The 115,343-nt window shown below is 35.7% G+C and carries 97 protein-coding genes, 3 pseudogenes and 1 riboswitch (2 of these 101 running past the window's edge); of the genes and pseudogenes, 13 read left to right on the forward strand and 87 right to left on the reverse strand.

The window, feature by feature from the left end; genetic code table 11:
• On the reverse strand, nt 1-217 hold the 5' portion of the coding sequence (locus tag ACTSKG_RS07480) for a TVP38/TMEM64 family protein (RefSeq protein ID WP_464757514.1). Its footprint begins 425 nt before the window's first position; the window shows 217 of its 642 coding nt (coding positions 1-217); the start codon lies at nt 215-217; its stop codon lies beyond the left edge, outside the window.
• Nucleotides 218-384: 167 nt separating this feature from the next.
• Between ACTSKG_RS07480 and ACTSKG_RS07485 the strand changes: the two genes are divergently transcribed.
• On the forward strand, nt 385-1,092 hold the full coding sequence (locus ACTSKG_RS07485) for an AzlC family ABC transporter permease (protein WP_464757515.1): 708 nt from the start codon (nt 385-387) through the stop codon (nt 1,090-1,092).
• Here ACTSKG_RS07485 and ACTSKG_RS07490 read toward each other — a convergent pair.
• A pseudogene (locus ACTSKG_RS07490) lies at nt 1,033-1,170 on the reverse strand (hypothetical protein); the annotation flags it as partial. The gene ACTSKG_RS07485 and the pseudogene ACTSKG_RS07490 overlap by 60 nt on opposite strands.
• Between ACTSKG_RS07490 and ACTSKG_RS07495 the strand changes: the two are divergent.
• The 5 genes and pseudogenes from ACTSKG_RS07495 to ACTSKG_RS07515 form a co-directional block, all read left to right on the forward strand.
• Nucleotides 1,124-1,405 (forward strand): annotated as a pseudogene (locus ACTSKG_RS07495) (AzlD domain-containing protein); the annotation flags it as partial. The pseudogenes ACTSKG_RS07490 and ACTSKG_RS07495 sit on opposite strands and share 47 nt — an antisense overlap.
• A 99-nt stretch (nt 1,406-1,504) precedes the next feature.
• Nucleotides 1,505-1,612, forward strand: a riboswitch (SAM riboswitch).
• A 155-nt stretch (nt 1,613-1,767) separates the two neighbouring features.
• Nucleotides 1,768-2,793 carry a methionine ABC transporter ATP-binding protein gene (locus ACTSKG_RS07500; protein ID WP_464757516.1) on the forward strand — a complete coding sequence of 342 codons (1,026 nt, stop codon included), beginning with the start codon at nt 1,768-1,770 and terminating at the stop codon, nt 2,791-2,793.
• Nucleotides 2,783-3,445 carry a methionine ABC transporter permease gene (locus ACTSKG_RS07505; RefSeq protein WP_464757517.1) on the forward strand — a complete coding sequence of 221 codons (663 nt, stop codon included), beginning with the start codon at nt 2,783-2,785 and terminating at the stop codon, nt 3,443-3,445. The genes ACTSKG_RS07500 and ACTSKG_RS07505 overlap by 11 nt, the downstream gene beginning before the upstream one ends.
• A 16-nt stretch (nt 3,446-3,461) precedes the next feature.
• Nucleotides 3,462-4,331 (forward strand): MetQ/NlpA family ABC transporter substrate-binding protein, encoded by an 870-nt coding sequence (locus ACTSKG_RS07510; protein ID WP_464757518.1) that lies wholly within the window; start codon nt 3,462-3,464, stop codon nt 4,329-4,331.
• 14 nt (nt 4,332-4,345) lie between these two features.
• Nucleotides 4,346-5,551: a M20 family metallopeptidase gene (locus ACTSKG_RS07515; protein ID WP_464757519.1), complete on the forward strand. Its 1,206-nt coding sequence runs from the start codon at nt 4,346-4,348 to the stop codon at nt 5,549-5,551.
• 878 nt (nt 5,552-6,429) lie between these two features.
• Here the strand turns inward: ACTSKG_RS07515 and ACTSKG_RS07520 are convergent.
• The 15 genes from ACTSKG_RS07520 to ACTSKG_RS07590 form a co-directional block, all read right to left on the reverse strand.
• The gene (locus ACTSKG_RS07520; RefSeq protein ID WP_464757520.1) at nt 6,430-6,687 is read right to left on the reverse strand and encodes a CsbA family protein; all 258 of its coding nucleotides are present in this window, start codon (nt 6,685-6,687) and stop codon (nt 6,430-6,432) included.
• Nucleotides 6,688-6,695: 8 nt separating this feature from the next.
• The gene (locus tag ACTSKG_RS07525; protein WP_464757521.1) at nt 6,696-7,859 is read right to left on the reverse strand and encodes a PDZ domain-containing protein; all 1,164 of its coding nucleotides are present in this window, start codon (nt 7,857-7,859) and stop codon (nt 6,696-6,698) included.
• Nucleotides 7,860-7,944: 85 nt separating this feature from the next.
• Entirely contained in the window at nt 7,945-9,366 is a 1,422-nt protein-coding gene (locus tag ACTSKG_RS07530) for a S41 family peptidase (protein WP_464757522.1), read from the reverse strand.
• Between the two features lie 71 nt (nt 9,367-9,437).
• Nucleotides 9,438-10,007, reverse strand: coding sequence for a peroxiredoxin family protein (locus ACTSKG_RS07535; RefSeq protein ID WP_464757523.1), 570 nt, complete (start codon nt 10,005-10,007; stop codon nt 9,438-9,440).
• Between the two features lie 821 nt (nt 10,008-10,828).
• Nucleotides 10,829-12,136 carry a murein hydrolase activator EnvC family protein gene (locus ACTSKG_RS07540; RefSeq protein ID WP_464757524.1) on the reverse strand — a complete coding sequence of 436 codons (1,308 nt, stop codon included), beginning with the start codon at nt 12,134-12,136 and terminating at the stop codon, nt 10,829-10,831.
• A gap of 23 nt (nt 12,137-12,159) precedes the next feature.
• Nucleotides 12,160-13,047, reverse strand: a complete 888-nt coding sequence (ftsX, locus tag ACTSKG_RS07545; RefSeq protein WP_464757525.1) for a permease-like cell division protein FtsX — start codon at nt 13,045-13,047, stop codon at nt 12,160-12,162.
• Nucleotides 13,037-13,723, reverse strand: a complete 687-nt coding sequence (gene ftsE, locus ACTSKG_RS07550; protein WP_464757526.1) for a cell division ATP-binding protein FtsE — start codon at nt 13,721-13,723, stop codon at nt 13,037-13,039. The genes ftsX and ftsE overlap by 11 nt, the downstream gene beginning before the upstream one ends.
• Before the next feature lie 364 nt (nt 13,724-14,087).
• Complete coding sequence (cccB, locus tag ACTSKG_RS07555) at nt 14,088-14,441, reverse strand: cytochrome c551 (protein ID WP_464757527.1); 354 nt, start codon at nt 14,439-14,441, stop codon at nt 14,088-14,090.
• 49 nt (nt 14,442-14,490) lie between these two features.
• Nucleotides 14,491-15,360 (reverse strand): YitT family protein, encoded by an 870-nt coding sequence (locus ACTSKG_RS07560; RefSeq protein ID WP_464757528.1) that lies wholly within the window; start codon nt 15,358-15,360, stop codon nt 14,491-14,493.
• Between the two features lie 740 nt (nt 15,361-16,100).
• Nucleotides 16,101-17,205, reverse strand: a protein-coding gene (prfB, locus tag ACTSKG_RS07565; protein WP_464757529.1) for a peptide chain release factor 2 whose coding sequence is annotated in 2 segments (ribosomal slippage) — nt 16,101-17,129 and nt 17,131-17,205 — 1,104 coding nt in all. Because the reading frame shifts where the segments join, the coding sequence is not laid out codon by codon here.
• Nucleotides 17,206-17,231: 26 nt separating this feature from the next.
• A complete protein-coding gene (gene secA / locus ACTSKG_RS07570; protein WP_464757530.1) occupies nt 17,232-19,742 on the reverse strand; it encodes a preprotein translocase subunit SecA in 2,511 nt (836 codons plus the stop codon).
• Nucleotides 19,743-20,212: 470 nt separating this feature from the next.
• On the reverse strand, nt 20,213-20,770 hold the full coding sequence (hpf, locus tag ACTSKG_RS07575) for a ribosome hibernation-promoting factor, HPF/YfiA family (protein WP_464757531.1): 558 nt from the start codon (nt 20,768-20,770) through the stop codon (nt 20,213-20,215).
• Between the two features lie 110 nt (nt 20,771-20,880).
• The gene (locus tag ACTSKG_RS07580; protein WP_464757532.1) at nt 20,881-21,261 is read right to left on the reverse strand and encodes a PilZ domain-containing protein; all 381 of its coding nucleotides are present in this window, start codon (nt 21,259-21,261) and stop codon (nt 20,881-20,883) included.
• A gap of 158 nt (nt 21,262-21,419) precedes the next feature.
• Nucleotides 21,420-21,914, reverse strand: coding sequence for a C40 family peptidase (locus tag ACTSKG_RS07585; protein WP_464757533.1), 495 nt, complete (start codon nt 21,912-21,914; stop codon nt 21,420-21,422).
• A gap of 221 nt (nt 21,915-22,135) precedes the next feature.
• Nucleotides 22,136-23,824, reverse strand: a complete 1,689-nt coding sequence (locus tag ACTSKG_RS07590; RefSeq protein ID WP_464757534.1) for a methyl-accepting chemotaxis protein — start codon at nt 23,822-23,824, stop codon at nt 22,136-22,138.
• Between the two features lie 157 nt (nt 23,825-23,981).
• Between ACTSKG_RS07590 and ACTSKG_RS07595 the strand changes: the two genes are divergently transcribed.
• Complete coding sequence (locus ACTSKG_RS07595; RefSeq protein ID WP_464757535.1) at nt 23,982-24,773, forward strand: SDR family oxidoreductase; 792 nt, start codon at nt 23,982-23,984, stop codon at nt 24,771-24,773.
• Between the two features lie 204 nt (nt 24,774-24,977).
• Here the strand turns inward: ACTSKG_RS07595 and ACTSKG_RS07600 are convergent, their stop codons facing one another.
• From ACTSKG_RS07600 to ACTSKG_RS07685, 18 genes and pseudogenes are all read right to left on the reverse strand, one after another.
• The gene (locus ACTSKG_RS07600) at nt 24,978-25,826 is read right to left on the reverse strand and encodes a VOC family protein (protein WP_464757536.1); all 849 of its coding nucleotides are present in this window, start codon (nt 25,824-25,826) and stop codon (nt 24,978-24,980) included.
• Nucleotides 25,827-26,558: 732 nt separating this feature from the next.
• Nucleotides 26,559-27,482, reverse strand: a pseudogene (locus tag ACTSKG_RS07605) (threonine/serine dehydratase); the annotation flags it as partial.
• A 124-nt stretch (nt 27,483-27,606) separates the two neighbouring features.
• Nucleotides 27,607-28,182, reverse strand: coding sequence for a 3-isopropylmalate dehydratase small subunit (gene leuD / locus ACTSKG_RS07610; RefSeq protein WP_464757537.1), 576 nt, complete (start codon nt 28,180-28,182; stop codon nt 27,607-27,609).
• Between the two features lie 12 nt (nt 28,183-28,194).
• Nucleotides 28,195-29,604, reverse strand: coding sequence for a 3-isopropylmalate dehydratase large subunit (gene leuC / locus ACTSKG_RS07615; RefSeq protein WP_464757538.1), 1,410 nt, complete (start codon nt 29,602-29,604; stop codon nt 28,195-28,197).
• Nucleotides 29,605-29,623: 19 nt separating this feature from the next.
• Nucleotides 29,624-30,724 carry a 3-isopropylmalate dehydrogenase gene (gene leuB, locus ACTSKG_RS07620; protein ID WP_464757539.1) on the reverse strand — a complete coding sequence of 367 codons (1,101 nt, stop codon included), beginning with the start codon at nt 30,722-30,724 and terminating at the stop codon, nt 29,624-29,626.
• Between the two features lie 18 nt (nt 30,725-30,742).
• Nucleotides 30,743-32,287: a 2-isopropylmalate synthase gene (locus ACTSKG_RS07625; protein WP_464757540.1), complete on the reverse strand. Its 1,545-nt coding sequence runs from the start codon at nt 32,285-32,287 to the stop codon at nt 30,743-30,745.
• Nucleotides 32,274-33,308, reverse strand: a complete 1,035-nt coding sequence (gene ilvC / locus ACTSKG_RS07630; protein ID WP_464757541.1) for a ketol-acid reductoisomerase — start codon at nt 33,306-33,308, stop codon at nt 32,274-32,276. The genes ACTSKG_RS07625 and ilvC overlap by 14 nt, the downstream gene beginning before the upstream one ends.
• 134 nt (nt 33,309-33,442) lie before the next feature.
• Nucleotides 33,443-33,958 carry an acetolactate synthase small subunit gene (ilvN, locus tag ACTSKG_RS07635; protein ID WP_464757542.1) on the reverse strand — a complete coding sequence of 172 codons (516 nt, stop codon included), beginning with the start codon at nt 33,956-33,958 and terminating at the stop codon, nt 33,443-33,445.
• Nucleotides 33,955-35,676: an acetolactate synthase large subunit gene (gene ilvB, locus ACTSKG_RS07640; protein WP_464757993.1), complete on the reverse strand. Its 1,722-nt coding sequence runs from the start codon at nt 35,674-35,676 to the stop codon at nt 33,955-33,957. Before ilvB ends, ilvN begins: the two co-directional genes overlap by 4 nt.
• Nucleotides 35,677-36,087: 411 nt before the next feature.
• The gene (gene ilvD, locus ACTSKG_RS07645) at nt 36,088-37,755 is read right to left on the reverse strand and encodes a dihydroxy-acid dehydratase (protein ID WP_464757543.1); all 1,668 of its coding nucleotides are present in this window, start codon (nt 37,753-37,755) and stop codon (nt 36,088-36,090) included.
• A gap of 500 nt (nt 37,756-38,255) precedes the next feature.
• Nucleotides 38,256-38,687 carry a hypothetical protein gene (locus ACTSKG_RS07650; protein WP_464757544.1) on the reverse strand — a complete coding sequence of 144 codons (432 nt, stop codon included), beginning with the start codon at nt 38,685-38,687 and terminating at the stop codon, nt 38,256-38,258.
• Nucleotides 38,688-38,935: 248 nt separating this feature from the next.
• Nucleotides 38,936-40,624 (reverse strand): HAMP domain-containing methyl-accepting chemotaxis protein, encoded by a 1,689-nt coding sequence (locus tag ACTSKG_RS07655; RefSeq protein WP_464757545.1) that lies wholly within the window; start codon nt 40,622-40,624, stop codon nt 38,936-38,938.
• Nucleotides 40,625-40,643: 19 nt separating this feature from the next.
• Complete coding sequence (locus ACTSKG_RS07660) at nt 40,644-41,432, reverse strand: C40 family peptidase (RefSeq protein WP_464757546.1); 789 nt, start codon at nt 41,430-41,432, stop codon at nt 40,644-40,646.
• A gap of 104 nt (nt 41,433-41,536) precedes the next feature.
• Nucleotides 41,537-43,309 (reverse strand): putative bifunctional diguanylate cyclase/phosphodiesterase, encoded by a 1,773-nt coding sequence (locus ACTSKG_RS07665; RefSeq protein WP_464757547.1) that lies wholly within the window; start codon nt 43,307-43,309, stop codon nt 41,537-41,539.
• 205 nt (nt 43,310-43,514) lie between these two features.
• Nucleotides 43,515-43,865, reverse strand: coding sequence for a flagellar protein FliT (gene fliT / locus ACTSKG_RS07670; RefSeq protein ID WP_464757548.1), 351 nt, complete (start codon nt 43,863-43,865; stop codon nt 43,515-43,517).
• Nucleotides 43,865-44,263 carry a flagellar export chaperone FliS gene (gene fliS, locus ACTSKG_RS07675; protein ID WP_464757549.1) on the reverse strand — a complete coding sequence of 133 codons (399 nt, stop codon included), beginning with the start codon at nt 44,261-44,263 and terminating at the stop codon, nt 43,865-43,867. Before fliS ends, fliT begins: the two co-directional genes overlap by 1 nt.
• A gap of 40 nt (nt 44,264-44,303) precedes the next feature.
• Entirely contained in the window at nt 44,304-46,415 is a 2,112-nt protein-coding gene (gene fliD, locus ACTSKG_RS07680) for a flagellar filament capping protein FliD (RefSeq protein WP_464757550.1), read from the reverse strand.
• A 19-nt stretch (nt 46,416-46,434) separates the two neighbouring features.
• Complete coding sequence (locus ACTSKG_RS07685; protein WP_464757551.1) at nt 46,435-46,815, reverse strand: flagellar protein FlaG; 381 nt, start codon at nt 46,813-46,815, stop codon at nt 46,435-46,437.
• Between the two features lie 133 nt (nt 46,816-46,948).
• Between ACTSKG_RS07685 and ACTSKG_RS07690 the strand changes: the two genes are divergently transcribed.
• Nucleotides 46,949-47,767 carry a flagellin N-terminal helical domain-containing protein gene (locus ACTSKG_RS07690; protein ID WP_464757552.1) on the forward strand — a complete coding sequence of 273 codons (819 nt, stop codon included), beginning with the start codon at nt 46,949-46,951 and terminating at the stop codon, nt 47,765-47,767.
• A 50-nt stretch (nt 47,768-47,817) separates the two neighbouring features.
• Here the strand turns inward: ACTSKG_RS07690 and ACTSKG_RS07695 are convergent, their stop codons facing one another.
• From ACTSKG_RS07695 to ACTSKG_RS07800, 22 genes are all read right to left on the reverse strand, one after another.
• On the reverse strand, nt 47,818-48,906 hold the full coding sequence (locus tag ACTSKG_RS07695; RefSeq protein WP_464757553.1) for a DUF2920 family protein: 1,089 nt from the start codon (nt 48,904-48,906) through the stop codon (nt 47,818-47,820).
• A gap of 23 nt (nt 48,907-48,929) precedes the next feature.
• A complete protein-coding gene (gene pseI / locus ACTSKG_RS07700; RefSeq protein ID WP_464757554.1) occupies nt 48,930-49,982 on the reverse strand; it encodes a pseudaminic acid synthase in 1,053 nt (350 codons plus the stop codon).
• A complete protein-coding gene (locus ACTSKG_RS07705) occupies nt 49,975-50,562 on the reverse strand; it encodes a formyltransferase family protein (protein WP_464757555.1) in 588 nt (195 codons plus the stop codon). Before ACTSKG_RS07705 ends, pseI begins: the two co-directional genes overlap by 8 nt.
• On the reverse strand, nt 50,559-51,638 hold the full coding sequence (gene pseG, locus ACTSKG_RS07710; protein WP_464757556.1) for a UDP-2,4-diacetamido-2,4,6-trideoxy-beta-L-altropyranose hydrolase: 1,080 nt from the start codon (nt 51,636-51,638) through the stop codon (nt 50,559-50,561). Before pseG ends, ACTSKG_RS07705 begins: the two co-directional genes overlap by 4 nt.
• A 10-nt stretch (nt 51,639-51,648) precedes the next feature.
• Nucleotides 51,649-52,380: a cytidylyltransferase domain-containing protein gene (locus ACTSKG_RS07715; protein ID WP_464757557.1), complete on the reverse strand. Its 732-nt coding sequence runs from the start codon at nt 52,378-52,380 to the stop codon at nt 51,649-51,651.
• Entirely contained in the window at nt 52,377-53,534 is a 1,158-nt protein-coding gene (gene pseC / locus ACTSKG_RS07720; RefSeq protein ID WP_464757558.1) for a UDP-4-amino-4,6-dideoxy-N-acetyl-beta-L-altrosamine transaminase, read from the reverse strand. Before pseC ends, ACTSKG_RS07715 begins: the two co-directional genes overlap by 4 nt.
• Before the next feature lie 36 nt (nt 53,535-53,570).
• Nucleotides 53,571-54,548 (reverse strand): UDP-N-acetylglucosamine 4,6-dehydratase (inverting), encoded by a 978-nt coding sequence (gene pseB / locus ACTSKG_RS07725; RefSeq protein ID WP_464757559.1) that lies wholly within the window; start codon nt 54,546-54,548, stop codon nt 53,571-53,573.
• Nucleotides 54,549-54,561: 13 nt separating this feature from the next.
• Complete coding sequence (locus ACTSKG_RS07730) at nt 54,562-55,848, reverse strand: motility associated factor glycosyltransferase family protein (RefSeq protein WP_464757560.1); 1,287 nt, start codon at nt 55,846-55,848, stop codon at nt 54,562-54,564.
• A complete protein-coding gene (locus ACTSKG_RS07735; protein WP_464757561.1) occupies nt 55,821-56,165 on the reverse strand; it encodes a DUF8042 domain-containing protein in 345 nt (114 codons plus the stop codon). The genes ACTSKG_RS07730 and ACTSKG_RS07735 overlap by 28 nt, the downstream gene beginning before the upstream one ends.
• A complete protein-coding gene (locus ACTSKG_RS07740; protein ID WP_464757562.1) occupies nt 56,158-57,864 on the reverse strand; it encodes a motility associated factor glycosyltransferase family protein in 1,707 nt (568 codons plus the stop codon). Before ACTSKG_RS07740 ends, ACTSKG_RS07735 begins: the two co-directional genes overlap by 8 nt.
• 94 nt (nt 57,865-57,958) lie before the next feature.
• On the reverse strand, nt 57,959-58,771 hold the full coding sequence (locus ACTSKG_RS07745) for a flagellin N-terminal helical domain-containing protein (RefSeq protein WP_464757563.1): 813 nt from the start codon (nt 58,769-58,771) through the stop codon (nt 57,959-57,961).
• A gap of 135 nt (nt 58,772-58,906) precedes the next feature.
• Nucleotides 58,907-59,131: a carbon storage regulator CsrA gene (gene csrA / locus ACTSKG_RS07750; RefSeq protein ID WP_464757564.1), complete on the reverse strand. Its 225-nt coding sequence runs from the start codon at nt 59,129-59,131 to the stop codon at nt 58,907-58,909.
• Complete coding sequence (fliW, locus tag ACTSKG_RS07755) at nt 59,131-59,565, reverse strand: flagellar assembly protein FliW (protein ID WP_464757565.1); 435 nt, start codon at nt 59,563-59,565, stop codon at nt 59,131-59,133. Before fliW ends, csrA begins: the two co-directional genes overlap by 1 nt.
• Before the next feature lie 12 nt (nt 59,566-59,577).
• Nucleotides 59,578-60,132 carry a DUF6470 family protein gene (locus tag ACTSKG_RS07760; protein WP_464757566.1) on the reverse strand — a complete coding sequence of 185 codons (555 nt, stop codon included), beginning with the start codon at nt 60,130-60,132 and terminating at the stop codon, nt 59,578-59,580.
• Between the two features lie 52 nt (nt 60,133-60,184).
• The gene (flgL, locus tag ACTSKG_RS07765) at nt 60,185-61,159 is read right to left on the reverse strand and encodes a flagellar hook-associated protein FlgL (protein WP_464757567.1); all 975 of its coding nucleotides are present in this window, start codon (nt 61,157-61,159) and stop codon (nt 60,185-60,187) included.
• Between the two features lie 15 nt (nt 61,160-61,174).
• Nucleotides 61,175-62,710: a flagellar hook-associated protein FlgK gene (gene flgK, locus ACTSKG_RS07770; protein WP_464757568.1), complete on the reverse strand. Its 1,536-nt coding sequence runs from the start codon at nt 62,708-62,710 to the stop codon at nt 61,175-61,177.
• 12 nt (nt 62,711-62,722) lie between these two features.
• Nucleotides 62,723-63,217 (reverse strand): flagellar protein FlgN, encoded by a 495-nt coding sequence (locus ACTSKG_RS07775; protein ID WP_464757569.1) that lies wholly within the window; start codon nt 63,215-63,217, stop codon nt 62,723-62,725.
• A 15-nt stretch (nt 63,218-63,232) separates the two neighbouring features.
• On the reverse strand, nt 63,233-63,496 hold the full coding sequence (gene flgM, locus ACTSKG_RS07780; protein WP_464757570.1) for a flagellar biosynthesis anti-sigma factor FlgM: 264 nt from the start codon (nt 63,494-63,496) through the stop codon (nt 63,233-63,235).
• 505 nt (nt 63,497-64,001) lie between these two features.
• A complete protein-coding gene (locus tag ACTSKG_RS07785; RefSeq protein WP_464757571.1) occupies nt 64,002-64,406 on the reverse strand; it encodes a TIGR03826 family flagellar region protein in 405 nt (134 codons plus the stop codon).
• A 46-nt stretch (nt 64,407-64,452) separates the two neighbouring features.
• Nucleotides 64,453-65,076 carry a ComF family protein gene (locus tag ACTSKG_RS07790; RefSeq protein WP_464757572.1) on the reverse strand — a complete coding sequence of 208 codons (624 nt, stop codon included), beginning with the start codon at nt 65,074-65,076 and terminating at the stop codon, nt 64,453-64,455.
• Nucleotides 65,073-66,134: an ATP-dependent helicase ComFA gene (locus ACTSKG_RS07795; RefSeq protein WP_464757573.1), complete on the reverse strand. Its 1,062-nt coding sequence runs from the start codon at nt 66,132-66,134 to the stop codon at nt 65,073-65,075. The genes ACTSKG_RS07790 and ACTSKG_RS07795 overlap by 4 nt, the downstream gene beginning before the upstream one ends.
• A gap of 370 nt (nt 66,135-66,504) precedes the next feature.
• A complete protein-coding gene (locus ACTSKG_RS07800; protein ID WP_464757574.1) occupies nt 66,505-67,086 on the reverse strand; it encodes a nuclear transport factor 2 family protein in 582 nt (193 codons plus the stop codon).
• A 136-nt stretch (nt 67,087-67,222) separates the two neighbouring features.
• On the opposite strand from ACTSKG_RS07800, the gene ACTSKG_RS07805 reads away from it, so the two are divergent.
• On the forward strand, nt 67,223-68,017 hold the full coding sequence (locus ACTSKG_RS07805) for a nuclease-related domain-containing protein (protein WP_464757575.1): 795 nt from the start codon (nt 67,223-67,225) through the stop codon (nt 68,015-68,017).
• Between the two features lie 893 nt (nt 68,018-68,910).
• Here the strand turns inward: ACTSKG_RS07805 and ACTSKG_RS07810 are convergent.
• Together ACTSKG_RS07810 and ACTSKG_RS07815 are read right to left on the reverse strand one after the other, a co-directional pair.
• Nucleotides 68,911-69,585, reverse strand: coding sequence for a response regulator (locus tag ACTSKG_RS07810; protein WP_464757576.1), 675 nt, complete (start codon nt 69,583-69,585; stop codon nt 68,911-68,913).
• A 33-nt stretch (nt 69,586-69,618) separates the two neighbouring features.
• On the reverse strand, nt 69,619-70,764 hold the full coding sequence (locus ACTSKG_RS07815; protein WP_464757577.1) for a sensor histidine kinase: 1,146 nt from the start codon (nt 70,762-70,764) through the stop codon (nt 69,619-69,621).
• A 137-nt stretch (nt 70,765-70,901) separates the two neighbouring features.
• On the opposite strand from ACTSKG_RS07815, the gene ACTSKG_RS07820 reads away from it, so the two are divergent.
• Both ACTSKG_RS07820 and ACTSKG_RS07825 read left to right on the forward strand, forming a co-directional pair.
• Nucleotides 70,902-71,537 (forward strand): YigZ family protein, encoded by a 636-nt coding sequence (locus ACTSKG_RS07820; protein WP_464757579.1) that lies wholly within the window; start codon nt 70,902-70,904, stop codon nt 71,535-71,537.
• Nucleotides 71,538-71,567: 30 nt separating this feature from the next.
• Nucleotides 71,568-72,743 (forward strand): CAP domain-containing protein, encoded by a 1,176-nt coding sequence (locus ACTSKG_RS07825; protein WP_464757581.1) that lies wholly within the window; start codon nt 71,568-71,570, stop codon nt 72,741-72,743.
• Nucleotides 72,744-73,003: 260 nt separating this feature from the next.
• Here the strand turns inward: ACTSKG_RS07825 and ACTSKG_RS07830 are convergent, their stop codons facing one another.
• The 21 genes from ACTSKG_RS07830 to ACTSKG_RS07930 form a co-directional block, all read right to left on the reverse strand.
• Nucleotides 73,004-74,539: a SpoIID/LytB domain-containing protein gene (locus ACTSKG_RS07830; protein WP_464757583.1), complete on the reverse strand. Its 1,536-nt coding sequence runs from the start codon at nt 74,537-74,539 to the stop codon at nt 73,004-73,006.
• Nucleotides 74,540-75,241 (reverse strand): SH3 domain-containing protein, encoded by a 702-nt coding sequence (locus tag ACTSKG_RS07835; protein ID WP_464757585.1) that lies wholly within the window; start codon nt 75,239-75,241, stop codon nt 74,540-74,542.
• Between the two features lie 18 nt (nt 75,242-75,259).
• Entirely contained in the window at nt 75,260-77,785 is a 2,526-nt protein-coding gene (locus ACTSKG_RS07840; protein WP_464757586.1) for an SH3 domain-containing protein, read from the reverse strand.
• Nucleotides 77,786-79,295: 1,510 nt separating this feature from the next.
• Nucleotides 79,296-80,333 (reverse strand): LCP family glycopolymer transferase, encoded by a 1,038-nt coding sequence (locus ACTSKG_RS07845; RefSeq protein ID WP_464757588.1) that lies wholly within the window; start codon nt 80,331-80,333, stop codon nt 79,296-79,298.
• Between the two features lie 83 nt (nt 80,334-80,416).
• Nucleotides 80,417-81,634, reverse strand: coding sequence for a glycosyltransferase family 4 protein (locus ACTSKG_RS07850; RefSeq protein ID WP_464757590.1), 1,218 nt, complete (start codon nt 81,632-81,634; stop codon nt 80,417-80,419).
• 13 nt (nt 81,635-81,647) lie between these two features.
• Complete coding sequence (galU, locus tag ACTSKG_RS07855; RefSeq protein ID WP_464757591.1) at nt 81,648-82,511, reverse strand: UTP--glucose-1-phosphate uridylyltransferase GalU; 864 nt, start codon at nt 82,509-82,511, stop codon at nt 81,648-81,650.
• Between the two features lie 68 nt (nt 82,512-82,579).
• Nucleotides 82,580-83,644, reverse strand: a complete 1,065-nt coding sequence (locus tag ACTSKG_RS07860) for a glycosyltransferase (RefSeq protein WP_464757593.1) — start codon at nt 83,642-83,644, stop codon at nt 82,580-82,582.
• Nucleotides 83,641-84,756 (reverse strand): glycosyltransferase, encoded by a 1,116-nt coding sequence (locus tag ACTSKG_RS07865; protein WP_464757595.1) that lies wholly within the window; start codon nt 84,754-84,756, stop codon nt 83,641-83,643. The genes ACTSKG_RS07860 and ACTSKG_RS07865 overlap by 4 nt, the downstream gene beginning before the upstream one ends.
• Nucleotides 84,753-86,051: an oligosaccharide repeat unit polymerase gene (locus ACTSKG_RS07870; protein WP_464757597.1), complete on the reverse strand. Its 1,299-nt coding sequence runs from the start codon at nt 86,049-86,051 to the stop codon at nt 84,753-84,755. The genes ACTSKG_RS07865 and ACTSKG_RS07870 overlap by 4 nt, the downstream gene beginning before the upstream one ends.
• A gap of 248 nt (nt 86,052-86,299) precedes the next feature.
• Complete coding sequence (wecB, locus tag ACTSKG_RS07875) at nt 86,300-87,364, reverse strand: non-hydrolyzing UDP-N-acetylglucosamine 2-epimerase (protein WP_464757598.1); 1,065 nt, start codon at nt 87,362-87,364, stop codon at nt 86,300-86,302.
• Entirely contained in the window at nt 87,361-88,959 is a 1,599-nt protein-coding gene (locus ACTSKG_RS07880) for a 7-cyano-7-deazaguanine synthase (RefSeq protein WP_464757599.1), read from the reverse strand. Before ACTSKG_RS07880 ends, wecB begins: the two co-directional genes overlap by 4 nt.
• Before the next feature lie 12 nt (nt 88,960-88,971).
• Entirely contained in the window at nt 88,972-90,387 is a 1,416-nt protein-coding gene (locus ACTSKG_RS07885; RefSeq protein WP_464757600.1) for a lipopolysaccharide biosynthesis protein, read from the reverse strand.
• Nucleotides 90,388-91,119, reverse strand: a complete 732-nt coding sequence (locus ACTSKG_RS07890) for an acyltransferase (RefSeq protein ID WP_464757601.1) — start codon at nt 91,117-91,119, stop codon at nt 90,388-90,390. It abuts the gene before it with no gap.
• A 13-nt stretch (nt 91,120-91,132) separates the two neighbouring features.
• Nucleotides 91,133-92,449: a nucleotide sugar dehydrogenase gene (locus ACTSKG_RS07895; protein ID WP_464757603.1), complete on the reverse strand. Its 1,317-nt coding sequence runs from the start codon at nt 92,447-92,449 to the stop codon at nt 91,133-91,135.
• A gap of 71 nt (nt 92,450-92,520) precedes the next feature.
• A complete protein-coding gene (locus ACTSKG_RS07900; RefSeq protein WP_464757605.1) occupies nt 92,521-93,534 on the reverse strand; it encodes a Gfo/Idh/MocA family protein in 1,014 nt (337 codons plus the stop codon).
• Complete coding sequence (locus ACTSKG_RS07905) at nt 93,531-94,271, reverse strand: hypothetical protein (RefSeq protein ID WP_464757606.1); 741 nt, start codon at nt 94,269-94,271, stop codon at nt 93,531-93,533. Before ACTSKG_RS07905 ends, ACTSKG_RS07900 begins: the two co-directional genes overlap by 4 nt.
• A gap of 73 nt (nt 94,272-94,344) precedes the next feature.
• Nucleotides 94,345-95,460 carry a DegT/DnrJ/EryC1/StrS family aminotransferase gene (locus ACTSKG_RS07910; RefSeq protein WP_464757608.1) on the reverse strand — a complete coding sequence of 372 codons (1,116 nt, stop codon included), beginning with the start codon at nt 95,458-95,460 and terminating at the stop codon, nt 94,345-94,347.
• 121 nt (nt 95,461-95,581) lie between these two features.
• Nucleotides 95,582-96,646, reverse strand: coding sequence for a glycosyltransferase family 4 protein (locus ACTSKG_RS07915; RefSeq protein WP_464757610.1), 1,065 nt, complete (start codon nt 96,644-96,646; stop codon nt 95,582-95,584).
• Nucleotides 96,647-97,866: 1,220 nt separating this feature from the next.
• The gene (locus ACTSKG_RS07920) at nt 97,867-98,280 is read right to left on the reverse strand and encodes a hypothetical protein (protein ID WP_464757611.1); all 414 of its coding nucleotides are present in this window, start codon (nt 98,278-98,280) and stop codon (nt 97,867-97,869) included.
• Between the two features lie 92 nt (nt 98,281-98,372).
• On the reverse strand, nt 98,373-100,877 hold the full coding sequence (locus ACTSKG_RS07925; RefSeq protein WP_464757613.1) for a phosphodiester glycosidase family protein: 2,505 nt from the start codon (nt 100,875-100,877) through the stop codon (nt 98,373-98,375).
• Nucleotides 100,878-101,002: 125 nt separating this feature from the next.
• On the reverse strand, nt 101,003-103,261 hold the full coding sequence (locus tag ACTSKG_RS07930; protein ID WP_464757615.1) for an NHL repeat-containing protein: 2,259 nt from the start codon (nt 103,259-103,261) through the stop codon (nt 101,003-101,005).
• Between the two features lie 162 nt (nt 103,262-103,423).
• Here ACTSKG_RS07930 and secA (ACTSKG_RS07935) point away from each other — a divergent pair, with 162 nt between their 5' ends.
• Nucleotides 103,424-105,793, forward strand: a complete 2,370-nt coding sequence (secA, locus tag ACTSKG_RS07935) for a preprotein translocase subunit SecA (RefSeq protein WP_464757616.1) — start codon at nt 103,424-103,426, stop codon at nt 105,791-105,793.
• An 81-nt stretch (nt 105,794-105,874) separates the two neighbouring features.
• On the opposite strand, the gene ACTSKG_RS07940 is transcribed toward secA (ACTSKG_RS07935), so the two are convergent.
• On the reverse strand, nt 105,875-107,836 hold the full coding sequence (locus tag ACTSKG_RS07940) for a WD40 repeat domain-containing protein (RefSeq protein WP_464757618.1): 1,962 nt from the start codon (nt 107,834-107,836) through the stop codon (nt 105,875-105,877).
• A 216-nt stretch (nt 107,837-108,052) separates the two neighbouring features.
• Between ACTSKG_RS07940 and ACTSKG_RS07945 the strand changes: the two genes are divergently transcribed.
• On the forward strand, nt 108,053-108,979 hold the full coding sequence (locus tag ACTSKG_RS07945; protein WP_464757620.1) for an LCP family glycopolymer transferase: 927 nt from the start codon (nt 108,053-108,055) through the stop codon (nt 108,977-108,979).
• Nucleotides 108,980-109,033: 54 nt separating this feature from the next.
• Here ACTSKG_RS07945 and ACTSKG_RS07950 read toward each other — a convergent pair whose 3' ends face one another.
• The 6 genes in view from ACTSKG_RS07950 to ACTSKG_RS07975 are tightly spaced (at most 2 nt apart) and all read right to left on the reverse strand, a layout consistent with a single transcriptional unit that may run on beyond the window.
• Complete coding sequence (locus tag ACTSKG_RS07950; protein WP_464757621.1) at nt 109,034-109,891, reverse strand: 5-oxoprolinase subunit C family protein; 858 nt, start codon at nt 109,889-109,891, stop codon at nt 109,034-109,036.
• Nucleotides 109,891-110,652 (reverse strand): LamB/YcsF family protein, encoded by a 762-nt coding sequence (locus ACTSKG_RS07955; protein ID WP_464757622.1) that lies wholly within the window; start codon nt 110,650-110,652, stop codon nt 109,891-109,893. The genes ACTSKG_RS07950 and ACTSKG_RS07955 overlap by 1 nt, the downstream gene beginning before the upstream one ends.
• Nucleotides 110,649-111,392 carry a 5-oxoprolinase subunit PxpB gene (gene pxpB / locus ACTSKG_RS07960; protein ID WP_464757624.1) on the reverse strand — a complete coding sequence of 248 codons (744 nt, stop codon included), beginning with the start codon at nt 111,390-111,392 and terminating at the stop codon, nt 110,649-110,651. The genes ACTSKG_RS07955 and pxpB overlap by 4 nt, the downstream gene beginning before the upstream one ends.
• Entirely contained in the window at nt 111,382-111,996 is a 615-nt protein-coding gene (locus ACTSKG_RS07965) for a pyroglutamyl-peptidase I (RefSeq protein ID WP_464757625.1), read from the reverse strand. Before ACTSKG_RS07965 ends, pxpB begins: the two co-directional genes overlap by 11 nt.
• Nucleotides 111,996-114,884, reverse strand: a complete 2,889-nt coding sequence (locus tag ACTSKG_RS07970; protein WP_464757626.1) for a M14 family metallopeptidase — start codon at nt 114,882-114,884, stop codon at nt 111,996-111,998. Before ACTSKG_RS07970 ends, ACTSKG_RS07965 begins: the two co-directional genes overlap by 1 nt.
• Before the next feature lie 2 nt (nt 114,885-114,886).
• A protein-coding gene (locus tag ACTSKG_RS07975) for an ABC transporter permease (protein WP_464757628.1) crosses the window boundary here: on the reverse strand, nt 114,887-115,343 show its 3' portion. The gene runs 446 nt beyond the window's last position; 457 of the gene's 903 nt are visible here — the last part of the coding sequence; its start codon lies beyond the right edge, outside the window — the gene reads right to left on this strand; the stop codon is at nt 114,887-114,889.

Below are 115,343 nucleotides of genomic sequence, written 5' to 3' on the forward strand. Positions count from 1 at the left end.
AAAAAACTGTGTAAGCCCCCGCAGCGGAGCCTACCCACGATAATAAAAATCCGAATAACATTCCGTATGCATTGACATTCGCTACGATAAAAACTACTAAAGGTAAAAAAGGTAGAAAAGCTTCTAAGAAAGGTAGAAGAACTCCTATCAATGGTCCTAACGCTCGGTAATCGTGTGTTAAATTAGTCAATGTTTCAAATGAAAACCAGCTAGGCATGATTACTCTCCTCTACGAAATAAATAAGTAATTCTCCACTCGGAGATAAAGAAATTGGGTTTACAAACTATGTATATTTATACTATTCCCAATTTTCGTATGTATAAAACTTTTGATATATAGTATAATTTGTTCATTCTATTTTTAAAAGGGGGTTAGAGCTTATTATGAATAATAATTCATTTCTAAAAGGATTAAAAGCAGGAATTAGTATTGCAATTGGCTATTTCCCAGTAGCATTAACGTTTGGTTTATTGGCAAAAACCACTGGTCTCTCCATTATGGAAGCAACAGCTATGAGTGTATTTGTTTTCGCAGGTGCGTCCCAATATATGTCATTGACGCTAATTTCAAACGGAGTTGATCCCATTTTAATTGTATTAAATACGTTTGTCGTTAATATTCGTCACTTCTTAATGACGGCTGCGTTGAATGAAAAGATGCACAGTGAAAAAAGATGGATTAAAGGAATATATGCTTTTGGTATAACTGACGAATCCTTTTCTGTGCTAGCTACTCAAAAAGAGGATAAAGTACGTACTTCTTTTGCATTTGGGGTAGCCCTGATTGGTTATAGTAGTTGGGTTTTATTCACGGCTATCGGCCATGTCATTGGCGCCAACCTACCTGCTTTTTTGCAAGCAGCTATGTCTATTGCTTTATATGCTATGTTCGTCGGGTTATTAGTGCCTTCTATGCGTGGGAATCGAAAAGTAGTAGTGCTCGCTTTATTCGCTGCCATTATTAATGGATTCTTTTATTGGACAGAATTATTATCAACAGGTTGGGCTATTTTAGTAGCTACGCTTGCATCTTCAATATTGGTTGAAATTATTTATGCGAAACGTAGTATTAGTTTGCCGGAAGGAGCTTAAACGAATGGGTACTTGGTATTGGTGGACACTACTTGGAATGGCTATTGTCACATACATTCCGAGGGTTTTTCCACTGACTTTTTTAGAAGGAAGAAAATTACCACCTGTTGTCTCGGGTGTATTAAGTAATATTCCATTTGCAGTGCTAGGAGCGTTAATTTTTCCAGCAATTTTATATGTACAACAAGGGAATCTATTATTCGGAGTTATTGGAGCAATTGTCGCTTTTACCCTTGCAATTATCTACTCGAATGTCATGGTCGTAGTATTAGGAACTATCAGTGTTTTGGCAATATATAGTTTAATATTTTAATAATTTTGAATTATTTTATTTTGGAAGTATGCTTGACGTTTTTGGTTTTATTGTTTAATGTTGGTATCAATTCTTACAACAATTACATAGCACATCACTTTCTTATCAAGAGAAACCGAGGGACAGGCCCTATGACGTTTCGGCAGCAGATTCACTTTTGAACACTGTGCCAATTCCTACGAACAATTAATGTTCGGAAGATGAGAACGAGATTGTTTTTCAATTTTTCGAAGAGCTTTCTTTTTCTTATCTGCTAACAGATAAGAGAAAGGAAGCTCTTTTTCGTTCCCCTGTCAGAAAGTTAGATAGCTGTAATTTATTGTCTGTAAAGAATTAACTAACTTTTCAGGAGGTTATTAATAATGATTGAATTTAAAAATGTTTCCAAGACATTTCTTCTTGGCAAAAGGGAGGTGCATGCAGTAAGAAATGTTTCATTAACCGTGAACGAAGGTGAAATATTTGGCATTATCGGCTTTAGTGGTGCTGGTAAAAGCACTTTATTGAGACTTGTCAATATGCTAGAGCGTCCATCCGCTGGAACCGTTATGATTCAGAATATTGATGTCAATTCACTATCTCCCAAAGAGCTACGAGAAAGACGCCGCAATATTGGGATGATTTTTCAAAACTTTAATTTATTTAACTCTCGCACGGTTGCAGGAAATATTGCATACCCACTTAAACTTGGAGGTTTACCAAAACAAGAAATTAATCAGCGAGTAGAAGAATTATTACAATTTGTCGGTTTATCCGATAAGTCGAAGGATTATCCAGACCAATTATCTGGAGGACAAAAGCAACGAGTAGGAATTGCTCGGGCATTAGCCACCTCTCCGGATGTGCTCATTTGTGATGAAGCTACTTCAGCATTAGATCCAGAAACAACCGCGGAAATACTCCGTTTATTAAAAAAAGTAAATCAAGATCTTGGTATAACAGTTTTACTAATTACACATGAAATGCATGTCATACAATCTATTTGCCATCGTGTAGCAGTAATGGAAAATGGCGAAGTAATAGAATCTGGAGATGTTTTTGATGTATTCACCAATCCGCAACATTTAACGACGCAACGGTTTATCCGATCTGTTCAACAAGATTTACCTTCTGAAACCATTTTAAAAGAGTGGCGGTCTAGAGGCGGAAAGAAATTATATCGCGTTATTTTCAAAGGGGATATTACAAATGATGCGGTACTGTCGCAAGTAACCCAAAAGCATCAAGTTCACTTTAATATCGTCTATGGCTCCGTTCGAGAACTACAAGAAAAACTTTTTGGGAATTTACTAATCTCTTTTGAAGGTAATTCCGAAGCGATTCAAAAAAGTCTAAGTGACCTAGAAACAATTGTTGACATTGAGGAGGTTGCGCACCATGAAAGTTGATTGGACAACATTTTGGCCTCGAATTGTAGAATCGACTGGGGAAACTATCGTCATGGTCATCACTACATTAATATTCGGCTCTATTCTTGGAATCGCCATTGGTTTATTACTTTTTGTTACACGAGAGAAAAATATTTTGGAAAATAAGGTCTTATTTCAAGTGTTAAATATTTTGATTAATATTATTCGACCTATTCCATTTATTATTTTCTTAGTTGCCATTTCACAATTAACGAGATTAGTAATTGGTACAACAATTGGAACGGCAGCTGCCATCTTCCCAATGACAATCGTTGCTTGCTTTTCGATAGCCCGTGTCGTGGAAAATAATTTAGTAAGTATTGAACCAGGGGTAATTGAAGCTGCTCAAGCAATGGGTGCTAGTCCCATTCGAATCATATTTACCGTACTGATTCCCGAAGCGCTTGGACCACTGATTTTAGGACTTACATTTATTAGCGTTAGTTTAATCGATTTTTCTGCCGTTGCAGGTACAGTTGGTGGTGGCGGTTTAGGACATCTTGCCATGACTTACGGATACCAACGCTTTGATGGTAGTGTAATGGTCGTAACTGTCATTATTTTAATTGTTCTAGTGCAACTCGCACAATGGCTAGGAAATACTTTATCAAAAAAATTTATGAGACGATAGAAAGAGGAGTTTTGATATGAAAAAGTTTAGTTTATTTTTATTAGCAATTATTGCTGCAATTTTACTAGCGGCATGTGGAAATGAAAAAAGCGGAGATTCAAATACAAAAGAAAAAGTAAAAGTGAAAATTGGTGTAAACGGTTCGGATGGCGTCCAGTGGCCAATTTTGAAAGAAAAAGCTGCTAAAGAAGGCATTGAAATTGAGCTAGTTGAATTTGCCGATTACACTTTACCAAATAATGCGCTTGCTAACGGAGATATAGATTTAAATGCATTTCAACATATGTCTTTCTTAGCGCAGTATGTAAACGAAAGTGGCAATGATATCGTGCCAATTGGTTCCACAATGTTCGCTCCACTTGGGATTTATTCCGAAAAAATTAAAGATATCTCTGAAATAAAAAAAGGCGATAAAATAGCGATTCCAGACGATCCATCTAACCAAGCACGTGCACTTCGTTTATTAGAAGCAGCTAAACTTATTACATTAACAGATGATTTTGGTCTATTCGGAGATCCTTCTAAAATTGCAGAAAACCCATTAAATCTAGATATTATTCCAATGGTCGCGCAACAAACACCTCGAGTATTACCAGATGTAACAGCGGCAATTATTAATAACGGTGTGGCAGGTCAAGCTGGTTTTTCACCAGGAGAAGATCCAATTTTTAAAGAGTCGGGGGATAACGAATCCACTTATCCATACGTAAACATAATTGCAGCACGAGCGAAAGATAAAGATAATGAGACGTTTAAGCGCATTGTGGAATTATATCATGAAGATGATATTAAAAATGCCGTTACAGAAGATACAAAAGGCGGTTCCTTCCTAGTGGTTCTTTCGCAAGAAGAATTAAATAAAACATTCAAAGATCTTTTAAAATAAAGGAGGAAAATAACATGAGTATCGCAATAGAAAAAAGAGATATAATCACTAATTCAATTGAGCAAAATCGGGAACTCTACATTCAAACAAGTCAAGAAATCCATGCAAATCCCGAAATTGGAAACAAAGAATTTTATGCAAGTGCAAAACATGTGGAACTTCTTAAAAATGCAGGCTTTGAAGTAACTACAGCAGTTGCAGAGCATGAAACATCTTTCTTTGCTGTTAAAGATAGTGGCAAAGAAGGAGCAGCAATCGCTTTTTTAGCTGAATACGATGCACTTCCTGGTATTGGTCACGCTTGCGGTCATAACATTATTGGTACAACTAGTGTAGCTGCAGCAATTGCATTAGCAGAAACATTACCTGAAATTGGTGGACGTGTCATCGTTCTTGGCACCCCTGCTGAGGAGGGCGGTCCAAATGGGAGTGCAAAAGGAAGCTTTGTGAAGCATGGTTATTTGAAAGATATCGACGCTGCTTTAATGATTCATCCTGCTGGAAAAACTTCCTTAACTAGTGAAACACTTGCTGTAGATCCATTAGAGTTTCATTTTTACGGAAAAGCTGCGCATGCATCCGGTTCACCTGAACAAGGCATAAACGCATTAGATTCGGTCATTCAGCTATTCAATGGAATAAATGCACTACGTCAACAATTACCATCGGACGTTCGTATTCACGGTATCATCACGCATGGTGGCGATGCCCCAAACATTATCCCTGACTATGCGTCTGCTCGCTTCTACATTCGTGCTGAAACTTGGAAAAAAACAGAGGAAGTCGCAGAAAAGGTTCGTGCGATCGCAAACGGAGCAGCCCTAGCAACTGGTGCTTCCGTGAAGATTGAACGTTTTCAAAATGAGGTACAAGACTTCGTATTAAATTCTGTATTAGATGAAGTAATTCATACTGAACTAGAGGCCATCGGAGAAGTAGTTCATCTCGAAAAACGAAAAGGAAAAGGCTCAACTGATGCTGGAAACATCAGTTACTTAGTACCTACCGCGCATCCACATATGAAAATTGGACCCGACGACTTAATTGCACACACGATTGAGTTTAGAGAAGCAGCCAAATCAAAAGAAGGTGACGAAGCGCTTATTAAAGGAGCAATAGTACTCGCAACAACCGGCTATCGCATTTTAACAGATGCAGAATTACTGCATAACATTCGTAAAGAATTCGAAGCCTCCTTAGCCCGAAAAGAAGCGGAATAGTGTACTTTCTAAAAAAAACGCAAGCTTTAAGTGCATCCTGTATTTACTATTTCAAGAGTGCTTTGAACGAAACATTGACTACACTATTACCGTAGTAATTTGGCTCTTGAAGTGACTGCGTCACTTCAAGAGCCATTTTTTTCGGTAATCTTGTGGCGGATGTTTGTCCGTCACCCTCTTGGAATTTGTGAGGACATGATGCGTTTGGTTTGTATAATTAGAGAAAAAATACTTTCCTACTCTTTTAAAAGCGGACGAAGATACAATTTCGTCCGCTCAGCGTAAATGCTCAACTAAGAAGTTAAAAACTGTCATAGAGCGACTAATTGTAAGATGAAAGTTACAGATTCTACACTGAAAGCAACAAAATCCTTGAAGAAAGCAACCATTTCTCAATTTAATATGATCGTTAGTTAAGGAACTACATTTTATCCGGATGCACAAAATTTCACCAAAATATTAAAAATCAATAGCATCTCTTATTCAACAACTATTAAAGGATGGCATGATCACAACGTTTACTTAAACTATTTCTATCCTCTTAGCGATAGCTGGGCTAAATCTTCTTGTTAGTACAACTCACTTAATGGATTGTAGTGAAAGGTGTGGCGACTCCAGACGGAGGCCAACAGGATGTTGGTCACGAAGGCATTGCCACACGATGTGGCGCTCTTAGCCTTCGTTCCTCGTAGAAAGATGAGCCATCACAACGAACGCGTGAGCTGTAGTGATGGTTCATCTCTCACCCTGCGGAACGCGTCCACCTGAAACGGAAATCTGCGGTATTATCTAACTCTTAAAAGTACTATGAACACTGGTGTCACAGGACGATAATGCATATAATTTCTTATTCTGTAAAAAAACATCAGCCCCTCTATTTAGGGAGCGGATGTTTTATTTTTGTCTCGATTTTTCATATGTGTCGCATACCAAAATCCACTTGTTAAAGATGCGGCATCTATAATATAAATCCACCATCTATGCGTGTATCCAGCGTACACCGATGCGGCAAATAGGGCAACCGTTAATACTAAAGAGACATAATGATTAAATGTTATACGAGTAAATAGTATAACTAGCAGTGCCGGAACAAAAATGGCTAATATTATTTGTGTTGATAAAGATAATGTTTCCATAATTCCTCCTACCTAACTAATATTAAGCCTAAACGATAATGATCGTGTTTGAATAGTATATGCTGCCGTAGACGGAGCTCTCCCCCCGTATCTAATACTTCCAAGCGGCAGTGAGCGGCATTAACTTGAACGGCTTCATATAGTTCGCTTTCATTTGTCACTTTTCGACCATTCACTTTCACAATACATTCACCGATGAGAAGTCCCATTTTCTCTGCAGGTGAATCTTCTAATACTGCAGCTATCATAACTCCATTCGACTGTGGAGATACAGCAAATGTTCCAGCCATTTCTTTTTTATAAGCAATATATGAAATAGCTAATCTAGCAATGATTCCAATAATCATCGCAATTATACTTATAATTGGCATTAGAAAACCTATTGAGGCAATGATCACGATTACAATTCCTAATTGCCAAACTTGTTTCCCTAATTTAGGGAAAAACTCCAATGCAAGTGACCTTCTACTTTTTTGTTGGAATCCAATGACAAATGGAAATAATATTAGTGAAAATGTTGATTCTCCAAGTGTAAATTGCGGCCAATAAGGGAGGTAGGAAGTAATCACATCTCCGGGTATAACCAGTAAAATCGGTAATAACCACAAGCGTTTCGTTACAAATTCAATTGCTTCACTACCTCTAGCTGTTTTTACTAAATTTGGAGAAGCATTTGCTCCGCCGTGCTTGTGAATAAGAATTCCCTCCACAAATAACAACAAACCGGCTAAAATAGCTATTGGAACAATTGCTTCCTGCAATATATTAAAACCAGTAATATTCCAAGAAAATAAATGAAAAGACCAATCATTCATATTCATAAAATACAGCGTAAGTACGCCTAATGCCATTGCATAAATGGGTGAACCAAGTTGGTATACAAAGAATAATATAAATATAATCATCCATGCACTATAGATAAATAGCCATAAAGATGGAACGACCAGTCCTACGAAGACACTGATGATTGAGAGAACAATTGCCCAAACATACCCATCCAATAAATGCTTTATCTCTGTCCAACCCCATAAAATTCTAGTGCGGAAATGCTTTCTTTCTCTCTTCACACGAAAATAACCAATTAATATGGAGAAAAGAAGCGTAATATACACTGCAGGATGGAGGAAAAAGAGTCCAATTCCTTTAGCCAATTCGATAAAAATATCTTCCATTATACGCAAACCCCTCTCTTACAACTATCCGTTCTACTATTGTAACAAACGAAGAGGGCTTTGCGTATAGGATTTTAGGATAATCTTATTTTTTCAAATTGTGGATTAAATAACTTATCCCCATTTGTAATTGCTTATCGTTCTCTTTTCTAGCTCTATAGTCCATAAGTGTCTTAGAAAGTGATTGGAAAAGGAGATCATCTATTTCATTATTTGCCTCAAGTTTACTATCTTTACGGTATTTTTCTACTGCTTTCATAGTATCTTCATCAAAATAACCATCTTTTCGCACAATATTGTAACCTAATGCTGCTAATATATTTTGAGCGTATTTTATTTCTTCTCCAAAATCGCCTACTCTAAATTCACCATGAGGATATTTAACGTCCATTGTATACAATTCCTCTGGCTCAACTTTTAGATCTGCTTCAATGCCTTTATGATGAATCCATTCTTGTTTTGGTGTAAGCCATTTATGAGTAGAGATTTTCAGCTTGCCCCCATTTGAAAGTGGATGCGTTTCTTGGACAGTACCTTTTCCAAAACTTGTTTCACCAACTATCATCGCACGGTTGTTATCTTTTAATGCACCGGCCAATACTTCACTAGCAGAAGCACTGCCACCATTTTGTAATAACACTGTAGGAATTTTATTTAAATACGGCTTTTCCTTACTTTCCGTGTTCAGCATCTCGAGAACCCCATTTGGATCTTGCATATAAGCAAAAGTTTTCCCATTTTCCAGTAAGGTACTAGCAATTGATGCCACACTAAATAAATAACCACCAGGATTACCTCTCACATCAATAAGAAGGCCATCAATCCCTCTGTCCATTAATGATTTTGTTTGTTTTTTCCATTCCTCACCTGTATTTTCTCCAAATATAGAAATGGTAACAAGTCCAATCGAATATCCATTTACTTCATATACTTCACTTGAAACTGAATGCAGAGCAATCGTTTCCCGTTTCATATGTAACTCAACATGCCGTTCCTCGCTAGAACGATAAACTGTCATTTTAAGACTCGTTCCTTTTTCGCCACTAAGCATTTTGACAAGCTCGGACAATGATTTTCCATCAAGTCTTTCTCCATTTACTCTAACAATTTCATCTTGAGGTTTTAATCCTGCTTTAAAAGCGGGAGAGTCTTTAAGAGGTGCTACTACAATAAATTTTCCACCTGAAATCGTAATTTCTGCACCAATTCCTACTCGTTCTTCTGCAAGAGATGCATCATGTGCAGTCGCTTCCTCTTTTGTTAAATACGTACTATGCGGATCTTCTAAAGCCTGTGCCATTCCCCGTATAGCACCTTCCACGATTTGTTTATCATTTTTTGAAAATACCGCTTCCTTTTTAATTAATTGAAATGCCTCATCAATTACTTGAGTATTACTTATAGCCGTCGTTTGTTGTTTAGTTGATGATTTTCCGAACCATAAGTACATCACACCGAGCAAAATAATAAACAAAAATACATATAAAAAAATCCGACTTTTGCGCAAGCTATACCTCCTATTTTTCCACTAATATATGTGAAAGAAGGAGAGTTTAATACTCGCACAAAAATCGGCAATTAATTTAGACTCTTAACTAAATCGCTAAGCATTTGTTCATCCATTGGACCAACTATCTTATTTTGTATCGTTCCATTTGTGTTAATCATATATGTAGTCGGAATAGTAATCGCTTGATATGTTTTTCCTACTTTTCCTTCTTCATCTAAGAGAATTGGAAAACTTAACGCATAATCTTCTTGGAACCCTTTCACTTTATCCATTCCCGAATCCAAATTTACCGCTAAAATTTCTACATTTTCTTTCTCTGCCATGTCCTCGTAATAGTTCTGCATATCCGGCATTTCCGCTTTACAAGGAGGACACCATGTTGCCCAAAAGTTTAAGACTACCTTTTTTCCTTTGTAATCTGCTAATGAAACTTCTTTTCCATCCAGTGTTGTGAGTGTAAAGTTTGGAGCATTATCACCTTTTGTAATTCCTTCACTTGCTGGATTTGTAGCTAAATCTGTTCCCAATTGAATATTGGACATTGCATCTGTTTTATCAACATTATTTTTTACAAACGAAATGGTCGCAATTGCAACTAAACAAGCAATAATTCCTAAACCGATTATTTTTTTCTTCACAGTTTTTCCCCCTCAAATTATGTACTTTATATTTCAAGAGTTATTAATAATAATCTACCGCTCCTATTATATGCATAAACGGTAGGAGAATACTAACTTGTTGCCTGAAAAGCGCAAGTGCTCTTTAAGTGCAATTCATAAATGCTAATGCTTTGCACGAAACATTGGTTACACTAATTACAGCGGGAATTTTGGATCGTGAAGTGACTGCGTTACTTCACGTCCCATTTTTTCGGTAATCTGTAATCTTGTGGCGGATGTTTTTCCGTCGCCATCTTGGAATTTGTGAAGACATGATGCGTTTGGTTTGGATAATTAGAGAAAAAATACTTCCCAACTCTTTTGAAAGCTCCGAAGATACCATTTCGGAAGCTCTATGCCATTAACTACAGGTTGATTTCCGCTGCAGGCAGACGCTTCGGGCTAACACGACGTTGGTCACAAAGGCGCGTTGCCATACGATGTGGCGCTCTTAGCCTTTGAACAATTGAATGCTCAGTCCAGGGTCTTGATTTGCTTGCTAATCCCCTAGGAGTGGCCTCCTACCGCTCCAATCACAGTCCTAGTAAGGAAAGAATATGCTTCGACTAATTAATCAACTGGTAATTTCCTTTGTTTATCTATATGACAAGAGGAAACAGAGGGGGAATAGGTAATATATACTTTTTTATGCTGCAAAAAAAAGGGCAAGGGCCATATAAGTGCAACTTGTCTTATCTATTTTCTGTAGGTTAACAGAGCACTTATAAAAAATAACGGTAGGCAAACTCGTTTATTTTGAGTTTACCTACCGACTGAAAGCAGAATATGCCGCGTTTATTTTATAAAGATATATATCTCAGTGGATTAACTGAGTTTTTCGCCATACCTTCCCATGTGCCGATATGGATTTCAAAATGTAAATGAGGACCGGTTGAGTTACCCGTTGTTCCGATTGCACCAATAATTTGTCCTTTAGAAACAACTTGTCCAACACTCACTTTGATACTACTTAAATGTGCATATAAAGAAGTGAAAATCTGGCCATCGATTGAATGAGTCACCATAATAACATTTCCGTATGTACTTAACGGCGATGCATATGAAACTACCCCATCGGCAGCTGAGATAACAGGTGTACCAATACTATTTGCAAAATCTACACCATAATGGAATTTTTCTGATCCATAAATTGGATGCACTCTTCCACCATATCCAGAAGTTAAACGACCACTTGCAGGTTTCGTCCATGCACCTGGAGATACATCTGGAACTGCTACGGAAGAGCCACTAGCGGCTTGCTGGCGTTTTCTCTCTTCGGCTGCTTTACGCTTTTTTTCTTCCGCTGCTTTTCTAGCAATTTCCGCAATGCGTTTTTGTTCCGCAATAATTTTATTTTGAATATCATCGCTTAATTCTAAAATATCGTCATATTCTGTTTCCAACTCTTGCTTCTGAGTATGTAACTTGGCTTGCTCAGCCTCTAATTGATCGATAAGGGTTCCTTTTGATTCTTTTTGTTTATCTAAAGATGCCTTTAAGTTCCCCAACTTATTTTTTCTTTCTTCTTGGTCACTTAGCTTTTTCTCTAAACTCAATTTTTGTTCTTCTAACTGTTTTTTATCATCAGCTTGTTCTTTTAAAATAGTTCGATCAGCATCCATTAAAGTACTAACCGCTGAAAAACGGTCTATAAAATCGATAAAACTATTTGCTCCAAGCAAAACATCTAAGTAACTTACAGAACCTCCACTTACTTGGACAGCACGAATACGTTCTTTTAAAAGTTCATCGCGTTCTTCAATTTTACGTTCTAATTCGGCAATGGAAGCATGTAATTTTTCAATTTGATCCGTTGTTAATTTTATTTCATTCAATACTTTAGAAATATTGTCTTCCGTTTTTATTATCTCTGTATCTAACGCTTTAATTTGTGCCGTGATTTGGTCAATTTTAGATCCATTTTGATCTATTTTCGTTTCTGTTTCTTTTATATTCGAGTGAATCGAATCTTTCTTTTGTTCCAATTGTTTCTTTTCATTTTTTAAATCACTTAAAGAATTCGCTAGCGCACTCGGTCCTGTGAATAAAAGTGCTGTTGATGTTGCTACGACTAAAAAGCGTAGCTTCCATTTAGACTGTTTTCTCAAAACGTATTGCTCCCCTCATCTTTTTAAACACGCAAAAATTTACGTACCGACATAAAACTTCCCCATACTCCAATTAATACACCCATTAGTAATATCAAAGCATCTACTTGATAAATAAAAGGAGAAAAGTCGAGGAGTTCAAATAGTTTCCCTTGCGCTAGTTTCGGCTCTAGCATGTTATAGATATTGTAGTAGAGTACAGAAACTAATGTGATTGGAAGAATAGAACCTAAAATCCCAAGCCACATTCCTTCTAAAATAAATGGAATTCTTATAAACCAATTAGTTGCACCAACGAGCTTCATAATTTCAATATCTCTTCTTCTCGCAACGATAGTAATACGAATAGTATTTGAAATTAAAAACATAGCAGTGAACAATAGAGCTAATATTAGTACTAACCCTACATTTCTACTTGTATTTAAGAACGAGAATAATCTCTCAATTTTTCCTTCTCCGTATTTAACTTCAAAAGTATTATCTAAGCGGTCAATTTTTTTCGCAACGACCTCTGTATCTTGTGGATTTTGAGCTTTTACAACAAACACATTATGTAAAGGGTTCTGTTGTTCAAATAAAAGTAAGTCATCACCGAAATCTAATACTAATTTATTTAATTCATCTTCTTTTGTCGAATAATGAACTTCAGCAACTCCTGGTGTCTTCTTAATTTCATCTGCTAATTTTGAAATAGAATTTTCATCTGCTGTTAATTCTACAATAACTTTTATTTCTACATCTTTTTCAAGATTATCTGCTACTTTATTTAAGTTCATCATAATCATGACGAATACACCTACAAGTAATAATGTAACCGTCACTGCACTTACCGAAGCAAAAGTCATCCATCCATTACGACTAATGCTTTTAAGGCTATCTCTAAAATGTCTACCTGCTGTTCTAGCTTTCATAACCGTAATCTCCTCCGTATTCATCCCGAGTGATTAATCCACCCTCTACTGCGATAACACGGTGTCTTATTGTATTGACAATTTCCTTATTATGAGTTGCCATTATAATAGTAGTTCCACGTGAATTAATTTCTTCGAATATATTCATAATTTCCCATGACGTATCTGGATCTAAGTTTCCTGTTGGCTCATCTGCAATAACTAATTGTGGAGTGTTTACAATAGAGCGAGCAATAGATACTCTCTGCTGTTCCCCACCGGAAAGTTCTGTTGGAAACATTCTAGCTTTATGTTTTAGACCTACAAGCTCTAATACATCCATTACACGTTTTCGAATGACTTTTGGCGTTTCTTCGATTACTTCTAATGCAAATGCAATGTTTTCGTATACATTCAAGCGAGGAAGCAATTTGAAGTCTTGAAAAACTACTCCGATTTGTCTTCTTAAATATGGAACCTTTGAGGGTTTCAAAGTTGCCAAATTGACACCGTTAATAAGAATGTCACCTGAAGTAGGTTTTTCTTCTCGATACATCATTTTAATGAATGTCGATTTTCCTGCACCACTAGGTCCAACTACATACACGAATTCGCCTTGTTTAATTTCTACGTCAATTCCATTGGCAGCAACAATTCCATTTGGATACTTTTTGTATACGTTTACCATTTCTATCATTTTTAAACCACCTATTTATTTCACTTTATAAATTTCGACATGCCTATTATAACATTAGAACTCTCTTCTATTATTACAATTACATTTCAATTTGTAGGTAATATTAGGTGATTCACCCAAGAAGCCTTGAATACTTAGGAGTATTTTATTACATACAAATTACCCAATTACTCTTATATTCTACATAAATCATCTATTTTCCTTCTTAATAAACAAAAAAACAGTTGCATCGAATAAGCAACTGTTTTTATTTCATAAACATAAAATTAATTAAATAGTTAAAACTAAAAATATTTTTTGTCGAATTAGCACTCCGTCTACCCTTCGATTGGTTGAATGAAAATCTTTCAACAGTATAGTCAGGTTATTTCTTCTCTGATAACCACTGAGCTACAGCCTCTGCATCTGCTCCTGCAACTAGTCCAGCTGGCATACCGCCTCTACCATGTTCAAGTACATTTAAAATTTCATCTTTTGATAGTCGAGAACCGACATTCATTAGATTTGGGGCGTTTCCTTGACCTTGTAAATTTCCTCCGTGACAAGTAGTACATTTTGCTTTTACAATTTTTTCGGGATCTACCGCTGCAGTTTCAGTTGTTGTAGTACCTGTAGTACCTGTTGTAGTATTGTTTGCTGTTTTATCTGTTTTTGCTCCACCACATGCAGCTAACATTAATACTGTTCCAAAAATTACTGCTAATAGTTTCTTGTTCATGTTAATCCTCCCTCAACAATAATTGCTTTGCATTATTATTATACCAATATTAATACTTTTTAAAACCTTCCCCAAGAACTTCATATGCATCTGAAACTATTACAAATGCAGAAGGATCCAGCGTTTTGACTAATTGTTTCAACTTTGTGAATTCGGTTTGATATGCAACAACCATTAATATTGGTCGTTCTTGATCCGTATATCCACCTATTGCTGGTAGTTTCGTCACCCCTCTATCAATTTCTTTATATATAGCATTCCTTATTTCTTCTTGTTTATTCGTAATAATATAAATCATTTTTGATTGACTAAATCCCAATTGGATGATGTCAATTGTTTTTGTCGTTACAAATAAAGCAATCAGAGCATAAAGTGCTTTTTCAATATCAAAAACGATAGCAGCACTGAGTACAATTAAACCATCAATTAATAAAACACTCTTACCTAGAGAATAACCTGTATATTTCGCTATAATTTGTGCTGCTAAATCAGTTCCCCCTGTTGAGGCTCCACCACGGAAAACGATACCTAATCCAAGTCCTACCGTAATACCACCAAACAAAGCACCAAGTAGTGGATTTGTCGTCCAAGGCTCCCAACTTGAAGTAAACAAAACAACAGCTGGTAATGTAAGGGTACCTACAAATGATTTAATACCAAACTTCGCACCTAAAAAAAATAAACCCGCTATAAATAAGGGAATATTAAACGCATATTGAACAATCCCTGGTTCCCATCCAAGAACACCCTTTAATATTGTACTAATTCCACTTACCCCACCTGAAGCAACTTGATTTGGTAATAAAAATACATTAAAACCAATGGCAATTATTGCAGCTCCCAGAATAATATATAAATAGTCTCTTCCTTGCTCCAACAATGGAGGAAGTTCTTTGTGTATTCTTTGATTTGTAGTCATGTTTTATCCTCTTTCTTTTATTAATTCTATATGATGCCCGAACTAGTATAACAACAGAATGGGAGTTTGTGAACTTCAGTAAAGCGGAGAGATAAAGAGACAAAGTAGACTGGAGTCCATTAACACCTGCAGCAAGCTTATCAGCACCTACCAAAACTATGAGCACCCAAATTGTTGCTATAAGCGCATAAATAGAGTCCATCAGCACCTAAAGCAAGCGTATCAGCACCTACCAAATCTATGAGCACCTAAATTGTTGCTATAAGCACCTAAACTGTTGCTATAAGCGCATAACTAGAGTCCATCTGCACCTAAAGCAAGCGTATCAGCACCTACCAAATCTATGAGCACCTAAACTGTTGCTATAAGCACCTAAACGGAGTCCATCAGCACCTAAAGCAAGCGTATCGGCACCTACCAAATCTATGAGCACCTAAACTGTTGCTATAAGCACCTAAACGGAGTCCATCAGCACCTAAAGCAAGCGTATCAGCACCTACCAAATCTATGAGCACCTAAACTGTAAATATAAGCGCATAACTAGAGTCCATCAGCACCTAAAGCAAGCGTATCAGCACCTACCAAATCTATGAGCACCTAAACTGTAAATATAAGCGCATAACTAGAGTCCATCAGCACCTAAAGCAAGCGTATCAGCACCTACCAAATCTATGAGCACCTAAAGAAAACAAAAAAATACCCTAATGTTATTTACTTAACATTAGGGTACCATTCTTCTATTAATTTATTCGTGAACGTAAATATGCGTGTATAAATTGGTCTAACTCACCGTCGACAACTGCGTGGACATTTCCGCTTTCTTCACTTGTACGATGGTCTTTTACCATAGAGTATGGGTGGAAAACGTAAGAACGAATTTGACTTCCCCATCCAATTTCTTTTTGTTCTCCACGGATCTCTGCAAGTTGCGCTTCTTGTTCTTCTATTTTCAATTGATACAATTTTGATTTTAAAAGTTTCATAGCTTGCTCACGGTTTTTTATCTGTGAACGTTCGGTTTGACAAGTAACAACCGAATTGGTTGGTAAATGCGTAATACGAACAGCTGAATCGGTTGTATTAATATGCTGACCACCAGCACCAGTTGCTCGGTATGTGTCGATTTTTAAATCTTCTGTTCTAATGTCGATTTCAATTTCGTCTGTGAATTCTGGCATAACTTCACAAGATACGAACGAAGTATGTCGACGGCCAGAAGAGTCAAATGGTGAAATTCGTACAAGACGATGTACACCTTTCTCCGCTTTTAAGTAACCATAAGCATTATGCCCTTTAATCAACAGTGTCACCGATTTGATACCTGCTTCATCACCAGGTAAATAGTCGATTGTCTCCACCTTGAAGCCATGTTTATCTGCCCATCGTTGATACATACGAAGTAATATAGAACCCCAATCCTGTGACTCTGTACCACCTGCACCTGGATGCAATTCTAAGATAGCATTATGTTTATCATATTCTTCACTTAAAAGTAATTGCAATTCAAAGTCGGATAGTTTGCTACTGAATTCTTTTAATTCGGTCCCAAGCTCTTCTTGTAATTCCTCGTCTGGTTCTTCTTTAATGAGTTCAAGAGTCATTTCTAGATTTTCTTGTGTGGAAACAAGGTCATTGTATTGTTCTACTATTCCCTTTAATCCATTTAACTCATTAATTACTTTTTGAGCGCCTTGTGAATCATCCCAAAAATCTGGGAAAGTCATCAGTTCTTCTAGCTCTTGTATACGGACTTCTTTGTTTTCTAAGTCAAAGAGACCCCCTGAAGTCTTTTAATTTTCCTGCTGTTCGATCCAATTCATTTCGTACTACTGCTATTTCAACCATATTATTTGTTCCTCCGACTTTCTCGTTTACTGCACTGCACCGTGACAGTTTTTATATTTTTTTCCACTTCCGCAAGGACATAAGACATTTCTACCTACTGCGGCGTCATTGCGAACCGGTTTTTTCTTTACAGCTTCTCCATCTTCTTTTGGATTTACTGCTTGGCCTTTTGCTACTTCTTCACGTTCTAGGTTGTTACGAATTTCCGCTTTCATTGCATATTTTGCTACATCTTCTTGAATGGATTCTACCATTGCTTCAAACATTGCAAAACCTTCACTTTGATACTCACGAAGCGGATCATTTTGTCCATATGCACGTAAATGAATCCCTTGGCGAAGCTGATCCATCGCATCGATATGATCAATCCACTTAGAATCAATAGAGCGAAGTAATACTACTTTTTCGAATTCACGCATACGTTCAGAAGTTAAATCTTCTTCTTTTGCGTCATAAAAGCGAATTACTTCATCTTTAATTTTTGCTTCGATTTCTTCTGAAGATAGACCTTCTAAGATTTCCTTCGTAATAAACCCTTCAGGCAATAAATTTGCATGAATATAATCTTCAATACCTTTTAAACCCCACTCTGCTTTATTGTCAGAGCTTGTATGGGATGCTACTAAACGTTCGATTGCACCGAAAATCATTGATTCCACTAGGGTACGCATATTTTCAGTTTCTAGCACTTCATTTCGTTCTTTGTAAATAATTTCACGTTGTTGACGTAATACATCATCATACTGTAGCAAACGTTTACGTGAGTCAAAGTTATTTCCTTCTACTCGTTTTTGTGCTGATTCGACTGCACGGGAAACCATTTTCGATTGAATTGGTTGGGAATCATCCATGCCTAGTTTCGTCATCATATTTCGCATATTATCAGAACCAAAACGACGCATTAATTCATCTTCCATAGAAAGATAAAACTGCGTGATACCAGGATCGCCTTGACGACCAGAACGTCCACGTAATTGATTATCGATACGTCTAGACTCATGACGCTCCGTACCAATTACAGCAAGTCCGCCAACCTCAATTACACCTTCACCAAGCTTAATGTCAGTACCACGTCCAGCCATATTAGTCGCAATTGTAACAGAACCCGTATGACCGGCTGTAGCAATAATTTCCGCCTCATGCTCATGATTTTTCGCATTTAATACATTATGCTTAATACCATGTTTGGTTAACAAATTAGAAATAATTTCAGAAGTTTCTATGGCAACCGTACCAATCAAAACAGGCTGACCATTTTTATGTCTTTCAGCAATATCCGCAGCAACCGCTTCAAACTTTCCAGTCATGGAAGCATAAATTAAATCTGCACGGTCATCCCTTGTAATAGGTCGGTTCGTTGGAATCGCAATAACGTTCATGTTATAAATATTTCGGAATTCCTCTTCTTCTGTTTTCGCAGTACCAGTCATACCTGATAACTTATCATACATACGGAAAAAGTTTTGGAACGTAATCGTAGCCATTGTCATCGATTCATTTTGAATTTCTAAACCTTCTTTTGCCTCGATTGCTTGATGTAAACCATCGCTATAACGACGGCCTTTCATCAGACGTCCAGTAAACGAGTCAACGATTACAACTTCTCCATCTTGAACTACATAATCCACATCTAAATGCATAGACACATGCGCTTTTAAGGATTGATTGACTGCATGATTCAAACGAACATGTGTTAAATCAAATAGGTTTTCAATTCCAAATGCATTTTCCACTTTTTCAACGCCAGTATCGGTTAATGTAACCCCTTTTGTTGATTCTTCATACGTATAATCATCATCTTTTGTTAATGTGCGAACGAAAGCATTCGCTTGTTTATAAAGAAGTGCCGCTTTATTCGCTTGCCCCGAAATAATTAAGGGAGTTCTAGCTTCATCGATTAAAATGGAGTCAACTTCATCAATAACAGCATAGTGAAGAGGACGTTGTACTTTATCTTCCTTGTACAACACCATATTATCTCGAAGATAATCAAAACCTAATTCGTTATTCGTAGAATACGTAATATCTGCAGCATAAGCTTCACGTTTTTCTTCTTTAGATAAGGAATTCAAGTTTAAGCCAACTGTCATCCCTAGAAATTCGTATAGTTGTCCCATTTCAGTTGCATCACGGCTTGATAAATATTCATTTACTGTTACAACGTGTGAACCTAGACCTGGAATTGCATTCAAATACACGGACATAGTAGAGGTAAGTGTTTTACCTTCCCCTGTTTTCATTTCCGCAATATTTCCTTCATGTAGCGCTACAGACCCCATCACTTGAACATGGAAAGGGTACATACCTAGCACTCGCTTTGCACCTTCACGAACTACTGCAAATGCTTCCGGCAATAATTCATCTAATGTCTCTCCATTAGCGTATCGGGTACGAAACTCATCTGTTTTGGCACGTAATTCTTCATCTGTTTTGGAATTCATTTCACTCGCAAATGCTTCCACTTTATCAGCAACTTTTTCTAATCGCTTTAAGTCACGTTTATTTAAATCGAATACTTTATTTAATACACCAAGCATCTATTTTTCACTTCCCATTTAGTCTTACTCTCCATTTTACCATTGGATACCAAGGCGTGCAAACAACATGTCAGATTCCCAGCATGTTGTCTGCAAAGAGTTTGTAACAAAATAAAACAAATATTAAACCGACATTTGAGTTTTGCATCATTATAAGTAGTGTGCATCTTGTCTTCACCTTTTCCTACTACACTATTATTCTTGTGGCGGATGGAGAGACAAGGTACGTAAGGTTTGGAGAAGATACAATTTCGTCCGCTTATGCCTTCTTTACCTATAGATGCTATCTATTCCGCAGGCAAGGTAAGTTGCTTGATGCTTGCCTTTTAGACAACGTCCGCCCGCACAGTAAATCATCCTGTTTCATTAGCCAAAGAATTTATTTTTTATACTAAAAAACTCTCCTCTTGCATGGAGGAGAGTGGGACTTTTACATATAGCATGACCGATAACAATTGTTTACAGTCAAATTAGTTTGTTTCGATTAAACCGTATTTTCCATCTTTTCGTTTGTATACTATGTGAGTGCCGTTTGAATCTGCATCTGTAAAGATATAGAAATTATGGCCTAACATATTCATCTGTAGTACTGCTTCTTCTTGATCCATTGGTTTTAAGTCAAATTGTTTTGTTCGAACAATATTATATTCATCTTCATCGGATTGAACTCCCGGAGCATCAGGAGCATCAATTGTAGCAAAGTAAGCACTAACACCTTCACGCTCACGGAACTTACGATTTACTTTTGTTTTATACTTACGTATTTGACGTTCTAACTTATCAACGATTAAGTCAACAGCTGCATACATATCGGCATTCCGTTCTTCTGCACGTAAAGTTAAATTTTTCATAGGAATTGTAACTTCTACTTTTGTTTGTTTGTCATTATACACTTTTAGATTTACATTGGCTGTAGCTTGGATCTCTTCGTTGAAATAACGGGCAACTTTTTCTATCTTCCCCTCAACGTGATCTCGAATTGCAGGAGTCACCTCAATATTTTCTCCACGAATGTTAAAGTTTAACATGAAAACTCCTCCTTTAATATAACTCTAATAGTATATTTCTACATCCTCTTTAAAATATCCTTCTTTCTTAAAAGAATATTTTTATTTTTTGTCGAACTTTGTTGTATAAATCACTTCTTCCTTTCGATTTCTTTTTTGCGTCTATTTTTAAGTTCACTGATAATTAAGCTTTCCCCTTTTTCATCATCCATAAACCTTACACCATACTCATAACCAGAAATTTTACGATGTGACCATACAAATTCACCGATTAATGAAATAAGTGTTTCATCTAATTTAAATTGTAATTCAACATGATTTAATTTCTGAATTGAAATAAATAGCTCTGAATACATTTTCATCCCATGTGGACTTATGTCGATTATTGTACACTTACCCTTTTTTGAAATTTCTTCCGGAGAGGATTCGCTTGCATCTTTTATTAGTCGGAAAGTTGCTTCACACGGCTCATCGAATGTATATCTAAAGTATTCGTTTCGTTTATAGAGCATTTCTTTACCTCCTTTCAGAACAAATAAATTTACAGTCTGACTTTCCTCCATTATGACGAAGGATAACTAAACTTTCAATATCTTTGTACGATTCAAATGACTTAGAAAATAAAAAAGCTCTATCGCTAATTATACGATAGAGCAGTTATCTATATGATTTATTTAATCGAAGCTACAGAGACATCTGCTACTCTTTTCGCTCCAACATAATGTTTAGACCAATAATGTGGATCACTTAATTTATCAATTTTAACTCCTTGAGAAGAAGAAGAATGAATAAACTTTCCATCTCCTATGTAAATACCTACATGAGAAATTCCACTACCAGAAGTATTAAAGAAAACTAAATCTCCTGTTGACAAGTTATCTTTATCTACTTTAGTACCTGTACTGTGCATACCTGCTGAAGTTCTTGGAAGATCAATACCAACATCATCAAACACATAGTTCACGAACCCAGAACAATCAAAACCAGCTTTTGTTGTTCCACCACTACGATATTTAGTACCTATTAAATTTTTAGCTGTAGCTACTAAGTCATTCGAACTTACTAAAGTGGAAGCTTCAGTATTTCCTCCAAATGGAGCTGTGACTAAAATAATAGTAAATAATAATATAGTTATGATTTTTCGTGACGTAAGTCTTAGGTTCATGGTTATCCTCCAAAGGACTAAAGTTTTCTGAAATATTAACTAAAATCATCTTACCACGTAATATTCCTTTTTAATTTTACATTTGTGTAACAATTGTGTTACAAAACTCATTAACTTTTTCATTGAAAATATATTCAAAAATAGTATAAACCCTTATAAAATCTAAGTTTAATAAAGAAATTAGCCCCAAAAAGTCAAACAAATGACTTCTGGGGCTAATGTCACATTTTAAATCGTGACGTGGATGCTTTTAAAATATCTGCTTGCTCGCTTACTCCATTTATAAGATAAGAAAGAGATTCAACCGTTCGAACATTTGATAATAGTAACTGCATGGTTTCTTCCATTTGAACGGTATTTACTTCGATGGATTCTGTTAAGGCAAAAATAAGCTTTTCAGAGGTATTCTTTTCTTGTTCAATTGTAATAATTGAATTAGTCATATGATCATTTTGATTTTTAGAATCATGAATAAAACTTATAATATCATCCATTTTTTCATGTAATAATTGAAAAGTTGTTGCATTTTTTTTCGATGTAGATAAACCTTCTGCGAATACTTTTTCCATTACATTTCCTTGTAACGTAATAGAATTAGAAACTCCATAAATCGTTTCTGCAGTAGTAGATACTTCATCTGCAAGCTTTTTCACTTCTTCTGCAACAACTGCAAACCCTTTTCCATGAATACCTGAACGTGCTGCCTCGATGCCGGCATTTAAAGCAAGTAAATTGGTTTGTTTAGATATAGCTTGTACTATTGCCGTCATTCGAGCAATTTCTTCTGTTCTTTCTTGTAATAATTGACGTTCCTTATCCGCCTCTTTAAATAATGTGCGCAGTCTCTTCGTTTCGTTAGCAGCTGTCATCATGGCAACCGCACTTTCATCAGCTATCTGTACAGCAATTGCTGCCTGATTATTTAAATGCACAGCATTCTCTGTAACTTCTTGAAAAGTACGAGAAAATTCTTCTAAAAATGCTCTGATCCCAATCGATGATTCTTTCTGTTCAAGCATATTGCGACTGATTTCGTTAATTGCAAAGTGTACTACATCCGCGCTCTCAACTGTTTCTTTCGAATGACCTTTTAAAGTGCCGCTATCCATACTTAATTTTTCTGCAGTTTGTTTAATCGTAAAGACCATAGTTGTTAAGTTTCTTTGCATCTCGTTCATCGCACTAGAAACTTCTCCAATTTCGTCTTTCGTCCAAACATGAAGTGGCTTAATCAGTAAGTCCCCTGTTGCAATTTCCTTTGCAGAGGATGCCACTTCTCTTAGTTGATTTTTTATTTGTCTATTCGTTAAAAACAATAAGGCTAGTGATATTAAGCCTGCAAAGATGAAGGATGTAATGACTACTATGATTGTATTTTGTTGACTTTTATTCATTTTTTGTATGATTAATTCCCGATTGTTCGATTCTTCTTGCCTTGTTTTATCGAGTATTTGTGTAAGTTGAATTTGCTTTTTATTAATTGCTTGTAATTGTCTTCGCTTTGCTACATTTTCCTTTTTTTCTACAGATTCTTTTAAATTTTTTTCGAATGTCACATACATGCCATTTAAAGATTGTGTGAAGGCGTCCCAATCTAAATTATCAATTCTTTCACTAGAAGTCGCTATTAAATCTTTAAGATTGGCTTTTTTCACTTCATAATCTTTTTCAAATTCCGGTAATGGATCCCCAGTATATTGTGAAATGGCAATATACAAACCCGCTACTTCCGAACGCATAACATCCATTTTTTCGACATTTCGAAAAGAAGTTTCTAGTTTTTCTGATAATTTTTGATTATGAATAACTTGAATAACTAACAAAGCTCCCATTACACCAAATAAGAAAAAAGAACTAAAAATAGTGATAGAATATTTCTTTCGAAGTGGAATACTAGACCATTTTTTCATAGATATTAAGACCTCCTACGTGGAAATATAGCATATTTCTTCTTCGTGAATAGCGTATTTCCGGAGTCTTAACAATAACTTTACAATATATTAATAAAGACAAATCTGAAAATTCAATGTAGGATAAAACTAAACCATAACGGGAGGAAGATTGACTATGAATTTAGGACTTACGAACAAACGTGTCATTGTTCTAGCATCGAGTAAAGGACTGGGAAAAGCAACGGCATTACAATTTGCAAAAGAAGGTGCGAAAATACTCATTTCAAGTCGAAACGAAGAGGAATTGAAAAAAACTGCCGATGAAATAAAGACAGTTAGTAACAATCAAGAAGTGTATTATGCAGTATGTGATGTGACAAAGGAAAACGACATTAAACAACTTTTTGAGACAGCAACCAAGAAATTTGGCGGCGTTGACATTTTAGTAAATAATGCTGGCGGCCCTACTCCTGGTGGCTTCGAACAAGTGACAGACGAAGATTGGAATGCGGCATTCGAAAAAAATTTACTCAGTTACATTCGCACGATTCGATTAGCCCTTCCATTCATGAAAAAACAAAACTTCGGCCGAATCGTCAACATCTCCTCTTCCTCAACAAAAGAAGTGTTAGATGGTCTCATTTTGTCGAATACCTTCCGTCTCGGAATGGTTGGTCTATCAAAAAGTATCGCGAGAGAGTTTGCAGGTCAAAATATATTAATTAACACAGTCGGACCAGGTCGAATACAGACAGATCGTGTCACCGAGCTCGACCAAATGGCGGCTGAAAAGAATAACGTAACACTTGATGAAGTTAGAGAAGGATTTAAGCAAGTAATACCAGCCGGAAGATACGGCGCTCCCGAAGAATTCGCAAATATAATTGTATTTTTATGCTCAGAAGCAAATACATATATGACCGGACAAAACTTAGTCGTAGATGGCGGTATGTTGAAGGCTCTATAGAGGGAGGAGACCGGAAATTTTATATTTTTGGTCTATTTTGATTAAATGGGGAACTGTGGTCTTGGGTGAGAGTGAATTGGTCTCGAGAACAGATGTATTGGTCTTGGACTGGCTTCAAGCGAATTAGTCTCGTTATGCCATTAACTGGGGTTTTATTAGCTTAAAAGAGAGCGACTTCATGAATCTGAAGTCGCTCTCTTTTGGTTATTTTACAATTAGTTTGATTTTATTTTGTGATGGATCTTTGGTGATGTAAACTCCGCTTTCTTCTATGACAGTTGCTCCGTTTGTCTGCAAGTTTGATATAGCTTTATTTAGTACTTCTTCACTTGGAAATACTAATGTAAATGCCTCAAGACCTATAACGTTATCTGCAGCTGGTGGTGCTCCAACACCAGCCCAAGTATTCAAGCCAATATGGTGATGATATTTACCGGTTGCCATGAACAAAGCACCTGGATAATTTGGCGTCACAACATCAAATCCTAATGATTTATAAAATGTCTCCGTTTTTGATAAATCCGCAACTTGTAGATGAATATGTCCCATTACAGTTCCTTCAGGTAAACCAACCCATTTTGTATTTGCACCTTCTGATAAAATACTTTGGGCATCAATTTGAAGAGTAGCCATTTCAACGTACTCCCCATTCCATGTCCAATCCGAGTCAGGGCGATCACTATAAATTTCAATACCATTACCATCTGGATCATTTAAATATAATGCTTCACTTACTAAATGGTCTCCCGCTCCAATGCGCTCATTAATTTCTATGAAATGCTTTAATATTGCTCCTAAATCTGCTCGACTTGGTAACAACAATGCAAAGTGGTATAAGCCTGTAGTTTGTTGTTGTTTTGGCATAATATTTGCTGGTTGCTCGATAGATAGAAGTGCAGTTTTTCCATCCGCAGTTAACAGAACTTTATTGTCCATTTTTTTTAGCACTTTAAATCCAATAATTTCTTGGTAGTAGATAAGTGATCGTTCTAAATCCGTTACTTTTAATTCAACTAGTTCTACGAATGTATATGGTTTATTTTGATATTTCATTTTTTATTCCTCCATTATTATTAGTTACTTATAGTAAGTTATTATATTTTAGTTACCTAATAAAGTCAAGGATGTAAGATTAGATATTATCGCAAATTCAGACTTTCATACATTATTCACCACGTATTTAAACATTTAAAGCTCTTATTTGTCATATTTTTTGTGAATCGCAAGATCAATCAGTGAAATCACAAAATGCATGCTGCGAATCGCAAGGTCTATTCTCAGAATAGCAAAATAGTCACATCAAATCGCAAGATCAAAGTCCCGGATCGCAAGATAAATAATAGTCGCAACTTTATACGCTGGATTCGCAATGTTTCGTACGTTACTCGCAATATTATCAGTCGTACCCGCAATGTTTTGTATGTTATGCGCAACATTTTAATCTATACTCACAATATTCAATCTCTAATTTGTCATATTTTTTATGAATCACAAGATCCAACAGTGAAATCGCAAAATGAGTGCTATGAATCGCAAGGTCTATTCTCAGAATCGCAAAATAGTCACATCAAATCGCAAGATTGAAGTCCCGAATCGCAAGATAAAGAATAGTCGCAACTTTATCCGCTGGATTCGCAATGTTTCGTACGCTACTTGCAACATCTCCACTTTTATTCACAATATTTTCTCCCTTATTCGCAACATTTATTACAAATGAGTTAAATTTCACTCTCGACTCACGTGAAAAAACCACCAGTCTCCTTTGACTAGTGGTTTTCACAACGTTTATTTTGCTAATGGTACTTGGATGGACATTTGCTGGCAATCAGCGAGTTTGCTGACATCGAAGTTTCCTCCGCTTACGATGATGCCTACGGTTTTGGCGGTAGATGGAATGTGGTGATTCAACACTGCTGCTACTGCTGCGGCCCCTGCACCTTCGATAAGTGTTTTTTCTCGTTCGAGCATAAAGAGAATGGCTGATGCTATTTCTTGCTCGGTCACTGTTATCATGTCGTCCACGAGGGAATGAATAATGTTCATGGTCAGCTTACCAGGGATTTTCACGTTTATCCCTTCTGCAATTGTTTTTCCTTGAAATGGAATTAGCCCATCAGCAATTCCTTTACATGCAATTGCAATGGCGGAAGCGTTTATCGACTGAACTCCAATTACTCGGATATCAGGTCGAATGGATTTTACTGCAAGTAGTGTACCTGCGAGTAAGCCACCTCCACCAGCTGGTACGATAATCGTATCAATCTCTGGACGTTGCTGAAGCATTTCTAATGCAACAGTCGCCTGACCTTCAATTACATCTAGGTCATCAAAAGGATGAATAAAGCTCGCACCTGTTCGGAGTTGTTCTTCTCTTGCTGCTACATATGTTTCATCAAAGTTTTGACCCACGAGTTTAACAGTTGCGCCGTAGCCTTTTGTTGCATTTACTTTCGAAACTGGTGTTCCGATTGGCATGAAAATGGTGACTGGTACATTGCGCACTCTTCCAGCATAAGCAACTCCTTGTGCATGATTGCCTGCGGAAGCGGCTATTAAACCTCGCTTACAATCTACATCGGTTAGCTGTGATACTTTATTCATTGCACCTCTAATTTTAAATGAACCCGTCTTTTGTAAGTTTTCCATTTTCAGAAATACTTGCATACCAGTGATTTCATTCAATGTAGATGACTTTTTACACGGTGTACGATGAACGAACTCCGCTACTTTTTCTGATGCTCGATATAAACCTACAGTGTCATATGAATTCCCAACAAAACCATCTCCTAATTCTTTTTTTCATCAAATAAATATCTTCTAAACTCCAAGTACATTACGCATTTCTTAATTCGTAAGCTTTAATATGATTCTCATATTGGAATGTCAATGAAATTTCATCCCATCCATTTAGAAGCATCTTCTTTTGGTAAGGATCGATGTCAAATGTATAAATGACTCCATCTTCTCCAGTTACTTTTTGTTCCTCTAAATTGACATTCACGACATACTCTTTTTTACTTAAAATCGCTTCTACTTGTACGACCGACAATTTAATAGGAAGAATTCCATTTTTCATGCAGTTATTATAGAAAATATCTGCGAAACTTGGAGCAATTACTACTCGAAATCCATAATCTAATATTGACCATGGGGCATGTTCACGTGAAGATCCACAACCAAAATTATCATGCGATACTAATATAGTAGAATCTTTATAGCGTTCATCATTTAATACAAAATCTTTATTTGGATTTCCTTCAGCATCAAAACGCCAGTGATAAAATAAGTATTTACCGAATCCTGTGCGTTCAATTCTCTTTAGAAATTCTTTTGAGATAATTTGGTCGGTATCGACATTTTTTTGATTCAAAGGTGTAATGACACTTTTTATTTCATTAATTGGCTCCACGGACTTTCCTCCTTACACATTTGCTAGTTGAAATTTTCGAACGTCAACGATATGACCTTCAATTGCAGCAGCTGCTGCCATTGCTGGGCTCATTAGATGTGTTCTGGATCCAGCACCTTGACGACCTTCAAAGTTACGGTTTGATGTAGATGCGCAATGTTCACCAGCTGGAACAATATCGTCATTCATCGCTAGGCACATACTGCATCCGGATTCACGCCATTCAAATCCTGCATTAAGGAATACTTTGTCAATGCCTTCTTGTTCAGCTTGTTTTTTAACAGTTTGTGAACCTGGTACAACAATCGCTGTTACATTTTGGTTAACTTTGCGACCTTCAACTACTTTTGCCGCGGCACGTAAGTCACTTAAGCGGGCATTTGTACATGAACCAATAAATACATTACTAATCTGGATATCTGTTAAAGGCATTCCTTCTTCAAGCCCCATATAAGCAAGTGCTTTTTCATGTGCTTGTTTATCGCTTGTTTCTGAAAAATCGTTTGCATATGGAATATTATTTGAAACGCCAGATCCCATCGAAGGGTTAGTACCCCAAGTAACAAAAGGCTCGATTTCATCAGCGGAAATCTCAACTATTTTATCGTAAGTTGCTCCTTCATCGGTAGCTAAAGCTAACCAACGAGCTGCCTCTTTTTCAAACGCGTCCCCAGTTGGAACATTCTCACGTCCTCTTAGGAATTCAATCGTCGTCCCGTCCGGGCTAATCAAACCAGCGCGGGCTCCTGCCTCGATTGACATATTACAAATAGTCATACGTTCTTCCATTGTTAAACGACGAATTGCTTCACCAGTATATTCAACGATATAACCAGTACCCATATCAATGCCAAATTTCGCTATAATAGCTAAAATGATATCTTTTGCTGTTACTCCATAACCAAGTTCACCTGTTACTTTGATTTCCATCGTTTTTGGTTTAGATTGCCATAAAGTTTGAGTAGAAAGCACATGTTCCACTTCGCTTGTTCCTATACCAAAAGCGATTGCTCCAAACGCACCATGAGTAGATGTGTGACTATCACCACAAACAATCGTTTTTCCAGGTTGTGTAAGTCCTAACTCTGGTCCGATAATATGGACAATCCCTTGATCGGGATGATCCATATTCGCAAGAGGAACACCGAATTCTTCACAGTTTTCTTGAAGTGTACTGATTTGTTTACGGGCAATTACATCTTTAATCTGTTCTCTATTTCGAGTTGGTACGTTGTGATCCATAGTTGCAAAACAAAGATCTGGCCGACGAACCTTCCGATTATTTAGTCGTAACCCTTCAAAAGCCTGTGGAGATGTTACTTCATGGAGCAAATGTAAATCGATATAGAGAAGGTCTGGTTTACCTTCTTCCTCGTATACAATATGTTCATCCCAAATTTTCTCAATAATCGTTTTTGCCATTAAGTTCCTCTCCCTTTGGTTAGACATAAGAAAACATAATGCTATCTGATACAAATTCCGAGTCTAACTCTTCTAATACTTTTGCCGTCCATTCTGTTGTGGAAAGTGCACGTTTTCCTTTAACTTGTAAATCACCTGTCATATGGCCGTCGTTTAATACATTGAATACCGCTTCTTCCACTGCAGAAGCTTCCGTCTCTAGTTGGAAAGCTTCACGAAGCATCATAGCTACGGAAAGAATAGTTGCTGCTGGATTTGCTTTGTCCTGTCCTGCAATATCCGGTGCAGATCCATGGACTGGTTCGTATAAACCAAAGCCATCTTCCCGTGTACTTGCGGATGGCAACATTCCCAGTGATCCCGTAATAACAGATGCCTCATCACTTAAAATATCGCCAAACATATTTTCCGTTACGACGACATCGAAATCAGCTGGTTTTGTAATTAATTTCATCGCAGTGGAATCGACTAACATATGTTCCACTTCAACATCTGGATAACCTTGTTTTTTCTCTTCTACAATTTCTCGCCATAATTTACTTGTGTCTAAAACATTTGCTTTATCAACAGAAGCAAGTTTTCCTCTACGACTTCTTGCAATTTGGAAGGCAGTATCCACAATTCGCTCAATTTCTTTTCTTGTGTAAACAAGTGTGTCTAACGCACTGTCCTTTGTTTTCTTACGTGGCTCGCTGAAGTATAAACCTCCTGTAAGTTCACGAACAATTACCAAATCAACATTTTCCGCTACTTCCCTTTTAAGAGGAGAAGCATCTAGTAATGCGGGAATAGCTTTGACTGGACGAATATTCGCATAAAGCCCAAAATGTTTACGAATTGCTAATAATCCTTTTTCCGGGCGTAAATGAGATGGATTTTGATCCCATTTTGGCCCACCAACTGCACCTAAAAGGATGGCATCACTTTGACTACATTTGCTAATTGTTTCTGCTGGAAGTGGATCTTCACAAGCATCAATTGCTGCTCCACCAATCAGTGCATAGTGCAGATGAAATGTATGGTTATAGTGTTTTTCAATTGCTTGAAGTACCTTGACTGCTGCTTCCGTTACTTCTGGACCGATTCCATCTCCCGGTAATACCGTTATCGTTTTTTCCATCCCACTCACTCCCGTGATTTATTGTGTTACTGCTATTTTTTGTTGATAATGCTCTTTGACTAACTGACGATTAATCGCGTTCAAATACGCTTTAGCAGATGCTTCTAGTACGTCTTGTGAAGCATTGCGTCCCGTGGAAATAACATTATTAAAACTTAAATTAATAACCGCTTCGCCAAGTGCGTCTCTTCCTTTAGATACAGAAGATACACGATAATCAATAATATGAACTTTCCCGTTCACAAGCTTTTCAAGTGTATTGAAAATAGCTTCTACTGAACCAGCACCTGTAGAAGAGACAACTTCCACTTGACCTGTTGGTGTTTTAGCTTGGACTGTCGCAGTAGGAATATTGGAAGTTCCATATTGAACTTGTACGCTTTCTAATTCATACACATCCACTTCAGAAGTTTTTACTTGTTGATCCGTTAATAAAACAAATAAATCTTCCTCGGTAATCTCTTTCTTACGATCTGCTAGCTTTTTAAAAGCTACAAATGCTGCATTTAATTTTTCTTCATTTAAATGAAAGCCCATTTGTTCTGCACGATCAAAGAATGCATGACGACCAGAATGTTTTCCAAGAACTAGTTCTGTCGCTACATCACCTATTAAATCAGGTGTAATAATTTCATACGTTTCAGGATTTTTCAACATACCATCTTGGTGAATACCAGATTCATGTGCGAATGCATTTTTCCCAACAACTGCTTTGTTTGGTTGAATGACAACTCCTGTTAACTTGCTCACCAGCTGACTTGTGCGTTTCGTTTCTTTTAACACAATGCCTGATTCTGTTTGGTAATAATCTTTTCGAATATGTAATGCAACTGCAATTTCTTCTAATGCTACGTTTCCAGCACGTTCACCAATTCCATTAATCGTTCCTTCTACTTGTGTTGCACCATTTTCAATTGCTGCAAGTGTATTAGCTGTTGCTAACCCTAAATCATCATGACAGTGCGCAGATAGCTTCACTTTTTCAATACCCGTTACATTTTCACTTAAGTATCTGAATAGAGCTCCATATTCAATTGGAGATGCATAACCAACTGTATCTGGAATATTAATCGTTGTAGCTCCAGCTTTGATTACTTCATTCATAATACGTACTAGAAAATCACGATCGGAACGTGTTGCATCTTCTGCTGACCACTGGACAAGTGGAAAATACTTTCTTGCTAGTTTCACCGATTCCACTGCGATTTCGATTACTTGTTCCGGTGTTTTGTTCAGCTTATATTGCATATGGATTGGGGAAGTCGCTATAAATGTGTGAAGATGCGGTTGCACTCCACCTCTTAAAGCTTCCCAAGAAGTTTCTATATCACTTTTAATCGAACGAGCCAATCCTGTAACAATGGAGTTTTTCACTGTCCCAGCAATTTGCTTAACAGCGTCAAAGTCTCCAGGAGAAGAAGCAGGGAATCCTGCCTCTATAATGGAAACTCCGTACTTTTCAAGCTGACGAGCAATTTCTAGTTTTTCTTGGGTGTTTAGGTTTATACCCGCTGACTGTTCTCCATCACGTAGCGTTGTGTCGAAAATATCAATTTTGCGCACTCGTCACCACTTCTTTCTTGACTTGTTTTTTCCCTTCATTGATAAATGGCATCAATTCACGAAGTTTTGCTCCTACCACCTCGATTTGATGTTCAGATTCAGCTTTTTTGATTGCATTATATTTTGGACGATCTGTTTCGTTTTCTTTAATCCATTCTCTTGCAAATGTACCATCTTGAATGTCCGTTAATACGTCTTTCATACGATCTTTAACGGAAGAATCGATGATACGTGGACCTGATACAAAGTCTCCCCACTCAGCCGTATCTGAGATAGAAGAGCGCATTGTAGCCATTCCTCCTTCATACATTAAGTCCACGATTAATTTTAATTCGTGTAACGTTTCGAAATATGCAAGCTCTGGTTGGTATCCAGCTTCAACTAAAGTTTCGAAACCAGCTTTAACGATTGCAGTTGTACTACCACAAAGTACTGCCTGTTCTCCGAAAAGATCTGTTTCTGTTTCTTCTTTGAAAGTTGTTTCAAGAACACCTGCACGAGCTGCTCCGATACCTTTTGCGTATGCTAAAGCTACGTCTTTTGCTTGGCCAGAAGCGTCTTGATATACTGCGAATAAACCTGGTACCCCTGCACCCGCCTCAAATGTTCTACGTACTAAATGTCCAGGACCTTTTGGTGCTACTAAGAATACATCCACATCTGTTGGAGGTACAATTTGACCAAAATGTATATTGAAACCATGTGCAAATACTAAAGATTTTCCTGCAGTTAAAGCGGATTGAATTTCTGCTTCATATACTGCTTTTTGTCTTTCATCCGGTAATAAAATCATGATAACTTCTGCTTTTTCTGCCGCTTCTTTTACTGAATAAACTTCCAATCCATCTTCTTTTGCTTGATCGAAAGATTTCCCTGCACGAATACCTACTACTACATTAAAGCCTGAATCCTTCAAGTTTTGTGCATGTGCATGACCTTGTGATCCGTAACCGATGATTGCAATTGTTTTATCCTTTAAAAGTCCTTCGTTGATATCTCCGTTATAATACATTTTAGCCATTGTAATTTCCTCCTCGAATTTGGTTTATATTTTTTTGACTCAGTCATAACTACTGCTGATTTCCGTTCCATGCGGACGCATTCCACTACAATCAAATAAGTTTCTAAAACCAGCAATAAAATATTCCAAAGTCATTATTGCAAAATAGATAACTGTGGTGTATTTAATTTCTGTGTTTCACGAACAAATGCGGTAACGCCAGTTCTAGTTAGCTCTTTAATGCCATAAGGCTTGAGCAAATCAATAAATGCATCTATCTTTTCAGGATGACCTGTCACCTGGAATGTCACGACATTTTTTCCAGTGTCGATGGTAGCAGCTCGGAACGGTTCGACAATACTATTGATCTCCGCTCTCACAGCTGGTGGCGACACGACTTTCACGAGCGCCAACTCCCGAACAACAATTGATTTCTCTGAAATGTCATTCACTTTCAACACATCTACTTGTTTTTGAAGCTGTTTTAATAATTGTTCAAGCTTTTGTTCATCTTGCACATTTACGACAAACGTCATTTTTGAAATTTGCGGTTGTTCTGTATGCCCTACTGTTATGCTTTCAATATTGAACTGACGCTTCATGAGTAGGCCAGTTACTCGGTTTAATACTCCGCTTTGGTTTAACACGGTTACCGTTATAATCCGTTTCATTCTGGCTTCACTCCAATCATTTCATGTAGTCCATTACCTGGAGCAACCATTGGGAAGACTTTTTCTTTTTGCACGACTCTACAATCAATTAATACCGGTTCATCTGAATCAAGTGCTTCTTTTAATTGTATCTTTGCATCTTCATATGTTTCGATTTTGTATCCTTTAATATCATAGGCTTCAGCTAGTTTCACAAAATCTGGTTGAATCGGCATGAGCGATTGCGAGAAACGCTCTTCATGGAAAGTTTCTTGCCACTGACGAACCATTCCAAGTGCTTGATTGTTTAAAATAATTACCTTAACTGGAATGCGCATCTCCTGCAGCAAAGACAATTCCTGAAGTGTCATTTGGAAACCTGCATCCCCAACAATTGACACTACTTTTGCATTTGGTTTAGCAATCTGTGCTCCAATAGCTGCGGGGAAACCAAATCCCATCGTGCCTAGCCCACCAGAAGTTACCCAGTTATGCGGCTTATTGAACTTATAATATTGTGCTGTCCACATTTGGTGCTGCCCTACGTCAGTCGTAACAACTGCATCTCCATTTGTATATTCGTGCACCAGTTCTAATACTTGCTGTGGAAGTAAGCCTCTTTCTTCACTAGCTTCATAGAATAGAGGAAACTGTCCTTGATTGACATGCAAGCTTTCTAACCATGCAGCTGTATTCCCATTTGGAGCATTTTGTTCAAGTAGTGCAGTTAATGCTTCTTTCGCATCTGCTACAATCGGAATTTCAGTATGAACGTTCTTACCAATTTCAGCAGGGTCAATGTCAATGTGAATCACTTTTGCATTCGGTGCAAAGTGAGCTAAGTTACCAGTTAAACGGTCATCAAAGCGTGCTCCAACATTGATCAGTAAATCACAAGTTTGAATCGCCATATTTGCTGTGTACGTGCCATGCATCCCCGCCATCCCTAAAAATAGTGGGTGATTCCCTTCAATGCTACCAAGCCCTAAAAGAGTATTTGTTATAGGAATTTGATATTTCTCTGCAAATTCCGCTAGCTGATCGGATGCTTTCGCAAACAATACCCCTGCACCGGCAAGAATAAGCGGTTGGTTCGCTCTAGAAATAGCTTTCGCTGCTTTTTGAATTTGTAAAAAATTAGGTGTTGTCGTCGGTTGATATCCAGGAAGATTTACTTCACTCGTTTCCTCTTCCGGTGAGACAAAAATACTTGTTGCCATGTTTTTTGGAATATCTACGACGACTGGTCCTGGACGACCTGTGGAAGCAATATGAAAAGCTTCGTTAATAATTCTAGGAAAATCAGCAACATCTTTTACTTGGTAATTATGTTTTGTAATTGGTTGTGTAATTCCGATAATATCCGCTTCCTGGAATGCGTCTGTTCCTATAACGGTAGTTGCAACTTGCCCTGTGAATACAACAAGTGGAATTGAATCCATCATCGCATCCGCAATTCCAGTTACAACATTCGTAGCCCCTGGACCAGACGTCGCAATAACGACCCCTACCTTCCCTGAAACACGTGCATACCCTTCAGCCGCGTGGATTGCTCCTTGTTCATGACGCGCTAAGATATGTCTAATTGGGTTTTTATGGAGTGCATCGTAAATCGGTAACACAGCACCACCCGGATACCCAAAAACTACTTCCACTTGATGCTGTTTCAATGTTTCAATAAAAACATCTGCCCCATTCAATTGTTTAGGAGCTTCTGCTGTTTCAGGCTCTTCATACATCTCAACTGTTTCTTCAACGGTAAACTTCATCATCATTTCCTCCTTTTTATTCAAATCGTCCAGTATTACAAAATTTGCTTTCTACATCTAGACTTCCGCTTTAGAAAAAAAAGAAAAGAATTTCTCCCCACACAAAGAATCCATCGTTCTTTTGTATAGGGATGAAATTCTTTTCATGGTACCACCCTAGTTCGTAGCGCAACCGCTACCTCGCAGACAACCAGCAAATGCCGGCCATCCATTTATAACGAGAGTAGCTATTACTACACCCGGAAGTATCTAAAAGGTTTCCCGTTCAACACTTCACTCCGAGGGGATGTCGTTAAAGGTTGTATTGCCGGTTCCCAGCTATACCAGCTCTCTGTAAATACAAGTTTCCTCTAACTTTTGCCTCATCAATGATTTGGATTATTAAATTTTCATTACTCCACCTGTGCTTGCAGATGTTACAAGCTTTGAATACCTTGCTAAATAGCCTTTTTTAATTTTTGGTTCAAATGGTTGTAAGTTTTCTTTTCTTGTAGCTAATTCTTCTTCGCTAACTTTCAATTCAATTGTTCTATTTGTTAAATCAATAGCGATAATATCACCGTTCTCAACTAAAGCAATTGGTCCACCATCCGCAGCTTCTGGAGAAATATGTCCGATTGAAATTCCTCGGGATGCTCCTGAGAAACGACCGTCTGTAATGAGTGCCACTTTCGTTCCTAATCCGCGACCTTGTATCGCAGAAGTTGGAGCAAGCATTTCTGGCATCCCTGGTCCACCTTTTGGGCCTTCATAGCGAATGACTACTACATGACCTTCTTGCACAGTTCCGTTATCAATGGCTTCTTGGGACGCTTCTTGTGAGTCAAACACAATTGCTTTGCCTGTAAATTCTTTGATAGAAGGATCTACAGCACCTACTTTAATGACTCCACCTTCTGGAGCAATATTTCCGAAAAGGACGGACAAACCGCCTACTGGACTATATGGATTTTCTTTTCGGCGTATGACTTGTTCATTTGTAATCTCTGATTCTTTCACATTTTCATAGAGTGTTTTACCAGTAATCGTCATACGATCCGGGTGAACTGCTCCTGGAATCTCACAAAGTTCTTTTATAATGGCACTAACTCCTCCTGCAAGATGTACATCGTGCATGGAGTAATCAGAAGCCGGCATTATTTTGGATAAATAAGGAATACGCTTTGCAACTTCATTTATTTCTTTCACGTCGTATTCAATTTCTGCTTCATGCGCAATTGCCAATGTATGGAGAACTGTATTAGTTGAGCCACCCATTGCCATATCAAGTGCAAATGCATCATCAATCGTTTCTTTTGTAATCAAATCTCTTGGCTTTACATCTTCTTTAATCATTCGTACTAGATGCTTTGCTGCTTCTTTAATAAGTCGATGACGTTCATCAGAAGTTGCAACGATTGTACCGTTACCCGGTAAAGTCACCCCGAGCATTTCCATTAATGAGTTCATCGAGTTTGCTGTGAACATCCCTGAACAAGATCCACATGTTGGACATGCATTTTGTTCAATATCGAGAAGTTGTTCTGCTGACATAGCTCCTGATTTATAAGAACCGACACCTTCGAAAACAGAAGTTAAGGAAAGTTGTTTTCCATCAGCTGATGTACCAGCTTCCATCGGCCCACCTGAAACAAATACAGAAGGGACATTCGTTCTTACCGCCGCCATCAACATTCCTGGTGTGATTTTGTCACAGTTTGGAATGTAAAACACCCCATCAAACCAGTGTGCGTTAATAACCGTTTCAGCAGAGTCAGCAATCAATTCACGACTTGGAAGTGAATACCTCATCCCAATATGTCCCATTGCAATTCCGTCATCTACACCAATTGTGTTGAACTCAAATGGAATTCCTCCAGCTTCGCGTATTGCCTCTTTCACGACTTCTGCAAATTTATTTAAATGCATATGACCAGGAATAATATCGATATAGGAGTTACAAACACCAATAAACGGTTTGTCTAAATCTTTCGTCTTCACTCCAGTAGCATAAAGTAAACTACGATGAGGAGCTCGATCAACACCTTTTTTAATCATGTCACTTCTCAATTTCAATCTCCCCTATACATACTGCTTATTTATCTTTCCTATTTGCAATTTCTTTATTTTTAGATTGTGAATTTTCTCACAATCTTTTATATATTGTTAGTATCATATCGCCTTTAAAATGCCTAGTCAATACTCTTTTTTAAAATAATCAGTTAGTTTGAATATTCATAAATCATGTAATCGCTTACATCTGCGATATATCGCATTTTGTATGCCGAAAAAATTTTGTGAACATTTTGTTAAAATAAATTAGAATAAATAGACAAGATGAAGCATATGGAGGAGAAATAGTGAGAAGAAGTTGAGATTAAATCCTTTCTGCAAACAGCAAAATTATGGCTGCGAATCGCAAGGTAGTCTCTGCAAATCGCAAGATAGCTTCTATGAATCGCAAGAACCTCCTTGTAAATCGCAAACCATAACCACGTATCGCAAATTCAACCATTCAAATACCACGAATAAATAAAAAAGACCCTCTCTCAAATTCGAGAAAGAGTCCACTACCAAATATTTGGTTTTGCAACCATCAACCAGAGCATAATTAACAAAATGAAAATATACTGCCATACAGAAAAACGCAACTTTTGAATGAGAACAGTCGAATCTATTCTTCCTGCATAGAACTGACGTAACTTCGGCTTAAACGCTCTTGCAAGAAATACGATCGAGCTGAACATGACAACAATCGTCATGATTACCCAAGAGGTGGTCCATGGCCAGTTTCCTTGCCACATAAGCAGCATACCTGACACAACTAAAACATGCCCCGCATGCTTCACAATTCGAATTGCTGCTTGAAAAATTTCTATGAGAGAATCAAGTACTTCTCCACTTTTCCCTATCATTCTTTTTAATACGGGAAATAATACAATAAAAGGACCAATCGATAGAATTGCACTTATAATATGAATAAAAATAATAAATTTGTACATAGAATTATCACCTAGATATATTATACGTTATAAAATAGATAGAGATTGTGTCGAATAGAAAAATGATTACTTCAGATAGAATCTTCTACTCGTAATATTTAGAGGAGTATGCGCAACATTGGAGCAGTTACTCGCAACATCTCAACTCTTATTCGCAATATTAACTGTCGAATGTTCAATATTCAATTCCACTTAAAAACAACCCCAATATGCTCATCACGCATTGGGGTTGTTTCATATTTAATAGTCTATATTTTAAAATGACTTACATTGTTTTGAAGAATTTCTGCGAGATCTGTCAATGATTGCGCATTTGCAGTTATCTCTTCATTTGCAGCAAGTTGTTCTTCGGTAGCAGCACTTGTATCATTTGCGCCGTCTGCAGCTATTGCAGCAAGACGTTGAACTTCAAGTGAACCTTCAGAAACGGATTCCGCCATTGCTTGGATTTGCTCGATTGCTGCGGAAACGGATTCCACTTTGATTCCAACTTCTCCAACAGCCGTTTCAATTTCTTTAAATACATCCATTGATTCATTTGTTTTGGAGAGTCCCTTATCCACTATTACTTCGCCCTCTGTGATTGCTTTTACTGCATCACTTGAAGATGACTGAATGACTTGAACCATAGAAGCAATTTCCGTTGCGGAGTTTTTCGATTGCTCAGCTAGTTTACGCACTTCTTCAGCCACAACCGCAAAACCTTTTCCGTACTCACCGGCTCTAGCTGCTTCGATAGCTGCATTTAAAGCAAGCAAGTTCGTTTGCTCGGAAATATCGGTAATAAGCGAAGTAATACTTTGAATTTCACCTGAATGCTTCGCCATATTATTCATGATAAATGTCGTATCTACAAATGTTTTATGAATTGTATTCATTTGATTAGCCACTTCTAGTACTACTCCTGAACCTTTTTTCACTAATTTTTGGACATCATCTGCAGAATGTAACATTTCTTCATTGCTTATAGAAATTTGTCCAACTCCTTGAGTCAGTTCATTCATCGCTTGAACAGAAGAATCCATATGACTAACTTGTTGTTCACTTGTTACCATTTGTTCCTCAGCTGATTTCGCCACCATTTGAGAAGAGGCTAAACTCTCCTCTGAACTCGCAGACAGTTCCTCAGCATTAGATGCAAGTTGCATTGATGAATCTCGTACACTTGCCACAATTTCTCGAAGATCATTGGACATTCTATTGAACGCAGTAGCCATTTCACCGACTTCATCTTTATTTTTGATGATAATTTGTTCAACTAACAAATTCCCATTCGCAATTTCTGACAATCCTGCGGTAACTCTCTTAACTGGCCGAGAAATGCTTCTATTAATGAAATAGGCTAAAACAATTCCTAATAGAATAGCGAATAAAGTTACTCCAATAAAAAAAGTGGTTGCAGCTTTCGCATAACTATTAATTTCTTTTCTAGTTTGTACCATATCATCATTCAAAAATTGCTCAATCTCTCCTAAAATTTGCATCTCTTCATTACTAATGGATTTCGCTTCTGAGGAGAGTTTACTAATACCCATCGTGTCATTTTTCTCTTTTGCTAAAATAATTTCCTGATTAATTGCTGCAAAAGAAGCTAATTTCTTATCGAAACTATTCATCAATTCTAATGTTTCTGGTGAGAAAAGCTTTCCTCTCAGTTCTTTTGCAAGATTCTCTGTAATTTGCAAATTCTCTTTTACCGATTTTTTCGAAGCATCTGTAGTAAACAATAAATACTCCAGTGAATTCTGACTCATATCTTTTTGAGAGATCTCAATTTCCTTCAATAGATTTAGTTTAACTACTCGATCATCCAATAAAAATTTATACTTATCACTACTATCCGACATCGATGAGAGGGCTAAAAATACCATGATAATCATTATAATTAAAATAGAGGAAAACCCCATCCATAATTTTTTACCTATTGACCACTTCATAATATAGCCCCCCTATACTTTAATTTTCAATAACCGAGTTAAACCGTTTAAACCCTACAAAATGTTCCTTCCAATAAGTAGAATCTAATTTCGCCTTCTCGACACCTTTAGTACCTGCGTGAATAAACTCATTATTACCTATGTAAATTCCCATATGGGAAATGCCGATGCCATATGTATTTTCAAAAAACACTACGTCTCCAACAACCGGATTCGTAACACTTGTACTACCAGCAAAATAACTTTCGCTACTTTGACGACTAATCTTCAGCCCCGCTTGCGAATAAACAAAATAAATAAATCCACTACAATCGAAACCAGCCATCGTATTCCCACCATACAAATAAGGTATACCTTCCAACCTGCCCGCAAAATTTACTGCTAAACTATAAATTGCTTGTCCGTTCGATGAAAGTTGTTTTGCTTCATCATTTAGAGGAGTAGGACTCGTAATTAGCTCTTCAGCCTTCACTTGAACCGGTTGCACAATCGGTTCAGTTTTTACCGGAACTGCAAGTTTAGCTGTTGCTGCCGTTTGTGATGGTTTAGTTGTCGCTACTGTTTGTGTCGGTTTAATAGTTGTCTTAACTATAGTCGGCTTTTGAACAATTAACTTTTGCTTTACAAAAATACTTTCTTTCGTCAGTTTATTCCAAGTTATAAGGTCATTCACTGATATCTTATAAGCTTTCGCAATCTTCGTTAAGGAATCTCCTTTTTTCACTTCATACAAAGGACTAGAACTAGCATTAGCTGTCGTTGAAAATGAAAATAATAATACCGTTACTAAAAGCACTTTTTTTAACATATTAATCCTCCTTCTTTTTTACTAGTAAATTAATCATAACATTAAACTATTAATATCTCACTACTAATTTTGTAAAGATATTGCCCAGGAAATAACAAAAGAATTTAATATAATAATTCTATTTTCTCGATTTTCAATGGCTTTGAAAAAAAGAAACCTTGAATTTCATCACAACCTAAACTTTTTAGCTTTTCCCATTGTTCCTTAGTTTCTACGCCCTCGCTAACTACTTTTAGTGATAGTTGTTTCGCTAAATCTATAATGGTTTTTGTAATTCCTAAACTTTTTTCATCACAATCGATTCGTTGAATAAACTGACGATCTATTTTTATTTCTCTTACAGGGAAATGCTGCAAATATACAAACGCAGAAAAACCAGTACCAAAGTCGTCAATACTAACTGAGAAACCTAAATCATTTAAATAATCAATTCGTTCCTTAACAGTTTCGTATTCTATCATAGCCACACTTTCCGTAACCTCAATAACTAACCGTGCAGGAGAGACTTTATAATAGTTTAGTTGCTTCAACAAGTATTGGGGAAAGTCACTATGCAAAAAATGCCGAGAGGAAATATTAATAGAAATTGTATAATCAATCCGATGTCCTTCATTCCAGAGAGATAATTGTTTCACTGCTTCTGTAATCACCCACTCACCGAGCGGAATTATTAAACCAGTAGATTCAGCAATAGGGATAAATTCCATAGGACTTCGAATTCCAAGTTCTGGATGATTCCACCTGATGAGCCCTTCAAAACCAGTAACCAATCCGTCGCTGCAGTTCACTTTTGGTTGATAGTATAGTTCGAACTCATTGGCTTCTATCCCTTTTCGAAGGTTCATTTCCGTATGTAAATCTTTCGACTTAGAAGTGTACATATCTGGTGTGTAAAAAGTTTGTGCATTTCTTGAAAATTTCTTTCTTCCATTATTTAAAGCAATTTGAGCCGCATTTAAACAAGCTTTCGCGTTTTCTCCATGCTGCGGAAATTGACTAAAACCAATGGAATAGGTTAAATAAACTTCTTGATCCCCAACCATTATCTTTTTGGCAAGTGCCTCGTCAACTCTTTCATAATATCCCTCACCAGTTTGGGGATTATTAGCCGTATCAAAATAAATGGCAAAATGATCAAATCCAATTCTTGCAGTTATATAAGGCTCTGGAAATAACGTCTGAATTCGTAATCCCACTTCTTTTAAGACCTCATCTGCCCCATCAATTCCTAATACGTCTTGAATATCTTGGAAAAAATCGATTTTAAGGTAGATAAAGTATGTATCCATTGTTTCATCAACTTTTGTCATTCTTTCCGTTGTTTCTTCTAAAAAGGAAGTCACTTTACTAAGCCCAGTCAAAGTATCTATAGTAGAAAGCTTTTTATATGATTCTCTTTCAATTAGTAGCATAATCGAATGAACAATCGATGGTATTACTAATAATTCATTTTTCTTCCATTCTCTCTTGGTTGAACTACGAATACTTAGTATTCCTTTAGAGTCATTCCCGTTACTAAGCAGAAACTCTAAACGATATGGAAAAGGAGACGTATACTCTTCCATTTGCTCCTCTGTCCAAAATTTCTTTTCTTTCATCAATTTGAAGTAGTGTGGATGGTCTTTTTGATGTACTACTAAAACCTCATCTTCACTCTGAATAGAAGAAGCAATATTGCTAAGAGTAGAGTTGTCACTCGAAAGAGACCAAATAGATACTTGATCTACATCTAGAAGGATCGATGAATTGCTACAAATTTCCACCAATGCATCATTTTGAGACAGATTGTACGATTGGCCCATATCTAATAATTGATAAAGTATATGTTTATCCCTCTCCATACTACTATCTGCTGTTGAGTTCAATGATGTTTTCACCAAAAATAGCCCCTTCCTTTTTGAGGAAAATATTACTATAAATATACCATATAATTATTAGAATAGTAAATCTATTTGTAAAAATTTGTTGGAAATTGAAGTCTTCTGTCAAATAAGCTGAAGTACTGATTTAATGAGAAACATTTCAGCTACTTTCCTAACATTAACAAAAACACCGACTTTCAAGTACAAAGTCGGTGTTTTTTCATTTTTTATTGTCAAAATACATGCCATCAATAGTTTGTGTAGCTGCGTAAGGGTTCGAGTAAGAACTTTCATGACGTTTCTTTTGTTGAAGATCTTTTAGATCTCCCTTTACCATATCCATCACTTTTTTCAAGCTCTTGTTAATCTCACGATCCAATTCTAGTAAATGGTCGAATAAGGAATGGGTGGAAAGATCCGTGTTTCCTAATACTTGAATCGAATGCTCACGTACGTCGAGTAAATGATTAATTTGCTCAATATACTCTGTTCGTTCATCCTCAGAAGGAATATTTGCTAAGTGAGAAAAAAGCTCTTCAGATGCAATTAGAAAATGTTCTACTTCACCCATTATGCTTGGTCTCCAGTAAATTGCTTTTGTCGATTTATCTGAATTACTTGTTTCCATGTATCTCGAAACTCAAGTACATACCCTTCTACTTCTTCAATAATGTTCACATCATTTTTTATATTCGCTTCAATTAGACGATGGTTCATATATTCATACATTTGCATCATAGACTTTGAAACTTCAATATTCATGTTCAGGGTCACCATCAGCTCTTGTATAATTTTTTGAGCCTTTTGCAAGTTAATGTTTTTTTCTTGGACATTTTTTTCAGTAATTGCAATCTTCGCTTTACCTAAAAACTTTAAGCATCCATTATAAAGCATTAACGTTAATTCCCCAGGTGATGCAGTGCTCACACTATTATTTTTATAAGCTTGGTGAACCGATTGTGCTGCCAATACGATACAACTCCTTTAATGTAACTCAAAAACTATTCACTTATTGATTATTACCAAATTGGGAAAGGTATGAAGATTGAGAGTTAGCTTTGCTAATTGCTTTCTCCATCGCGGTAAATTGTTTCCAGTAACGAGCTTCCATATCCTTTAAACGACTCGTAAAATTTGTAATGCGAGTATTCGTATCAATCAAGCTTTTACCTATTGAGTATTGTTGGTCAGTAGAAGTAGCTTTACCAGCCTTCAACTCTATTTTACCAGTAAATTCTTTCATCGACTCGCGAAGACGTTGAACAATTCCTCGTGTATCCTCTGTTTCAGTTTTAGTACCTGATGTGGTTAAGGTTTTTACAACCTGATCTGGATTTTCTGTTAAAGCTTTTCGTAATTTATCTTCATTAATAATTAATTTCCCACCGTCTGTATAAGCACTGGAAGTGGTAATACCCATTTCTGCGAGCGTATCAATCACATTATCTTCATTTCCAACTTTTCCGTAGATAGCATTACGCATTCCCGACAAACCGCCACTTACAATAGAATCGCTTCGCAAAAGACCACTTTTAGCTTTTTCGTCCCATAACTTTTGTTCACTTTCAGACATATCTTTACGTTGTTCATCTGTTAGTGGAGGAAAATCTCGATATTTTTTTTCTTTCAACGAATCATTCATTCCGCTAATAAGCTCATTATACTTTGTCACAAATTCTTTTACTTTGTCAACCATGGAATCGATATCTGTAGAAGACTTTAGTTGAACTGGAGCAGCAGACGTTTCTGTTATTGTATCTTGGTCTATTTTTTCTAAATCCGCTAATTCTTTAGTTAACTGTTCACTACGCTTGTTGGCAGCGTCTAGTTCGGAAGTTGTTCTATTAACTTCTTTTTGCCCTATTTCTAATTTTATCTCATTTTTAGCTACTGTACTAATAGTAGAAAATTCAGGACCAACTTCTATTAATGTTCCTCTATCAGCAGTAGATAAGCCTTTTAACAATTTTTTAGTATTGTCACTTACCTCTAATGCATCAATCTCTTCATCTTTTATTTCTGTGCCATTTACTTTTGCCTGATTAAAAAGATTAGCAACCTTATCTAAATCAGACTCGCTAATATTTGCTAATACATTTTTCAAGTTGTTATTTGTTTTGATAGAGCTGTCATATGTGTTTTTTATATCGGTGTCTACTATACTACCGTATGAATTATCATAATCCGCTTGAATAGCTAAAAGATTATCTTCAGCTACTGTTTTTGCGTTTTCAGCGTTTTTTATATCTTGAGGAGCTAATTCAAGTGCTTTTCTTACTGCTTCAAGCTGTTGTTTAAATGTATTTTTTTCATTAAAGGTAGATTGTAATGTAACCGTGTAACCTCCGATCGTGAAGGTATTTGAAGAACGCTCTGTAGAAATACCGTTCACTTGGAAAACTGCATTTTTGCCCCCAGCGGCCAAACCATTTATAGCAATATTTCCTGCCGTTCCCATGCCTAGTGCTTCAAATACGTTCTGACCTTCAGTATTAGTTACTTGTACTTCTGCTTCACCCTTCAAATCACCAGTATTTTTGGCAGTAATGGATAACTTGCCATTCTCAAATAAAGCGGATACACCAGCATTGCTGTCATTAATTTTCTTAACTACTTGGTTAATCGTGTCATTCGCACTAATCTCAATTTTTGTTGCTTTGGCTGCTAGAGTTCCATCAGCTTGAATAGCCTTTAGTTCAATGGTAGTATCCCCTGTTATTCCAGATAATTCACTCATTTTTGTACTACCAGTAACCGTTCCTCCTGTGGAAGTGGTAATAGAGTTGCCTATATTTCTCGCTGCTGATGCTAGCTGGGAAACCCCTTCAATAGATAAGTTACTAGATGCTGCTCCTGTTGCAGTGGCACTTACCAGACTCGAATTGGAACTTTCCGCTTTCTTTTTATTAAAGTTGCTTGATAACATAAAATTATCAAATAAATAATTATTAAAAGTATTTAACTTTGTATTGATAGAACGATAGGAATCACGTTGCCATTCGAAAGTAGTTTTCTTTTGTAGTAATTTATCGAGCGGAACACGTTGTACTTTCATTAAATCTCCAACAATTTTATCAATATCCATTCCTGAAGCCAATCCACCAATTCTCATTCCTGCCATTTATAATAACCTCCTAATTTTATATCTTTTCGTCAATAATCATTCCTAAAAACTTTTGCATTGTGTAATATGCATCTAGGAGCTTTCGAGGTGGCACTTCTCTAATAACCTCATCAGTTTCTGCATCCACAACCTCAACATAATAGCGTTCTAATCCATCATGCATAACAAATTTTGAATTACGATTCTGCACTGTCATAAATTCATTTAATGCCTCAACAGCTTTTTGTACTTTTTCTTTTGGAATTCCTTCTTTTTCATTTGCTTTTTGTTCTGCTTGCATGATTTGTTTCAGGGAATTTTCCGCTTCATTTACTTTTGTTACTTCCACTATACCCTCTTGCTTGGGTTGTGTAGCAACAGCGACATCATTTGTCCGTGCCTGTGCAGATATACGCATACTAGGCTCTCCTCCTATGCTAACTATGTTCTTATAAACATTATCGTCATTTTTTTATTAATTTTCAGTTGTTAGCAAAATTTCCATCTAAACTGACGATAATAATAGTGTAATAAAAAAAATTCACATGGAGGTGAATGAATTGAAAATACAAAACCAGGCATGGATTGCCTTTTCTACCAATCGTTATCAGAAAAATGATAATGCAATTACCAGAACACTGGAGAAACTTTCAGGTGGTGACAAATTGACTCGTGCTGCAGATAATGCTTCAGGTTTGTCCATCTCGGAAACAATGCGCGGACAAATTCGTGGACTTGCAAGAGCTCAGCTTAATATGCAGGATGGTCTTTCAGTACTTGAAACTACGGATGCAGGACTTCAATTAGTAAGCGGTGTGCTTCAGCGTATCCGAGAGCTTGCTGTTCAAAATGCAACAGACACAATGACAGATGAGGACCGTGATGCTTCTCAGAAGGAATTAGATCAACTATTGCAATCAATTGACGACACTGCTGATAAAATGGAGTTCAACACACAAAGTATCCTTGGTAATGTCCGACCATTGTACATACATGTTGGCGCCAACACAGGGCAGACCCTTCGTATCGATACAGTAAACGTGAGTACAGCTTCTCTAGGAATAGCAATTGCTAAGCTTTCTACACGTGAGGAAGCAAAGAATTTAATAACTAAAGTGGATAAGGCACAATCCATTATTTCTACCAACTTAGCAAATACTGGTGCAGACTATGAGGCACTAACTCATCATAAGGATAACGTGTCTAATATCGAAGTTAGTCTTCAAAAATCAGAGTCTCTTATTCGAGACCCAGATATGGCCATTGAAATGATGGAATATGTTAAACAAGGGATACGTCAAAAAGGCGATGAGTTGCTGATTAAGCATACTAATCAGAATGCTAGTGATGTACTAAGTTTGTTTAGATAAAAAAACAGACTAGGAAACCGTTTTAAGGTTCCTAGTCTAGTTTTGTATATCTACAATAACTTTCTATTGAATATAGGCAGCCCAAATGAATAGTCCACTTGAATCATTGTTTTTGATAATGTAATTTCATATTTAGTTAACAGTTCTAAGTCATTGTGATGGGCTCCTAATTCTTCTACTCCATATTCAAACATTTTCAAAAAATCTGCATCTAATCCATGTTTATTGGAATTAAATATGTGTCCATCTACCTTTTTTTCATCAATTAAAATAAACTCTGCCCCTGGAATATTTTTTATCAGTTCTTCTTTTTCCAAATGATTTATTAAATGATCATCATTGCCTTGGAATGAAAAAATTTTTGCTACGTTATTAAAGCCATTATACAAAGTGAATAAATTAAGTGATTTTTTATCTTCTATGTATTCTTTAGCTGTGTAATCAAATTCAATTTGTAATGTCATTTGTCCATAGCCCTGAAATAAGTAGCGATTAGCAGTTAAATAAACTGGTTCAATCCAAGCAGAGTTATCTATAATATGGGAAAAAAGATGAGGGGCTAATCGATTGCTTAAATGAATTAAATAAGCCCCATGAGAATGACCATATCCTATTATTTTGTTTTCATTAAATTTCAAATTATTATCTTTTAAAATAATTCGTATTGCTTCAATTGACGTAATAATATCAATTGCTTGCATATAGCCCATATCATTAAAATAATTACTTGTTTCTTCTAAATTTGCAACTACTGGGAGAGTAATTTTTTTACTGGAAAATATATCTAATAGATTAGAAAAATCCTTTTTTATTCTACTTCTATCCTCAGGAGGGAGAGCAGTCAGAAACTCATTTGAATCACCTTTTAGATTAAAGGAAGAAGTACTTTGCATAAAGTCACTGCCAAAATACTCACATTGTACTGTAACTAGATTATGTTTCTCGGCAAATGTTTCTCTCATTTTCTTATACACATTTGAATCAATATTACCCCCAAAACCCGGAACTAATATTGCAATGCCAGTATTCTCATTTGTCCCTTTCTCAGGAAGCGAAAAGTCAATTCTCAACTCTCTATTTGAAAAGCCAGTATACACATTATGATGTGCAGGGATTTTGATGCTTTGATTTTCAGCCAATTACTCATCTCCTACTATGTACACTACAATAACTCATCTATCTTTATTGGTGTTCCCGCTTTGTAATCTTTCCTAGCTATTTTGTTTATAAGTTTTTCATAATATTTAGGTTCTAGTCCATACCCTGGACGAACAATTCTTATATTTTCTTTTGTAAATTTTTCTCCAATATTAATATCCTTTGATACATAAATAGAACGTCTGAATTTTAAAGATGCTTTTTCTAATTCGGTAGGACCATAAGTAACTTTGCCCATTGCCTGCCATGAACGCTCTGTTTCTATAACTAATTCCTTCATCTCACAAGGTTCCATTGAAAAAGCAGAGTCTACACCACCATCGGCCCTTGAAAGCGTAAAATGTTTTTCAATCACAGTAGCACCTAATGCTACACTTGCTACTGCAACACCAATTCCCAGGGTATGATCTGATAATCCAACCTGCACATCGAATAATTCACTCATATGAGGAATGGTTGAAATATTTGTATTTTCAGGTGTAGCTGGATATGTACTAGTACATTTCAATAAGATTAAATCTTTGCAGCCAGCCTCTCTCGCCGTTCTTACTAATTCATCTAACTCCGCTACGGTAGCCATACCAGTAGAAACAATCATTGGTTTACCAGTAGATGCAACCTTTTTTATAAGTGGTAAATCAGTGTTTTCAAAAGATGCAATTTTATAGAGAGGTACATCCAATTCTTCCAAGAAGTCAACTGCTGTATCGTCAAAGGGTGTACTAAAGGCTATCATTCCTAGTTCACGTGCACGATCAAAAATTGGTTTATGCCATTCCCACGGTGTATAGGCTTGTTGATAGAGTTTATACAATGAATTCCCTTTCCACAAACTCTTTTCATCATTAATTAAAAAATCTGGATTTTCATTATTAAGTGTAATTGTATCAGCCGTATAGGTTTGAATTTTTAATGCTTGAACTCCAGATTTAGCGGCAGCATCCACTATGTCTAACGCCCGTTCTAGTGATTGATTATGGTTTCCAGACATTTCAGCTATAATGAAAGGTTTATGATTAGAGCCAATCCTTAAATTTGGTAATATAATTTCATTCATTTATTTCCCCTCGCTTTGCAATTTTAGTTAAATAACTTACTGGTGTATTCCATCCCTCTGTTAATAAGTGTGAATAGACGTCTTTATCCTTTGTTCTATGATAACTTCCTTTACCTACTTGAATAAACTGATTGTTTTTTCCGCTTCTAATAAGTGGCCATATTTCAAAAAATAATCTTTCAATTTCAACTATTAACTTTTGATAAGTAGATGCAAGGGTTTCGTTTTCTCCAAAAGTAATTTTTATTTGTGAAATAATATTTCCTGTATCCAAACCTTCATCTATGTAATGGATCGATACTCCTTTTGGAGTATCTTCAAGAAAACTCCAAAAATTTGGATCTGCACCCTTGTTCCAAGGTAAATATGAAATATGTAGATTAACTATTCTATTCTTGTAATAATTAACCATACTTATTGGAATAATGTATCTGTATCCATAGCTGATGATATAATCATAATTTTCACCTATAGTTTGTTCTGAATTAATCTCTTCTTCACTGTGCACAACTTTATCGCCAAATAATGTAAGAAAATTTTGGATATTTTCTCTGTACGGACCTAATAATAGTATCTTCATAAGCACATCTCCATTATTTCTAGTAAAACAGGATTTTTTTTAATTTTGTATTGATCCATTACTTGTGAGCAACTTGTTGACATATTTCTTAATTGTATAGGTTCTCGAAGGATATTAGAAATTGAATTTTTAATTTCCCATACCCCTACTTTTGTACTTGATCCTAGATTTAAACTTACTCCACGTTTTGATATCGATTCGGTCAATTCACATTGATTTTCTGCAACAGTTATTGTTACTGCAGGAAGCTTCAAAAAGCAGCGTTCCCATGTTGTTGTTCCCCCTGCTCCAATCGCTAGATCTGCTTTTTGCATCAATTCTGCTATGTTATTAACTTGGTAATGAAAAGTTACGTTTATCATTTCATTGCAAATCTTTTTAATTTCATTGCATTTCGGATTTGCTCCTCCAACAACAACATTTATTTTAATTTCCTGATTATTTAATTTCTTCAATGCCTCTAACACTTTAATCGTTTCTCCTGTTGGATCAGCACCTCCAAAAAATACGAAGATATTCTCTATTTTTCCCTTTCTTTCCCTAGGGTTATTTAGCGTTTGTAAAAACTCTTCTCTTAGTAGAACATAATTTGGTCCCAATAGTTGTACACAACTTTTAGGAACTAAGTTTTGATATCGTATTTCTAAGTTCAGATAATAGTTTTGATCCAGCAACATGTCACAATCATGCTTCCTATTAGCAAGGTCATCAATTACCATTATTTTTTTTACTAATGGACGCAATTGCTGTTCCCATTCAAAATCAACAGAATAATGGTCAACGACTAACAGATCTACTAATCTATATTCATTTTGAATAAACTTAATAGTCTCTTTAGCATCTTTTTGCCAATTTTCCCTAGTCCAATCCCAATCAGAAGTAGCGTTAATTTCCGAAAGTGTAAATACTTCAAACCCTTGCTGAGTAATATATTCAATCATGTTACCTTCTAAATTTCTACAAACAAATTTTACAAGTACATTTTTCTTTTGTAATTGTATTGCTAGTGTTAGACATCTCATTACATGACCAGAGCCAATTTGGATTGAAGCATCCGTTCGTATAAATACTTGCATATTTACCACCTTATAATTTCTTTTGTTCAATATGAATATTTAATTGAATCCATTGTGGGTTCTTATCAAGAAGGTAGATTACATCGTTCATATAAAAAATGTGATTTTCTTTGTATAATTTTTTCAAGATAAGTTCAATTAATTGGAAATCCTCTATTGTGTCAACAGTCCACCTATGTTTACCAAGATCCGAATTATTTGAGATAAACCCTATATTAAAATTTTTTGGATTCGAATACATGTATGCTGTAACATGCTCTCTATCCTTCTCTAATTTTGATTCTATAAAAGCCTTCTTCAAAGCTTTTTTTGAAAAAACTTCCGTGTCCAATCCTCTGGGATATGTTCTTTCTATTGTATTTGATACATAGTCATAATCTGTTTTGTTGTCGATATAATATTTAATTGTTTCATCGATAATAGAAGGATCTATAATAGGACAATCTGAAGTTAATCTAACTATAATGTCTCCTCCAAATTGTTCCGAGGCTTCATAATAACGAGCAAGTACATCCTCTTCAGAACCTCTATAGTAATCAACGTTATACTGTTCACAAAACTTAACTATTAGATCATCATTTTTATTAGTTGTAGTGGCTATAACAATCTTATCAATAAAATTAGATTTTCTCACTCTTTCTAGTTGATACGCTAATAAAGGTTTACCATTCACTTCTTTTAGTATTTTACCTGGTAATCTAGTTGAGCCCATTCGAGCCTGAATAATTGCTAAAATTCTCATATTTTTACTTTTCCAATTACTAATTTAACGGCTTCAATGACATCCTCAATGTCCTGATCCTGCATTAAGGGAAACAAAGGTAATGAAATAATTTCTTCATATAATTTCTCAGCTTCTGGAAGAGAACCTTTTTCATAACCCAGTTGTTGATAGAAAGGTAGAGTATGTACAGGGATGTAATGAACATTTACACCTATATTTAGTTTTTGTAGTTCTTCAAATACTTCCTTCCGAGAAGCATTCAATTGTTCCAAGTTTAATTTAAGCACATACAAATGCCAACTTGAATCTGTATCTGGCAACTGATATGGAATTTGTATTTCTGACATTCCAGTAAATACCTCATTATAGGCTGCAACTATCTGTTTTCGTCTGCTAACAAAACTATCTAATTTGTCTACTTGACTAGCTCCAAGTGCTGCTTGAATATCAGTCATCCGATAGTTATAGCCTAAAAACTGCATTTCGTAATACCAAGGACCATGATTTTCGTGCAATAATTTGGGGTCTCTCGTAATCCCATGAGAACGAAATTGTATAAGTTTATCATAATATTCTCTATTATTCGTTGTGATAATGCCCCCTTCACCTGTTGTAATATGTTTCACAGGGTGAAAGCTAAACATTGTCATATCACTAATTGATCCAACTTTTTTTCCTTTATATATACTCCCTAGAGCATGTGCAGCATCTTCAATAACAACCAAATTATATTTGTTAGCGAGCTTTTGAATCTCTTCTAATTGCACTGGTTGACCTGTAAAATGTACTGGTATTATAGCTTTTGTTTTAGGAGTTATCTTCTTTTCGATATCAGTAGGATTTATATTATATGTTTTTGGATTAATGTCAGCAAAAACAACCTTTCCACCTTGATAGAGGACACAATTCGCACTTGCAGCAAATGTGATAGGAGTTGTGATAACCTCATCTCCACTACTTATTCCTGCTGCAAAACAGGCGCCATGTAAAGCGGCTGTTCCATTAGAAAAAGAAACTGCATATGATGAACCAACATAAGCAGCCACTTTTTTTTCAAACATTTCTATAGCAGGTCCTGTAGTTAAATTGTCACTTTTAAGCACCTCTACCACTGCATTAATGTCGTCATCATTAATGAATTGCTTACCATAAGGTAAATAAGTATCTCTCATTTTAATATCTCCTTATAGAAAAAATGCAGTCAATGACTACATCTCTTCCACCAATTCTTTTAATTGTTTAATAGATAACCAGTTATCATTAATATCACTTGCATATTTGAAGCCTTCTGGAAGGGGTTTACCTCCCTCTGCAAATTCTTTAGACCACCAAGAAAATTCTGGTTGAATGATAAAGTAATCATCAAATTCAACAGTATGACGAGCGTCATCTTCAGTAATCATAGCTTCGTGTAATTTTTCTCCTGCACGAATTCCTACTACTTTAGTTTCACATTCAGGTGCTATTGCAGTTGCTAAATCTGTAACTTTCATACTTGGAATTTTAGGAATGAAAATCTCTCCACCATGCATACGCTCTAAATTATCTAAAACAAACTGAACTCCTTGATCAAGAGTAATCCAAAATCGTGTCATACGCTCATCAGTGATTGGCAATGTACCTGTCTCTTTAATCTTTTTAAAGAATGGTACTACACTGCCCCGACTACCAACGACATTTCCGTATCTAACAACAGAAAAACGAGTTTTCTTTTCCCCTACATAAGAATTTCCAGCCACAAACAATTTATCCGATGCTAATTTAGTTGCACCATATAGATTCACAGGGCTACATGCTTTATCTGTACTAAGAGCTATGACTTTTTCTACCCCACGGTCTATTGCAGCTTCTATAATATTTTGAGCTCCATGAATATTTGTTTTTACCGCTTCGAATGGATTGTATTCACATGCTTCCACATGCTTCATCGCGGCAGCATGAATGACAATGTCTACCCCATCGAATGCACGGTAAAGTCTATCTTTATCCCTTACATCACCTATAAAGAACCTAATTCTATTGTCTTTAAATTCTTGTGCCATTTCATATTGTTTTAACTCATCACGACTGAAAACAATGACTTTTTTTATATCTGTTTCTAGTACTTTACGTATAATTTTTTTTCCGAAGGATCCAGTTCCACCCGTTACTAGTATCGTTTTTTGAGATAATGTTTTATTTTGCATTGACTTCACCTTTTTAGTTTTTCAACTTATTTTCTAATATTTTTTTAAACTGACATTCTGAAAGAGAATGAAGATACTCTAGAAAAATATCCTTTTTAATCATAGGAACATTATCTATTTTAGCTCCATCATCTGCAGTGTTTAAAATTATCATTTTTGTTTTTCTTGCTTTTCTTTCTATCCAACGATGATAGGTACTCAAATTAGGGGTTGTATTAATAATCTCCCCTCTGTTAGAAATAACTTTTCTAAAGTTGAAACTTTCTGCTACTTCAATCCCAGATGTAGATGCTTTAGAATGTGTTCTATTACCCTTAAACCCTAAATCTTGACCAAATAAAAAGAGTTTTTCAAAACCTAAATATTCAATAAGAGAGATTGCTGTAGTCGCAACAGATCCACCTGTCTCCATAAGTGGGCTTTCGTTTTTTAATACATATTGTTCAGCCAAAAAATAGCCCTGTTGAAATAGCATTATTCTTGGACCATCATGTATCTTCGACATTTCATGATTAGCCGTAGATAAATAAAACAAAGTCCCTTTATAATGACTATCTTCTATTTGACTCACAACATTTATAGATGGATCTGTGATAATAATTGCATCAGGAATAATACCATTCATTAATAATACTTTTAATGAAGAACCTACGCTTAGAATGAACATTTTGTCTTTTGCTTTTTCAAGCCATTTTACGGTCTCATTTAAAGATGGTCCACCTGAGATCAAACAAGCCCATTTATTTTCAAAAATATTTTCTAATTCATTAACATAAAAATTTCTATTTTGAATATTACTCAAAAAGTTACTTTTTAAAAGTGGAGCTGTAGTATTATAACTCATTTGTCTTATCTTTATATCCTCTAGCATTGTAAAATACGGATGATTTCTAGAAATTGCTTTTAACCAGACATTTGGTAATATCACTTGATAATCTAGATATTCTTGGATTTTATCTCCTGCTTTAATAAGCTGGACAGTTTTCTTATTTAGAATTTGTTTGTTTCGTGAATGCTTTTTAAAAACATTTAATTCTTCTGAATCTAACAGTAACAATAATATATTTTTATTGGAAGCTAAATCTAGTAATCTTTCTAAATGATATCCCAAACCTAACCCAATCAATAAATACCCTTTTGCATCACTGTCTACATCATGGTCAATAAACTTTTCTGCATCTTTAGAAGGATTGTATTTACTATAAATATATTTGCCATTAAATAGTAAAGTTTTTTCACCATTTCTAGCAACTTCAATCTTAAATCCCATGTTCAGTTTGTTAATTCTATTGCTGAACATCCCTCAAAAAAAGGGTTTATTTCGTATTCAAACATATCAGCAACAAGAACATAATCTTGAATTTCTAATCCATTATTTATTTCATTTAAAAACTCATGAATCTTTTTTGCATTCAATTCACTTTGTAGATTATTTTTTAAAAATAGTTCATTTACAGTTGTTAACCAGATAACTCCTTCGCTAAATTTACTAATTAAATGCATCGCATTTTTTATTTGGTCCGCTCTGAGTAGATCAGCAATTTCATGGCATCCTGTAGGAATCTTACTTAAATAATTGTTATAACTTTCTACTGTTTCAATTAATATTTCACTCATTGTTATCATCCTTTACATACTCATTAATTTTCTCAATAAGATTTACTGTGTACTCTTTTGATATTTTTGCAGCATCAAGTAATCTTGAATATAGCTCTTTGTTTTGATTGTATATTCGTTCAAAAGTTTCTTTGGTCGTTTCTCTTTCTTTAACTTGATAGCTCTTAAGAATATCAAGCGTAATAGGCTGAATAATTGTAGACATAGATACCTTCTGAAATAACTTCTCTATCTCACTATCTACATTTTCTAATTTCCTTAGAATATTATTTGAAAAAAATGTTTTACTTTTGCTACCAGACAGAGCACTCAAACCTTTAATTAAATAAGAAATAATTTTATTATAATGTATGATTTCTTCTTCTATTTTCCCTTTAAAATTTTTATAATCTACATACTTATCAGCCTTAAATATTTCTTTTGTTATTCTCGAGATAGCATACTTTTTACAGAATATATCAAATGAATCATGTATATATCCTTCTATTTTGACACCGCCTTCCGTACAATTGTAAATAGAATTCTCATGCTTTACAATATTGATTAGTCTTTCAAAAGTATCTTTCATTGACAAAAAGGCATAATCGGTAAGAACATCTTCATTATTGTAACCTTTCGTGTAAAACATTCCTCTTTCTTCTTTGTATTTCTCATCAATTTCTTTGTAATTTCTATTATTCTCTGAGTGTGTTTTATTATACGTGTAAGCTAAGTCTTGCCCTATCAACGCTATTGGACCAGTTGAAATATAACTTGCAATTGAGAATGCATAGTTTGCCACTGAACCACCACCACGTATAATTGGCACGTCCTTATCTAAAGTATAATCAATAATATTCTTAGAATTTACAAACTCATTGGATAGGAAAAAGAAACAATTAGAATGAAATTTACTTCTAATTTTATGATGATTTGTCAAACTGTATATTAAATGTGATTTGTCTAAATTTAAATCTTGAAAATGCTCAAAGTTCTTATCTCCACCATCAATTGAAATAACAAAATCAGGTTCTATCCCATAAGAAAGCAGTGTGTTTATAGTTGAACCGGCTGCAATTAATATTAGGTTATCAATATTTTTTCTTAATAACGGAATTTGTTTTGATAAAGACGGTCCACCTGACGCTATAACAACTGGACAGTTAAATTTTTTTTCTAAAACATTAATTGAACAATCCAATTTAGCAGAGAGTAAATTATTTATATAGTTACTTTGCCAAGTCTTGGCAAAATACCGCATAGTATTTTCATTTACAATATTAAGGTTTAGCTGATTCTTAACTAACTTTAACAATTCTTTGTATTCGTTTGGGAATAGCTTGTCATAATTAGGTGAACATATTATAGTAACGTTTCTATTATAATTATCCAGTTTTGCTCCTAAATAACTACCGAAATTTTCATTAGTAAGCTGTTTTATTAAAATCCCATTATTTCTTATTTCATAATCTGTTAGTTCATCTATAAGAGGATCTACTATTAAAAGTGTACTATCCTCATCCATTTTCTCCATAAGTGCTTCTGAAATATAACCAAGTCCATTACCGAACAGTATATGTATATGATTTTTTTTAAATTGTTGTTCTGCAACTTGTTTTGCTTCCTTTTCAGGATTATATTTACTATGTAAAAAAAATCCATTCACTATTAAAGTATATCCATCCGTTTTTGTACTTACTTTTTCTATTTCAAATTTCACAAGTCCCACCTCTCTATATATATCGGTAAGAATGTTTAAATCTCAATAAAAAAACCGAATTCCATCGAGGAATTCGGTTTTTTTTTATTGAAAATTATTGTAATAATTGAAGTACACCTTGTGGTTGTTGGTTAGCTTGAGCAAGCATAGATTGAGCAGCTTGAGTCAAGATATTATTTTTAGTGAAATTCATCATTTCTTTTGCCATATCAACATCGCGGATACGTGATTCAGCAGCTGATAAGTTTTCTGATGAAGTTCCTAGATTGTTAATAGTATGTTCTAAACGATTTTGGTTAGCACCAAGTTTTGCACGTTCAGAAGAAACTTTGTCAATAGCTGATTGAATTGTTGTGATTGCTCCATCTGCAGAAGTTTGAGAAGAGATTGAAAGACCACTTACACCTAATGCTGAAGCTTTCATACTACCGATAGCCAAAGTAATTTCTTGTGTTGCGTTAGCTCCAATATGGAATTTTAGACCAGTTGCAGAACCATTGATTAATTTTTTTGTATTGAATTCTGTATCATTTGCAATACGGTTAATTTCAGTAGTTAATTCAGCAACTTCTTTTTGTAATTCTCCACGGTCAGAAGTAGTATTTGTATCATTTGAAGATTGTACCGCTAATTCACGCATACGTTGAAGAATTGAGTGTGTTTCGTTAAGAGCACCCTCAGCAGTTTGGATTAAAGAAATTGAATCTTGAGCGTTTTTAGAAGCCATATCTAAACCGCGGATTTGTCCACGCATTTTTTCAGAAATTGCAAGACCAGCAGCGTCGTCTCCAGCGCGATTGATTTTGTAACCTGAAGATAATTTTTCTAGGTTTTTAGCAGATTCACTTTGGTTAGATGTTAAGTTTCTGTGTGTGTTTAAAGCTGAAATATTGTGTTGAATTCTCATTGTGAGATTCCTCCTTGAATTTTGGTTTATTTAGTTCCACGTCCATGTGGAATTTGTTTGGCAGTATAAGGTCGGCCGCCCCATTTTTGCCTTACATAAATAGTATCGTACTAATCTGTAAATGTTTAATAGTTTTTAAATATTTTTTTTCGAAAGTTGTTCAATTAATGATTTAGAAACATTTAATGCTTCTTTATTTTGTTGTTGAATACTTTCGTATACTTCAGATCGATAGACTTTTACGTTTTTCGGAGCAATAATTCCTAGTTTTACTTGATCCCCGTCAACACTTAAGATTTTTAGTTCAATTTGATCGCCAATTATGATGGATTCGTCTTTTTTTCTTGAGAGTACGAGCATTAAACGTTGCTCCCTTCGATAGGGAATCTTAATGGATATGTGTTTGCGTCTTGTAAGACAAGTTGTTTCGCAATCTTTTGTTTGTGGTTAATGACAACAGGTGCTTGCAAGTTTAAAGTTGAACTATTAAAAGGTTCTTTTAAAGTTACTATTGAGTATGCGATTAAATCCTCTGACGTTTTAATTTGAAGTTCTTCTTTGTCTTCCTCCGCTAAATCAAATGCATAGTCTTGTTTAAATATAAATGGCAGAGCAATTACGAAGCCTATTTCTTGTTGTTTTATTGATTGTAATATAGCAAATGCTGAGTCTTTTTCTAATGGTAGTATGACAAATTCTTTTATTTGTTCGAATCCTGGAAGTCCATTTGGAAATTGAATGATTTCTTTTTCTTCTATTGTAACTACTCCTAGAAATTTTGTTTCTATGTTCATAATTTGCTCCTTTTAGACAATTACGTCTATTTCTATCGATGGGTTTTGTAACATATAACCTGACACTTTACCTGGTGTGTATTCGTGAATTGGTTTATTCACTTCAGCGCTAATTTTCGTTTTTTGGGTTTGGACATTTATATCCAACTTTGCAGGAGTATAGTCTAGTTTAACGGATCCTACAGAAGGGATAAAATCAATTCCTAGTTTCGCTGGCACAGGGAATGAATTTTTCTTCGCAATCGCAGGAATTGCATTCTTATTATGCGCAATGTCCATCATTTGTCTTCCTTCACTTGCACGTCTTGCCATTCCTTGCATTACTTTTTGACGTCCTGCTTGTGCATATTTTGCGGAAGATTCTAAAGGACCAATTAAGCCAACATCCCGTCTTGCTTGAGATGAATCGATTCTCATAAATCCTTGCTTAGTTTCAATGTCAATAATTGCAGCAGGTTGTTCTATATGTTGAGTTGCTTTTGGTTGACGGATTAACTGTTTAGCGTCATCAATGTTCAGACCCAATTTAGCATCGGTTGTTCGAATTTGTATTTGTGGAAAATCCATTTAATCTCACCTCTAAAGAAAGCGCTTGAACAAATTGTCCAAACGCTTTTTATTATCTAATAAAGTCTACTAATGTTGATTGGATTATTTTGGCACCTACCGAAAGTGCTGCTTGATGAATAGATTCTTGAGTTATCATGTCTGTTATAACACGCTCATAATCAATATCCTCATTGTCAGATAATTGCTTCGTTACGACTACCTCTTGTGTTGCAAGTCGATTAATCATCATTTCTACTCGATTTTGTCGAGCCCCAATATCTGCACGGTTCTCGAGAACAATGTTTTGTGCATCACTTAGTGTACCAAGGTGATTTCCGATCGTTGTACCATTGGTACCTGCAGGATCAGATAAATCTTTTTGAATATTTGTGAGTAAATCATCGATTTGAGCAAACATTCGGATTGCATCAGTGTTTACATTTAAATTTACTCCATCGTACACTTCGATTTCTACAGAGTTTACATAACCTGCTATACTAATCCCATTTAAAGTTGGAGGAATTGCCGTCAAATCTAATTCATTATTAGAAAGACCTCCTTCTGTAAAACTTTGTCCGAGAAAGGTAACATTACCAGCAGTGTCTTTACCAAAAACCGGACTCAAAGTATTCGTTCCACTAAACAAATATTTTTCGCCAACTTTGGTGTTTGCTAAATCGCGAATTTGTAATTTAATTTGATCTATTTCTTTTTTCATTTTCTCACGATCTTCATCCGTATTCGTATCGTTCGCTGCATTTGTGACCAATTCTTGTACACGGCGAAGAGCTATCCCTACATGATCAAGTGTATCATCCGAAGTGTCTAACCAATTTTCCACTTCTCCCATATTTCGTTTGTATTGTTCAACTTTATTTAAATTCGTTCGATATCCTATTCCTTTTACGGCGACAACTGGGTCATCTGAAGGACGAGATATTTTCGAACCTGAGTTTATTTGGTTTTGTAGCTTTCCCATTTTGGAGTAGCTATTTGATAGGTTACGTAGCATATTGCTGGAAAGCATCGATTGTGTTACACGCATTTATTTATCCCCTTTCTATAAGCCTACTCGACCCATGCCGTTAATTATTTTATCTAACGTTTCATCTATAACTGTAATCATACGTGCATTTGCATTGTAAGCTTGTTGGAATGTAATCATATTAGTCATTTCTTCGTCTAAAGAAACCGAGCTTACTGATGCACGATTATTCGCTACCGTTAGGAGAATCGTTCCTGAATTAGTCGTCAGTCGATTTGCTTGTTCACCGTCTACACCAAGTTTACCGATAACTCCTTGATAGAATGATTGTACTGTTGCACCACCTAAGCCAGTTACTCCAGTTAATTTATTAAATTTCATATTTGCTAGTAAAATTGCATTTTTTCCGTTCCCCGCTTCTCCTTGAGCATCGGAAACAGCGATAAGATTCGGATTATTTATAATTGAATCCTTAACTTTAATATCAAAAGCACCGGTACTCTCAAAAAAGTCTCCACCAAGAGCACTAGGAGTCCCATCCTCAGCTAACGTATAACCTAATTTATGAATTCTATTAAATTCATCTTTAAATGCATTAGCCATTTGATCTAATTTTGCTAATGTATCTGTGAAATATCCTGTTGGAGGGTTTCCATAACCGAATGAATCTATTAATGATACTAGTTTTCCTTTAGATGGGGCTAGTTGATCGTAAGTGATAGACCCTCCGCCTAAGCCAGTAATTTTTATTTCATTGAACCCTGCAGTCAGATCTGTTCCATCCAATTTGTTATTAGATGTGTCCATAATCTCAAGTTGCGCAAAGTCTTTCCCTTTTACTAATTCTATTTTAGAACCGTCAGCTAGCTTAATGCTTACATTCAGACTACCTTCTGCAATAGCAAGCGCATTTCCACCAGACTTAACACGTTCTGTTTCAATTGGGAAGTATTGAGATAACTCATCTATTAGCACATCACGTGCGTCATATAAATCATTTGGCATATATCCATTAGGTTCAATGGCTTGAATTTGTTCATTTATAGATGCAATTTGCTTTAACATGGAATTTATATCATCTGTCGATACTTTAATTTCATTCCCGATATTCCCTTGAATATCAGACAGTTGTTTATGTGTGTAGTTAAACGAATCTGCTAAGTGAAGTGCCCGTTGTATTACAACTTTACGTGTTGCAGCATTCTCAGGACTCGCACTTAAGTCATGTAAAGAGCTCCAAAATTGATCGAGAGCAGCATTCAATCCATAGTCAGAAGGCTCTGTTACTATATCCTCTATTTGGCTAATCGCATTTGCTCTCGATTCCCAATACCCAAGTTTTGTTGTTTCTTGGCGATATTGACGGTCTATAAATTCGTCGCGAATCCGTTGAACAGATTGGGCTTGGACACCAGTTCCGATGTGGCCAGCAGTTTTAGGAGCATTTAAACCTGTGCCTGGATAGCCTAGAGTTGCTTCCATATTTACACGTTGACGTGAGAATCCAATTGTGTTGGCGTTTGAGATATTATGCCCTGTTGTATATAGAGCTGATTGTTGAGTAAATAATCCTCGTTTGCTTGCTTCTAATCCCATAAAAGTGGAGCGCATGGGTTCGCCTCCTTATGCTTGTGAGTCGAAGTAAGTTTTGTCTTTTGAAGGACTATTTACTTCGGTTTTTGAGTAGTTTATTTGATCTGGTTTTGGTCGTAACATATCTAGTGTCATATTGACAAATTGAAGTGATTGAAATGTTAGCTTTTGGTTCAGATCGTTTTGGTGCTTTAATGTTTCCAACGTTAAAAGTAGCTTATTTCGTGCTTCTTTTAATAATTCTTTGTCATCTAATGTTTCAGCGGCATCTATAACAAGCGCAACAGTTGGATTGTCAGTAGGAGCAATTCCTTTTGCTCGAAGGTAATCCGTTACCTCTAATTGACGCTGTTGTTCAAGCTGAGAAATGCCTGCTACGTGTGCCTGCTCGTCCTTGAGCAATTGGTTTAGACTGTCCATGTCTCCAGTTTTGATTGCTTCTGTTTTTTTGTATGCAATTTCTAGTAAACTTTTGTGAAGCATTTCAAGTTTTGTTAGAGCTTGCAATATCTTTTCAATGGACATGGGTTTAAGCTCCTTCTACATACGGTAATAAGTGAGAATGTTCGATGCTAATTGTTTTGCATCTACTTTGTATGTTCCTGCGTCAATATCTGCCTTGATGGCAGCAACTCGTTCTGCTTGTTCAACCTCAATTGGAGATTTTATTTGCATGCTTTTTGCTACAGACGATATTTCTAGTTGATCGGTTGAAGGCTTTGTTGTGTTTTGTGCTTTTTCGGTTAGTTGTTGGTTACGTTTATATGGGTTTACTTGGTTTAATCCTATGTTTGTAATTTTCATGGCTCTATGTCCTCCCTTCTTCTTTTAGTGTCTATAACTTATTTCGGTTAGAAATTTGAAGTGTTTAGATTAATTTAGTTGAAATATATGGAATGTGCTAATCTTCATCCCTATCAAAGGGACACTGGAGCTATTCTACAGAAGTTGCGGCACCATAAACTACACCCCTTGATTAATAGTTAGAGGATTATGATGTGAGAATCTAGGTGGGAACTGACTATCTGTACCCAGCATAGAAATTTTTATCCGGTCGTATTTTCTGTTATGCAGTCATAAATATTTCTATCCGGTCGTATTTTCTGTTATACGGTCATAAATATTTCTATCCGGTCGTATTTTCTATTATATGGACATAAATATTTCTATCCAGTCGTACACTAGTTGTTACACTACAATTGAGTTTTACACGTGGACGCTGGAGCGGGATGATAAAAAAATAGACTGTAGACATACTCAATTTTTATCGAGTTTGTCTACAGTCTGAAACTACTACGCTCGGTAGGAGTTACTTTTGTTTATAATATGTGTTTTCGTGGGAATTCACTTTTTCTCTGAATTCTAAAGCCGCGTCGAATTGACGGAGGCCAGATTTTAAATCTTCTGTACAACCTTTGCATAATTTTCCTTGGGTTGTTAGTTTTCCACAGTTATCACATGGGTATCCTAAGTTCGGGAACATAGCTGGTTGTAGTCGACCTTTGCGAACCCATTTGTGTAAGATGGATTCTTCAACTCCTGTAGCTTCGACGATTCGCTCAACAGTTGCAGCCCGATTTTCACGTTTACGTAAGAAGCGGTAGACGACTTCGTACATTTTTTCTTCATTCATTGAGCATTTGTTGCATACATCTCTTATTCCTGTATAGTTAAAAAATTCGCCGCAGGTCGGGCAATTTTTCAGTTCTCCCATGGTGGATCCCTCCAAGTTCAAGTAGCTTTCCTTTTATATCGGCAATCTATCCTTTAATTAAAGTGATCGCATCAACTCTTTTAGCTCCTGCTCCCTTCAATACTTTTGCTGCATGGTGAATGGTAGTACCCGTTGTGTAAATATCATCGAATAAAATATAGTTTTGTGCTTCTATTTTCTCTTTTACTTCAAATAATGGACTAGCTTCTAAACGCTCTTTTTTCGTCTTTTTCCCTTGTTCACTTGCTGCCGTTTTAGTTAGTAAATCTTTGAATTGGATTCCCGCATAATTTAGTAGTTCATCGACTTGAGCAAATGTTCTTTGAAGTAGCTTTTCTGGATGCATTGGAATTGGTACAACTATTCCTTCTCTTGATTCAAATGAAAGACGAACCTCTTCAGCGAATACTTGAGCGAGTGCCACATCTTGCAAAAATTTATATTGATGTAAATAACTTTTCATTGCTTCGTTGTAGAAATAGAGTGTTGTGACTGAGTCTACCGCTCCTTCATAGTGAGTTCCTTTGAAATCCGAGAAATCAATTTCGGAGTTGGACTTTTCAAATTTACTTAGACATCGATTGCAGGCGGTAGGTTCTATTTCATATATAAATAACTTTCTCCAAGTAGGAGGTGATTGAAAGAGGCTTCCACAAATTAGACAAATCATTCTTTATTCCACCCTTCAATTGCGGCTTTTGCTTTGTCCATTTCGTGTGTAATGCCGTGATGGAAAAATACAATATCACCGCTAGGGTATCTGAATGAACGTCCTACTCGTCCACTAATTTGGATCAGCGCGCTTGATGTAAAGATTTTTTGTTCTGCTCCTACTACCGCTACGTGGACATTTTCAATTGTAATGCCTCGTTCTAAGATAGTTGTCGTGAGTAAACCTGGTACTTTCTTTTCACGAAGCTGCATTACGATTTCTTTTCGTTTCGGATGTTCTGCATGAACTCTTGGTAAATCTCCCGGGAAGTTTTCAAGCATTTCAATAGTAGGTAAGAATACGAGAAACGGGATGTTACTTTTTGTTTTTTCTTCAATCCATCGTTGGAGTTTAGTTGGAACTTTCCGCTTTTTCAATTGTCTAGTGTATCCCCATAGTGCGCTATATCTTGGAACTGGTAAGTCATGTCCGTGATATCTACGGGAAAGGACAGATTCCTTAGTTGTTTTCAATGATTTGGTAGGAGTGGCGGTTACGTAATGAATGGCAGAGTCTTTTTTAGCCGCTTTTGTTACAGCTCGTTGTAACGTTTCATCAGCGTAATAAGGGAATGCATCTGCTTCGTCGACAAAAACGACATCGAATGCATTTTCGAAACGGTAGAGCTGATGTGTTGTTGCTAGCACTAAATCTGCAAAGCCTTCTTGGTCAGGCGCACCGCCGTATAGTGCGTGAATGTTCGTTTCCGGAAATACTTTTTGAAAGCGTGGGAATAATTCTAGGATAACATCCGTTCTAGGAGCTGCAACACAAACTCGTTTTCCTTCTTGAAGGCATGCGAAAATAGATGGAAAAAGTAGTTCGGTTTTGCCTGCTCCACAAACTGCGTGCAATAGGTGAGATTGGTTTTGTTGGACGCTTGTGAGAAGTTCTTCGCTTGCTTTTTGCTGAGGCGTTGTTAGTTGGCCGCTCCATGCAAACACATGAGCGTTCGCGCCGCGTGCATGCTGCTTGTCCCAAAGGAGTAACTCGGAGCAACTACTCACCCGACCCATCCGAATACATTGGCGGCAATAAATGCATTTTTTGTTACAACGTGCACAGTGAAATGTGTGAAATAAGGTTTGGTTTGTGTTGTGACATCTATTGCAGACGTTCTTCTTTAATTGCCAAAACAAGGAATGGGTATTTTCTATGTCGATGCCGGGTTTGAGGTGGATGTGGCCGCTTTCGATGTGGGCGTCGATGACTTCGTGTGGGAATGGAGTGTGTTCGCGAAGCCATATTCGACCAGTGAGAAATTGTTGTAATTGTTTGTTCACGGGCATTCTCCTAACTGAATGTTTTACTATAGTTTACTGAATGTTGCGATGAATTGAAATGATAAAAAAGCCCCCGACATGGTTGTCGAGGGTGATTGATAAATTAATTGGATGTTTCCATCATAAAGTAAACGCTTGTAACGAGCCACTTGCCGTCTTCTTTTACGAATACTGTGACTTGGCGGCCATTGCGTTCGAGTTTTGCACCAGTCGATGGTTGCACGAGATTGGTTTTTAGATTTGCAAATACTTGTGCTTTATTTTCATCATATTTAATGATGGTCGCATCTTCTGCGGTACGCGTAATGTCATATTCCTTGAACGCTGCTTGGACGTCAGCTTTTTCGGTTTCAAAGTTGAAGCCTTCTGGTTTTTTGGAAATTGTTTTCATGTAGCGGTCGATATTTTCCTCATTGAAAGCATCCATGTATTCGTTGAAGGCTGCCATTATGGCTGCTTTTTCTTTTTTCGGGACATTAGTCGCTTCTTCAATATTGCCTCCAGCCATTTGAAAGCCGACTTCAGATTTATCTTTTGCTCCGTGATCTGTCACCGATTGGGCATTAGAAGGTGCATTGTCATTAGCAGATCCTGAGTTTGTTACTTTTTCTTCATTGCTATTGCAAGCAGCAAGTGCAAGTGCAAATACAGTTACTGCCAATATTAATATGTGTTTAGTTTTCATCTAGTTCTCCTCCTGCTGAGGTTATTTTGTCATAACTAAGACGAAAACTCAATCATTTAGTTCCATCTAAAATAGGTAGAATTTTCTATTAAATGATTGTATGATGTAGGTAGATTGGTAGAATGGAGGTGAATTTTTGAGAAAAGAGCATCATGCATTATTGAAGAGACTATCTGATGTGCAAACAGTTGAATTTATACAAGATGAGATTAGAAAAATAGAGGCCGGTGAGCGAGGTGAGAATCGACTTGTCCAGAAGCTTGCTGAGTTGCGGTTAGAAGGACTAGTAAAGATTTTCCCAAATGTGAGCCTATCTCTTGGAGATTGGAAAGTACAAATAGATTGTCTTGTTGTGACGGATCGCTGTTTTATCGTGTTGGAATCTAAAAATTATAGCGGCGATTTGTATGTAGATTTAGAAACCGAAGAATTTTATAAAATAACAGAGGATGGAAAAGAGATTTCGTTACCGAATCCTTATTTTCAGCTTATGAAGCATATTCGGTTTATTAAGAATTATTTCGGAAAAGCGGTTCCAAACTTGAAAGTGACTGGAGCAGTTTTAATGACTGCCAAAACGTGTAGAATTCGGAGGAAACCTCCCCACTACCCCATTTATAAATTAGAAAGTATGAATGAAAAAGTGATTCATATGTATAACCATTCCAATTCCCTTCAGCTATCTACTGTGCAATTGCAGACGATTGAGCAAATGATTCAAACGGAGCAAACCCCGTTCACTTATCCCCCATTATGTGAACATTATCATATCTCACCTAAAGTTTTGATTCCTGGAGTTGAATGCCCGCATTGTGGAGTGTTGGGGATGCGGCGCACGGGTAAAACTTGGACATGTACTATATGTGAAAAAAAATCTAGAGATGCCCATAAAAAAAACCGGAGAAGAATTTTTCTGGCTAATAAAAAATGAGATAACAAATAAAGATTTTCGGAACTTTTGTCAACTCGAATCCGTTTTTGCAGCATCTCGAATGCTTAGCAAAATGCAGCTTCAAATGCACAAAGCAGGATCAAGAACATTTTATACACAAAAAAGAGATCGATAACTGTCGATCTCTTTTAATATAGTTTCCGCTTTAAATGCACAAGTGAATCGTAAATTCTTACCCGCTAATCGCAAATTCATATCCTCAAATCGTAAGGTCTCTCGCTCTTAATCGCAAAAGGTTCACTGTCGCAAGATACTCTCTCCAAATCGCAAGATCCATCCTTTTCCTATGTGAATTGCAAATTCATATCCACAAATCGCAAAGTCTCTCGCTCGAATCGCAAAATGTTCACTACAAATCGCAAGATACTCTCTCCATATCGCAAGATCCATCCTTTTCCCATGCGAATCGCAAGTTCATATCCGCAAATCGCAAGGTCTCTCGCTCGAATCGCAAAAGGTTCAATACAAATCGCAAGCTACTCTCTCTAAATCGCAAGATTCATCCCCTTCCTTTGCGAATCACAAATTCATATCCACTAATTGCAAGGTCTCTCGCTCGAATCGCAAAAGGTACACTACAAATCGCAAGATACTCTCTACAAATCACAAGATCCATCCTTTTCCTATGTGAATCGCAAATTCATACCCGCAAATCGCAAGATCTCTCGCTCGAATCGCAAAAGGTACACTACAAATCGCAAGGTACTCTCTCCAAATCGCAAGATCCATCCTTTTCCTATACGATTCGCAAATTCATATCCGCAAATCGCAAGGTTCTCGTTCGAATCGCAAAATGTTCACTACAAATCGCAAGATTCATTCTTTCAGCCATTAAAAAACCTCTCGCAAATACATGCAAGAGGTTTTCACTATTATCGTACTTCGACCCAGCCGTTTTTGATGCCGGTTACTACGGCTTGCGTACGGTCGTTTACGTTCATTTTTTGGAGAATGCTGGATACATGGTTCTTTACTGTTTTTTCAGAGATGAATAGGGTTTCACCGATTGTACGGTTACTTTGTCCATCTGTTAAGAGTTGGAGTACTTCGCATTCGCGCTTAGTTAGTAAATGGAATGGGCGGCGAATTTCGGTTTGATGGAAGTTTCCTTTATTTTCACGTTCGCTTAGGCGACGGAATTCTGAAACTAAGTTGCGTGTTACTTTCGGATGTAGGTAAGAACCACCTTTTGCAACTACTTTAATAGCTGCAACGATTGCATTTGCATCCATTTCTTTTAGCATGTAACCTAGCGCACCTGTTTTTAATGCGTGAGTTACGTATGACTCATCGTCATGGATTGAAAGCATGATTACTTTTGCTTCTGGGTATTTTTCGATCAGTTCAGCTGTTGCATCTACGCCATTTTTCGTTGGCATATTTATATCCATTAGGACTACGTCTGGCATGTATTGTTCATATAGACGAAGGACATCATTGCCATCGTCTCCTTCGGCAATTACATCAAATGAATCTTCAAAATCTAAAATTCGTTTAACGCCTTCTCTAAAAAGTTGGTGGTCATCTATAATGATTATTTTTGTCATTTTCATTTCCTCCTAGAAAAACTACTGTATTTATTATTCCTCATTTATTGGGATACTAAACAAAAGAGTTGTACCATTACCTGGAGATGAAATAATTTTCATCGATCCTTCCAATAAATCAACTCGCTCGCGCATGCCGATCAAACCAAATGATTTATCTTTTGCAACATTTGGATCAAAACCTATCCCATTATCTTTGACGATAATATTAATTTTTTGTTTCAACCATTCAATTTTTACCCATGCCTCTTTAAACTTTCCGTGTTTTAATCCATTCGTTAAAGATTCCTGAATTAAACGGAAAATGGCAACTTCAAAATTAGTATGCAATCTTTGTTCTTCTCCGTAAGATTGAAAATTTATTATACTTGTAGGATTGTACTCTTCTATTGTCGATATATACTTTCTAAGCGTAGGAACAAGTCCTAAATCATCTAGGGCCATAGGGCGAAGATCATAAATTATTCGACGAACTTCTGAAAGTGCATTTCGAACCATATCTTTAAGTTCGATAATTTCTTTCATTGCTTCGTCTCCTCCACGTTGCTCATATGTAAGATTGATTAGATCTGTTCTAAGTAACACATTCGCAAGCATTTGAGCTGGACCGTCATGAATTTCACGGGAAAGTCTTTTGCGTTCTTCTTCCTGGGCTTCAATAATCTTCAAGGTAAAATCTTGTTTGATTTTTGCATTTTCAAGTGCTTCGCCAACATCTTTTAAATCGGAAGTTAAATAATTAATCACAATATTTACTTGATTAACTAGTTGATCTGCTCTCTCTATCATTTCGAGAAGACCTTGTAATCTGCGCTCTAATTCATCTCTTCGCAGTCTAAGTTGTCTTTCTTCCGTTCGTTTGATGAGTAGATTGATTTGAATTTCATTCGCAGTTTCATATGCATTCCTAATTTGTGGTTCATCGTACGTTTCAAAGTTTTTGGATACTTCAGCTAAACGATTTCGAGCTAATCTCGATTTTGCTTCTAACAAATCCCCTTCAATAATGACTGCTTCAATTTCTCCACGAATTATTTCTAGTTCAACTTTCATTTCATCGAAGTTTTCTCGGCTTTGTTCGCTTATAATGAAGATATCCTTTTTCGAATGGTCCATTACTTCTACCATTCGTTCGAAAATAACATCTAACGATTGTGCTTCTATCATCTTTTTCGTCATATGTTTTTCTCCTTTGTTTGAGCAAATGAGTCTAATTTCATTCTTACTAACAATCCCTATTATAGCACTTATATACTAAAAATAAATTAAAATTAGTTTACAACTATATTTCAAATAAAACGAGGAGGCATTTTAAAATGAGAAACGATTATCTAACTGTCAAAGGATTTGGAGAAAGTGAGATTATTATTCAAAAATCTCGCTTCCTCACCTACGTGGAACGAGCCGAAACCGAGGAAGAAGCTATTCATTTTATTAATCTTATCAAACAAAAGCATCGAGATGCTAATCATAACTGTTCTGCCTACATAATAGGGGAGCATGATAACATCCAAAAAGCGAATGATGACGGTGAACCTAGTGGGACTGCTGGATTTCCAATGTTAGAAGTCCTCAAAAAACAAGGACTAAAAGATACCGTTGTCGTGGTGACACGATATTTTGGTGGCATAAAACTTGGTGGAGGTGGCCTAATTCGAGCTTATGGTAAGGCGACCACAGAAGGAATTGATGCAGCAAAAGTGGTCGAACGTAAGCTCCATCACTTGATGAAAGTATCAATTGACTACACTTGGTTAGGTAAAGTTGAAAATGAAGTTCGAAGTTCTGAATATCTTCTCAAAGAAATAATCTATGCAGATGCTGTCGAAGTTTTCATCTACATTCAAGCAGAAAATGAGTCAAACTTTGAAACCTGGATAGCTGAAATAACAAATGGCCAAGCAAAAATCCATATTGTCGAAAAAGAGTTTTTGGAATTTGAAGTAAATTGATTTATACTTTTTACAAGGGGTGGTAAATACATGAAAAAACTTTTCGTAATAATACTAATCTTCCTTGTAAGTATTAGTGTAGGTCCAACTATTTCTACTGCAGCAGTAGATTGTCCAAGTATTGTCTCTTGGGATGGAGTCGAATTAAAGTCAGGTCAAATTGGACGAGTAGTAATTCAAAAGCCGACTACTATTTATAAAAATGAAAATGGAATTTTAGAAGCTTCTCGAAAAGCAAAGACTGGAGAAAATTTTCGAGTATACGTCAATAAAGGAGCTTATTTTCATTTAGGTGGAGGGTTAGTAATAAAAAATGATTCGTCTGTTCTATACCAAACACCTTCCAAAGGAAAACTGAACCTACTTAATTGTGTTAGAACATCTAAAACTTCCTTTACAATTGGTGATTCAATCTCTTCTGTTTTATCAGAATTAGGAACACCCAACAAAACCGTCTCAAATGAATTTAATGCATCAACATCGATATACCATCAAAACTACAGTAACTTTTACGCAATTAGTTATTTAAACAATAAAATTGCATCAATTTATACAAAAGATAAAAACTACCAATTCAATGGCATTTCCATAACAAATACAGTCAGCAAAATAGAGAGCAAATTAGGACATAATTATGTAACAACAGGAAATACATATCCGATAGAAATTATTACGTACGATTTACCCGCCTACGAAGTTAACTTTTTTATCGATGTCCATAATGACAATAAAATATCTGCCATACTATTATTAGATCACCAGTTAATTAAGAGAAATCCAAATCTATACCCAGTAAAATCAAACTCTTTAGAATCAAGTTACGAAACAATTTTATTTGAATTAACAAACGCCGAGAGAAAAGCGCAAGGAGTTTCCATCTTACAATATTCGACTAACATCTCCAATGTTGCTCGAAAACATAGTGTCGACATGGGCGAAAATGAATATTTCAATCACGATAATCAGCGCGGTGAATCACCTTTTGACCGTCTCAAAAATGGAGGAATACTATTCCGAAATGCAGGAGAAAATATCGCCATGGGCTATACTGATCCATACTTTGCGCACGAAGCCCTAATGAACTCACTAGGACATCGTAAAAATATTATTAGTACAAATTATACCCAACTTGGAGTCGGAGTCCATTTTGCCAAATGGACATATGGCTCAATTCCCTACTATACAGAGAATTTTATAAAACCTTGATTTTGAAAGCCGTCTCTTAAGTTGTATTTAGATTAGGAGACGGTTTTTTTTAGTCGCCTCGTTAACAGACCAATTTATCAATTGGTTGCTCTCATCTTGAATTGGTTTCTTTCATCTTTCAATTGGTTGCTTACATTCTGAAGTGGTTGCTTTCACACCTCAAATGGGTGCTTTCACCATTCTAATAGTCTCCCTTATCCAGTTAATGTAATTTTCTCTCCATACAAAAAGGCGACCAAACTATGTTGGCCACCTTTTTGTTAGTAGTTCTCTATTGTTACGCCTTGGTAATAATATTTGAGTATGCGATCGTATGTCCAGCCGGCATCTGCTCGGGCTTTGGCACCGTATTGGCTCATGCCGATTCGATGGCCGTAGCCTTTTCCGTTTACGGTAATGGATTGAATGCCAGGAGTTGATGCTGTTGTCGAGACAATTCCTTCATTTGTTTGAATGGAGACCGCTCCATTTGGTATCGTTTGGATTCCAATTGCTGTTTGAATTTGCATATTTGTTAAAGAGTTAACTGCGGTTGTGCCAGTTGCCTTTTGCACCGCAAGATTTGTAGTTCCAGATGGTTTGGTGAAATTGATATCAAACCAGTTTGATTTTAAAGATGCATTGTTCGCATCTAAAAATACACCACGCATAACTGTTTCATTACCTTTAATCGTTTTTTCACCAGCAGAAGTAACGATTGATACAGCGGAAACTTCGCCGTTAGATCCACTTTTAGTAATCTTCACATCTAGTAATTGATCAGTAGACGGATTAAAGCCAAACTTTGTTAAGATATTTGAGGCTGGAATGTTAACAGACCAATTACTATAAGGAGATTTTTCGATTGAATCATCTACGGATACAAAATGAGGTACTTGAGCAGTATCCCATACCTCTCCAATATTGGCAGTTCTGCCACCACTAGTAGAATAATAATATGCTTGTACTAGCTTGCCACCTGATTTAATCACTAAACCAGTTGTCGCATCCACTGCTGAGTTCGTACTTTTTTGTTCAGAAGTAAAACCTTTATACATTTGATCTTTTGTAGTACTACTTAATATTCCAGATTTACTTAACGTATAGCTTCGTGCAGCTATTGCTTGCGATTTTAATGCTTCAATATTCCAAGAAGCGGGTGATTCATTTGGAATTACACCTTTTAAATAGTTTTCTAAATCTAGTCTGTTGGCAATCTGTACATTTGCACCGGATTTTACGACATTAAAACTACCACGGTACTGTGTTCCAGTCGGTGTTTTCCCAAGCGGTTGATTTACAACTGATCCAACCGTTGCACTTGAAGCGGGTACCCAGGAAGAAACGCCTTGTTCATCTGTAATGGAGTACCATAGTTCTCCGTTTACATTTGTAAATTCATTTACAAAGTATGCACCTTGAAATGCTTTATACGATTTAACCACTTCATAATCTGTGGTCGCACCTTTTCTTCCATCTGTGTCTTTTGTAAATACGACCATCTTTTCATTGCCAGTCAAAGCATGTAAGGCATATCCATTAGTTGAATACATCGTAGCCCCAATTTGATAGATGGAAACTTCCCCATTTACTTGTGAAAAAGTTATTGGCGTATTGGGAAGCGCAAAGAACATTTCTTTTGTTGTTAAGTTTTCTAATTTATACACGCCATTTAAATTGAGCGATGTGGTAGATGCAGAATGCACTTCCACGGATACTTGTTTTGGATAACTTTCTTGTGAATATGCGAATGCTGTATTTGCCGACAAGAAACTAAGTATCGCTACTGATAAAATGGTTAGTCCTTTTTTGAACATTTATTTCACCTCAGTTAGCGTACTTAGCACCCAACCTTTAATTCCTTTTGCGGTTTGCACATTGTACCATGTTTCGCCACTCGCATTTTTGAATGACCCTAAATATTTTAAGCTAGTTCCTTTTGCTACCAATTCAAGTGACTGATAGTTTGTTGTTGCACCTTTTCTTACGTTAACTGCTTGTTTAGTTATCACATTTGTGGGTATATAACTAGTAGGCTTATTTGTTGTAACATCTCCTGAAAATACCCAGCCTTTTACAGTAGAAGAAACTTCAACACGGTACCACAATCCTGTAGCTGCTTTAAATTGATCAATGACAGTTAAAGATTTACCTGCTTCAAATGTTGCTAAAACTTTATAATCACGCGATGCACCACTATGCACTTTCACACTACTAGCAGAAGTGTAAACTACATTTGGAATATCTGTAGACGGATTTGTAGTAGTAGGTGGGGTTACAATAACATTTCCACCTTCAGTAACTGCTTTTTGTAGTTGTTTAATCGTTACATCTTGCTCTGCAAGTTGTTTTTCTAATGCTGTAACTTTAGTTTGTAGTGGGTTTAATTGAGCTTGTACCCATTCAACTGATGCCAAAAGTAAATTGGAGTCTGCTTTAGTTGAAGTAGGAATAAATATTGTAACTATTAAACTAAGGCCGAGAATAGTAGCCAATACACCTAGAAATTTTTTCTTCATCTAATACCTTCCTCACTTTTATTGATTGAAATAGTTTTCTAAACCTTTACGAATTCCAACTGCTGCATTCTTTTGGAAAGCCACTGAAGCTAATTGCGCTTCTTCCGTCGGATTCGAAATATACGCTAACTCTACTAATACAGAAGGAAGTTCATTCATTCGGTTGACATAAAAAAGTTGTTCTTTAACTCCTTTATTATATGTACCGATTGTTTTCACTAAATCCGATTGGATACTCTTTGCAAGCGTTAAACTTTTCGGACCATTGAAGTTCACTGTTGCATTATAATACGTTGTTGTTCCTTTTGAAGTTGCATTAAACGAGTCTGCATGAATACTAATAAATGCATCGTAATCTGATTTATTAGCGATATCTGTTCGCTCTTTTAATTCCAAAAATACGTCTGTACTTCTAGTTAGGACAACTGTTGCTCCTGCAGCCTCTAATTCTGCTTTTAGTGCCTTAGCTGTCGCAAGAGTTACATCTTTTTCTTTCGTCTTTTTCGGACCTACTGCACCCGAATCCTTTGCTCCATGACCTGCGTCCACAATTATTTTCTTCCCTACTAAACCTTTTGGAACTATTTTGACGGTTAGTTCTTTATCAGAATCTCGAATTGTGTACGTATAACTAGCATTGAAAGTGATTAATAAAACAGATGTACCTCCTGATACTTGTTCAACTTTCATACTGTCTACACCAGTAATTTTTGATTTAATCTCGTTAATTTGTGATAGATTACCATAAATTCTTAAAACATTCGAAGATGGCATCGTATAAGTTAACTTAAATTTAGATGGTTTAGACCATACTAGATAGTTTTGTCCATTTCTTACTTCTGTTCTACCATTTATTAATTGGATTGGTGAACCATTAGATAATACAGATGCTTGAATCCATCCTCTTTTTTCATTTTGTGTTTCAATATTTACCCAACTATTTAATGTACGTAATACTCTTACTGGTGTGTTCAAATTAATTGTATCCACTTTTTTAGATGTTTCACTTGCTCCACTATAAACAGTAGAAGTTTTCGTACCAAACTTCGTTGGAATGTCATCATTTATCTCAAAGTCTGGAATCCAGCCTTCAGTGCCTTGAGAAGTTCGAATATTTATCCAAGCAGTTCCGTCAGTGATTATTTGATTTAAAATAGAAAAAGATGTGTTTTTTGGTAACCCTAAAATTACTTTAGAATTAAAAGAACTATCCGTATACATTAGAGCATTAAAACGTTTAATTACTCCTGTTTCCTCATAATCTGGGGTATCTACATTATTTTCTACAATGGTAATAACAGATTGATGTATCCAAGCCTCACCTGAATTAGTACTCACTTTAAACCATTTTTCTTGATTTGTATCTGTGGCATACTCAGATGATAGGAATTCTTCATTTTGTTTCGATTGTGTAACAACATTAAAATCAATTCCGGGGCCTGATCGCATATTTGCAACTGGTACTGAAACTTTAATATTTGTATCAGCTACTACATGAGCATTGTCATCTACCGGTGGCGTTTCAGGTGTTTCAGGTGTTGAAGAAACACTTTCAAATGCATCTGCTGGTATCCATCCTTTTTTCCCAACAGAATAAGTTACTTGGTACCATTTTTCTTTTGTAGCGTTTGTAAACTCTTGGTGAATTAAAAGCTTTGTACCAACAGCAATGGTAGCAACCGTCTTGTAACTTTTTGTAGCACCAGAGTATACGTTGGATTGTTTAATAACCACTTTGCTTGCAATAGATGCTTCTTCAAATGCTGACGCAAGCATCCATCCTTTTTTCCCTGTTGCATACGTTACCTGAACCCATTTTTCCTTAGAAGCGTTCATAAACTCTTGATGGACTAAAAGGGTTGTACCAGGTTTTGCAGTAGAAACAACATCATAACTTTTCGTAGCACCTTTATGAATAGTTGTTTGATTGACTACTTTCATTGATGTTGCGGTCTCTCCAGCAGTAGCATTCAATACGAATAAGTCAGATATAACCCAACCTTTTTTACCATTGAACTCTACATTGAACCAAACTTCTTTTTGAGCATTTGTAAATGCACTCAAAACTTTTAACGATGTTCCAGCTGGCAGCGTAGCTACAACTTTATATGCAGTGGTTGCACCACTTCTCATATTTACAGCATTTTTCCCTATTTTTTGAGTTGTCCCAACATATGAAGTGCCAGAAGTTGTAGCACTATCTTTAACAGCGGAAGTGACTGCTTTCAAATAGTCCCCAATAATCCAACCTTCTGTAGAATTATAGGAAACTTTGTACCAAACCTCGCCTTTACTATTTTTTTTACTAGCAAGAACGGAGACAATTTGACCTGTATGTACTTTAGAAATACTATTAAACTCGGTTCCTGCTCCATTTCTCACATTGACATTAGCGGCTGTAAGTAAAGCTTTTTTTCCGATTAGTTGATCTATTGCAACCGTTTGATTGGAAGCGGCAAAAGTCGACATTGGAGTGTACCCGAGAACATTGGTTGGCAAAAGGACAGATGTTGCTAAGACAGAAGATGCAATTACTTTTTTCATTTGTTCCTCCTTGAAACGTGTATTTCTTTCCATTTTAATAGACAAAATTAGATAAAACAATCCAACGAATGTAATTAAATCCAATGTTACAAGAATGTAATATAAGTTTTGGTAATAAAATATAACCAAATAGTGGTTGTTTTGGACTAATTAATGAATAAATACGATGAACCAATTAAAATTTGCACTTTGTCCTGTGTCACAAATTGGGCTTTTTTGGCACTTCGAAACCTAATTTGAAGTACAAAAGAAAAACGCAAGAGACCTTAAAGTCCATCTTGTGTTCACTAATTCCTGAGTGCTTGGACAAAACATTCGCTAAACTATACCCTTAATGGATCGTGAAGTGGCTGCGTCACTTCACGATCCATTTTTTCGGTCATCTTGTGGCGAATGTTTGTACGTCGCTCTCTTGTAATTTGTAGATACAAGATGCATTAGGTTTGGACAATCAGTGAATAAATCCATTCCTATACATTTAAAAGCGGTCGAAGATGCAATTTCGTCCGCTAAGCACTTCTTTATGTATTAGATACTATCTATTCTTCCTCTATTTCCGTTTGTCATATGGATTAGCAAAAGAAAGTGCTAAACTATTCGACTTTTATCTTTCTTATTTGCACGGTGCAAAAAGTTGAGTTCGCTACGCTCCAATAAACTAGTATGTATAGGATAATAGCTTAATAAAATTTATACATTTAATTCCTATTACATTTTACATTTTACCACCAATATAAATAGCAAAAGCATGACTTAATTAGGTACTAGTCACTTAACGGATTGGAGTGAAAGGTGGCGACTCCAGCAGGATCAGTGAGACAGATGAAACATCACAACGTACCCGAAGGGGCGGTGATGGTTCATCGCTCACCCTGCGGAACGCGTCCACCTGAAACGGAAATCCGCGGTATTATTAAATTCTTTAAAGCACTATGAACACTGGTTTCGTAGAACAATAATGCATATACTTATCTTTTAAATAAAGCGCAACTATCCTTTAAGTGCATCTTATCTTTACTATTTCCAGAGTGATTTGGACGAAACATTGGCTACATCATTACCGTTAGAGTAATGGATTAGCAAAAGAAAGTGCCAAACTATTCGACTTTTGTCTTTCTTATTTGCACGGTGCAAAAAATTGATTTCGCTACGCTCCAATAAATTAGTTATAAAAAGCAAAAGCATGACTTACTTAGGTACTACTCACTTAACGGATTGGAGTGAAAGGTGGCGACTCCAGCAGGATCAGTGAGACAGATGAAACATCACAACGTACCCGAAGGGGCGGTGATGGTTCATCGCTCACCCTGCGGAACGCGTCCACCTGAAACGGAAATCCCCAGTATTATTTAATCCTTTCAAGTACATGAACACTATCAACTTAAGCGATTGGATGAAAGGTGCCGACTTCATCGCTCACCCCGTGGAACGCGTCCACCTGAAACGGAAATCCCTAGCATTATCTCAAAAAAAAAAGAGTAAAACGAAAGGTCTTTGCGACCTTACCGTTTTACTCTCCGATTGATAAATCATTTACTGAATTAGTTGTGTTGATTTCACTTTGTGCATTTTGTCCGAAGTCATCTAGATTTAGTTTTAGTTGACGTTTAACATCTTCTAGTGAATCATCTTTTGGAATATAATAATAAATTCCTTTTCTTGTTTCATCATGCCCTTCGAGTTGTAATTGTTCGATTGGGGATGATTTTATTTTTTGATACATTTTGATCAAGCTAAAGTATTCTGATGAAGGTATGTTTGTTTTCACGTTGTTTCCGACGTCTTTAATCATATCGTCAATTTTTGTAATATTACTTATGCTTGTTCCTTTATTAATAATTTCTTGAATAACCTTTCTTTGTCGTTCATTACGTCCTAAATCTCCTTGAGGATCTTTTTTACGCATACGAACATAAGCAAGTGCTTCATTACCATTTAAGAACATTGGTCCTTTTGTATAGGTCATCCACTTTAGACTGCCAGTAAGCTGTGCTTTAAACGTAAATGGAACATCTACGTCTATCCCGCCAACAGTGTTGACAATATCTTCAAAGCCTTGAAAATCAGTTGAAACATAATAATCAATCGGAATATCTAAAAGCTTTTCCACAGTATTAATCGTGTAGTTTATTCCACCGAATGCATAAGCATGATTGATTTTATCCTCGTATCTTAAATCGGGTATATACACTCTCGTGTCACGCGGTATACTTACCATCGATATTTTTTCTGTTTTTGGATTAACAGTAGCTACGATTAAAACATCTGATCGACCATACTTTGCCTTTTCTTGATTGTCTATTCCTGCTATTAACATAGTAAAAGCTGAGTCTTCCGCTTTTGCACTATTAAACTTTTTGGTAGAATTATTATCTTTTTCACGATCTAGTGGTTCATACATTTTTGTCATTGCATTTTTCGTTTGTAAAGACAAATTAGTGGCAAAGACAATAACACCTGAAAGCATAACCATTAATACGATGAGTACTGTATATAAAATTTTTCTTCTCGTCTTGGATTTGCGTTTTGTACGACGCGAAGTAGCCATATTAATTACCTACTTTACTTATAAAATATAATCTCACCAATTATACATAAATTTCACCCACATGTATATCGAAAAGACTATTACTATTTCGTAAGGTTATGCAATAAATCTTTCACAATGGAAGACCAACTATATTCATTTATCGCTAAATTCCTTCCATTCGCTTGCATTTCCTTCCGTACTTCTTCCGTCATCTCGACAAATTCATACATTGTATGTGCTATGGAGTCAACGTCTTCAGGTATCGCAACTAAACCAATTCCATTTTTTGAAATAATTTCAGCACTTTCGCCTTTTCCACAATATAGGACTGGAACCCCAGAAGATGCTGCTGGAAAAATCTTCGATGGTCTTGCTCCTTCAAATAATTTTAAATCACGTAAAGGTACTATACTGACATCTGTGACAGAAAATAATTTTGGCATTTCTTTTAAAGGAAGATGACCTAAAAACGATATATTCATAAGTCCAAGCTCTTCCGCCAATTGATGAAGCTTTTCTTCTTCCGGACCTGCACCTGCGATTAAGAAATGAGCTTGAGGCGCCATTTCCTGCATTTTTTTTGCTGCATATAAAATAAACTCTAAGCCTTGTGCATATCCTAAGTTCCCGCCATAAGAAAAAACAAATTTATCTTGTAAACCGAATTTTTCTACGTATTCTTCGTCTTTCTCAGCCGGTTGGAAGAAGGTCGTATTTACGCCATTTGGCAATACAAACACTTTATCCTCTGGTTGAGAATGATTAATAATATAGGATTTTATTCCCTCAGTTGCAGTTGCTATCTTCCATGAATGTTTATATAGGAAAGACTCTAAAATCTCCGCAAGCTTTATAAAAAATTTATTTTTTACAAGTCCAAGTTTTACTGCAGATTCTGGCCAGACATCCGCTACGTTAAAAACAAATTTCGCTCCTTTTAGCTTGGCGCTTAATAAGCCAGTTAAACCCAAAAAGATAGGAGGCGAATTTACAATAATAACATCCACTTTTCCGGCTTTCATCAAACCATAAAAAGAGCTAAATGTGAAAGAAAAATAAGATACTAGACGCTTCCAAAAAGTTCCCTTTTTCGAAGGGTAAATCCAAGTTCGATGAACTGGAATGCCATCCCATTTTTCGAATTCATATTTTTTTCCCTTATATTCATCTGGAATAATACCGTGTGGATGATGTGGAAACGCAGTCACAACTTGAATATCATGTCCTTGGGCTAATAGTTCTTTACTAACCTCATACACACGAATTTGTGGCGCTCCAGTTTCTGGTGGAAAATGTTGACATAAATATACAATACGCATAGCTATCACCGCTTTATTCTCTCAATTTATTCTTCAAATAAGCAAGTAACGGTTCTCTTAAATCATCCCGCTTTAATGCAAAATCAAAAGTTGCTTGTAAAAATCCAAATTTATCTCCAACGTCATATCGTTTTCCTTCGAATATGTAGGAGTAAATTGATTCTTTCATTAATAAAGAATCTATTGCATCCGTTAACTGTATTTCACCTTTTGAATCTGGTTGAACTTTTTCTAACTCATCAAAAATGCCTGGTGTTAAAATATAGCGGCCGACAATTGCCTGGTTAGAAGGAGCATTTTGGATAGAAGGTTTTTCTACTAATTTTTTCACTGAAAACAAGTTGTTTTCCGCTTCGCTATAGTCTACAATTCCATATTTATGAACATCTTCGTTCGGAACTTCATTGACTCCTAAAATGCTACTTTGAACTTCCTCATATTTCTCCATCATTTGTTTCAATGCAGGAACTTCTGCATCAATAATGTCATCCGGAAGTAGGACTGCAAATGGTTCATTGCCAATAAACTTTTTCGTACATAGAATAGCATGTCCTAAACCAAGGGGTTCTTTTTGACGCATATAATGAATATCCACCAGATTAGAAATATTTTCAACGGTTTCTAGTAGTTCTAGTTTACCTGTTTTTTTCAAAAGTAGTTCTAATTCAATTGATTTATCAAAATGATCTTCCATTGATTTTTTATTGCGTCCAGTCACAATAATAATATCTTCAATTCCGGAAGCTATTGCCTCTTCGATAATGTATTGTAAGTTTGGCTTATCTACAATTGGTAACATTTCTTTTGGCAAAGCTTTGGTCGCAGGAAGAAAACGTGTCCCAAACCCTGCTGCAGGAATTACCGCTTTTTTTATCATGTCCAATCACCTTTTCATTTATCAGACTGTCTAGCAACTTTTTTATAGCTGCGCTGTATATAATCTGATTAATATTTTTTATACAATGAAAGCATATAATGAGCATTATCTATCCAGCTGTAATGCTCTTTCACATGAGCAACCCCAGCTTTACCCATAGAAGCTCTTAAGTCACTATTTCTAGCTAACTTTTTAAAAGCAGCAGCTAGCTGTTCCGGACTATTTTTGTCCGTTACGATTCCAGTTACGTCTTGTACGACTACTTCCGGCAACCCGCCTACGTTTGATACGACGACAGGGACACCACAAGCCATTGCTTCTACTGCTGCAACCCCAAAGCTTTCACTATCTTCCGTAGATGGTACAGCAAAAATGGACATTTTACGAATTACAGCTGGTACTTCCGTATTCGGTACTTTTCCTGTAAACGTTGTAACTTCCTCAATCCCCATATTTTTTGCAAGTTCTTCGTATTCCGCCCTTTGTGGTCCATCTCCAGTAATGAGAAGCTCTGAATTTGGAAACTCTTTATGAAACAAAGCAAATCCTTTCACTAAATCGGCGATACCGTATTTATCCTCTAAAGCTTTTACGGTTCCAACAATAATTTTTTCATCTGCTTCTGCAATATTTGGCGATGGATAAAATTGTTCGATGTCTACCCCAAAAGGTGTTACTTCTATTGGACGATTTGTATAAAGATTCGTTTCTTTTGCCATGACATGACTGGTAGAACAAATAGCAGTTGCTTTGTTTAACGTAAATTCGATTAACTTTTTGTTAAGTCTGCTTTTTTTAGGAAAAACAAAAATATCTTTTCCCCATACCGAAACGAAATACTTTTTATAATTCACCATGGCTCCTAATAAGCCATAACTAGATACAAAATGAGAATGTAAAACATCTGGGTTCCATTCTTTTAACATCTTCTTTAAAGCTGGAGCCGCTGCTAAATAGGAAGCCTTACCTGGCAATATCTTAGGTAAAATTTCCGTCGGTATTTGATTTGCATTGACCTCAGAATAATGATCTTTAAATGTATACACTTTAACATCAATACCTTGCGATTGATAAAACAAAGCCCACTTATGTGTGTGAATCGATTTACTTGGAGCTAATAATGCGATTTTCATTTTTTGCCTCCTAATAGCGCATGCGCCGCTTGTTCGGCACGTTCATTCCATGCATGCTTCTGTAAAAATGTTTGCTGAATATTGCTTTTAAATTCTGCAAAGTGCGGCTGAATCGACTGCATCCCTAGAACTAGACTTGCAGCATCATCACCTGTTATCACGCCATATGGTCCTGATTTTATAAAATCTTCTTGCGCCGAACAGTCTGTTGCGACAATAGGAAGTCCAGCTGTTAAGTATTCGACTAACTTAATCGGAACGGCAAAATCATTATATACGGATCTTTTTCTTGGAATAAATGCAAAATCTACTTCTTCGTACACTTGTTGGAGTTCTGCTCCACTAACATGCTTTAAACTTATATACGGCTTATTTAGTTTTTCCTTATCCATACTACTCAACTGTGTAAATTCATCTTCTCGGCATACAATGACTAATTCGCCTAATACACTGTCTTTGTTTAACAACTCATATGCCTCTACTAGTGTAGGTAACCCGTAATCATCGTTATTAATACCACCAACATAGATGCCTTTGAAAGGTTGTTGAATATCATTACTATTCGTAAGTATTTCCGCAAAGCGTCCCCCAGGAGGAAGAGCCATTTTAGCTGAGTTTATATTTACATATTTCCCCATTGCATCGCTTGGTAAAAATACAGTTTGCATATATTTTCCGTAAAAATTTTCTTCCATTTTATAAATAGTTTGCATGACAAACTTTTTCAATCCTTTTAACGAATACAACTCATCAAACTTCCAATATACATCTCGGTAAAAGACTCCCACTGGCACATGATGTTTCTTTAAAGTTTGAAAAAAGTCTTTATCTATTTTCCAATCTTTCGGTATATGTCCAGGGTCTGTGAGCCACAGAGGAATTGTCTGATTTTCAGAGTAACAAAATAATGTTTGCTCGTACTTTCTCTCTTCCACTACTTTGGTCCAAAGCATTCGTCGTTCCTTACTAGTTCCTGAAATGACAATTACCTCAAGTCCATGTTTTTCAGCATATACTTTAAACGCCTTTAGCATCTCCACTGGCCGTATAGCAGAACCACTTTTTGGATTGGAAGCTATTGTAAAAGGATAATAAATAATGATATTCTTCATGCCTTCACTCTTTTCTTCTTCACTTTACTCATAAAAAAGTTCCAAATTACCATAAAGTACTGTTCTAATATAAATAAACCAGCTAATATAACAGTCATCATAACCCAAATAGGATTAAAGTAGAAATCAGCAACTCCACCAACAAGAGTTCTTGGAATATTAATCGTGAAATACACAAATAGCGCAATAACTACTGGTGTTTTTCGTAAACGAATCAAAAGCATATACAGGAGCTGAATAATCGTGGCAATGTAAACAATTGCTGCCATCACTCCCATATAGCCAAACGAAGCAAAAGCTTCACCTAAGAAAATCGTATTTAATACCCCACCAGTACCTTTGTCCACATTCTCTGGAAAAACATTTTCCATAACCATACGAGCAGAACGTACTTGTTCAATGTCAAAAAAGCCAATGATAAATGAAGGTAAACCCTTAGCCTCAAGCAATGGAATTGAATGGGAAAAAGTATCTAAGTGCAAGAAAAAAGGTGCAATTTGTGCTAATATTATTCTTCCTATTGGTCCTGTATTATAAGCTAAAAAGCTTTCGAGTTGGGTCACACCTTGAATAGCAATATACATGATGACTAAAAGGCCAACACCAAGTAATAGATAACCACTTATTTTCTTCCAATTAAGCGTTAAGGTATTTGAGTAAACACTAGCTAGTATTAACATGATGAAATAAAAGAAAATAGGAGATTTCGCTAAATCATATGTAGAAATTAAAATGGAAGATATAAATAATGTAAAGAAAAGAAACTTCCAAAATAACTCTTTTGTTTTGGATGCATACACATACGCAATAATCGATAAAATTGGGGTTAAAGCAAGTCCAAAAATATTTCGTATATATACAGCAATGCCGCTAATTCCTCTCGATGCATCTATCCGCATTTTCGCTAGTTCTGACGTATTCCCTTTTAACAGTTCCAAAATTGGAAGGTTAGCGGTCTTCAGTAAAGTGTAAGCAACAGCCAAAACTGAAATACCCGAAAGAGCAATAAATACTAGCTTAAAAACGGTCTTATTCTTATCTACACTTGTACGAACAGGTTCATGTAGGTATCGTTCAAATTCTAATTGCGCATTAAAACCAAAGAGTCTTCCTACAACTAGTTGCGTAAGTGGGAACAAAATCATTAATATCGTCAATAAAACAAATCCAATGATTCGATATTCCTCATGGTCCATTCTTTTGATCATATAATAATCATCTATTCCTAAAGCAATCAATAATCCGCCAATATAACTGGAGATAAGGAATGAATAATAATATATTATAGAAATCATATTTGGCCTTACAAGAGAAAGGCTTCCAGAAACCTTTTTAAAAAGGTATGTGGAAGCCACCACAGTAAAGAGCCATATGCTAAAAATTAACAATGCTCACACCTACTTTATTTTCATCAATTACGCCCTCGGACTTTATGCGTCCAGAGGTTTTAACTTAATTCAGTTAGGGTTAGAAACCCCTACTTCTGAGACTAGCTCATCGCAATAACACTATGCGCTAGCTTGTTGTAAAAACATTTGCTGAATTAATTTTTATATTCTTTCAGTAAAGCTAATACTTTTTCAGCAGTTTTTCCATCGCCAAATACCGGAGTATAAGACGGTGTAACGTGCTTTTGTACAGCAGCTACAATTTTGGTTGTATCCGTTCCTGTTAAAATATTTGCATCCTCTATTAATGTTTCCACCCACTCAGTTTGGTCACGAACCGTGACACAAGGAACTTCTGCAAAGTAAGCTTCTTTTTGAACTCCACCAGAATCTGTAACAATTTTTTTGGCATTCATTTCTAATGTAAGCATATCTAAATAGCCAACAGGTTCGATTACTTGTAAATTAGGGATTTGATCCAGTTGGAATCCGTAGTCCTCTAATTTTTTCTTCGTACGTGGATGAATTGGCCATACTTTTTTGTCTGGTATTTGACTAAATGCATCTAATATTGACTTCATCCGATCAACATCATCCGTATTTTCTGCACGATGTATGGTGATTAATAAATAATCTTTTGTTTGTAATTCTTCCCGTTCTAATATAGTAGAGGTAGATTCAGCAAGTGTTTTATTGTATAAAACTGCATCATACATAACATCCCCAATATTATAAACGCCATCCGTAATATTTTCGTTCGTTAAGTTTTGAATAGCTGTTTCCGTTGGACAAAGAAGTAAACTTGACACATTATCTGTTAAAATGCGGTTAACCTCTTCTGGCATTAGCTTATTAAAACTTCTAAGACCAGCTTCAATATGTACAATTGGAATATGAAGTTTTGCTGCAGCAAGTGCACCCGCAAGTGTAGAATTAGTATCTCCGTAAACAAGTACAAAATTCGGAGACTCTTTTAAAATTATCTCTTCAATTTTAGCAAGCATTTCACCAGTTTGTTTTCCGTGGTTTCCTGATCCAATACCTAAGTTATAATCAGGCTTTGGAATGTTTAGCTCATCGAAAAAGATATCAGACATATTTGCATCATAATGTTGTCCTGTATGAATGATTAGCTCAGTTATTTCCTGGCGTAATACGCGTGAAACAGGAGCTGCTTTTATAAATTGTGGTCTTGCACCTAATATGGTAAGAACTTTCATTTTGTTATCTCCTTCATCAGTTGAATCATATCTTTTACGATAAATGAATTGATATTATATGGGTGCTCATATTTTTGCCCATCTTTTTTAAACGTTAGCGATTTTACATATTGCTTATACGTTGGATAAATACCAAACCACTCCATTGGTTCATCAAAATATTTTCTGTAAAGATTTTTCTTTCGATATATTTTGCGCAATAAAGGATAGAGTAATCCATATTTATTTTTTAATGAATTTTCTGGGCCTGGCTTTTGAGGTAATGGGTAAAAATCAGGATACATTTTATGCAAAGTATAATCATATAAATACTTTTTATATTTTAAATCCGCCGGAACTTTGCTGAAGAAATAAATCAAACGGTCATCCCATAATGGCATAGACCAATCCTGATCAAAAAATTCATAGACGCGAACAGAGTTAATGATAAATTTTGCTTGTCGTTCTTTCCAGTTCCATTCATCAATAATTGAAGTAACCAGCTCATTCGTATAGTTTTTAGAAGCGGAAACATTTTTAGTAAGAGATTTACCTATATTACTACTTATATGATCTAGTCCACCTTGTTTTTGCCATAATCTGAAATGCTTTGGAACAATAAAATCTACTATATCCTTTTCAGTAAACTCTTTATCAATAATAGCTTCATATGGTAAATGACTTCCACCTAAAAAGTCTAGTGAATGACCAGGGATAAAAACAGCATTCTCTAAAGATTCTTCTTCCACCAATAACTTAGTACTTGGAAAGTCTTGTAAATGCGCAGCAGATGTTCCATTACTTGCAAATAAAACATAATCTTTCCACAGTTTTGATTTATAAAGTTTTTCCCACATAGCTTTGTCATATGAGAAATACTTCCATTTCAATCCTAAACGATCGGCAATTTCTTTACTAACAGTAGCTTCCCCATTACCTGGTCTGCCGTACGTAAAAGTAATAATAGAATCAGAGAGTCCTCTATCTTTTAATAATAAGGCAATGATTCGAGAATCATAACCACCACTTAGGGGAAGGACAATCTTTCTTCCATCCAATCTTACTACCAAGTCATCAAATACTGTATTTAAAATATGAGAAAGTTCCTCAGCAAAACTATCAATTGAATCAGATTCTTTTTCTGTAACATAGGAATAATATTGATAAACCGATGCCTGTTCGTTTAATCGAACAAAAGAAGCCACTTCAAGTTGAGACCAACCTTGAAATAATGTTTTCTTACCAACTACAAAGCCTGTCAATAAAAGCTCTTCCTCTGCATCTTTTCGAATCATCATTTTAGAATTAGGTTCAAGATGATCCTGTACAATCCAAGCATTTGATTCATCCAACTTGTAAAACAATGGAATAGACCTTTTTTTATCTGTAACTAATATTACCTCGCTGTTAGTTTGAAATATGAGCGCAAACTCACCATTCCAACTTGCAAAATTCATGGAAGAAAGCACTTCACCATCAAATAGACTTGCTAAGTTTTCATGGGTGACATATTGATTTTCATAGTAAAAATAACCTCTAAAAAAACCTTCATAGCCCACACCTTTAATAGGATAAAAATCTTTATGCCTTAGGTTAGTTATACATTTCTTCGACATGTCTTATCACCATTACTTTCTTTTCACAAAATATTTATCCATTCGTACTACAAGAACTAGGATGATAAAACCAATCCATACTCCTGCAATTAACCAGCCGTTTAAATCTTTCACTTGAATATATACAATACTTGCAGTTGCTACAATTAAGCATAGGATTGTCCACGCCATTTTAAAACCCGAAAACGGAACATAATAAAGCTTTTGACTCTTACGGAACACTAAAAACAATGCAACACAGTACGGCACAACATAAGCGATAACTGCTCCCCATATATCATACATAGGAATAACTATTATTCCTAAAACTATCGAAATAATTGCAGCAATCCCAAAAGCAATAGATACGTGTTTTGTTTGTTTAGAATAGAAAATTCCTGTTGATACGATCAAATAATAGAAATTTAAAAATGTCGCAATGGAAATTGGTGCTACATATGCATATGCACTTTGATAATTTTCAGATAACATTAAAACAACTAACGGCATAATAGTAGCAAGCGTCAATACTCCAAAACATCCTGCCAACAAAATAATTGCATAAAAACTAGAAAATAACTTTGGACTAGATTCTTTATCTTTCATAGACATAGAAAAAGGTCGCCATGCAAGTTGTATTCCTGTAGTCAACAATGTAATAAATGTTGCAAACTTAGTGGCAGATTCGTATATACCGACATTGATTTTGGTAGAATATTCGTTCAATAAGAATATATTTGCATTACTAATCACATAAAAAGCCAAAGATGCAGGAACAAGTGGAGTCGCGTATATTAAAATCTTCTTTAAAATTTTCCAATCAAACAAAGGACGTATATATATGCTGACCGGTTTTATAATCACTAGCATTATAATGGCTACACTTATTAACCGCCCTATTAGAACACCTTCAAGCGATGTCCAGATAAAAGCTATTATAAGCATAGAAAATATTGCTGTTAAGAGCATTTTAGCTACTGTAGTAAACACTACTCTTTTGGTTTTAAATTCATACCGCAGTATAGTAAGCACGAGAGAAATAATAGTATCTAAAAAGAGCGTTCCAAATGCGATATAGAACAAAAATGTATATTTTGTTGAATTAAACAATAATGTGGACAGCCAGTCTCCACCTGCAAAGAATAGAAGCAATAATATTAAAACTATTGCTAAACGAAACGTCATGACTGAACGTACATATTTTACTCTTGTTTCTTTATCCTTATATTCAAAATAGTAAAAAGCTAATGCAGAGTCTGTTCCGAATATGACGAGAAAAGTTAACAGGTTAAAATTGCGATCTATTAATCCTAGTACACCCATCTCTGTTGGATCTGGAAAGTAATGCGTATAGAATGGAAACAATGCAAAAGCAATTAGTTTCGTTCCTACATTCATAAATGCGTAAAGGAGCGAATCCGCTCCTAAACGTTTTAGCTGAGAAAACACTTAGAGTAGTTCCTCCTCAGGTACATTTTTTAAAAATTTAGCTGGGAACCCTTTAATGACTGTTTTCTCTTCCGTATCTTTTGTAACGATTGCTCCGGCTGCTACAAAGGTTTCTTCCGCAATTGTAATACCAGGAAGAATAATAGAAGCACCACCAACTCGAGCTCCACGTTTTACAATTGCACCCTTAATTTTATCGAAACGTGCTTCTGTTCTACCCATAAAGTTATCGTTTGTTGTAGTCACACATGGTGCGATAAATACTCGATCTTCTAAAGTAGAATGGGCAGTAATATAAGAGTTCGATTGAATTTTTGTTCTATCGCCAATTGTTACAAAGTTTTCTACTGTAACATTACGGCCTATAATAACAAATGATCCAATTTCCACGTCTTCTCGTACAGTTGCTAAATCTGCAATTAATGTACTGTCGCCAATAATTGCACCTCTATAAATAATCGTATTCGCTCCAACCGTACACTCTTTTCCAAGTTTAAGCGGAGGAATTTCTTTTGTAATTTGCATCGTACTTGTTTTAGCAGGTTTAGGTTGTTTTCCAACAACCGCTCCATCATCTATTGTTGTACCATCACCGATAATTGAGCCGGCATGAATCGTTACACGATTACCTACACGAACATTGTTACCAATTTCCGCGCCTTCTTCAATGACTGAGAAATAACCAACAGTTGTATTTTCGCCAAGTTTAGCAGTTTCATGTATAAAGTTCATGTTCACAGCCCCCTTATAGTTTGATATAACGATTTGGAGTTTCGATTCCTTTGAATGCATTACGCGTATCAAAAATTACTTTCGATTTTTTCGCGATATTCGCATAGTCAAATGAACTATGATCTGTTGCTAAAATAACGATATCTGCTTCTTCCAGTAACTCATCTGTTAATGAAGATGTCTGTAAAACCTCACCATTTACTCTGAATTTATCAACATGTGGATCGATTGATTTGAAATCAGCCCCTTGTTGAATAAGTAATTCAATTAATTTTAATGAAGGAGATTCACGCATATCGTCGATGTCTTTTTTGTAAGCTACACCAAGTAAAAGAACTTTCGCATTACGAAGTGCTTTACCTTCGTCGTTTAATATTTGCATTGAACGAGTAATGACATATTCCGGCATCGAGTTATTAATTTCACCAGCTAATTCGATTAATTTAGTATGGTAGTTATACTCTCTTGCTTTCCATGTTAAATAGAATGGATCTATTGGAATACAGTGCCCACCAAGACCTGGTCCTGGATAGAACGCCATAAAGCCGTATGGTTTCGTTTTTGCTGCATCAATTACTTCCCAAACGTCAATTCCCATTTTTTCACAAAGGATTGCCATTTCGTTTGCAAGTGCAATATTAATATGACGGAATGTGTTTTCAAAAATCTTTTCCATTTCAGCAATCGCTGGGCTTGAAACTTTATGCACATCACCATCTAGTACACTGCTGTAAAGCGCCGCTGCCACATTCGTACATTTTTCTGTAATACCTCCAACTACTTTTGGAGTATTTTTTGTATTAAAACTCTTATTACCTGGATCTATTCTTTCAGGAGAATATGCAATAAAAATGTCCTCTCCAACAATAAACCCTTTATCTTCTAAAGCTTTTCGTATAATTTCTTCTGTAGTACCTGGATAAGTTGTTGACTCCAGAACGACTAAAGTTCCCTTTTTTGCATATTTAGCAATTTCATGCACAGAACTTTCTACATAAGAAGTATCTGGTTGTTGATAAATATCTAATGGAGTTGGAACACAGATTGCTACTGCATCCACTGCGCTTATAGAACCATAATCCGATGAAGCTCTTAAATGACCAGACTCTACCATATCTTTCAAATCGTTATCGACTACATCACCAATATAGTTAATTCCTTTGTTTACTTGTTCTACTTTAGATTCTTGTACATCAAAACCTATAACAGTGTAACCAGCTTTTGCTTTTTCTACTGAAAGTGGTAATCCTACATAACCTAGTCCAACTACACCAATTACGGCAGTATGATTTTCAATTTTTGCTAATAGTTCTTCATAATATGTAGACATCATTGTCTCTCCTTTTATTGTCAATCAGATTGTAAATCTTATTAATTTGCCAGAACACTTTCACTTTCTAATTACGAAAAAGTAATACGTCTGCCTGTTTCAGATGATTCGATAATTGCTTCGATTAAACGAACCGGGTTATAACCATCTAGACCGCTCACCGCTGGCTCTCGATTTTCATTAATTGCGGCTACCATATCTTCAATAATACAGTCATGCCCCTTTTTACCCCAAGGATCATTCTGTATTTTTGCTTTCAAAGCTTCTACTTCCTCTTCTTTATATCCTTCAACATCCCATGTTTCAATAAATAAAGCATTTTTCCCACTAATTTTCACGCTAGCAGTTTCACCAAAAATGGAAAGAGATTCTTCTAAGTTTTGTGGGTAGATAGTTGTTGCAGCTTCTACAACACCAAGCGCACCACTTTCAAATTCGATTAGCCCAGTTGCAACATCTTCTGTTTCTATATCACGGAATCTTGTTGCTACCATGCCTTGAACAGATTTCACCGGACCCATAAACCAAAGAAGTAAGTCTAAATTATGTATCGCCTGATTCATCAAAACGCCACCATCAAACTTCTTCGTTCCTCTCCATGGAGCTTGGTCGTAATATTCTTGACCTCTATTCCATCGAACTGTTGCATTCGCATGGCTTAACTTACCCATTTTTCCTGCATCCATCAAATTTCGAACTTCCATAATTGCCGGACGGTAACGATTCGGATGTACGATAGCAAGTTTAACGCCTTCTTTTTCTGCTACTTGCATCATTTCTTTTGCATCCGCAGAATTTAGAGCCATTGGTTTTTCGGTAATAATATGTTTTTTATATTTCGCAACAATTTTCGTCAAATTAGCGTGAAGGCCAGATGGCACACAAATATTCACAACATCAATTTGAGGGTTGTCCTGAAGCATTTTTTCTAAGTCTGTATATTTTAAAACATTTTCATCATCTAATACTAATCTGTCAGGGTTGTTATCACAAATGGCAAATAGGTTTGCGCCTTCTGTATTGCGGATAGCAGCTATATGCTTATCTGCGATGAAACCCATACCTACTATTGCAAATTGTATCATGCTCTTTTACTCCCTCTTGCTTCTAAAATATATTTCCATAAAGATAACACAAACAGTGTTAATAAAATCCCAAAAATAAATCCAGCAATCGTACCTTCTAAACCATATGATTTTGTTTTGACAACGGTTGATGCCTTAGCAAGTGCAGGTTGTTCGTATACGAGAATATCATTTCGCACACGCTGCGTTGTAGCCAATGAATTTGTTAATTCCGATTCAGCTTGTAGCAATAAACTAGATAAATTATTTGCATCTGTTAAGTTCACTGAATTCTCGAATTGTTTTTTATAACTAGCAATCGTTTCTTCCAAGTTTTTAGCTCTTAATTCTTGAGTAGCAGCATACTTTTCTGTACCTTCAATTATCTTATTATTTCGTGCCATTAGAGCATCCAACAGTTGATCATTGAACTGATTAAGCTCTTTTGTTACTTCTTCTTTATTATTCCCATACGTTTCTGTTTTTATATAACTTCTAGTTGGAACAAATACTTCTGTTTTTCCTGTAAAATGTTTTCCATAATTGGTCATTATATGTTCTGGATTTGTTAATGCTTCCATTTTGACAGATCCTGTAAATATAGTACTCTTTCCTACGTAATCTCCGTCTTTAGGAATTAACATAGAACCTAAAAATCCTAGGATAGCCACAATTATTGGGATAATAAGAAACCAAATCTTTTTCTTCCAAAAAAATTCTAATGAATCATATAATCGATAACTCTTATTTTCTGTCATTACACTTCTCCTTCAATACAGGCAGGTAGAGGGAAACGTATACACGTCTCCCTCTACCCATTTCACCGTTTCATTATTTTTTAGCAAAAAACTCAGCAATTTTCTCTACCACAAATTTTTGTTGTTCTTCTTTTAACTCAGGGAACATTGGTAAAGAAAGTGCTTCATTTGCAGCTTTTTCAGCTTTAGGGAAATCCCCTTTTTTGTATCCTAAGCTTTCAAAAACTGGTTGAAGATGCAATGGTAGTGGATAATAAATCATAGTAGAGACACCATTTTCATTTAAGTAAGCTTGTAATTCATCTCGACGATCGGTCAATATTGTATATTGATGGAATACGTGATAGAAACCTTTTACTTTTACAGGTGTTTGAACAAACTCAGACACTTTTTCATTTAATAAACTTGTGTAAAAGTCTGCGTGTTTTCTACGTTGTTCACCCCACTTATCTAAATGAGGGAACTTAACATTTAATATTGCTGCCTGCATTTCATCTAATCGACTATTGTAGCCAAGCACATGATGGTAGTATTTTGGTTTACTTCCATGTACTCGAATTACTTTACTCTTTTCCGCAATATCGTCATTGTTAGTGATGACCATTCCAGCATCGCCATAAGCGCCAAGGTTTTTAGTTGGGAAGAAACTATATGTTGCTGCATCCCCTAGTTCACCTACTGTTAACTCACCTTGTTTGGCACCAATTGCTTGAGCTGCATCTTCAATAACAACTAAGTTATGTTTATCAGCAATTTTACGGATGCTAACCATATCCGCCATTTGTCCATATAAATGAACAGGAATAATCGCTTTCGTTTTATCTGTTATATGTTTTTCAATTTCGTTAGGATCTAGATTAAAGGACACAGGGTCAATATCCGCATAAACTGGAGTAGCTCCTGCTCTTACAATCGCTCCACCTGTTGCAAAAAATGTAAAGGGTGTTGTAATTACTTCATCTCCAGCACCAATTCCTGCCGCTTGTAGAGCAATATGAATTGCATCACTACCATTTCCACACCCGATACCATGAGAAACATGACTATACTTAGCGATATCCGCTTCCAATTTCTTTACGTTATTTCCTAAAATAAATTGTGAACTACTCATCACACTATCTAGTGCTTCTAATACTTCACTTTTTAAAGATGCATATTGTTCGGATAAATCTAACATTGGTACTTTCATTTCGTTTACACCAACCATTCAATAAATTATTTAATTAAAATTAATATGTGAAAAGCACAAATTCCCCTATTTAGGTTAATTCTTTTAGACTAAATAAAAACGCATCTTATCGGCCTAAAAGCTAGTTGCGCTTATACCCAACAACCTTACGAAAAACAGATATTATTGGTCGATACTCATCATTTACAAGACCTATCTTTTCTGCAACAATCTCAAAAGCAATCAAAATGAAAACCACAATAAAAATTGCCCATCTTAATGTTAAAGTTTCAAATGTAATCGCAGAAATACTAAAGATCAAACCGAAACCATATATTACTAAAACAGTATCCCGATGTGATAATCCGAGAGCCAGTAATCGGTGATGTAAATGCGACTTATCGGCTACAGATATCGGCTTTCTATTTACAAGTCTACGAATAATCGCAAACGAAGTATCAAAAATAGGTACACCTAAAATCATTACTGGTACGACAAAGCTAAACAATGTCACACTTTTAAACAATCCTAACAACGACAATATGGCAATTGAATACCCTAGAAACATGGAACCTGTATCTCCCATGAAGATTTTTGCCGGATAGAAGTTATGAAACAAAAATCCAAGTGTACTTCCTAATAATATTAAGGAAAGTGTTAAAATCAACATTTTATCTGCAGAAAATGCTAGAAACGCAATACTTGCAAATACAATAGAAGAGATACCCGCCGATAATCCATCTAAACCATCAATTAAGTTAATCGCATTAGTTATTGCTAAAATCCATAGTAATGTGACTACATACGAAAATATTCCAAGATCAAACACACCTAGAAAGGGAATATTTAATACTTGAATCGTTAAACCGCTACCCATTACTGCACAAGCAGCAAGTATTTGACCAGCTAACTTTACTTTTGCAGAAATTTCATACTTATCATCTATTATTCCCAAGACTATGATAATCAATGCACCAACAATTATTCCATTAATTTTTGCTTCATATAATCCTGCAACAAAATAACCTACAGTAACGGCAATAAATATTGCAAGTCCACCTAATCTCGGCATCACATTTTGATGAACCTTACGCTCGGAAGGTTTATCTACAGCTCCTATTTTATGTGCCAGTTTAATAACTAGTGGTGTAACAGCTATTGCCGTTACCAGTGATACGATAAAAGCAAGAAGTAATTTTATATCCAAAAATATCATCCTTGTCTTTATATTTAATTTTAACTTTACTTAGTAGAAACACCTTATTTCCAGTTGCAATATCTACTATTCAGTGGATGTCCAGTCAACAGCTGAAGAAAGTCAAAGTTTCCGATCCGTGACATGATTGTTAAATTAGTATGTTCCATAATTAGTAGACGAGTGAGCAATTTAAAAGTTTCCTACAATTAATGATTATACTATAAAAATAGACTTGTAACCAAGTTTAATATAAAGAAAGAAAAGACTGACTTTTCGCTTCATAAAAAGCAAAAAACAGTCTTTTCTTTTTTGAATTTGATAAAGATTACTTTTAACTTAGAAACACACATGAATTAATACTCACACCTTAGGATGAAAATGTTTCCTACAGTATTCTTTTTCATAGAAAAAGTTAAAATCATCTTTTCTTCAATAATTTCCGAGTGCTTTGGACGAAGCATTAGCTACACTATTACTGTTAGAATAATGGATAGAGAAATCCGTCTCCCTCTTTGAATTGGTGAAGACATGATGCGTTTGGTTTGTATAATAAGAGAATAATTCCTTCCCTATATATTTAAAAGCGGACGAAGATGCAATTTCGTCCGCTAAGCGCTTCTTTATGAATAGATACTATCTATTTTTTCTCTAGTTCTGCTTGTCATATGGATTAGCAAAAGAAAGTGCCAAACTTTTCAACTTTTCTCTCTCTTATTTGCACGGTGCAAAAAGTTGTTTTCTCTCTTACTTAAGTAATACTTACTTAATGGATTGTAGTGAAAGGTGGCGACTCCAGCGGGATCAGTGAGACAGATGAAACATCACCACGTACCCGAAGGGGCGGTGATGGTTCATCGCTCACCCCGCGGAACGCGTCCACCTGAAACGAAAATCCCCGGTATTATTTAAATTCTTTTAAGTTTTAAGTACGATGAACACTATTCACTTAAAGGTTCGTAGTGAAAGATGGCGACTCCAGACGGAGGCAAACAGGATGTTGGTCACGAAGGCGTTGCCACACGATGTGGCGCACTTAGCCTTCGTTCCTCGGAGACAGATGAAACATCACAACGTACCCGAAGGGGCGGTGATGATTCATCGCTCACCCCGCGGAAAGCGTCCACCTGAAACGGAAATTCGCGGAATTATAAGAAAAACCGGGCAAAATACGCCCGGTTTTAATAAAAAGAGTAGCATAAGAACATTCGCTCAACAATATATCAAACTTGTTACGAGAAGTCTGGCCAGTTTACTTGATAGCTGTCATCCTCAATTTGTTCAAGTGTTCGATACTTAAAAGGTAATAATTCATCCATTTGTAATTCTTCTAAAGCTCTTTCCAGAGGTAATAATTGAAAACTCTCATCTTCTTCTATGATTAAATAAGCACCAACCACTTTACCTTTTTCTTTTGTATTTATTCGCATGAAAGCAGGAAAATACAAATTGTTTTTGGATTGGATAATAGATGAAGCGAGTATTACATTAGTACCGTCTGCAACTATATTACCTTGATCAATTTTATCAAAAACTTTTAATGCCCAAGCTTGGCGTTTATAATAACCAATCACTTTTGGGGCTTGGTCTTCAACAAAAGAATTAGATGAATGAATATTCCCGTTACTTTTATCTTTTGAAGTCATGTACTTCCCTCCATAGTTAGCAAAAAAATCCATACCAATTACATTATCACACTTCCAAAATAATCGCAATAAGTAGAACTTTTTACTTACTACTAATCTTTATAAATAGCTTGGATATCATCAATAATTATTTCACCATTCGATTTATTGTTGTTTTCAGTTTGCATATATCGAATTGGTAAGTCCATTTTAAGTGGATAGGATAAGTCAGTTGGAACGCTTGCCTCTACAAATCTCCAGTCAGTCCAATTGACATTTTTGTCTAGATCCAGCTGAATAACTTTACCAGTTGCATCTACTAATTGTGCTCTAAGCCAGTTTCCTTTTCCATCACCTTTTACCCACATACCTATTTTTTTAGGTGGAGTACTAATTGTTAAGTTCGTTTTTGCTTTTATATATGCTCCGGATGTACCAGATGTATTCGTAAAATCATAAACTAGTTTTATCGCTTTTGTTCCGTCTCGATCATTCTTTGCTTCTTGGACTGAAACAGAATTTACTCGATCTCCAGTTGCTTCATAATTAAATATACCTTTATTAAAAGATTCTAATATAGTAGGAGCCACTTCACCGACAATAACCGGGATTGTTATAGATTTAGAACCATATTTTATTGAAATGGACCCTAATCCATCTTTATTTTGCGCGGTAAATTTACCATTCGCTTGAATAACACCAACTGTAGAAGCCCAACTAAATGCAGATGATTCTGTAAGAACAGCTTGTCCATTTTTCATTCCTTTTGCGGAAATTTGAATAGCCTGCCCTTTTTGCACTTGTAAGTAACTTTCTGATGGGACAATACTGTCTAAAGTGTTCGTTACTACTACTTTAATATTCGTTGTTTTCCCATCGAATGTTACAACTCCCCCGTAAACACCCGGACTTGCTGAAACAATCTGCTTACCTCCACTTGTCGTTAAAGCAGATGAAGTTACTTTTCCGTTTCCTGACAATTGTACAGGATTCATATATTGATCGATACCTTTAACAGGAACGGACAAGTCCGCATAAGCAGCACCTTGGAATACTTCAATAACATCTGATGTTGGTGCAATTGTATGCAAAGCACCTGTTTTATAATTACTAATGAATAATAAAGAGTTTGAAACCGATCGTTCATATCCGTCCGAAGGATTATTTATAACAGTTACTTTATTATTACCTAACTCTCTTGTAACAACAGTAGAAGATCCACCACCATCAAACGTCATTGCATAATTTGCCCCTAAATCTTTCATGAGCTTAGCAGTGTTTTGTAAAGTCAAGCCTTTACTATTGTCTGATCTGCCATCGATAACCGTCGTAAAAATACTTCCATCTTTTCGGATACCAACTGCCGTACGTGGAGCAACACCTGCAACTTGGATCGTTTGAAGCGTTCCGTTTTTCACTAGATGGTACCTTCCACTTACAGATTCTTGTACATCATTCCATTCAACAGGAGTAAATGTTGTACTAATTTCGATTCTGTCTCCAACTTGAATAGTTTGCAAGAACTGACTAGCAAAGTTATGCCCAGATAAAATAATTTCATCTCTATTTAATGTAGCATTTCCTACACCTGTGACATTTTCAAGAACAGTCCCAGTCAATACTTCTTTACCATTTAATTTACCAGAATCCACTTTTATTCTTACTTCCGTACCAAGTTGGTTCGTATTTGTAGTTGCGGCAAAATCTCTCGTGTAAACTACTAATTGATTTGCCAACCTTTTTCTATTAACAGAATTAATAGCATAAGATTGTTGACCATTTACACTAACATTTATCGACACTTGAGGAGCACCAATAATTGCTTTACCGTCTGACTTGATACCTAAAACAGCTAATTCATTAATAGCAGTTTGTGGTGTGGAAACAATGGAACCATTCATCATCATTAAATCAATTGGTTGTCCCTGACTATCAAAGTAATCTGCATTTACACCGGCAACAACATGATAAGAATCATTTTGTTCCACACTATTCGCTTGGGATGATGTAGTTTCGAGACCAATTAATTGATCTTTAGCAAGTTCTGTTTTTATTTCGATATTAGTAGTTTTTCCATCATAATCTATAACAAATACATTTTGTTTTCCAATTTCACCATCAATATCAAAATACTTTTTTCGAATTCCCGGCGCTATTTGGGTAATAGATTGACTCAAAACCTTACCACCAGTTATGTTTGGTGTAGTTTCAGTTGGGAATAATTGAGATGGATTACTTGTTACAGGAGTCGTAGTTCCTGTTGCTTTTGCTAACTCTTGTAATTTCGCTTTGGATGGCGTCTTGTAGTCTACATAACCGGCAATTTTTGTAATATACATATTAGCGCCAAGTCCATATTGACCACCATATAGATTATCATAGCGATATACTCGGTATTGCTCGCCCACTTTTAATACTCTCTCAAAAACTAATCCGTTCGAAGTACGTTTCCATAAATTAATTGGTTTTAATACTTTTATTTTACCTGCTTGACCAGGAACCATTAAAATACCGTCCCAATAAACGTTAGTTGTTTGTGCTTCCGCTTGATTCGGTTGGAATAGTGCACCCGTGGCAATTGCAAAAATAACTAAAAAGTAAAGCAGTTTTTGTTTCATTAAATTAAGATTCTCCTTTTTTTATAAAAGCTACAGACGCCGCCCCCAGTTTTAATGACTAACAATAGGTGGACTGGCGTCTGACGTTTAGACAGTACTAAGTTGAAAAGTATAATTTCTTCTACTTATTTACTACTAGCCTGTTTTGAAGCCTCACGATTTTTTTCGATTGTATATTTCCATAAATTACTTCCACCATCGTAATAATATAAATTCCCATTAATGTCTTTTACAAGGCCATAAACGCCTTTGTCCTTCAGCCATTCTACTTCTAAAGTGGCTTTTGTAATTTTAAAGAATTTCCCTTCAACACTTCCGTATATGAATCCATCATTATTATCTACGATTTGGGCATTACGGAATCTACCTGAGATTAACGGTAATAACTCAACTGTTTTAACATCTGTCCATTCATCTGTATAAACAAATAGTTTACCGTCTGCCATACCCCATACTTTGTTATCTTTATCTACTATTAAACTAGTAATCATACTTGAGTCGAAAGGTAGATGGATATATTTTTTATCTTCCGGGTTATTTCTATTAAAGTAGAACAATCTTGCACCCCTTGGGTTCACTTGCTGATTCGCATGAATAGATGTTCCACCAAATATTTCTGTACCTCTACTTACAAGAGATACAATGCTTTGATTGTAAATATAGTTTTCATATATCTCCATTTTCTCTGATTCCGGATTGTAGAAAACTAGAGCACCACCACCAACACTAGCATCTGGTAATGTTCCAAACACAATCTCTTTTCCATTATTATATGGAGCTACAGCCGTTGTTCTTTCTTGACCATATTGACTCATTCGTATAACTTCTTTTGGATTCGTTGTATCCCATGAAAGTGAACGATCATAAACTAAAAATCTAGCAAGTGGATACGCACCAATATAAAGTTTGTTATTAATATCATACATGGATTCAATTTGACTAATGTTTCTATATAATTCTTTATTTCCAGTGGCAACATCATATACACCTAGTCCACCTGACATATAGCCATTCCCAAAAATCTTCGTTCCATCTGAGCTAGAAGCTAAAGTATAAAGTTCTACTGGTTGCTCTGGTAAATCGAACTGAAGATAATTTATTTCTTCCGTTTGTGGATTATACTCAAATAGCTGACCTAAATTATCAACCATTCCCGACAAAATCCATTCTTTTGGTTCATCAGTAGATTCCTCAATAATTGGTTCCTTTACCACTGGATGATCAAGGATTGGATCTACTTTTACTGGAATACTCTGTTCAAATGATTTGACTATAGGAACGTTACCTTTTAATTCCTCTTTGTGGGTTTCATCTTCTACTGCTGATTTTTTTTGAATAAAATCTAGGTTAACCGCTTCAGTACCCTTAGGTAAGAATAAGCCAAGCTCTGTGTGCTCTTTTGTTTCAAAATCATATTTTATTAATTGTTGCGCTTTTGTATAATAGATAGACTTTCCATCCGGAGACAATTTAGAAACTGTTTTGGAATTCAACTCAAACTCGTCTTCAATTTTGAGTGTTTTTCTATCGAAAACGACAGCTACATTTGATGGATATAATCGTGCAACTACATATTTATCCGTTAAGATTAAATCTTGTGCATATTTTTCAGACATATATTTAGATGGCAAAAAAGAAGTGAAATTTTTTGTTTTGGGCTTTTTGACTAATAAATCCATCGGAGATCCAATGGAAACAAATATTTCATCGGTTTTTTCATCCGCTACAATCGACTTTACAAATTCTTTTCTTTTTCTAATTTGTCCAAACTCTTCTATTTCATTTGTTTCTGTGTTAAAAGCTACAAGAGATCCCCCATAAGCAGAACCAGCATAAACTTTATTTCCTTCTACTATGAGATCTTGAATAGAAGTATCACTTTTGTTTGAAAAAATAGCTCCATGTTTTTCAAAAACTTCCGTGTTCGGATCATAACTATAAAGAACGCTTGAAACAGATCCACCAACCCAAAGTTTTCCATTCTTATCCACATCTAATCCCCAGGCACTTTTGGAATCTTCTAAAGTAAAGTTATGTACAATTTCTTTCGTTTTATAATCTACTACTACTAATGCTGCTGGAGAGCCGTGCATGATGTAATATATAAAGTAATCTCCGTTGTTGTTTGCAGCAATCTTAGATGAAATAGCAGAAGATTTAAAAATCATTGGTCCTAAGTTTTCATAACCTTCTAATTCCACATTTTCAGTCGGAACTTCTTCTACAACATCTTCCAACCATTCTTCGACATTGCCTTCAACTTCTACTACTTCTTCCGTATTTTCACTACCAGTATTTAGTTTTGAATCTTCTTCTGCACTCGCAATATTTCCTATAGGTGTTGCTAACATGGCGACAATCATAGGAATATAAATTTTCTTCAAAATAAAACCCCCTTATTATTTATTCTAATATTAACATCTATTGGTAACTTTTAAAACTTTTTTTGTAATATATTTGAAATACTAGAAATAAAACTTGAAAATGCTTGCTTGATTGTTTCATGTTATAATAGAATATGGAATTTAAAAGTAGGGAGAATGAACATGTTACATTCTATAAAAAAAATGATTTCTGGAGAAGTAATCGAACTAAAACAGCTTAAAAAAATAGTTTCCAAAATAAATACATTAGAAGATTCATTTACAAATAAAACAGATGCAGAGTTAAAGGCTTACTCAGAAAGTTTCCGTGAGCAGTTAAATAATGGAGTTTCTCCAGAGGAATTAATTGTGGAAGCATTTGCAGTCGTAAGAGAAGCTTCAAAACGTGTTTTAAGCAAACGACACTATGATTCTCAGTTAATGGGAGGTGCCGTCTTAACACAATCACAAATTGCTCAAATGCAGACAGGGGAAGGAAAAACATTAGTAGCTACACTTCCCGCGTATGTGATGGCTTTATATGGCAAAGGAACACATATTATTACAGCAAATGAATATTTGGCAAATAGAGACTTTGAAGAAATGAAGCCTCTATTTGAATACCTAGGTTTATCAGTAGGTTTAAATATTTCTGGTATTGAAAGCGATGAAAAACAAGCGGCATATAATTGTGATATTACTTATGGTACAGGAACCGAGTTTGGTTTTGATTATTTAAGAGATCATATGGTGCGTAGTGAAGATGAACTTGTTCAGCGACCTCTTTTTTATGCTTTGATTGATGAGGTTGATAGTATATTAATAGATGAAGCAAGAACACCTTTGATTATTGCAGGTAAATCTAATGCAAGTTTAAATCTATTTCCAATCATGCATCTTGTAATTGATTCTTTTAAAAATAACGAAGACTATAATTATTATCCTGAAACGAAACAGATTGTTTTGTTGGATAACGGGGCAGATCGCCTAGAAGCAGCCTTTGGAATTGATAATGTGTATGATAGTGAACATCGTGAATTTATGCATATTGCAATGCAAACCCTAAGAGCTAAAGTAGTTATGCGGAAAGATGTAGATTATATCGTAAAAGAAGATAAGATTATGATTGTTGACCCATACACAGGTCGGATTATGGAAGGCCGTACATTTAGTGATGGACTTCACCAAGCAATTGAAGCAAGAGAAAAGGTAACGATCAAAGAAGAAAATAATACACAAGCCTCTGTGATGATTCAGCATTATTTTAGACTTTATAAACATGTATCCGGGATGACAGGCAGTGCCGTGCCTTCTCGCGAGGAATTTTGGGAAACTTATAATCTAAGAGTAACTGAAATCCCTACGAATAAACCAAACAAACGAGTGGACATGGATACCCTTGTATATTTAACAGCTGAAGATAAAATGAAAAAGATTGTGGAAGAAACACAAAGATTCCATGAAATCGGTCGCCCAGTTTTGATTGGTACTACTTCTATTGAGCAATCTGAAAAGTATTCTGCACATTTAAAAGAACTTGGAATTGAACATTCTATACTAAATGCAAAAACTGTAGAAGATGAAGCAGATTTAATTTCGAATGCAGGACAGCTGAATAAAATTATGCTTGCAACTAACATGGCAGGTCGTGGAACGGACATCATTTTAGGTGAAGGTGTAGCAGAGTTAGGCGGGCTACATATTATTGGTACTGAACTCCACACCAGCGCTCGTATTGATATGCAGCTCCGTGGTCGTGGTGGACGTCAAGGTGACCCAGGTAGTACACAATTTATCGTTTCACTGGAAGATGAACTTTTTCATTACTATGATGAAGATGAATTTGCAAAATATAAAGGTAAAGTAAAAACGGACAATTTCGGGCTAGTACTTTCACCGAATCCTACAAAATTTGTATATAATGTACAAAATGTTATTGAAGGTATGCACTTTTCCAGCCGTTCTCATCTTTTAAAACTGGATGATATTAACAACGATCAACAAAGTGTCATGTATAATTATCGTGAAAAAGCATTAAAAATAGAAAATATACAATCACTTATCATTGATGCCATGCATGAACGTCATAGTACGCTAGTAGAGGAACTTTCCGAGTTAACGTTAGATAATGCTAGTCAATCCGCTATACTAAATGAAATTATAGACGAGATTAAAATTCTCTCTCTACTAACTTCGAATGAAGAAAATAGATACGAATCTCTCGATACAGAGAACAGAGATCAACTAAAAAAAGCATTGGATAACGTATATAACGAAGCGTTAAATATTTGTAGTAATGCTATCACAGAAGATGAAATCTGGAGTAATATTCAAACTATTTATATGGAAGTATTAGACAGACTATGGATAACTCATTTAGGTAATCTTCATCATCTAAGAGAAGGTATTAGTATACGAGGATACGGGCAAGAAGACCCATACCGACTATATTCATTTGATGCACTTCATTTATTCAACGAAATGCTTAACACTTTCTTTAGAGATATAATCCGATACTATTTACAACTGAATGCGACTAAAATCGAAGAATAAAGAAGGTCAGTACAAAGGATAATTTCCGATGTACTGACCTTTTCCATCTAGTTTTCTAACAGATCCAGGAATAACTAGTCTCTAAAATTTAATATTATATCTCCATACATCCCCACCAGATGTAAAGTAAATATTACCGTCTACACCTAATGCAACCCCATTAGCTTGTTGGCTTCCACTAAGCATTTCAAGTTTGTAAGAGGTTGAGTGAATACGAAATAACTTATTTTCTATAGTTCCGTACATGAAACCATTTTTTCCATCTATTATAGATCCATTTCTTATTTGCCCACTTGTTCGACTTACGACTGGAATAGATTTTGTTATTTTCGTGTTTGGATTGTACATAAAAACTGTACCATCTGCAATTCCCCAAATAGTAGAAGAAGGACCATCTGCGATTGCAGAGATAAGTCTTGGTTTTGCAATTGGAGATGGTAGTTCTTCCGGTTTTGCATTAATATCTTTAGCAGAAATTCTAAAGAATTTTGCTGTACCAATACCTTCAGCATTACTATTTGCAAATGTAGAAGTTCCTCCATAAAAATAGCCATTAAAATAAGTTAATGAAACAACGCTTTGATTTTGGAAAAGCACTTTTCGATGGGATACTTTTTTTGTACTCAAGTTATAATAACTGAGACTTCCAGATATAGTTCCTTGATTTGGGTGCGATCCTACCGCAAGTATTTTTTCATTTGGAGCAATAGCTAAGGAAATTGGTCTTTTTTGACCCATTTGTGCCACTGAAAAAATCGAGGTACCGTAGGGATTTGTTTCAGGATGATAATACATTACTTCCGCAGTTGGATAAACACCAAAATACATTCCTCCATTGTAAGGAACCATTCCCTCTACTTGTCCGATTCCGTCAATTTGTATTTTCTTTTTATCAATCGGATTATAAATAGAAACTTGTCCAGAAACATAGCCACTTGTAAATATTTTCCCATTACCATCAACACCAATTGTATGAATTGGAACACTTTGTTCCGGCAATTTTAATTTTACAATTTCTACATTCTTATTAGAGATATTATATAAAAGATGTGTGCCTGTATTTCCTAATAAACCTGTTAGCATAGTTTCACCTGAAGGTAATTTTAAAAAATCTAATGATACCGCTTCTGTTCCTGCTAAATTAATTTTCATATCTTCTGTAATTCTCGTTTTTGTATTAAATCGATACAAACTAGTGGAAGAATTCTGCATATATGAATAGTAGACATTTCCATCCACTGGAGAGGCAGATGAAACTCCACGAGATCCTCCAGGAAGTTCTTTAATCATCTTATTTGTATTAGCATCGAATACTAATATTTTCTTACTTGGACTAACTTTTGCAAATATTAAGCCCTGTACATAATCTAAATCATACACATCGCTTTCATTTTTATAAGCAGCAGGTAAGATTTCAACTTTTTTATTTGTTTTTAAATCCCAAACGATTAAAGATGCTTTGGAACCAGATCCAACAAATAATCGATTGCTCCCTGTTTGAAAGGCTAGACTTCGTGCATTCTTTTGAACACCTGTTACTATTCCCAGTGTTGTAAATTTCCCATTTTGATATTTAAAAACTTTTCCATTTGGTGCTGTACTACCATAGATAGCATCACCTACAACTTCTAAATCTAATATAGATGTATGACTGTTATCTGGTGTACCATGATTCGTAAGTTTCTTAGTAGTTGGATTATAACTATATAAAGCAGCAGTAGGGGTTCCTCCTATCCAGGCATGTCCATTTTTATCCGTTGTGATAGCCCAAGCAGCAGTTGAATTTGGTAATTTCACTTCATCCATTAATTCTTTTTCAGGCAACTTATATACTGCTAGAACTGCAGGCTCACCTTGTAGAATTACATATTGATAGGGCACCCCATTGACACTCGCTGCTGCTCCACTCATCGCAATAGTTCTAACAAAAGAAGGACCTATCTTTTCAATAATTCCTTTAGTATTAGTTACTGCTGATACTTGAGAAACTATAAATAAACTAATAAACAAAATTGATAATACTAAAATAAATATCTTCTTCATAAAAAAACTCATTCCTCCATATACAATCTTCCACCCTTATATACTTCGGCAAAATTCCTCAAATTTATATCCACGTTTTCTAGTTAAGGTTTAATTACACTAGATTAAAAACATACTAAAGCGTGATGCGTATTAATAATTTAATCCTTATTTTCATATTTTTAATAACAAACAACAAAATATAGTCATTATTGCTATATAGAAACGAGGTTCCTTATGTCAAAGAAAATTATTTGGCTTACGCTTATTTCCTGTTTTTTTATTGGTGGAGTTGTCTTTGCAGGTACTTTATATAATGATGTTTCAACTACAATCCAAACAATTCAAGAACCAGAGATTCGTAAGATTTCCGAATTAAGAACTACCGAAGTTGAACTAGAAAAAAAAGAACCTTTTTCACTTCTAATACTTGGTGTAGACGAACGTGTTCATGATAAAGGACGATCTGATACAATCATTGTTCTAACAGTTAACCCATCAAATGATTCAACGAAAATGGTCAGTATACCAAGGGATACCTATACAGAAATTATCGGTAAAGATAAGTTAGACAAAGTTAATCACGCCTATGCATTTGGTGGCATTGATATGGCCTTAAATACTGTGGAGAATCTACTAAACATTCCTATTGACTACATCCTTCAAGTAAATATGGAAAGTTTTTTGGAGATTGTAAATATTGTTGGAGGGGTTACGATTGAAAATGCAAAAGCTTTTGAAGTTAATGGATATACATTTTCAAAAGGAACTATACATTTAAACGGTGAGCAGGCATTAGATTATGTTCGAATGCGAAAGGACGATCCACTTGGAGATTTCGGAAGACAGGCAAGGCAGAAACAAGTGCTCCAAGCCATTTTAAAAGAAGGTGCATCTTTTAATAACTTATGGAAATACAAAGAATTCTTATCATCCATCCAGCAAAATATCCGAACAAATATGACATTTGAACAAATGATAGACATACAAAAAGGGTATAAAAATACAATAACTAAAATCGAACCGATAGCATTCGAAAAAGGCGAAGGAAAGAGAACCGATGGTATTTGGTATTATATAGTAGATAAAGAGGAATTGGATAACATCACCACGGAATTAAGGCTGCATTTGGAGTTGGAAACTAAAGTGAATAATGATAAATAGTGTGAAGTAAAGGATAGCCTTTCTGTTTAACTTTTAGAAGGCTACCCTTTGTATTTAAATCTCTTTAAATTTTATCTTTCCACCTATTCTTAATTGTGCTATTTTCCACAAGTCAGCATCAGCAATCTTACCAATCGTTGCATATCCCCCGACCGTTTGGGCATCTGACATTAATATAACCGGTTGACCGTTTGATGGAACTTGAATTGTTCCAAACTGGGTGGCTTCAGATAAAATATCACTCTTGTTTACAAAATGAAGTTTTGAACCATTAATATAATACCCCATCCGATCGCCACCTTTATATGTATATTCCGTATTAAAAAAAGTTTGTATACTCTCTTCTTTAAACAATGAAAGATGTGGACTTTTCCAAACCGCAACTTCAACTTCTTGACTATATGTAGGAATAGCAGAAACTACCAAACCGCACTGAAATTTTGGCAGCGGTAAATCAGGGACCGACAACACACTTCCTTTTTTCAAAATACTACCAATATTAGCTTTCGGATATGCAGACTTACTCCCCATAGTTGGTATAGCATCAAATCCTCCTACAGCAAATAAATATGCTATACTACCTTGAACAGGATTCTTAAATGACAATACTTGACCTTTATGAACGTTTATTGATCTCCACAAAGGTATTTTTATACCATCTATTTCAGCATGGAGATCTGCTCCACAAATTGCAATAGTATGCTTTGTTAAAACTTCTAAAGAAAGTCCCCCTAGAAACAATTCAATTGCCGCACAATTTGGCGAGTTCCCAATAATTTTATTACCTAATAAGAAAGCATGAGCATCCATAGGTCCAGCCACAGGCATTCCAAATGCACGATATCCTATTCTACCTCTATCCTGCAAAGAAGCATAAACAGCTTCTTTAAGAACCCGAAATAATTCCTTCATTAAACCATCTCCAAAGGCGCAACCTTAACATTTTTTGCTTCTAGTATTTTTCGAGTTTTTTGCACATTCTCCACTACATTCCTTCCATCACCATGAAAGCAAAGTGTATCAGCTTTTAATTCAATAATTTTTCCACTACAAGTCTCTACTTGTTTTTTCATCACTATGTTTTCCACTTGCTTCTCGATATCTTTAAAACGTGTAAGTACTGCATTTGGGTGACTTCGATGAACTAGACGACCAGTATCATCATATCTTCGATCAGCAAATGCCTCTCCAGCAGTTTTTAGACCAATATTATTTCCTTCCTCTAGCAATTGACTATTGCAAAGTCCGAAAAGAATAGCTTTCGGTGCAATATCAAATACCGCTTTGGCAATTGCTCTTGCAAAAGTTTCATCATTAGCAGATATATTATATAGCGCGCCATGTGGTTTTACATGTGAAAGCTCCACTTGATGAATATGACAAAATGCTTGTAATGCACCTATTTGATATACAATCATTTCATATACTTCTGCTCCGCTCATACTTATATCTCTTCTGCCAAATCCTTGTATATCGGGGAAGCCAGGATGTGCCCCTACGGATAGGTGATTCTCTTTAGCAGCCTTTACTGTTTTATTCATTACTGTAAAATCACCTGCATGAAATCCACAAGCAATATTTGCTGATGTAATTACTTTAAAAAGCGCTTGATCTTCTCCAACAATATAGTGACCAAAGCTTTCTCCAACATCTGCATTTATATCAATTCTCATATACCCACTTCCTCTATGAATCGGTGAATTGCACTCGCGTCATTTTTCATTTCCCACTCAATCTCTTGATATTCCTCATTACTAACTGACGAAAATTTCAGCAGATCACCCGCTTTTAGGAAAAAGGGATTTTCCCGTTTTAATGAAAATATTTCTAAAGGGGTTCTCCCTATAATATTCCATCCACCCGGTGATTCAATTGGATAAATACCAGTTTGGCTCCCTCCAATACCAACCATACCTTTTTGAACTTTTACTCTTGGCTTATCAAGTCTAGGGACAAACAATTTAGGATTTAAATCACCCAAGTATGGAAATCCGGGTAAAAAACCAATCATATATATAGTATATATTTTCTCTGAATGTAGATGGATGATTTCATCTTTTGATCGACCGATTAATTGCTCGATTCTTTCCATATCTTCACTATATGGCTCCTCATAACACACTGGAATAGTAATTTTTCTAGTTAGAGAACAAGTACTTTCCCTTTTATAATTTTTCCATTTTTCTAGAACATTTTCTATTTTTATAGTATCTAAGATGGATGACTTATTAAAAAATGCTGTAACAGTATGATAGCTAGGGACTACCTCTTCCAGGTAATGATTCCACTCGGAAACTAAAAAATCGGAAAAAGAATGAACAGATTGATAAACTTCAAAACTAATCACTTCTCCAAAACTAAATCGAAGCGTTCTCTCGCCTGTTCTCCACACATCAGGAATATTATTTTTCATATTCTTCTAATACTTCAATACATGTAATAATACTTTTCTTTAAGTCTTCGTGAGACCAGCTCGGAATTTTACCATGTTGGATTGCAAGTTCGTGAGAAGCAGGAATATGAATAAAACCCGAAAGCATTTTGCTATTCGTTATTTTTGTGTGGTGGAGACCTTCATACATCACATTGTTACATAAATAAGTTCCAGCACTATTTGAAATCTCTGCAGGTAGTCCATTTTCAATAAGCTTATTTACCATTTTACGAATTGGTAATGTAGATAAATATCCTGGTTCACCAGCATCTTGTATTATTTCATCTACTGGTTTATTCCCATCATTATCTACATCGCCATCCTTAAAATTAATGGCAATACGTTCCGGTGTTATTTTATATCTGCCTGCAGCTAATCCAAGCGAAATATGAACATCTGGTTGTATTTCTTCCAAAGATTTTATCAATTGTTTGCCGGAAGCTTTAAAATCTACCGACATTATTTTTCCTATAATTTGATATTCTCCAATGATTAAACCATCTAATTCCTCAACAATTTTCATTGTAGGATTAACAGTGTAATGTAAAAAAGGTTCGAATCCTGTTAACAGTAGTTTTTTCATCATTTCTCCTCCGCTTGTAAAATTATTGGACGTACTCGATATTTGCGTAAAGTTTCTTTAATAATTCGAGTCGGGCTATTTTTTAGGACATCTATAATTCCAATATTAAATAGATATTGAGACTCCATACAGCTTTCTAACACTTCGTCATACACAACTTCATCTGCTGCCTCGGAAATGATATCTGCAGCAACCCAATCCGGGTAACGAAGGATACTTACAGTAGGATATGAAGGAGTGACACTTTGTTGACGATAAAAATTTATTGTTGATGCTTCTTCGATTGGAAATACCTCTGGTAGCCAAGCATTTCCGTATTTGATAAAACGCTCTTTCCAATAAGCATTTTCTTCTGAAATAGATGTACCTTCAAATTTTTTACTAATCGCTTGCACGATAGCTTCTAAATTTCCAGCTAACACTTCTTCATTCATATCTTGTGAAATCCGACCAATACCATAAATTTTCGCACTCGGCAAAAAATATGAAACAGGAAATCTAGGAGGACTATTATATCCTGCAAAAGGCTGAATCCATTCATGTGATGGAATTCCATGATTGTCTACAACAATATCTGGAGCCCACTTTCTCATCACTTGCGGTAAAATATTTGCTTCTCCAAAAACAGTTTGTTGGTATTTAACATACGCAAACTCCAAACCAACTGCATTGTAACGAGCAGCATGGTGCTTCCATTCTGGATGCTCTATAATCATTTTAGAAAGTAAATAGTTTCCATCTATATTTGCTAAAGGAATAACAATAACATTCATTTCTTTTAAGTAGTTCGGATTATTAAACAGAGCCTTTACTAGTTTTAAAACTGCAGGAGTGCTAGACACTTCATTTGCATGATGACCTGCTTCTATAACAATTGTTTTTTTGAGTAGTGTTAATTTTAGAGCAGCATCAAACATTTCCTCCGATGGTAAATAGCATTCAATTACAGGAATATTTTTACCATAATAAGAGTGATCTGGATAAACTACATTTAGCTCTCTATTTTCTTGGATAAAATTACTTAATTCACAAGAAGACCAATCATGATCCACTCCATATAATTCTACCTTGCATGAAAAGTTTCCATTACTCGATTCAACAACTGCTGTTATTTCTCCGCAATTATTCTCGAAATATATTTCGGTTGTTCTGTAAGTCAAAGGGGTGTAATCAACCCACTCAAATACTTGTATTTGAGATTTCGGTTTTTCCCCTTCTTTAATATGCATGAAAGGATAAATCCCACCAGGTGCATCGAGTGAAATACCTAGTTTTCTTTTTCCCCATTCCGAAAAATAATCGAGAGTATTAAAATATAAATCTTCATAAAGTGCTTCCATTGAAGAAATACGCTCTTCATCTACAAATAGTTTTTCTTCTTGTTCACTCATCCAAACATCCAATACAATACGATCGAACAATGGTCTATTAACACCTTGGCCATCGTTTATTTCTTTTAGATTCTCTGTCATTCTAGGTAAGAACTCGTTCAAATAATAAAGGTAAAATCGCTCCCTGTCTGTAGGGATCAAGTGAGTTTCCACTGTATGATCAGTTTTATAAATACGAACTGCTCCAGTATTAGGATACGCAAATTTTCCTTCCTCTACATAAGGTATTCGTGTAATTGGAACATCTAAATCTCCTAGTTGAACTGTCGTTCCATCATTTTTTATTCCAAAAACAATAAATGTATGCTCTAAATGATCTTCTTTAAAAAAAGTAATATCATTTGCTTTTAAATGAGTATGTTTTTCCAGATAAGCATCGATAGGATACATTTCCTGAATCCAACGAATAGATAGCTCTAATCCCGCGTCGTTGTCTTCGTTCTTAGAATAGATTTTCACCCCAATAATATCTTCCGCAATAATTGGGATGATATCTTCACGAAACCATTGAAATCCAGTTTTATAAGCAGAGTAAACTTTTACATTTTTTAATTTTGGAAAAATCGCCCCAATATCTATTTTTAGTTGATTTCGGATATGTAAAGGCTCCGATATAAAAACTTCGATTTCATCTCCTTCTAATAACTCATAATTCTGTAAGAACTTTTGAACTAATTCTATTTCTGATTCGTCTTCCCACTCTTCTTGAAAGAGTAATTTAGAAGGTTTCTTCTCATCTAAGCGAATTTTCTGTTCCCAATTTCCAAACGTTCCTTTTTCACTCCAGTTTTTTTGTTTGTTCAACCACTTTAATGCTGATGCTACATCATTATTAGTTCCTTTCAAACTTAGCTTATTATCCTGTATAAGTTTTAGCTTTGTTTCATCGCTTGGATATATGCTTAATTCAATACTTGCAGAAGTATTATTTATTACTGGCAGCTTAATTTCTGTACAATATAATGCGGCTCTTGCAACAAAGTGACATAATTCAATAAAAGTTTCTCTAGATTTCATCTGAGGATGTATATCTATGTTTAAACTCAATGCCTGATATGGTGATGCTTCCACATCTGCTCCAAATCCGGAAAAACTCCAGATCTCTGATAAACTAAGAATAGATTTAACAACAGATTTCGGCTCTTCCATATTAATAGCATGGTCTACTCCCATTAATGAAAGCTCCGACAAAAGTTTCGAACAATCCTTCTCATTCACATAATGCACAGTTATGGTTCGATTCTCATAATCGATATAATTATATTCCTCGTTTTTGTTAAATATCATCTTAACTGATTGATGATTGTATTCAAAAAAATTATACGATAATGCAGATGTTTCATACCCCACTCGTGCAAAAAAATCCAATAATCCATCAGGGAATTCTGCTGGTAAATCTACAAATAGAGAAACACCATCGATTACATTATCTTGATTTTTGTCTACGAATATCCCATTTAAAGTCCAAATCTCTTGTAAATTTTTCAGATTCAGCACCCCTACATTTTCATATTTGGATCAAATCGATCACGCAACCAATCACCTAGTAAATTAAAACCTAAAACTGTAAACATAACCGCAACACCTGGGAATACAGCTGTCCACCAAGCAGTAGTTATATAATTTCTGCTATCTGCTAGCATTCCACCCCATGAAGGAATTGTTGGATCAACACCTAATCCTAGAAACGTTAAGGATGCCTCAAGTAAAATAAATTCCGCGATGTACATAGTCCCTAATACAAAAATGGAAGAAAGTACATTTGGTAAAATATGCTTTCGAATAAGCGTAAAGTTTGTTCCACCTATCGCTTTTGCAGCATGAATAAATTCTTGCTCTTTTAAAGCAATAACTTGACCACGAATAAGCCTCGCAAAACCTACCCAATACGTTAATCCTAAAATAATAATTATTTTCCAAATACCTGTTCCTAAAATACTCATCACCACTATTGCA

The sequence above is a fragment of the Psychrobacillus syltrankelensis genome (assembly GCF_055454035.1).

Bases quoted from the DNA above. Each gene is read 5' to 3' on its own strand.
- ACTSKG_RS07485 (WP_464757515.1), top strand. From the start codon at position 385: ATGAATAATAATTCATTTCTAAAAGGATTAAAAGCAGGAATTAGTATT.
- ACTSKG_RS07500 (WP_464757516.1), top strand. From the start codon at position 1,768: ATGATTGAATTTAAAAATGTTTCCAAGACATTTCTTCTTGGCAAAAGG.
- ACTSKG_RS07505 (WP_464757517.1), top strand. From the start codon at position 2,783: ATGAAAGTTGATTGGACAACATTTTGGCCTCGAATTGTAGAATCGACT.
- ACTSKG_RS07510 (WP_464757518.1), top strand. From the start codon at position 3,462: ATGAAAAAGTTTAGTTTATTTTTATTAGCAATTATTGCTGCAATTTTA.
- ACTSKG_RS07515 (WP_464757519.1), top strand. From the start codon at position 4,346: ATGAGTATCGCAATAGAAAAAAGAGATATAATCACTAATTCAATTGAG.
- ACTSKG_RS07520 (WP_464757520.1), bottom strand. From the start codon at position 6,687: ATGGAAACATTATCTTTATCAACACAAATAATATTAGCCATTTTTGTT.
- ACTSKG_RS07525 (WP_464757521.1), bottom strand. From the start codon at position 7,859: ATGGAAGATATTTTTATCGAATTGGCTAAAGGAATTGGACTCTTTTTC.
- ftsX (WP_464757525.1), bottom strand. From the start codon at position 13,047: ATGAAAGCTAGAACAGCAGGTAGACATTTTAGAGATAGCCTTAAAAGC.
- ftsE (WP_464757526.1), bottom strand. From the start codon at position 13,723: ATGATAGAAATGGTAAACGTATACAAAAAGTATCCAAATGGAATTGTT.
- cccB (WP_464757527.1), bottom strand. From the start codon at position 14,441: ATGAACAAGAAACTATTAGCAGTAATTTTTGGAACAGTATTAATGTTA.
- ACTSKG_RS07560 (WP_464757528.1), bottom strand. From the start codon at position 15,360: ATGACTACAAATCAAAGAATACACAAAGAACTTCCTCCATTGTTGGAG.
- secA (WP_464757530.1), bottom strand. From the start codon at position 19,742: ATGCTTGGTGTATTAAATAAAGTATTCGATTTAAATAAACGTGACTTA.
- hpf (WP_464757531.1), bottom strand. From the start codon at position 20,770: ATGTTAAACTTTAACATTCGTGGAGAAAATATTGAGGTGACTCCTGCA.
- ACTSKG_RS07580 (WP_464757532.1), bottom strand. From the start codon at position 21,261: ATGCTCTATAAACGAAACGAATACTTTAGATATACATTCGATGAGCCG.
- ACTSKG_RS07585 (WP_464757533.1), bottom strand. From the start codon at position 21,914: ATGAACCTAAGACTTACGTCACGAAAAATCATAACTATATTATTATTT.
- ACTSKG_RS07590 (WP_464757534.1), bottom strand. From the start codon at position 23,824: ATGAAAAAATGGTCTAGTATTCCACTTCGAAAGAAATATTCTATCACT.
- ACTSKG_RS07595 (WP_464757535.1), top strand. From the start codon at position 23,982: ATGAATTTAGGACTTACGAACAAACGTGTCATTGTTCTAGCATCGAGT.
- ACTSKG_RS07600 (WP_464757536.1), bottom strand. From the start codon at position 25,826: ATGAAATATCAAAATAAACCATATACATTCGTAGAACTAGTTGAATTA.
- leuC (WP_464757538.1), bottom strand. From the start codon at position 29,604: ATGGCAAAAACGATTATTGAGAAAATTTGGGATGAACATATTGTATAC.
- leuB (WP_464757539.1), bottom strand. From the start codon at position 30,724: ATGGAAAAAACGATAACGGTATTACCGGGAGATGGAATCGGTCCAGAA.
- ilvC (WP_464757541.1), bottom strand. From the start codon at position 33,308: ATGGCTAAAATGTATTATAACGGAGATATCAACGAAGGACTTTTAAAG.
- ilvN (WP_464757542.1), bottom strand. From the start codon at position 33,958: ATGAAACGGATTATAACGGTAACCGTGTTAAACCAAAGCGGAGTATTA.
- ilvB (WP_464757993.1), bottom strand. From the start codon at position 35,676: ATGTATGAAGAGCCTGAAACAGCAGAAGCTCCTAAACAATTGAATGGG.
- ACTSKG_RS07650 (WP_464757544.1), bottom strand. From the start codon at position 38,687: ATGTACAAATTTATTATTTTTATTCATATTATAAGTGCAATTCTATCG.
- ACTSKG_RS07655 (WP_464757545.1), bottom strand. From the start codon at position 40,624: ATGAAGTGGTCAATAGGTAAAAAATTATGGATGGGGTTTTCCTCTATT.
- ACTSKG_RS07660 (WP_464757546.1), bottom strand. From the start codon at position 41,432: ATGTTAAAAAAAGTGCTTTTAGTAACGGTATTATTATTTTCATTTTCA.
- fliT (WP_464757548.1), bottom strand. From the start codon at position 43,865: ATGGGTGAAGTAGAACATTTTCTAATTGCATCTGAAGAGCTTTTTTCT.
- fliD (WP_464757550.1), bottom strand. From the start codon at position 46,415: ATGGCAGGAATGAGAATTGGTGGATTGGCTTCAGGAATGGATATTGAT.
- ACTSKG_RS07685 (WP_464757551.1), bottom strand. From the start codon at position 46,815: ATGCGTATATCTGCACAGGCACGGACAAATGATGTCGCTGTTGCTACA.
- pseI (WP_464757554.1), bottom strand. From the start codon at position 49,982: ATGAATGAAATTATATTACCAAATTTAAGGATTGGCTCTAATCATAAA.
- ACTSKG_RS07705 (WP_464757555.1), bottom strand. From the start codon at position 50,562: ATGAAGATACTATTATTAGGTCCGTACAGAGAAAATATCCAAAATTTT.
- pseG (WP_464757556.1), bottom strand. From the start codon at position 51,638: ATGCAAGTATTTATACGAACGGATGCTTCAATCCAAATTGGCTCTGGT.
- ACTSKG_RS07715 (WP_464757557.1), bottom strand. From the start codon at position 52,380: ATGAGAATTTTAGCAATTATTCAGGCTCGAATGGGCTCAACTAGATTA.
- pseC (WP_464757558.1), bottom strand. From the start codon at position 53,534: ATGAGAGATACTTATTTACCTTATGGTAAGCAATTCATTAATGATGAC.
- pseB (WP_464757559.1), bottom strand. From the start codon at position 54,548: ATGCAAAATAAAACATTATCTCAAAAAACGATACTAGTAACGGGTGGA.
- ACTSKG_RS07730 (WP_464757560.1), bottom strand. From the start codon at position 55,848: ATGTTCAGCAATAGAATTAACAAACTGAACATGGGATTTAAGATTGAA.
- ACTSKG_RS07735 (WP_464757561.1), bottom strand. From the start codon at position 56,165: ATGAGTGAAATATTAATTGAAACAGTAGAAAGTTATAACAATTATTTA.
- ACTSKG_RS07745 (WP_464757563.1), bottom strand. From the start codon at position 58,771: ATGAGAATTCAACACAATATTTCAGCTTTAAACACACACAGAAACTTA.
- csrA (WP_464757564.1), bottom strand. From the start codon at position 59,131: ATGCTCGTACTCTCAAGAAAAAAAGACGAATCCATCATAATTGGCGAT.
- fliW (WP_464757565.1), bottom strand. From the start codon at position 59,565: ATGAACATAGAAACAAAATTTCTAGGAGTAGTTACAATAGAAGAAAAA.
- ACTSKG_RS07760 (WP_464757566.1), bottom strand. From the start codon at position 60,132: ATGGATTTTCCACAAATACAAATTCGAACAACCGATGCTAAATTGGGT.
- flgL (WP_464757567.1), bottom strand. From the start codon at position 61,159: ATGCGTGTAACACAATCGATGCTTTCCAGCAATATGCTACGTAACCTA.
- flgK (WP_464757568.1), bottom strand. From the start codon at position 62,710: ATGCGCTCCACTTTTATGGGATTAGAAGCAAGCAAACGAGGATTATTT.
- ACTSKG_RS07775 (WP_464757569.1), bottom strand. From the start codon at position 63,217: ATGTCCATTGAAAAGATATTGCAAGCTCTAACAAAACTTGAAATGCTT.
- flgM (WP_464757570.1), bottom strand. From the start codon at position 63,496: ATGAAAATTACAAACATAGGATTAAACCAAGTAAACCCATATAAACGT.
- ACTSKG_RS07785 (WP_464757571.1), bottom strand. From the start codon at position 64,406: ATGGGAGAACTGAAAAATTGCCCGACCTGCGGCGAATTTTTTAACTAT.
- ACTSKG_RS07790 (WP_464757572.1), bottom strand. From the start codon at position 65,076: ATGATTTGTCTAATTTGTGGAAGCCTCTTTCAATCACCTCCTACTTGG.
- ACTSKG_RS07795 (WP_464757573.1), bottom strand. From the start codon at position 66,134: ATGGGTCGGGTGAGTAGTTGCTCCGAGTTACTCCTTTGGGACAAGCAG.
- ACTSKG_RS07800 (WP_464757574.1), bottom strand. From the start codon at position 67,086: ATGAAAACTAAACACATATTAATATTGGCAGTAACTGTATTTGCACTT.
- ACTSKG_RS07810 (WP_464757576.1), bottom strand. From the start codon at position 69,585: ATGACAAAAATAATCATTATAGATGACCACCAACTTTTTAGAGAAGGC.
- ACTSKG_RS07815 (WP_464757577.1), bottom strand. From the start codon at position 70,764: ATGACGAAAAAGATGATAGAAGCACAATCGTTAGATGTTATTTTCGAA.
- ACTSKG_RS07820 (WP_464757579.1), top strand. From the start codon at position 70,902: ATGAGAAACGATTATCTAACTGTCAAAGGATTTGGAGAAAGTGAGATT.
- ACTSKG_RS07825 (WP_464757581.1), top strand. From the start codon at position 71,568: ATGAAAAAACTTTTCGTAATAATACTAATCTTCCTTGTAAGTATTAGT.
- ACTSKG_RS07830 (WP_464757583.1), bottom strand. From the start codon at position 74,539: ATGTTCAAAAAAGGACTAACCATTTTATCAGTAGCGATACTTAGTTTC.
- ACTSKG_RS07835 (WP_464757585.1), bottom strand. From the start codon at position 75,241: ATGAAGAAAAAATTTCTAGGTGTATTGGCTACTATTCTCGGCCTTAGT.
- ACTSKG_RS07840 (WP_464757586.1), bottom strand. From the start codon at position 77,785: ATGAAAAAAGTAATTGCATCTTCTGTCTTAGCAACATCTGTCCTTTTG.
- ACTSKG_RS07845 (WP_464757588.1), bottom strand. From the start codon at position 80,333: ATGGCTACTTCGCGTCGTACAAAACGCAAATCCAAGACGAGAAGAAAA.
- ACTSKG_RS07850 (WP_464757590.1), bottom strand. From the start codon at position 81,634: ATGCGTATTGTATATTTATGTCAACATTTTCCACCAGAAACTGGAGCG.
- galU (WP_464757591.1), bottom strand. From the start codon at position 82,511: ATGATAAAAAAAGCGGTAATTCCTGCAGCAGGGTTTGGGACACGTTTT.
- ACTSKG_RS07860 (WP_464757593.1), bottom strand. From the start codon at position 83,644: ATGAAAATCGCATTATTAGCTCCAAGTAAATCGATTCACACACATAAG.
- ACTSKG_RS07865 (WP_464757595.1), bottom strand. From the start codon at position 84,756: ATGAAGAATATCATTATTTATTATCCTTTTACAATAGCTTCCAATCCA.
- ACTSKG_RS07870 (WP_464757597.1), bottom strand. From the start codon at position 86,051: ATGATTTCTATAATATATTATTATTCATTCCTTATCTCCAGTTATATT.
- wecB (WP_464757598.1), bottom strand. From the start codon at position 87,364: ATGAAAGTTCTTACCATATTAGGTGCAAGACCACAATTTATAAAAGCA.
- ACTSKG_RS07880 (WP_464757599.1), bottom strand. From the start codon at position 88,959: ATGTCGAAGAAATGTATAACTAACCTAAGGCATAAAGATTTTTATCCT.
- ACTSKG_RS07890 (WP_464757601.1), bottom strand. From the start codon at position 91,119: ATGAACTTTATACATGAAACTGCTAAACTTGGCGAAAATACAACTGTT.
- ACTSKG_RS07895 (WP_464757603.1), bottom strand. From the start codon at position 92,449: ATGTCTACATATTATGAAGAACTATTAGCAAAAATTGAAAATCATACT.
- ACTSKG_RS07900 (WP_464757605.1), bottom strand. From the start codon at position 93,534: ATGATACAATTTGCAATAGTAGGTATGGGTTTCATCGCAGATAAGCAT.
- ACTSKG_RS07905 (WP_464757606.1), bottom strand. From the start codon at position 94,271: ATGACAGAAAATAAGAGTTATCGATTATATGATTCATTAGAATTTTTT.
- ACTSKG_RS07910 (WP_464757608.1), bottom strand. From the start codon at position 95,460: ATGAAAGTACCAATGTTAGATTTATCCGAACAATATGCATCTTTAAAA.
- ACTSKG_RS07920 (WP_464757611.1), bottom strand. From the start codon at position 98,280: ATGACTTCAAAAGATAAAAGTAACGGGAATATTCATTCATCTAATTCT.
- ACTSKG_RS07925 (WP_464757613.1), bottom strand. From the start codon at position 100,877: ATGAAACAAAAACTGCTTTACTTTTTAGTTATTTTTGCAATTGCCACG.
- secA (WP_464757616.1), top strand. From the start codon at position 103,424: ATGTTACATTCTATAAAAAAAATGATTTCTGGAGAAGTAATCGAACTA.
- ACTSKG_RS07940 (WP_464757618.1), bottom strand. From the start codon at position 107,836: ATGAAGAAGATATTTATTTTAGTATTATCAATTTTGTTTATTAGTTTA.
- ACTSKG_RS07945 (WP_464757620.1), top strand. From the start codon at position 108,053: ATGTCAAAGAAAATTATTTGGCTTACGCTTATTTCCTGTTTTTTTATT.
- ACTSKG_RS07950 (WP_464757621.1), bottom strand. From the start codon at position 109,891: ATGAAGGAATTATTTCGGGTTCTTAAAGAAGCTGTTTATGCTTCTTTG.
- ACTSKG_RS07955 (WP_464757622.1), bottom strand. From the start codon at position 110,652: ATGAGAATTGATATAAATGCAGATGTTGGAGAAAGCTTTGGTCACTAT.
- pxpB (WP_464757624.1), bottom strand. From the start codon at position 111,392: ATGAAAAATAATATTCCTGATGTGTGGAGAACAGGCGAGAGAACGCTT.
- ACTSKG_RS07965 (WP_464757625.1), bottom strand. From the start codon at position 111,996: ATGAAAAAACTACTGTTAACAGGATTCGAACCTTTTTTACATTACACT.